The organism is Salmonella sp. GDC200615 (assembly GCF_050574145.1).
GTDB classification, from domain to species: domain Bacteria; phylum Pseudomonadota; class Gammaproteobacteria; order Enterobacterales; family Enterobacteriaceae; genus Salmonella; species Salmonella enterica.
In genome coordinates, this window is the sequence record NZ_CP192247.1 from 3,731,791 (window position 1) to 3,846,773 (window position 114,983).

113 protein-coding genes and 8 pseudogenes (2 of these 121 only partly in view) are annotated in these 114,983 nt (G+C 50.8%); 35 read left to right on the top strand and 86 right to left on the bottom strand.

Annotated features, from left to right (window positions below; all coding sequences use genetic code 11):
• On the top strand, window positions 1-53 hold the end of the coding sequence (norW, locus tag ACQ29O_RS18055) for an NADH:flavorubredoxin reductase NorW (RefSeq protein WP_253336086.1). 1,081 nt of this gene lie to the left of the window's left edge; the window shows 53 of its 1,134 coding nt (coding positions 1,082-1,134); its start codon lies off the left edge, out of view; its stop codon occupies window positions 51-53.
• 96 nt (window positions 54-149) lie between these two features.
• Here the strand turns inward: norW and hypF are convergent, their stop codons facing one another.
• From hypF to hycA, 12 genes are all read right to left on the bottom strand, one after another.
• On the bottom strand, window positions 150-2,390 hold the full coding sequence (gene hypF / locus ACQ29O_RS18060; protein ID WP_000963441.1) for a carbamoyltransferase HypF: 2,241 nt from the start codon (window positions 2,388-2,390) through the stop codon (window positions 150-152).
• A 145-nt stretch (window positions 2,391-2,535) separates the two neighbouring features.
• Window positions 2,536-3,081, bottom strand: a complete 546-nt coding sequence (hydN, locus tag ACQ29O_RS18065) for an electron transport protein HydN (RefSeq protein ID WP_001078795.1) — start codon at window positions 3,079-3,081, stop codon at window positions 2,536-2,538.
• A 200-nt stretch (window positions 3,082-3,281) separates the two neighbouring features.
• On the bottom strand, window positions 3,282-4,091 hold the full coding sequence (locus ACQ29O_RS18070) for a hypothetical protein (protein ID WP_000902285.1): 810 nt from the start codon (window positions 4,089-4,091) through the stop codon (window positions 3,282-3,284).
• 26 nt (window positions 4,092-4,117) lie between these two features.
• A complete protein-coding gene (gene hycI, locus ACQ29O_RS18075; protein ID WP_000132984.1) occupies window positions 4,118-4,588 on the bottom strand; it encodes a hydrogenase maturation peptidase HycI in 471 nt (156 codons plus the stop codon).
• The gene (locus tag ACQ29O_RS18080) at window positions 4,581-4,991 is read right to left on the bottom strand and encodes a formate hydrogenlyase maturation HycH family protein (RefSeq protein WP_000003725.1); all 411 of its coding nucleotides are present in this window, start codon (window positions 4,989-4,991) and stop codon (window positions 4,581-4,583) included. The genes hycI and ACQ29O_RS18080 overlap by 8 nt, the downstream gene beginning before the upstream one ends.
• On the bottom strand, window positions 4,988-5,755 hold the full coding sequence (gene hycG, locus ACQ29O_RS18085) for a formate hydrogenlyase subunit HycG (protein ID WP_000067378.1): 768 nt from the start codon (window positions 5,753-5,755) through the stop codon (window positions 4,988-4,990). Before hycG ends, ACQ29O_RS18080 begins: the two co-directional genes overlap by 4 nt.
• Entirely contained in the window at window positions 5,755-6,297 is a 543-nt protein-coding gene (gene hycF, locus ACQ29O_RS18090) for a formate hydrogenlyase subunit HycF (RefSeq protein WP_000493767.1), read from the bottom strand. The genes hycG and hycF overlap by 1 nt, the downstream gene beginning before the upstream one ends.
• A gap of 9 nt (window positions 6,298-6,306) precedes the next feature.
• Window positions 6,307-8,016: a formate hydrogenlyase subunit HycE gene (hycE, locus tag ACQ29O_RS18095; RefSeq protein WP_001288155.1), complete on the bottom strand. Its 1,710-nt coding sequence runs from the start codon at window positions 8,014-8,016 to the stop codon at window positions 6,307-6,309.
• Between the two features lie 17 nt (window positions 8,017-8,033).
• The gene (locus tag ACQ29O_RS18100) at window positions 8,034-8,957 is read right to left on the bottom strand and encodes a respiratory chain complex I subunit 1 family protein (RefSeq protein WP_000110562.1); all 924 of its coding nucleotides are present in this window, start codon (window positions 8,955-8,957) and stop codon (window positions 8,034-8,036) included.
• A 2-nt stretch (window positions 8,958-8,959) separates the two neighbouring features.
• Window positions 8,960-10,786: a formate hydrogenlyase subunit 3 gene (gene hycC / locus ACQ29O_RS18105; protein WP_000097035.1), complete on the bottom strand. Its 1,827-nt coding sequence runs from the start codon at window positions 10,784-10,786 to the stop codon at window positions 8,960-8,962.
• Window positions 10,786-11,394: a formate hydrogenlyase subunit HycB gene (hycB, locus tag ACQ29O_RS18110; RefSeq protein ID WP_001079164.1), complete on the bottom strand. Its 609-nt coding sequence runs from the start codon at window positions 11,392-11,394 to the stop codon at window positions 10,786-10,788. The genes hycC and hycB overlap by 1 nt, the downstream gene beginning before the upstream one ends.
• 145 nt (window positions 11,395-11,539) lie before the next feature.
• Window positions 11,540-12,001 carry a formate hydrogenlyase regulator HycA gene (hycA, locus tag ACQ29O_RS18115; protein ID WP_000158075.1) on the bottom strand — a complete coding sequence of 154 codons (462 nt, stop codon included), beginning with the start codon at window positions 11,999-12,001 and terminating at the stop codon, window positions 11,540-11,542.
• A gap of 209 nt (window positions 12,002-12,210) precedes the next feature.
• Between hycA and hypA the strand changes: the two genes are divergently transcribed.
• From hypA to flhA, 6 genes are all read left to right on the top strand, one after another.
• On the top strand, window positions 12,211-12,567 hold the full coding sequence (gene hypA, locus ACQ29O_RS18120) for a hydrogenase maturation nickel metallochaperone HypA (protein WP_000544461.1): 357 nt from the start codon (window positions 12,211-12,213) through the stop codon (window positions 12,565-12,567).
• 68 nt (window positions 12,568-12,635) lie between these two features.
• Entirely contained in the window at window positions 12,636-13,508 is an 873-nt protein-coding gene (hypB, locus tag ACQ29O_RS18125) for a hydrogenase nickel incorporation protein HypB (protein WP_000337636.1), read from the top strand.
• The gene (gene hypC, locus ACQ29O_RS18130) at window positions 13,499-13,771 is read left to right on the top strand and encodes a hydrogenase 3 maturation protein HypC (protein ID WP_000334871.1); all 273 of its coding nucleotides are present in this window, start codon (window positions 13,499-13,501) and stop codon (window positions 13,769-13,771) included. The genes hypB and hypC overlap by 10 nt, the downstream gene beginning before the upstream one ends.
• Entirely contained in the window at window positions 13,771-14,892 is a 1,122-nt protein-coding gene (gene hypD, locus ACQ29O_RS18135) for a hydrogenase formation protein HypD (protein ID WP_001212962.1), read from the top strand. The genes hypC and hypD overlap by 1 nt, the downstream gene beginning before the upstream one ends.
• Entirely contained in the window at window positions 14,889-15,899 is a 1,011-nt protein-coding gene (hypE, locus tag ACQ29O_RS18140) for a hydrogenase expression/formation protein HypE (protein ID WP_001059954.1), read from the top strand. Before hypD ends, hypE begins: the two co-directional genes overlap by 4 nt.
• A 218-nt stretch (window positions 15,900-16,117) precedes the next feature.
• On the top strand, window positions 16,118-18,196 hold the full coding sequence (gene flhA, locus ACQ29O_RS18145) for a formate hydrogenlyase transcriptional activator FlhA (protein ID WP_000122681.1): 2,079 nt from the start codon (window positions 16,118-16,120) through the stop codon (window positions 18,194-18,196).
• A gap of 61 nt (window positions 18,197-18,257) precedes the next feature.
• Here flhA and ACQ29O_RS18150 read toward each other — a convergent pair whose 3' ends face one another.
• A complete protein-coding gene (locus tag ACQ29O_RS18150; RefSeq protein WP_001117940.1) occupies window positions 18,258-18,602 on the bottom strand; it encodes a nitrous oxide-stimulated promoter family protein in 345 nt (114 codons plus the stop codon).
• 181 nt (window positions 18,603-18,783) lie between these two features.
• Here ACQ29O_RS18150 and sitA point away from each other — a divergent pair, with 181 nt between their 5' ends.
• From sitA to sitD, 4 genes are read left to right on the top strand one after another with little or no spacing between them, the layout of a single operon-like run.
• The gene (gene sitA, locus ACQ29O_RS18155; RefSeq protein WP_000182929.1) at window positions 18,784-19,701 is read left to right on the top strand and encodes an iron/manganese ABC transporter substrate-binding protein SitA; all 918 of its coding nucleotides are present in this window, start codon (window positions 18,784-18,786) and stop codon (window positions 19,699-19,701) included.
• The gene (gene sitB / locus ACQ29O_RS18160; RefSeq protein WP_000083153.1) at window positions 19,698-20,519 is read left to right on the top strand and encodes an iron/manganese ABC transporter ATP-binding protein SitB; all 822 of its coding nucleotides are present in this window, start codon (window positions 19,698-19,700) and stop codon (window positions 20,517-20,519) included. Before sitA ends, sitB begins: the two co-directional genes overlap by 4 nt.
• On the top strand, window positions 20,516-21,376 hold the full coding sequence (sitC, locus tag ACQ29O_RS18165) for an iron/manganese ABC transporter permease subunit SitC (protein ID WP_001104336.1): 861 nt from the start codon (window positions 20,516-20,518) through the stop codon (window positions 21,374-21,376). Before sitB ends, sitC begins: the two co-directional genes overlap by 4 nt.
• A complete protein-coding gene (gene sitD, locus ACQ29O_RS18170) occupies window positions 21,367-22,215 on the top strand; it encodes an iron/manganese ABC transporter permease subunit SitD (RefSeq protein ID WP_000480205.1) in 849 nt (282 codons plus the stop codon). Before sitC ends, sitD begins: the two co-directional genes overlap by 10 nt.
• A 98-nt stretch (window positions 22,216-22,313) precedes the next feature.
• On the opposite strand, the pseudogene avrA reads toward sitD, so the two are convergent.
• From avrA to prgH, 10 genes and pseudogenes are all read right to left on the bottom strand, one after another.
• Window positions 22,314-23,221 (bottom strand): annotated as a pseudogene (gene avrA, locus ACQ29O_RS18175) (type III secretion system YopJ family effector AvrA).
• Between the two features lie 160 nt (window positions 23,222-23,381).
• Complete coding sequence (sprB, locus tag ACQ29O_RS18180) at window positions 23,382-24,137, bottom strand: transcriptional regulator SprB (protein ID WP_001246659.1); 756 nt, start codon at window positions 24,135-24,137, stop codon at window positions 23,382-23,384.
• Between the two features lie 384 nt (window positions 24,138-24,521).
• On the bottom strand, window positions 24,522-25,409 hold the full coding sequence (gene hilC / locus ACQ29O_RS18185) for an invasion transcriptional regulator HilC (RefSeq protein WP_000243998.1): 888 nt from the start codon (window positions 25,407-25,409) through the stop codon (window positions 24,522-24,524).
• A gap of 344 nt (window positions 25,410-25,753) precedes the next feature.
• Window positions 25,754-26,206 carry a type III secretion system effector protein OrgC gene (locus ACQ29O_RS18190; protein WP_000612179.1) on the bottom strand — a complete coding sequence of 151 codons (453 nt, stop codon included), beginning with the start codon at window positions 26,204-26,206 and terminating at the stop codon, window positions 25,754-25,756.
• Window positions 26,203-26,883 carry a type III secretion system linker protein OrgB gene (gene orgB, locus ACQ29O_RS18195; RefSeq protein ID WP_000916654.1) on the bottom strand — a complete coding sequence of 227 codons (681 nt, stop codon included), beginning with the start codon at window positions 26,881-26,883 and terminating at the stop codon, window positions 26,203-26,205. The genes ACQ29O_RS18190 and orgB overlap by 4 nt, the downstream gene beginning before the upstream one ends.
• On the bottom strand, window positions 26,840-27,439 hold the full coding sequence (gene orgA, locus ACQ29O_RS18200; RefSeq protein ID WP_001574876.1) for an oxygen-regulated invasion protein OrgA: 600 nt from the start codon (window positions 27,437-27,439) through the stop codon (window positions 26,840-26,842). Before orgA ends, orgB begins: the two co-directional genes overlap by 44 nt.
• Complete coding sequence (prgK, locus tag ACQ29O_RS18205; protein ID WP_253336083.1) at window positions 27,411-28,169, bottom strand: type III secretion system inner membrane ring lipoprotein PrgK; 759 nt, start codon at window positions 28,167-28,169, stop codon at window positions 27,411-27,413. The genes orgA and prgK overlap by 29 nt, the downstream gene beginning before the upstream one ends.
• Window positions 28,166-28,471, bottom strand: coding sequence for a type III secretion system inner rod protein PrgJ (prgJ, locus tag ACQ29O_RS18210; protein WP_000020431.1), 306 nt, complete (start codon window positions 28,469-28,471; stop codon window positions 28,166-28,168). Before prgJ ends, prgK begins: the two co-directional genes overlap by 4 nt.
• Before the next feature lie 18 nt (window positions 28,472-28,489).
• Window positions 28,490-28,732 (bottom strand): type III secretion system needle filament protein PrgI, encoded by a 243-nt coding sequence (prgI, locus tag ACQ29O_RS18215; RefSeq protein WP_000235228.1) that lies wholly within the window; start codon window positions 28,730-28,732, stop codon window positions 28,490-28,492.
• Window positions 28,733-28,756: 24 nt separating this feature from the next.
• Window positions 28,757-29,935: a type III secretion system inner membrane ring protein PrgH gene (gene prgH, locus ACQ29O_RS18220; protein WP_000450198.1), complete on the bottom strand. Its 1,179-nt coding sequence runs from the start codon at window positions 29,933-29,935 to the stop codon at window positions 28,757-28,759.
• A gap of 315 nt (window positions 29,936-30,250) precedes the next feature.
• Here prgH and hilD point away from each other — a divergent pair, with 315 nt between their 5' ends.
• From hilD to iagB, 3 genes are all read left to right on the top strand, one after another.
• Window positions 30,251-31,180, top strand: a complete 930-nt coding sequence (gene hilD / locus ACQ29O_RS18225) for a transcriptional regulator HilD (RefSeq protein ID WP_000432699.1) — start codon at window positions 30,251-30,253, stop codon at window positions 31,178-31,180.
• A 1,090-nt stretch (window positions 31,181-32,270) separates the two neighbouring features.
• Window positions 32,271-33,932, top strand: coding sequence for a transcriptional regulator HilA (gene hilA, locus ACQ29O_RS18230; RefSeq protein WP_001120085.1), 1,662 nt, complete (start codon window positions 32,271-32,273; stop codon window positions 33,930-33,932).
• A gap of 17 nt (window positions 33,933-33,949) precedes the next feature.
• Entirely contained in the window at window positions 33,950-34,432 is a 483-nt protein-coding gene (gene iagB, locus ACQ29O_RS18235; RefSeq protein WP_000558929.1) for an SPI-1 type III secretion system invasion protein IagB, read from the top strand.
• 53 nt (window positions 34,433-34,485) lie between these two features.
• Here iagB and sptP read toward each other — a convergent pair whose 3' ends face one another.
• The 22 genes from sptP to invF all read right to left on the bottom strand — a co-directional run bounded on the left by sptP (window position 34,486) and on the right by invF (window position 56,347).
• Window positions 34,486-36,117, bottom strand: coding sequence for an SPI-1 type III secretion system effector GTPase-activating protein SptP (gene sptP / locus ACQ29O_RS18240; RefSeq protein WP_000922298.1), 1,632 nt, complete (start codon window positions 36,115-36,117; stop codon window positions 34,486-34,488).
• Window positions 36,104-36,496, bottom strand: coding sequence for a chaperone SicP (sicP, locus tag ACQ29O_RS18245; protein ID WP_020937154.1), 393 nt, complete (start codon window positions 36,494-36,496; stop codon window positions 36,104-36,106). Before sicP ends, sptP begins: the two co-directional genes overlap by 14 nt.
• Window positions 36,497-36,522: 26 nt before the next feature.
• The gene (locus tag ACQ29O_RS18250; RefSeq protein ID WP_000692254.1) at window positions 36,523-36,783 is read right to left on the bottom strand and encodes a hypothetical protein; all 261 of its coding nucleotides are present in this window, start codon (window positions 36,781-36,783) and stop codon (window positions 36,523-36,525) included.
• Between the two features lie 43 nt (window positions 36,784-36,826).
• Window positions 36,827-37,075: an acyl carrier protein gene (locus tag ACQ29O_RS18255; protein WP_001055579.1), complete on the bottom strand. Its 249-nt coding sequence runs from the start codon at window positions 37,073-37,075 to the stop codon at window positions 36,827-36,829.
• A gap of 18 nt (window positions 37,076-37,093) precedes the next feature.
• On the bottom strand, window positions 37,094-39,151 hold the full coding sequence (gene sipA / locus ACQ29O_RS18260) for an SPI-1 type III secretion system effector SipA (protein WP_020937155.1): 2,058 nt from the start codon (window positions 39,149-39,151) through the stop codon (window positions 37,094-37,096).
• Between the two features lie 18 nt (window positions 39,152-39,169).
• On the bottom strand, window positions 39,170-40,201 hold the full coding sequence (sipD, locus tag ACQ29O_RS18265; RefSeq protein ID WP_000932249.1) for an SPI-1 type III secretion system needle tip complex protein SipD: 1,032 nt from the start codon (window positions 40,199-40,201) through the stop codon (window positions 39,170-39,172).
• 70 nt (window positions 40,202-40,271) lie between these two features.
• Window positions 40,272-41,501, bottom strand: coding sequence for an SPI-1 type III secretion system needle tip complex protein SipC (sipC, locus tag ACQ29O_RS18270; protein ID WP_000909019.1), 1,230 nt, complete (start codon window positions 41,499-41,501; stop codon window positions 40,272-40,274).
• 27 nt (window positions 41,502-41,528) lie between these two features.
• Window positions 41,529-43,310, bottom strand: a complete 1,782-nt coding sequence (gene sipB, locus ACQ29O_RS18275) for an SPI-1 type III secretion system needle tip complex protein SipB (protein WP_000245788.1) — start codon at window positions 43,308-43,310, stop codon at window positions 41,529-41,531.
• A gap of 2 nt (window positions 43,311-43,312) precedes the next feature.
• Window positions 43,313-43,810: a SycD/LcrH family type III secretion system chaperone SicA gene (gene sicA, locus ACQ29O_RS18280; RefSeq protein ID WP_000386309.1), complete on the bottom strand. Its 498-nt coding sequence runs from the start codon at window positions 43,808-43,810 to the stop codon at window positions 43,313-43,315.
• 137 nt (window positions 43,811-43,947) lie between these two features.
• Complete coding sequence (gene spaS / locus ACQ29O_RS18285) at window positions 43,948-45,018, bottom strand: SPI-1 type III secretion system export apparatus protein SpaS (RefSeq protein ID WP_000097719.1); 1,071 nt, start codon at window positions 45,016-45,018, stop codon at window positions 43,948-43,950.
• Window positions 45,005-45,796, bottom strand: coding sequence for an SPI-1 type III secretion system export apparatus protein SpaR (gene spaR, locus ACQ29O_RS18290; RefSeq protein ID WP_000964940.1), 792 nt, complete (start codon window positions 45,794-45,796; stop codon window positions 45,005-45,007). The genes spaS and spaR overlap by 14 nt, the downstream gene beginning before the upstream one ends.
• 3 nt (window positions 45,797-45,799) lie before the next feature.
• The gene (gene spaQ, locus ACQ29O_RS18295; RefSeq protein ID WP_000342503.1) at window positions 45,800-46,060 is read right to left on the bottom strand and encodes an SPI-1 type III secretion system export apparatus protein SpaQ; all 261 of its coding nucleotides are present in this window, start codon (window positions 46,058-46,060) and stop codon (window positions 45,800-45,802) included.
• A 25-nt stretch (window positions 46,061-46,085) separates the two neighbouring features.
• On the bottom strand, window positions 46,086-46,760 hold the full coding sequence (spaP, locus tag ACQ29O_RS18300) for an SPI-1 type III secretion system export apparatus protein SpaP (RefSeq protein ID WP_000526016.1): 675 nt from the start codon (window positions 46,758-46,760) through the stop codon (window positions 46,086-46,088).
• The gene (gene spaO / locus ACQ29O_RS18305; protein WP_000058732.1) at window positions 46,750-47,661 is read right to left on the bottom strand and encodes an SPI-1 type III secretion system protein SpaO; all 912 of its coding nucleotides are present in this window, start codon (window positions 47,659-47,661) and stop codon (window positions 46,750-46,752) included. Before spaO ends, spaP begins: the two co-directional genes overlap by 11 nt.
• Complete coding sequence (gene spaN / locus ACQ29O_RS18310; RefSeq protein WP_000503106.1) at window positions 47,661-48,671, bottom strand: SPI-1 type III secretion system protein SpaN; 1,011 nt, start codon at window positions 48,669-48,671, stop codon at window positions 47,661-47,663. The genes spaO and spaN overlap by 1 nt, the downstream gene beginning before the upstream one ends.
• Window positions 48,671-49,114, bottom strand: coding sequence for an SPI-1 type III secretion system protein SpaM (spaM, locus tag ACQ29O_RS18315; RefSeq protein ID WP_001746493.1), 444 nt, complete (start codon window positions 49,112-49,114; stop codon window positions 48,671-48,673). The genes spaN and spaM overlap by 1 nt, the downstream gene beginning before the upstream one ends.
• The gene (invC, locus tag ACQ29O_RS18320; RefSeq protein WP_000856766.1) at window positions 49,092-50,387 is read right to left on the bottom strand and encodes a SctN family type III secretion system ATPase InvC; all 1,296 of its coding nucleotides are present in this window, start codon (window positions 50,385-50,387) and stop codon (window positions 49,092-49,094) included. Before invC ends, spaM begins: the two co-directional genes overlap by 23 nt.
• On the bottom strand, window positions 50,384-50,791 hold the full coding sequence (spaK, locus tag ACQ29O_RS18325; RefSeq protein WP_001164066.1) for an SPI-1 type III secretion system chaperone SpaK: 408 nt from the start codon (window positions 50,789-50,791) through the stop codon (window positions 50,384-50,386). The genes invC and spaK overlap by 4 nt, the downstream gene beginning before the upstream one ends.
• 23 nt (window positions 50,792-50,814) lie before the next feature.
• The gene (invA, locus tag ACQ29O_RS18330) at window positions 50,815-52,872 is read right to left on the bottom strand and encodes a type III secretion system export apparatus protein InvA (protein ID WP_000927219.1); all 2,058 of its coding nucleotides are present in this window, start codon (window positions 52,870-52,872) and stop codon (window positions 50,815-50,817) included.
• Window positions 52,873-52,896: 24 nt separating this feature from the next.
• Window positions 52,897-54,015, bottom strand: a complete 1,119-nt coding sequence (invE, locus tag ACQ29O_RS18335) for a type III secretion system gatekeeper InvE (protein WP_000612171.1) — start codon at window positions 54,013-54,015, stop codon at window positions 52,897-52,899.
• Window positions 54,012-55,700, bottom strand: a complete 1,689-nt coding sequence (invG, locus tag ACQ29O_RS18340; RefSeq protein WP_000848115.1) for a type III secretion system outer membrane ring protein InvG — start codon at window positions 55,698-55,700, stop codon at window positions 54,012-54,014. Before invG ends, invE begins: the two co-directional genes overlap by 4 nt.
• On the bottom strand, window positions 55,697-56,347 hold the full coding sequence (invF, locus tag ACQ29O_RS18345; RefSeq protein WP_001674874.1) for a type III secretion system transcriptional activator InvF: 651 nt from the start codon (window positions 56,345-56,347) through the stop codon (window positions 55,697-55,699). The genes invG and invF overlap by 4 nt, the downstream gene beginning before the upstream one ends.
• 455 nt (window positions 56,348-56,802) lie before the next feature.
• Between invF and invH the strand changes: the two genes are divergently transcribed.
• From invH to ACQ29O_RS18365, 4 genes and pseudogenes are all read left to right on the top strand, one after another.
• A complete protein-coding gene (invH, locus tag ACQ29O_RS18350; RefSeq protein ID WP_000715096.1) occupies window positions 56,803-57,246 on the top strand; it encodes an SPI-1 type III secretion system invasion lipoprotein InvH in 444 nt (147 codons plus the stop codon).
• A 403-nt stretch (window positions 57,247-57,649) separates the two neighbouring features.
• A pseudogene (locus ACQ29O_RS18355) lies at window positions 57,650-57,839 on the top strand (IS3 family transposase); the annotation flags it as partial.
• Window positions 57,840-58,108: 269 nt separating this feature from the next.
• Window positions 58,109-58,399: a DUF1778 domain-containing protein gene (locus ACQ29O_RS18360; protein WP_000855694.1), complete on the top strand. Its 291-nt coding sequence runs from the start codon at window positions 58,109-58,111 to the stop codon at window positions 58,397-58,399.
• Window positions 58,396-58,923, top strand: coding sequence for a GNAT family N-acetyltransferase (locus ACQ29O_RS18365; protein WP_000971654.1), 528 nt, complete (start codon window positions 58,396-58,398; stop codon window positions 58,921-58,923). Before ACQ29O_RS18360 ends, ACQ29O_RS18365 begins: the two co-directional genes overlap by 4 nt.
• A gap of 72 nt (window positions 58,924-58,995) precedes the next feature.
• Here ACQ29O_RS18365 and ACQ29O_RS18370 read toward each other — a convergent pair.
• Window positions 58,996-59,210: pseudogene (locus tag ACQ29O_RS18370) on the bottom strand (IS5/IS1182 family transposase); the annotation flags it as partial.
• Window positions 59,211-59,559: 349 nt separating this feature from the next.
• Between ACQ29O_RS18370 and pphB the strand changes: the two are divergent.
• Window positions 59,560-60,216, top strand: coding sequence for a protein-serine/threonine phosphatase (gene pphB / locus ACQ29O_RS18375; protein WP_000420455.1), 657 nt, complete (start codon window positions 59,560-59,562; stop codon window positions 60,214-60,216).
• A gap of 244 nt (window positions 60,217-60,460) precedes the next feature.
• Here the strand turns inward: pphB and ACQ29O_RS18380 are convergent, their stop codons facing one another.
• The 3 genes and pseudogenes from ACQ29O_RS18380 to ACQ29O_RS18390 form a co-directional block, all read right to left on the bottom strand.
• Entirely contained in the window at window positions 60,461-60,955 is a 495-nt protein-coding gene (locus tag ACQ29O_RS18380; protein WP_000424949.1) for a hypothetical protein, read from the bottom strand.
• A gap of 26 nt (window positions 60,956-60,981) precedes the next feature.
• Entirely contained in the window at window positions 60,982-61,650 is a 669-nt protein-coding gene (locus ACQ29O_RS18385; RefSeq protein ID WP_000445914.1) for a hypothetical protein, read from the bottom strand.
• 585 nt (window positions 61,651-62,235) lie between these two features.
• A pseudogene (locus tag ACQ29O_RS18390) lies at window positions 62,236-62,634 on the bottom strand (cytoplasmic protein); the annotation flags it as partial.
• A gap of 157 nt (window positions 62,635-62,791) precedes the next feature.
• Between ACQ29O_RS18390 and mutS the strand changes: the two are divergent.
• Window positions 62,792-65,359: a DNA mismatch repair protein MutS gene (gene mutS / locus ACQ29O_RS18395; RefSeq protein ID WP_001005807.1), complete on the top strand. Its 2,568-nt coding sequence runs from the start codon at window positions 62,792-62,794 to the stop codon at window positions 65,357-65,359.
• Between the two features lie 55 nt (window positions 65,360-65,414).
• Here mutS and ACQ29O_RS18400 read toward each other — a convergent pair whose 3' ends face one another.
• From ACQ29O_RS18400 to ltnD, 8 genes and pseudogenes are all read right to left on the bottom strand, one after another.
• Complete coding sequence (locus ACQ29O_RS18400; protein WP_001070477.1) at window positions 65,415-65,795, bottom strand: DUF4440 domain-containing protein; 381 nt, start codon at window positions 65,793-65,795, stop codon at window positions 65,415-65,417.
• Window positions 65,792-66,091, bottom strand: a pseudogene (locus ACQ29O_RS18405) (MFS transporter); the annotation flags it as partial. The gene ACQ29O_RS18400 and the pseudogene ACQ29O_RS18405, both read right to left, overlap by 4 nt.
• Window positions 66,079-66,399: pseudogene (locus ACQ29O_RS18410) on the bottom strand (GntP family permease); the annotation flags it as partial. The pseudogenes ACQ29O_RS18405 and ACQ29O_RS18410, both read right to left, overlap by 13 nt.
• Entirely contained in the window at window positions 66,396-67,346 is a 951-nt protein-coding gene (gene denD, locus ACQ29O_RS18415; protein ID WP_001165736.1) for a D-erythronate dehydrogenase, read from the bottom strand. The pseudogene ACQ29O_RS18410 and the gene denD, both read right to left, overlap by 4 nt.
• A 39-nt stretch (window positions 67,347-67,385) precedes the next feature.
• Window positions 67,386-68,162, bottom strand: coding sequence for an HPr family phosphocarrier protein (locus ACQ29O_RS18420; RefSeq protein WP_001136902.1), 777 nt, complete (start codon window positions 68,160-68,162; stop codon window positions 67,386-67,388).
• Window positions 68,163-68,166: 4 nt separating this feature from the next.
• Window positions 68,167-68,805 carry an aldolase gene (locus ACQ29O_RS18425; RefSeq protein ID WP_000209069.1) on the bottom strand — a complete coding sequence of 213 codons (639 nt, stop codon included), beginning with the start codon at window positions 68,803-68,805 and terminating at the stop codon, window positions 68,167-68,169.
• Window positions 68,802-70,064 (bottom strand): 3-oxo-tetronate kinase, encoded by a 1,263-nt coding sequence (gene otnK, locus ACQ29O_RS18430; protein ID WP_000912497.1) that lies wholly within the window; start codon window positions 70,062-70,064, stop codon window positions 68,802-68,804. Before otnK ends, ACQ29O_RS18425 begins: the two co-directional genes overlap by 4 nt.
• The gene (gene ltnD / locus ACQ29O_RS18435; protein ID WP_000206890.1) at window positions 70,058-70,981 is read right to left on the bottom strand and encodes an L-threonate dehydrogenase; all 924 of its coding nucleotides are present in this window, start codon (window positions 70,979-70,981) and stop codon (window positions 70,058-70,060) included. Before ltnD ends, otnK begins: the two co-directional genes overlap by 7 nt.
• Before the next feature lie 196 nt (window positions 70,982-71,177).
• On the opposite strand from ltnD, the gene ygbI reads away from it, so the two are divergent.
• A complete protein-coding gene (gene ygbI, locus ACQ29O_RS18440; RefSeq protein ID WP_000613177.1) occupies window positions 71,178-71,942 on the top strand; it encodes a DNA-binding transcriptional repressor YgbI in 765 nt (254 codons plus the stop codon).
• A gap of 18 nt (window positions 71,943-71,960) precedes the next feature.
• On the opposite strand, the gene ACQ29O_RS18445 is transcribed toward ygbI, so the two are convergent.
• A complete protein-coding gene (locus ACQ29O_RS18445; protein WP_000423338.1) occupies window positions 71,961-72,365 on the bottom strand; it encodes a MarR family winged helix-turn-helix transcriptional regulator in 405 nt (134 codons plus the stop codon).
• Window positions 72,366-72,535: 170 nt separating this feature from the next.
• Between ACQ29O_RS18445 and ACQ29O_RS18450 the strand changes: the two genes are divergently transcribed.
• Genes ACQ29O_RS18450 through ACQ29O_RS18460 form a run of 3 tightly spaced genes read left to right on the top strand, consistent with a single transcriptional unit; the run spans window position 72,536 to window position 74,803 of the window.
• Complete coding sequence (locus ACQ29O_RS18450) at window positions 72,536-73,129, top strand: non-oxidative hydroxyarylic acid decarboxylases subunit B (RefSeq protein WP_001237181.1); 594 nt, start codon at window positions 72,536-72,538, stop codon at window positions 73,127-73,129.
• Complete coding sequence (locus ACQ29O_RS18455) at window positions 73,129-74,556, top strand: non-oxidative hydroxyarylic acid decarboxylases subunit C (protein WP_000863168.1); 1,428 nt, start codon at window positions 73,129-73,131, stop codon at window positions 74,554-74,556. The genes ACQ29O_RS18450 and ACQ29O_RS18455 overlap by 1 nt, the downstream gene beginning before the upstream one ends.
• 10 nt (window positions 74,557-74,566) lie before the next feature.
• Window positions 74,567-74,803 (top strand): non-oxidative hydroxyarylic acid decarboxylases subunit D, encoded by a 237-nt coding sequence (locus tag ACQ29O_RS18460; RefSeq protein ID WP_000562964.1) that lies wholly within the window; start codon window positions 74,567-74,569, stop codon window positions 74,801-74,803.
• A gap of 44 nt (window positions 74,804-74,847) precedes the next feature.
• On the opposite strand, the gene rpoS is transcribed toward ACQ29O_RS18460, so the two are convergent.
• Together rpoS and nlpD are read right to left on the bottom strand one after the other, a co-directional pair.
• Window positions 74,848-75,840, bottom strand: coding sequence for an RNA polymerase sigma factor RpoS (gene rpoS, locus ACQ29O_RS18465; RefSeq protein WP_000081498.1), 993 nt, complete (start codon window positions 75,838-75,840; stop codon window positions 74,848-74,850).
• A gap of 62 nt (window positions 75,841-75,902) precedes the next feature.
• A complete protein-coding gene (nlpD, locus tag ACQ29O_RS18470) occupies window positions 75,903-76,985 on the bottom strand; it encodes a murein hydrolase activator NlpD (protein ID WP_223149274.1) in 1,083 nt (360 codons plus the stop codon).
• Between nlpD and ACQ29O_RS18475 the strand changes: the two genes are divergently transcribed.
• Window positions 76,915-77,073: a peptidase gene (locus tag ACQ29O_RS18475; protein WP_223151218.1), complete on the top strand. Its 159-nt coding sequence runs from the start codon at window positions 76,915-76,917 to the stop codon at window positions 77,071-77,073. The genes nlpD and ACQ29O_RS18475 overlap by 71 nt on opposite strands.
• Window positions 77,074-77,211: 138 nt before the next feature.
• Here the strand turns inward: ACQ29O_RS18475 and ACQ29O_RS18480 are convergent, their stop codons facing one another.
• The 10 genes and pseudogenes from ACQ29O_RS18480 to cysD all read right to left on the bottom strand — a co-directional run bounded on the left by ACQ29O_RS18480 (window position 77,212) and on the right by cysD (window position 84,652).
• The gene (locus ACQ29O_RS18480; RefSeq protein ID WP_000253545.1) at window positions 77,212-77,838 is read right to left on the bottom strand and encodes a protein-L-isoaspartate(D-aspartate) O-methyltransferase; all 627 of its coding nucleotides are present in this window, start codon (window positions 77,836-77,838) and stop codon (window positions 77,212-77,214) included.
• On the bottom strand, window positions 77,832-78,593 hold the full coding sequence (surE, locus tag ACQ29O_RS18485; protein WP_001221538.1) for a 5'/3'-nucleotidase SurE: 762 nt from the start codon (window positions 78,591-78,593) through the stop codon (window positions 77,832-77,834). The genes ACQ29O_RS18480 and surE overlap by 7 nt, the downstream gene beginning before the upstream one ends.
• Window positions 78,574-79,623, bottom strand: a complete 1,050-nt coding sequence (truD, locus tag ACQ29O_RS18490; RefSeq protein ID WP_000134251.1) for a tRNA pseudouridine(13) synthase TruD — start codon at window positions 79,621-79,623, stop codon at window positions 78,574-78,576. Before truD ends, surE begins: the two co-directional genes overlap by 20 nt.
• Window positions 79,620-80,099, bottom strand: a complete 480-nt coding sequence (gene ispF / locus ACQ29O_RS18495) for a 2-C-methyl-D-erythritol 2,4-cyclodiphosphate synthase (protein ID WP_001219253.1) — start codon at window positions 80,097-80,099, stop codon at window positions 79,620-79,622. The genes truD and ispF overlap by 4 nt, the downstream gene beginning before the upstream one ends.
• Entirely contained in the window at window positions 80,099-80,809 is a 711-nt protein-coding gene (gene ispD / locus ACQ29O_RS18500; RefSeq protein ID WP_000741653.1) for a 2-C-methyl-D-erythritol 4-phosphate cytidylyltransferase, read from the bottom strand. Before ispD ends, ispF begins: the two co-directional genes overlap by 1 nt.
• An 18-nt stretch (window positions 80,810-80,827) precedes the next feature.
• A complete protein-coding gene (gene ftsB / locus ACQ29O_RS18505) occupies window positions 80,828-81,139 on the bottom strand; it encodes a cell division protein FtsB (RefSeq protein ID WP_000517480.1) in 312 nt (103 codons plus the stop codon).
• Between the two features lie 190 nt (window positions 81,140-81,329).
• On the bottom strand, window positions 81,330-81,653 hold the full coding sequence (locus tag ACQ29O_RS18510) for a DUF3561 family protein (RefSeq protein ID WP_001537530.1): 324 nt from the start codon (window positions 81,651-81,653) through the stop codon (window positions 81,330-81,332).
• A 50-nt stretch (window positions 81,654-81,703) separates the two neighbouring features.
• Window positions 81,704-82,309, bottom strand: a complete 606-nt coding sequence (cysC, locus tag ACQ29O_RS18515; protein ID WP_001173665.1) for an adenylyl-sulfate kinase — start codon at window positions 82,307-82,309, stop codon at window positions 81,704-81,706.
• Complete coding sequence (gene cysN / locus ACQ29O_RS18520) at window positions 82,296-83,735, bottom strand: sulfate adenylyltransferase subunit CysN (RefSeq protein WP_001092251.1); 1,440 nt, start codon at window positions 83,733-83,735, stop codon at window positions 82,296-82,298. Before cysN ends, cysC begins: the two co-directional genes overlap by 14 nt.
• Before the next feature lie 9 nt (window positions 83,736-83,744).
• Window positions 83,745-84,652 (bottom strand): annotated as a pseudogene (gene cysD / locus ACQ29O_RS18525) (sulfate adenylyltransferase subunit CysD).
• A gap of 250 nt (window positions 84,653-84,902) precedes the next feature.
• Between cysD and ACQ29O_RS18530 the strand changes: the two are divergent.
• Window positions 84,903-85,949: an aminopeptidase gene (locus tag ACQ29O_RS18530; protein ID WP_020937159.1), complete on the top strand. Its 1,047-nt coding sequence runs from the start codon at window positions 84,903-84,905 to the stop codon at window positions 85,947-85,949.
• Window positions 85,950-86,271: 322 nt separating this feature from the next.
• Here ACQ29O_RS18530 and cas2e read toward each other — a convergent pair whose 3' ends face one another.
• From cas2e to ACQ29O_RS18570, 8 genes are read right to left on the bottom strand one after another with little or no spacing between them, the layout of a single operon-like run.
• Window positions 86,272-86,565 carry a type I-E CRISPR-associated endoribonuclease Cas2e gene (gene cas2e, locus ACQ29O_RS18535; protein ID WP_001518648.1) on the bottom strand — a complete coding sequence of 98 codons (294 nt, stop codon included), beginning with the start codon at window positions 86,563-86,565 and terminating at the stop codon, window positions 86,272-86,274.
• Window positions 86,565-87,485 carry a type I-E CRISPR-associated endonuclease Cas1e gene (cas1e, locus tag ACQ29O_RS18540; RefSeq protein ID WP_000144830.1) on the bottom strand — a complete coding sequence of 307 codons (921 nt, stop codon included), beginning with the start codon at window positions 87,483-87,485 and terminating at the stop codon, window positions 86,565-86,567. The genes cas2e and cas1e overlap by 1 nt, the downstream gene beginning before the upstream one ends.
• The gene (gene cas6e / locus ACQ29O_RS18545) at window positions 87,482-88,132 is read right to left on the bottom strand and encodes a type I-E CRISPR-associated protein Cas6/Cse3/CasE (RefSeq protein WP_000281484.1); all 651 of its coding nucleotides are present in this window, start codon (window positions 88,130-88,132) and stop codon (window positions 87,482-87,484) included. Before cas6e ends, cas1e begins: the two co-directional genes overlap by 4 nt.
• The gene (gene cas5e, locus ACQ29O_RS18550) at window positions 88,114-88,860 is read right to left on the bottom strand and encodes a type I-E CRISPR-associated protein Cas5/CasD (protein ID WP_000085115.1); all 747 of its coding nucleotides are present in this window, start codon (window positions 88,858-88,860) and stop codon (window positions 88,114-88,116) included. The genes cas6e and cas5e overlap by 19 nt, the downstream gene beginning before the upstream one ends.
• A gap of 10 nt (window positions 88,861-88,870) precedes the next feature.
• Window positions 88,871-89,929 (bottom strand): type I-E CRISPR-associated protein Cas7/Cse4/CasC, encoded by a 1,059-nt coding sequence (gene cas7e, locus ACQ29O_RS18555; RefSeq protein WP_000206417.1) that lies wholly within the window; start codon window positions 89,927-89,929, stop codon window positions 88,871-88,873.
• A gap of 13 nt (window positions 89,930-89,942) precedes the next feature.
• A complete protein-coding gene (gene casB / locus ACQ29O_RS18560; protein ID WP_000117945.1) occupies window positions 89,943-90,497 on the bottom strand; it encodes a type I-E CRISPR-associated protein Cse2/CasB in 555 nt (184 codons plus the stop codon).
• Window positions 90,494-92,050: a type I-E CRISPR-associated protein Cse1/CasA gene (gene casA / locus ACQ29O_RS18565; protein WP_000368579.1), complete on the bottom strand. Its 1,557-nt coding sequence runs from the start codon at window positions 92,048-92,050 to the stop codon at window positions 90,494-90,496. Before casA ends, casB begins: the two co-directional genes overlap by 4 nt.
• Window positions 92,051-92,061: 11 nt before the next feature.
• On the bottom strand, window positions 92,062-94,725 hold the full coding sequence (locus ACQ29O_RS18570; RefSeq protein ID WP_000029737.1) for a CRISPR-associated helicase/endonuclease Cas3: 2,664 nt from the start codon (window positions 94,723-94,725) through the stop codon (window positions 92,062-92,064).
• A gap of 444 nt (window positions 94,726-95,169) precedes the next feature.
• Here ACQ29O_RS18570 and sopD point away from each other — a divergent pair, with 444 nt between their 5' ends.
• Window positions 95,170-96,120 (top strand): SPI-1 type III secretion system effector SopD, encoded by a 951-nt coding sequence (sopD, locus tag ACQ29O_RS18575; RefSeq protein ID WP_024143616.1) that lies wholly within the window; start codon window positions 95,170-95,172, stop codon window positions 96,118-96,120.
• Between the two features lie 81 nt (window positions 96,121-96,201).
• On the opposite strand, the gene cysH is transcribed toward sopD, so the two are convergent.
• The 3 genes from cysH to cysJ form a co-directional block, all read right to left on the bottom strand.
• On the bottom strand, window positions 96,202-96,936 hold the full coding sequence (gene cysH / locus ACQ29O_RS18580) for a phosphoadenosine phosphosulfate reductase (protein ID WP_000039871.1): 735 nt from the start codon (window positions 96,934-96,936) through the stop codon (window positions 96,202-96,204).
• Between the two features lie 101 nt (window positions 96,937-97,037).
• Window positions 97,038-98,750, bottom strand: coding sequence for an assimilatory sulfite reductase (NADPH) hemoprotein subunit (gene cysI, locus ACQ29O_RS18585; protein ID WP_001290671.1), 1,713 nt, complete (start codon window positions 98,748-98,750; stop codon window positions 97,038-97,040).
• The gene (gene cysJ / locus ACQ29O_RS18590) at window positions 98,750-100,549 is read right to left on the bottom strand and encodes an NADPH-dependent assimilatory sulfite reductase flavoprotein subunit (protein ID WP_000210931.1); all 1,800 of its coding nucleotides are present in this window, start codon (window positions 100,547-100,549) and stop codon (window positions 98,750-98,752) included. The genes cysI and cysJ overlap by 1 nt, the downstream gene beginning before the upstream one ends.
• Window positions 100,550-100,972: 423 nt before the next feature.
• On the opposite strand from cysJ, the gene queD reads away from it, so the two are divergent.
• Window positions 100,973-101,335, top strand: a complete 363-nt coding sequence (queD, locus tag ACQ29O_RS18595) for a 6-carboxytetrahydropterin synthase QueD (RefSeq protein WP_000108313.1) — start codon at window positions 100,973-100,975, stop codon at window positions 101,333-101,335.
• Between the two features lie 87 nt (window positions 101,336-101,422).
• Here the strand turns inward: queD and ACQ29O_RS18600 are convergent, their stop codons facing one another.
• The 5 genes from ACQ29O_RS18600 to mazG form a co-directional block, all read right to left on the bottom strand.
• Complete coding sequence (locus ACQ29O_RS18600) at window positions 101,423-102,220, bottom strand: MBL fold metallo-hydrolase (RefSeq protein WP_001207998.1); 798 nt, start codon at window positions 102,218-102,220, stop codon at window positions 101,423-101,425.
• A gap of 545 nt (window positions 102,221-102,765) precedes the next feature.
• Window positions 102,766-103,437, bottom strand: coding sequence for a 7-carboxy-7-deazaguanine synthase QueE (queE, locus tag ACQ29O_RS18605; protein WP_001199961.1), 672 nt, complete (start codon window positions 103,435-103,437; stop codon window positions 102,766-102,768).
• A 135-nt stretch (window positions 103,438-103,572) separates the two neighbouring features.
• Window positions 103,573-104,871 carry a phosphopyruvate hydratase gene (gene eno / locus ACQ29O_RS18610; protein WP_000036734.1) on the bottom strand — a complete coding sequence of 433 codons (1,299 nt, stop codon included), beginning with the start codon at window positions 104,869-104,871 and terminating at the stop codon, window positions 103,573-103,575.
• A gap of 82 nt (window positions 104,872-104,953) precedes the next feature.
• Window positions 104,954-106,591, bottom strand: coding sequence for a glutamine hydrolyzing CTP synthase (gene pyrG, locus ACQ29O_RS18615; protein WP_253336081.1), 1,638 nt, complete (start codon window positions 106,589-106,591; stop codon window positions 104,954-104,956).
• Window positions 106,592-106,818: 227 nt separating this feature from the next.
• Window positions 106,819-107,619 carry a nucleoside triphosphate pyrophosphohydrolase gene (gene mazG / locus ACQ29O_RS18620; protein ID WP_000210451.1) on the bottom strand — a complete coding sequence of 267 codons (801 nt, stop codon included), beginning with the start codon at window positions 107,617-107,619 and terminating at the stop codon, window positions 106,819-106,821.
• A gap of 612 nt (window positions 107,620-108,231) precedes the next feature.
• Between mazG and ACQ29O_RS18625 the strand changes: the two genes are divergently transcribed.
• The 7 genes and pseudogenes from ACQ29O_RS18625 to ACQ29O_RS18655 form a co-directional block, all read left to right on the top strand.
• Window positions 108,232-108,819: a fimbrial protein gene (locus ACQ29O_RS18625; protein ID WP_000842510.1), complete on the top strand. Its 588-nt coding sequence runs from the start codon at window positions 108,232-108,234 to the stop codon at window positions 108,817-108,819.
• 82 nt (window positions 108,820-108,901) lie between these two features.
• A pseudogene (locus ACQ29O_RS18630) lies at window positions 108,902-111,594 on the top strand (fimbrial biogenesis outer membrane usher protein).
• A gap of 12 nt (window positions 111,595-111,606) precedes the next feature.
• Window positions 111,607-112,380 carry a fimbria/pilus periplasmic chaperone gene (locus ACQ29O_RS18635; RefSeq protein WP_001044462.1) on the top strand — a complete coding sequence of 258 codons (774 nt, stop codon included), beginning with the start codon at window positions 111,607-111,609 and terminating at the stop codon, window positions 112,378-112,380.
• A gap of 19 nt (window positions 112,381-112,399) precedes the next feature.
• Window positions 112,400-112,903, top strand: coding sequence for a fimbrial protein (locus ACQ29O_RS18640; RefSeq protein WP_000178269.1), 504 nt, complete (start codon window positions 112,400-112,402; stop codon window positions 112,901-112,903).
• 14 nt (window positions 112,904-112,917) lie between these two features.
• Window positions 112,918-113,388, top strand: a complete 471-nt coding sequence (locus tag ACQ29O_RS18645; RefSeq protein ID WP_000832393.1) for a fimbrial protein — start codon at window positions 112,918-112,920, stop codon at window positions 113,386-113,388.
• A complete protein-coding gene (locus ACQ29O_RS18650) occupies window positions 113,385-113,921 on the top strand; it encodes a fimbrial protein (protein WP_001079646.1) in 537 nt (178 codons plus the stop codon). Before ACQ29O_RS18645 ends, ACQ29O_RS18650 begins: the two co-directional genes overlap by 4 nt.
• Before the next feature lie 54 nt (window positions 113,922-113,975).
• Window positions 113,976-114,983: the 5' portion of a hypothetical protein gene (locus ACQ29O_RS18655; RefSeq protein ID WP_001072353.1), read on the top strand. It continues 24 nt past the right edge of the window; the window shows 1,008 of its 1,032 coding nt (coding positions 1-1,008); the start codon lies at window positions 113,976-113,978; its stop codon lies off the right edge, out of view.

Sequence of the window (114,983 nt, forward strand, 5' to 3'; positions counted from 1 at the left end):
GTGAAGACCGCATGAAAGAGGCCTTTGCACTGCTGAAAACGTTGTCCGTATAAGCCTGTGATGCCGGATGGCGCCGCTTCGCGTCTTATCCGGCCTACGAGTGAGCATCTGTTTGCAGGCCAGATAAGGCGCAGCCGCCATCCGGTGCCCTACACTTCCCTTAACGCTCGCGCTGCGGCAATCACGCCCTGTCCAAACGACAGTCCGCCGTCGCCCGCCGGTAACCGCTGCGGAAATAACAATTTAAAATCAGAAAGATAAAAGGCAAGACGCGCGCGAAGTAAGCGGTTGTGTATCACCCCGCCGCTGAAGACCAGAGTGGTTATCCCCCGCGCCGTAGCCTGCTGGCGCATTAGCGTGGCAAACCCGCACGCCAGCGCATCATGAAAAGCCCAGGCGCGTTGCGCGGGCGTGGCCTGCCAGTTCAACCATTGCCGCCAGAAAACGGCGACGTCCAGTTGAGCGCCGTTAAGCGGCATCGTTACCGGATGCTCAACGTTAGCGCATTGAGAGGCCAGCGCCTCCAGCGCGCAGGCGGCCTCGCCCTCATAGCTAAGCGATGCTGGCGTGCAGCGAAGCGCGGCAGCCACCGCGTCGAACAACCTCCCGCAGGAAGAGGCCAACGGGGCATTGACGCCGCGCTCAATGGCACGCGCCAGGACATTCCAGTTTTGCTGTTGCAGCCCCGCTGTCTCCGGGTAATCCTGCCAGTCCGGCACAAAGCGCAGGCACTGCGCCAACAGATTACGCCACGGATGTTTGGCAGCCAGATCGCCTCCCGGCAGCGCCACGGCGGGTAAACCGCCTAAATGTTCGCACTCGCGATAATTGACCCGCAAACATTCTCCGCCCCATAGCGCGCCATTCTCACCCATGCCGATACCGTCTACCGTCAGGGCAATCACCTCTCCACCGTCCAGCGGCCAACCATGCTCGGCCAGGCAAGCCGCCGCATGGGCATGATGGTGTAACACCGTCTCTGTCGGCAGACGCATCTCACTGGCCCACTGACTGGAAACATAGCCCGGATGCGCATCACAGACGATACGCTCTGGCGTAAAATCGTAGATTGACTGGATCAGACGCAATGCCTCGCGCCACTGCGCCTGGATACCGTCATCGCTGAGATCGCCTAAATGCTGGCTGACAACCGCCTGTTCGCCGCGTACCAGACAGAACGTGTTTTTCAGATCCGCGCCCAGACAAAGTATCGGCGGCACATCGCGAAATCCGGGCGGCAACGCAATCGCGTCCGGCACGTATCCCCGCGAACGACGCAGCATTTCGCCGCTGTCGCGCACGACAGAGTCGTCCATGCGCTGTACAATGTCGCGATTATGCAACAGAAAACCATCGGCAATATCGTGTAAATCGTCCAGCGCCTGTTCGTTGGTGATGGCGGGCGGTTTGCCGCTCAGGTTGCCGGATGTCATCACCAGCGGGTAATTGAGCGCCTGCAACAAGAGGTGTTGCAATGGGTTGGCTGGCAGCATCACGCCCACTTCCGTAAGTCCTGGCGCGATGCCCTCACTCAGCGAAGGTACATACTGCTTATCCACCAGTACAATCGGGGCCGCTGGCGTGGTCAGCAGCGAACGCGCCGCGCTCGGCAGCGTTTGCGCCGTGGGCAACATCACCGCCAATGGTTTCGCCGGGCGGTGTTTACGCGCCCGCAGCATCGCCACTGCGTTATCGTTGCGCGCATCGCAGGCCAGATGAAACCCCCCCAGCCCTTTAACGGCAATAATGCCTCCGGCGTTCAGTTGGGCGACCGCCGCCTGCAAAGCCGCCTCTTTTTCCGCTCGCTCATGTTGGCTCCGCCACTCAAGATGCGGCCCGCATGACGGACAGGCAACGGGCTGGGCATGAAAACGGCGATCGTACGGATCGCGGTATTCGCTGTCGCATTCCGGACACAAGGGAAACGCCGCCATCACCGTAAATGGCCGGTCATAGGGCATAGCGCGAATAATGGTGAAGCGTGGTCCGCAGTGGGTGCAATTGATGAAAGGATAACGGTAGCGCCGCTCGCCTGGGGTATTCATCTCGGCAAGACATGCCGGGCAGGTCGCCGCATCCGGCACGATTTGCGTGTTCATCGAACCGCCTGCGCTCTGACGAATGGTGAAATCCGTCGGCGCGCGCTCCCATACCAACGACGCGTGTTCAACGCTGTCAATGCGCGCCAGCGGCGGGCAATCCTGATAGAGCGCGGCAATAAATTGCGACGGCTCTTCCAGCAGCCGAACGACGACGCCGTCGCCGTCATTACACACGTCGCCGTGTAATCGCAACTGCTGCGCCAGCTGCCAGACAAAAGGACGAAAACCGACGCCCTGTACTTTGCCCCGAATGCGTAGCTGTACGCCGGAAGGTGTGTCTATCGCCATCTTATTTTCCCGCCATCATCGAACCCGGATGCCTGATGGCGCGACGCTTATCAGGCCTACAACCGCACGGACCGTAGACCGGATAAGGCATTGATGCCGCCATCCGGCAATGCTTTGTGGCGTATTCTACGCGCAATCGCAGAAATCAGAAAAGCAGCGATGCCGTTGAATCCAGCGCCGCGCGACGGCGTTTTTCCGCGCTCAGCTGTTCAAGCTTATTGCGGTCCACGCAGATTAGGGCGTGCGTTGGGCAAGCGGCCATACAGGCCGGACCGGCTTCACGGTGGTGACACAGATCGCACTTGTTGGCTTCGGCTTTTTCGGCACGCACGTTCAGCCCCGCGCCGCTATTGCGAGCCACCGGACGTACCACCACTTCCATGGCGCCGTAAGGACATGCCACTACGCAAGTTTTACAGCCAATGCAGCGTTCCTGCATCACATGAACAAAGCCTTTGTCACGGCTGATGGCGCCATTCGGGCAAACGTTGGCGCACGGCGCGTCTTCACACTGGCGACACAGCGTTGCCGTGGAAACGTTCACGCCTTTGATGACATGGATACGAGGTAAAAAGGTTTCAGGGGTCAGCGATGCGCAATCCTGATTTTCCTGACGGGATACGACGCAAGCCACTTCACAGGTACGGCAACCAATGCACTTACTCGCGTCTGCAATGATGAAACGGTTCATCAAATTCTCCAGCAATAACAGATGATGTGCCGATATATACACGAATCGTGCCAATTTTTATTTCATTGTTATTTAAGAATATTATTTCTATTTTCGTGAGCATTTACGTGTCATCGTCACAAGTGTCGATGACACGTAATGTCGCCAGTGGTGGTCAAGATTTGCAGTGATAGCCAGCCAACTCTGCACCGCAACTGGCATCAATCCTGATTAACGCCTGGCAATACGTTACCGCGTATTAAACAGCGCTGCGTAAGGGAAAGATCGTCCGTTTGCGGATTCCTTCCGGCAATAGGTTTGATAATTAATTTACGGCCAGGATAGTGATTAAAACGGGTCAGCGCCGGATAACTCAACCGGCCAAACCAGCCGTGTACGCGCTGCCAGCGGGCGTCCTTCACCTGATATAAATTGGTTATCCAGTAGCCTGAGTCAAATTGCATATCCAACAGTTGCGTGCGCCCATTGCCCTGTAAATCAAGCAAATCATCAACGCCAGTATCGGTCGCGGTATAAAACCCCCACGGTTCAAAGACGCAGGGGCGGCCATTCTTGAGAAAGGTGAAAATGATGTATTGCGCGCTCGGCGCCAGGCCCAACCCAGGATTGCCCAACCAGATAACCAGATCCTGAATGCCGTTACGATCGAGGTCAGCGCGATAAAATTGCGCATTACCCGCCAAATTAATCAGCCTTCCCACCGGGACAACCCACGAATTACCGGCTCTGTCTTTTCCGCTAATCCGCCATTCGTTATCTTTTTTCGGCTCCGGCAGTAGCGTCACGCCACTGACTCCGACCTGGCGAAAATGCCAGGTCTGGTCGGGCGATACAGAATAAGGCAGGGTCAACAGCGGCTTCAGCGCACGCTTTTGCGCATATTCACCGTCGCTCATCGGCAGGTAACCGACAACACCGGTGGCCAGTGTGCGTGCGGCGAGGCAGAGAAATAGCAGTCCGCTCCATACGATAATCTTCACGTCCTTCTTACAACCTTTGCCGTGTAACACAAATTCTCCCTAAATATGTGCGCATTTTACGCCTCCGGCGCTTCCAGCGCGGCAAATCCGCCGTTTCCCTGCCAGCCTTCCAGGCGCTGATAGACGATATTTACCGCGTCCTTAATCGGTTGAGTCATCGGATAATAAAACCCGACGATATCCGGCTGGATACCAACAAAAATCACCTCGCCGACATCCTCTTTCAGCTGATCGATAAGGTAGTTGAGCGGCATATTGTGGGTGGTCATCATAAACATTTCGGCGATATCATCCGGATCGATGATGCGGATCTCGCCCGGATTAAGTCCCATGTCGGTGGCGTCGACAATCAACAGACGCTGCGGGCGCAGTTCGCGAATCGCCACAATGTCGTTTTCCGGCGCGCTGCCGCCATCAATCACCACCCAATTCCCCTTCGGCTGCGCCGCGCACATTTCCGCCAGTAATGGGCCTGCGCCGTCGTCGCCCATCATGCTGTTGCCGACACAGAGTAAAACGTCAGTCACGAAGCCTCCTCACCATCAGGTAGATGGCGCTTTCCTGATGAATGTCATGCAGCATACTGAGCATCAGTTTGCTCCATTCTTGCTGCTGCGGGGTCTGCGCGGCGCGCGCCTCATCAAACGCGCGCGCCAGCATTTGCACATGGTTGAAATCGATAACGATCTCGCCATACTTCGGCACGCCTTCCATTTTACGCCGGGCATCGCTACCGGCTTCCAGGGTGGCGATCCACGCCAGATACTCATCCCATGGGCAGGTGAGCGCGGCCTCCAGACAATCGATAACCCCCAAGTGGTGACCAATCGCCAGGCTGTAATAGACAACCTGCTGCGCCTCGGCAGGCGTCGCATCGTTCTCATCAATAAACTTACGGCTCAGTTGACTGAACACCACCTGTTCGCTCATCGGATACGCGCCTCTTCAACAACATGATTGAGATGGGTGACAATTTCGGTTAAACGCGGATCGTTTTCCGCTTCCAGCCAACGCGCCACTTGCTGCTCGCCCTGCCCCAACTGTGTCAGGTAATCATCGGCGATCTGACGACCATAGCGATAACCCGCCAGCCGGCGCGCCGCGCGATCCACCTTCACGCGCAGCGGCTGCACCATATCCGGATGCAGGATCTCTGCGGGCTGATCGTCCAGCTCACCCGGCGCGCGGGCGTGGATTTTCTGCTCCAGCAGGCCAAGCGCCATCGCAAAGCCATACAGCGTCGCCGCAGGCGTTGGCGGGCAGCCTGGAATATACACATCCACCGGTACGATTTTATCCGTACCGCCCCAGACGCAGTACAGATCATGGAAGATGCCGCCGCTGTTGCCGCAGGCCCCATAAGAGATACAGATTTTCGGGTCCGGCGCCGACTGCCAGGCGCGCAGCTCCGGAGAGCGCATGGCGCGGGTCACCGCGCCGGTAAACAGCAGAATATCGGCATGACGCGGCGACGGTACCACTTTGATGCCGAAACGCTCGGCATCAAACAGCGGCGAAAGCGTCGCAAAGATTTCGATTTCACAGCCGTTACAGCCGCCGCAGTCCACGCGGTAAACGTATGCCGAACGCTTAATATTTTTCAGTAGAGACGCCTTCATGCTGGCGATGGATTCATCCACCGTCATCGGTGCCGGAATGCCGTTGGCGTCACGCGGGCCTAATAAATTGCTCATTAGCTGACCTCTTTCATATGGCGAGTCAGTTCAATACGGTCGGACGGCACCAGGCATTTCTGACGCTTACAGTCCGGGCAGGTCTCAAAGCTTTCGCGGTGGTTTTCCGCGCGGCTGTCGCCGTTGTGCGCAAGCAGCGCAATGGCGTAGTCGATCTCTTTCTGTACCGCGAAAGGACGATTACATACGCGGCAGTTGCACAGCGCGAAGCGGGACTGTTGCAGGAAGTCTTCTTTCTTCCACACTGCCAGTTCGTATTCTTGCGACAGTTTGATCGCCGCCGTCGGGCAAACTTCTTCGCAGCGACCGCAGAAGATGCAGCGGCCAAGATTGAACTGCCACGCCAGCTCATTGGTCGCAAGATCGGTTTCCACCGTCAGCGCGTTCGACGGGCAGGCATTAACGCAGGCGGCGCAACCGATGCACTGCTGCGGATTATGTTCCGGCTTGCCGCGGAAGTTTTTATCAACCGCAATCGGCTCCAGCGGATAAGACGAGGTCGCCGTGCCGGTTTTGATAACTTTTTTGATAAAGGTAAACATGGCGATTCCTTATTTCAGCGGCGAGTTTTTACGCTCAATGCTGTAGCGCTCAAGTTCTTTGTACGGCACGACTTTGCTCTTCTTCTTACGCACATCGACCACGGTCATCCGGTCGGTACAGGAGTAGCACGGGTCGAGGCTGCCGATGATCAGCGGCGCATCAGAAACGGTGTTGCCGCGCAGCATATAGCGCAGCGTTGGCCAGTTGGCGTAGGTCGCCGCACGGCAGCGCCAGCGGTACAGCTTCTGGTTGTCGCCAGTCATGCTCCAGTGGATATCGTCACCACGCGGCGCTTCAGCGAAGCCGAGCGCAAAACGGTGCGGAATATAGGTAAAGCCTTCCACCATCAGCGGGCCGCCCGGCAGATTATCCAGACCGAAATCGATCATATTCAGCGAGGTGTAGACTTCGTTGATACGGACTTTCAGACGAGAAATCACGTCGCAACCCTGCTCGCTATGTACTTCCATCGGCAGCAGACCGTAGCCGACAAACGGGTGGTCGGCGCGGGTGTCGCGGGCGTGACCGCTGGCACGCACCATCGGGCCGACATTACTGAAGTCGCGGGCAATTTCCGGGTCCAGACGACCGATACCCACGGTACGCTGTTCCATATTCGGCGTGCTCAGCAGCATGTCCACCAGCTCCTGCACGTCACGACGCATCTGCTGCGCCAGTTGACGGGTCTGGATCATGTCCTCTTTGAGCAGATCGCGGCGAATCCCGCCGATCAGGTTCAGACCGTAAGTTTTGCGCGCCCCGGTCAGTATTTCCGCCATCTTCATGGAGGTTTCACGCACGCGGAAGAACTGCATAAAGCCGGAGTCAAAGCCGGTAAAGTGGCAGGCCAGGCCAAGGTTGAGCAGATGCGAGTGCAGGCGTTCCACTTCCAGCAGAATAGCGCGGATCATTTGCGCACGCTCCGGCACCTGAATGCCCATCGCGTTTTCCACGGAAGTGGTGTAGGCGGTGCTGTGGGCGAAGCCGCAGATACCACACACGCGATCCGACAGGAAGGTGACTTCGTTATAACCCATGCGGGTTTCCGCCAGTTTTTCCATACCACGGTGGACGTAGAACAGGCGGTAGTCGGCGTCGATAATGTTTTCGCCATCGACGAACAGACGGAAGTGGCCCGGTTCATCGGAAGTAACATGCAGCGGGCCAATCGGCACCACGTTATTTTTCTTGTCACCCAGCTCGTTAATGAACTCGTAGGTTTCCGCATCGGTGGTCGGCGCCGGGCGCTGACGATAATCCATACTGTCTTTACGCAGCGGATAGAGTTCATCCGGCCAGTCGTCCGGCAGCACCAGACGGCGCTCGTCCGGCAGACCGACCGGGATTAAACCGTACATGTCGCGTACTTCGCGCTCACCCCACACGGCAGCCGGCACGCGCGGCGTAACGGATGGGAATTCCAGCTTATTGGCATCCACTTCAACGCGGACGGTAATCCAGCACTTCGTGCCCTGCTCCATCGACAGCACGTAATAAACGGCATAGTGGCCGCACAACTGGCGTTCGTCATTACCGAACAGTACCGACAGCCACCCACCCTGCTGGTAGTAAAGAAACTCCACCACTTCCGGCAGATAGTTTACTTTCACCGTAATAGTCAGCTGATCTTTGGTCTGCCAGGCTTCGTCCAGCACGACGCCCGGAAACGCCTGGTGCAGCGCCGCAAGGTATTGTTGACCTAATTTTTCTTCAGACATGCTCAAACTCTCTTAAATCACGCCGCCAGCAAGGAGACGAAGGCTAAAAACGCAAACCCAAAACCGGCCCAGGTCACGCGTGAAGTGGCGCAAAAACGCAGTCGCGCCATGCTGTTTTCAAACAGGGCGATCACCAGTACGCCGACAATCAGCTTGACGATGGCAATCACCAGCGCCAGCAACAGTCCGCCTGCGCTGAAGGTTTCCATCTGTCCCCACGGCAGAAACACGCCGACGAACATTTGCAGCACCACCAGTTGCTTAAGGCTGATGCCCCATTTCAGCACCGCAAAGCCGCTACCGCTGTATTCGGTCAACGGCCCTTCCTGCAACTCCTGCTCCGCTTCCGCCAGGTCGAACGGCAGCTTGCCCATTTCGATAAAGGTGGCGAAGGCGCAGGCGCACAGCGCCAGAATCAGCGGAATACTACGCGCGACAGGCCAGTGATAAATGGTATCGGCGATATTGCTGATATGCGTTGAACCCGCCACCTGCGCGGCGACCCACAGACCCAGCAGCAGAATCGGCTCCACCAGCACGCCGAGCATCGCTTCACGGCTGGCGCCGATCGCGGTGAACGGACTGCCGGTATCCAGGCCTGCAATAGAGAAGAAGAAACGGGCGATGGCGAACAGGTAAATCAGGGTGATTAAATCACCCAGTTGCGGCAACGGAGATCCAACGGTGACGACCGGCAGCGCGGTGGCGATAGTCAGCATCACGCCGACCATCACAAACGGCGTCAGGCGAAAAACCCAGCCGGAATCAGCGGGCGCAATACTCTGACGACCGAGCAGTTTGATAATGTCGCGGTACTCCTGCAACACGCCCGGCCCACGGCGATTGTGTAGACGGGCGCGCGCCACGCGAGTAATACCGGACAGCAATGGCGCAACGGCAAATAGCACCAGCGCCTGAATTAACGGATAAAACACACTCATTTTCAGGCTCCTCGTGAAACCACAATCACCACCAGCACCGCCAGCTCAATCAGCGCCAGACGACGGAACAGCACCGCGGCCGCCGCGTTCTGCCAGCCCGGCACCAGCGATACCGGGTTCAGCCATTTACGCAATTTGAGTACCGGGGCAAAGGCCTCTTTCACCGGCATGGCGAAACCGTACGCGGTAATCACCATCGACTGCTCATGGTCGTAGCCGCACACCCAGGCCGCGCCGCGAGAACGCGACGGCAGACGGTTGCCTTTGAACATCGCCATAATGATGAACGGCAGTAGCGGACAGGCGACCAACAGCAGCGTGATCATCGGCTGCGATACGGTGGTGTGCGCGGTCTCCAGCGGCAACGGTACCGCAGTGGAAATCATCGGCAGCAGCCACGGCGCGGCAACCCCACCAATCACACAGCAGATAGCCAGCGCAACCACGCTGACGCCCATCAGGATAGGCGCGCAGCTGGCGTTTTCAGCTTCCTTCGTGCGCGGCGCGCCAAGGAAAGTCACGCCGTAAACTTTCGCCATACACATCACCGCCAGCGCGCCGGTAATCGCCAGGCCAACCGCCAGCAGCGGTCCTAACAGACGACCAACAAACGCGCCGCTGTTGCCCAGTTTGAAGAAGGACTGGTAAATCACCCACTCGCCGGCAAAGCCGTTCAGCGGCGGCAACGCAGCCATCGCCATCAGACCGACCAGCATGGCGATAGAAATAACCGGCATCCGTTTACCAATACCGCCCAGTTTTTCGATATCGCGATGACCGGTACGGAACCAGATGCTGCCCGCGCCCAGAAACAGCACGCTTTTAAACAGGCTATGGTTCAGCAGGTGATAGAGCCCGCCGGTCAGACCCAGCGCGATCAGTACCGGCTGATTGAGAGCAATCCCGGTAACGCCTGCGCCCAGACCGAGCAAAATGATGCCGATATTTTCCAGCGTGTGATAGGCCAGCAGGCGCTGAATGTTATGCTCCATCAGCGCGTACAGACCGCCGACAAAGGCGGTGATCATCCCAAGCACCAACAGCGCCACGCCCCACCACAGCGGCGCATTGCCGCCAAGCAGAGATAGCGTGAGAATGCCCAGCAGCCCGATTTTCATCACCACGGTCGAGAACAGCGCGGCGGCGGGAGCGCTGGCGTTGGCGTGCGCCTGCGGCACCCAACCGTGTAGCGGGATAATCCCGGCCAGCAGACCAAAGCCGATAACGCCGAGCAGCCAGATATCGGAGCCCAGCGGCAGTTGCTGAGCGCGTTGATCCAGCAGCCCCAGATCCAGCGTGCCGTAGCGCTGCCACACCAGCCAGCAGGCGATTGCCAGCAGCAGCGTACCGAGACGGCCCAGCGCAAACCACAGTTTGCCCTCTTTGCTACCGCCGGTGAGGAACACGGCGCAGAGCGCCATGATTTCCGCCATCACCACCATCGTCCCCAGGTTACTGGCGACCACGGCGCAGACGGCTGCCGCCATCAGCAGGTTGATCAACAGTCCGTTGGCTTTTACCTGTGGATGGCGATGCCAGTCGATATTGAACAGGCTGACGAACAGGCCGCACAGCCCCAGCGTAATCAGCCAGATAGCATTCAGCGGCGTTATTTGCAGCATGTGACCGGTAAACGGCATCACGCCGCTCACCGTAACGGCGCTGGTCAGTGCGGTGAACCCCGCGCCAGCCGTACACAGGCTGCCGACCGCGCCGCCGATACCGGCAATCCAGCCGCTCAGCGCTTTATGAAACGAAAACAGAAACGCCAGAACGGCGGCGGCGGCAAACCACGCGACGCCGCTAGTAATCAGTGAAAGTGAACTCATTATGCATCCCCACTCTGAGCCTGCTGAAACAAGGTGAGATCGCCAAAATCGGTATTAAACGTCAGCTCACGTTTACGTTTGCTGGCGCGGGCGATATCCGTGTTCTCCACCAGGTGTAGCGCTTTAGTCGGGCACATCCGCACACAGGCCGGGCCTTGCTCGTCAAAGCTGCACAGGTCGCATTTCACCGCGATAGCGCGTACGCCCGGCACCCAGTCGAGCAACGTACTGACGCGCGCAGGCGCTGGCGGCGCGGGCGGCGCTTTCGGCGTATTGGCGTTCGCCGGAATATGCAGCGGACGGCTGCCGGAAAACTCAATAGCGCCAAACGGACAGGCAATACCACACAGTTTGCAGCTCACGCACAGGCTTTCATTAAGCTGGACAGCGCCGTCAACGCGATTAATCGCGTTAACCGGGCATACCGTGGCGCATGGCGCATCTTCACAGTGGTGACAAAGCTGCGGCGCAGATTCTTTTTCATTCAGCATCACTTTCAGGCGCGGCATTGACTGCAGGCCATGCTGGCGATGCGTCTCTGAACAGGCGGCCTCACAGGTGTGGCAGCCGATACAGAGAGTGGAGTCAGCAATTACAAAACGATTCACCAGGCATTCCTCAGGTGATTGTCATTTTTGACGAAAACATGCCGTTGAAATGTCATTTTCGACACTTATCGACACGCCCATCCCCAAAACATTCATGACGTGGCGCAACGCCACATCGCGAATCAAAGCGGGCAACACCTCAGGCTTATACCGCCGGGCTGTTTCCCTTTACCAATTGACGCAAATTAACCGGCGAGTTGGTTTCTACAGCGGTATAGAGGCTGTCGTAAACGCTGGCGATTTTTTCCAGATAGTGCTCCAGCACCTGCTCGCGATCGCGGTTGTTAACCCGTTCATCAACCTTGCCGTCGATATCGAGCTGCGCCTGTGCAATCAATTGCTTATCTTCGCCATCTTTGGTTTCAACGTAGTACTCAATGGTGTGGCTGTTAAAACCATCCGCCAACGCGACGTAAATACGAAAGTGCTCAAACAGGACAAAGCAAAGATCCCTTTCCGGCGCGCAGCTCATTGCGTGATGCAGGCGCGCTTTCGAGAGGGTGATCCCCTGAACCAGCGAGTTGCAGTAAATATGCCACTGGTCCTGTAGGCGACGATGCCGTTGCGCGATGTAATCGGCCTTTTCGCTTATTTCCCAAATAGTCATGTCAGGTTACCCGTTTAACAGAGATGCCTGCGTTAAGCATTTTCCATGCCAATTTTTAACTTATTGTTTTTAATAGCAGACGAGCGCAGTTACTGCCGTTTCGACGCGGTGACGACATGTCATTTCGTCATCGTCGACATTACCCTGCCAGGGGATAAAAATATTGGCATAAATATTGCTTCACAGGGGCAACCACTACGGGAGGCGATATGCACGAAATCACCCTCTGCCAACGGGCACTGGAATTGATTGAACAACAGGCTTCAGCATACGGTGCAAAACGTGTGACAGCCGTCTGGATCAAAATTGGCGCATTTTCTTGCGTGGAAACCAGCGCTCTTTCCTTTTGTTTTGATCTGGTATGCCGCGGCACGATAGCAGAAGGTTGTAAACTGCACCTCGAAGAACAGGAAGCCGAATGCTGGTGTGAGCATTGTCAACAATATGTCACGTTGTTAACCCACCGTGTACGTCGTTGTCCGCAATGTCATAGCGATACGCTGCGAATTGTGGCCGATGACGGCTTACAAATTCGGCGCATAGAGATTGATGAAACTGAAGATTAATGCCGGATAGACGCTCGCGTCGCCATCCGGCAGAAAGCCTGTAACAAGAAAAAGATCAGGAGTAAGCGATGTGTACGACTTGCGGTTGCGCTGAAGGCAACCTTTATATAGAAGGCGATGAACATAATCCGCACTCAGCGTTTCGTAGCGCGCCCTTTGCCCCAGCGGCCCGCCCGGCGCTGAATATTACCGGCATTAAAACGCCTGACTTTGCCCCAAGTCAGACCGCAGAAGGCGATCTGCATTACGGCCACGGCGAAGCCGGAACCCACGCGCCTGGTATGAGTCAGCGGCGGATGCTTGAGGTTGAAATCGACGTGCTGGACAAAAATAATCGTCTGGCTGAGCGCAACCGCGCCCGTTTCGCCGCCCGCCAGCAACTGGTGCTCAACCTGGTGTCCAGCCCCGGGTCCGGTAAAACCACCCTGCTGACCGAAACGCTGATGAAATTGAAAGACCGTGTACCGTGCGCGGTGATTGAAGGCGACCAGCAGACAGTGAACGACGCCGCCCGCATCCGCGCTACCGGCACGCCCGCCATTCAGGTCAACACCGGTAAAGGCTGCCATCTTGACGCGCAAATGATCGCCGACGCCGCGCCGCGCCTGCCGCTGGATGACCACGGTATTCTGTTTATCGAAAACGTCGGTAATCTCGTCTGCCCGGCCAGCTTCGATCTGGGCGAAAAGCATAAAGTCGCAGTGCTTTCCGTGACCGAAGGTGAAGATAAGCCGCTGAAATATCCGCATATGTTTGCCGCTGCGTCGCTCATGCTGCTCAATAAAGTCGATCTGCTGCCCTACCTCAATTTTGACGTTGAGAAGTGCATCGCCAGCGCGCGTGAAGTGAACCCGGAGATTGAAATTATCCTGATTTCCGCCACCAGCGGCGAAGGCATGGATCAGTGGCTGGCCTGGCTGGAGGCGCAGCGATGTGCATAGGAGTGCCGGGTCAAATCCGCGCCATTGACGGCAATCAGGCAAAAGTTGACGTCTGCGGCATTCAGCGCGACGTCGATCTCACATTAGTCGGCAGTTGTGATGAAAACGGTCAGCCGCGTCTGGGTCAGTGGGTGCTGGTTCATGTCGGATTCGCCATGAGCGTCATTAACGAAGCGGAAGCGCGCGACACGCTCGACGCGCTACAAAATATGTTTGATGTTGAGCCGGACGTCGGCGCACTGCTGTATGGTGAGGAGAGATAATGCGTTTTGTTGACGAGTACCGTGCGCCGGAACAGGTAATGCAGCTCATTGAACACCTGCGTGAACGCGCCGCCCTTCTTCCTTACACTGCCGAACGTCCGTTGCGCATTATGGAAGTCTGCGGGGGTCATACCCACGCAATTTTTAAATTTGGTCTCGATCAGTTACTGCCCGAAAACGTGGAATTTATTCACGGCCCCGGTTGTCCGGTCTGCGTGCTGCCGATGGGACGCATCGACAGTTGCGTGGAAATCGCCAGCCATCCGGAGGTGATTTTCTGCACCTTTGGCGATGCCATGCGCGTGCCGGGGAAACAGGGTTCTCTGTTGCAGGCTAAAGCGCGCGGCGCGGATGTCCGTATTGTTTACTCTCCGATGGACGCGCTGAAGCTGGCGCAGGATAACCCGACCCGCAAAGTGGTATTTTTCGGGCTGGGCTTTGAAACCACCATGCCGACCACCGCCATCACGCTGCAGCAGGCAAAACAGCGTGACGTGCGAAACTTCTACTTTTTCTGCCAGCACATTACGCTGATCCCGACGCTGCGTAGCCTACTGGAGCAGCCGGACAACGGCATTGACGCCTTTCTTGCGCCAGGCCACGTCAGCATGGTCATCGGCACCGAGGCGTACCAGTTTATCGCCGCCGATTTTAATCGCCCGCTGGTGGTGGCTGGATTCGAACCGCTTGATCTACTGCAAGGCGTGGTCATGCTGGTTGAGCAGAAAATAGCGGCCCTAAGCCAGGTTGAAAACCAATACCGTCGCGTGGTGCCGGATGCCGGAAACATGCTGGCGCAGCAGGCCATCGCCGATGTGTTCTGCGTTAATGGCGACAGCGAGTGGCGCGGTCTGGGCGTGATTGAATCCTCCGGCGTCCACCTGACGCCAGAGTATCAGCGCTTTGACGCCGAAGCGCATTTCCGCCCAGCGCCACAACAGGTCTATGACGATCCGCGCGCCCGCTGCGGCGAAGTGCTGACCGGCAGATGCAAGCCGCATCAGTGCCCGCTATTTGGTAAAACATGTAATCCAGAGACCGCGTTCGGCGCGCTGATGGTCTCTTCCGAAGGCGCATGCGCCGCCTGGTATCAGTATCGTCAGCAGGAGTGTGAAGTTTGAACAATATACAACTCGCCCACGGCAGCGGCGGCCAGGCTATGCAACAGTTGATTAATAGCCTGTTTATGGAGGCCTTTGCCAACCCGTGGCTGGCGGAACAAGAAGATCAGGCGCGTCTGGAGCTGGCGCAACTGACGGCGGAGGGCGACCGTCTGGCGTTTTCTACCGATAGCTATGTGATCGATCCGCTCTTTTTCCCCGGCGGCAATATCGGCAAACTGGCGATTTGCGGTACGGCGAACGACGTTGCGGTGAGCGGCGCGATCCCCCGCTATCTCTCCTGCGGCTTTATCCTTGAAGAAGGGCTGCCGATGGAGACGTTAAAAAGCGTGGTCAATAGCATGGCGGCGACCGCGCGGGAAGCGGATATCGCCATTGTAACCGGCGACACCAAAGTTGTGCAGCGCGGCGCGGCGGATAAATTATTTATCAACACTGCCGGCATGGGGGCGATTCCCGCCGATATTCGCTGGGGCGCGCAAACGCTGAGCGTTGGCGATGTGCTGTTAGTCAGCGGTACGCTTGGCGATCACGGTGCCACTATCCTCAACCTGCGTGAGCAACTGGGACTGGATGGCGAGCTGGCGAGCGACTGCGCAGTATTAACGCCGCTTATTCAGACGCTGCGTCATATTGACGGAGTGAAGGCATTGCGTGACGCCACGCGCGGCGGCGTGAATGCGGTCGCCCATGAGTTTGCGACGTCCTGCGGTTACGGTATTGAATTGTCCGAATCCGCACTGCCGCTCAAACCTGCCGTGCGCGGCGTCTGCGAGCTGTTGGGGCTGGATGCCCTGAACTTTGCCAACGAAGGAAAACTGGTGATTGCCGTTGAACGGCAGGCCGCAGATCGGGCGTTGGCGGCATTACGCGCGCATCCGCTGGGACGTGATGCAGCGCTGATTGGCGAAGTCGTGGAACGCAAAGGCGTTCGCTTAGCCGGACTCTATGGCGTGAAGCGAACCCTTGATTTGCCACACGCCGAACCATTACCTCGTATATGCTAGCAGCCTGTTGGCAGCATACTGTAGGCCGGATAAGACGCATTTGCGTCGACATCCGGCATTAACGCTGCATGAACGCCTGATGGCGCTTTGCTTATCAGGCCTACGGAGTGTGTGACCAGCGAGTTTGCGGTCAGCCATCCGGCAATAACTTACGACTTATACCTATAATTCATTTACCGTTTTCGCACCGTTTTGCGGTATTTTCCTGGAAAAGCAACATGTCGTATACACCCATGAGCGATCTTGGACAGCAAGGCCTGTTCGATATCACTCGTACCTTATTGCAGCAGCCCGATTTGGCGTCGCTCAGTGAAGCGCTTTCGCAACTGGTAAAGCGTTCAGCGCTCGCCGACAGCGCCGGCATTGTGCTATGGCAGGCGCTGTCGCAACGCGCACAATATTATGCGACGCGAGAAAATGGCCGTCCTGTTGAATATGAAGATGAAACCGTACTGGCGCACGGCCCGGTACGTCGCATCCTTTCTCGCCCCGATGCATTGCACTGTAATTTCCATGAGTTTACCGAAACCTGGCCGCAGCTTGCCGCGAGCGGCCTCTACCCGGAATTTGGTCATTACTGTCTGCTTCCTTTAGCCGCGGAGGGCCGTATTTTCGGCGGCTGCGAATTCATCCGTCAGGAAGATCGCCCCTGGAGTGAAAAGGAATATGACCGTCTGCATACGTTTACCCAAATTGTCGGCGTGGTCGCCGAGCAAATTCAAAACCGGGTAAACAATAATGTCGATTATGATCTGTTGTGCCGCGAACGCGATAACTTCCGTATTCTGGTTGCGATCACCAACGCCGTCCTGTCGCGTCTGGATATTGATGAGCTGGTAAGCGAAGTCGCAAAAGAGATCCACCACTATTTCAATATCGACGCAATCAGCATCGTGTTGCGCAGCCATCGCAAAAATAAGCTGAATATCTACTCCACCCACTACCTTGATGAGCATCATCCGGCGCACGAACAGAGCGAAGTCGACGAAGCCGGCACGCTCACGGAGCGCGTCTTTAAAAGTAAAGAGATGCTGCTTATCAACCTCAACGAACGCGATCCGCTTGCTCCCTACGAACGCATGCTGTTCGATACCTGGGGCAATCAGATCCAGACGCTTTGCCTGCTGCCGTTGATGTCCGGCAAGACGATGCTTGGCGTGCTCAAACTGGCCCAGTGCGAAGAAAAAGTGTTTACCACCGCCAACCTCAAGCTGCTGCGTCAGATTGCCGAACGAGTAGCCATTGCCGTGGATAATGCGCTGGCCTATCAGGAAATCCACCGACTGAAGGAACGCCTGGTCGACGAAAACCTGGCGCTCACGGAGCAGCTTAATAACGTCGACAGCGAGTTTGGCGAGATCATCGGGCGCAGCGAAGCGATGTACAACGTGCTAAAGCAGGTTGAGATGGTGGCGCAGAGCGACAGTACCGTGCTGATTCTGGGCGAAACGGGAACCGGTAAAGAGTTGATTGCCCGCGCCATTCACAACCTGAGCGGACGTAGCGGGCGCAGGATGGTAAAGATGAACTGCGCCGCGATGCCGGCGGGGCTGCTGGAAAGCGATTTGTTTGGTCATGAGCGCGGCGCGTTTACCGGCGCCAGCGCGCAGCGGATTGGCCGTTTCGAGCTGGCGGATAAAAGCTCGCTGTTTCTGGATGAAGTGGGCGACATGCCGCTGGAGCTACAGCCTAAGCTGCTGCGCGTCCTTCAGGAGCAAGAGTTTGAACGTCTCGGCAGCAATAAACTGATCCAGACCGACGTGCGGCTGATCGCCGCGACTAACCGCGATCTGAAAAAAATGGTCGCCGATCGCGAATTCCGTAACGATCTCTACTATCGGCTGAATGTTTTTCCGATCCAGCTTCCTCCGTTGCGCGAACGTCCGGAAGATATTCCACTACTGGTCAAAGCGTTCACTTTCAAAATCGCCCGCCGAATGGGGCGTAATATCGACAGCATTCCCGCCGAAACGCTGCGCACGCTCAGCAGCATGGAATGGCCGGGGAACGTTCGCGAGCTGGAGAATGTCGTCGAGCGCGCCGTGCTGCTGACGCGCGGCAATGTGCTACAACTGTCGCTGCCGGATATTACCGCCGTAACGCCCGATACCTCGCCTGTTGCGACTGAAAGCGCCAAAGAAGGCGAAGATGAATATCAGCTTATTATACGCGTGCTGAAAGAGACCAATGGCGTAGTGGCTGGACCAAAAGGCGCGGCGCAGCGTCTGGGGCTTAAACGAACCACCCTGCTGTCGCGTATGAAGCGATTGGGTATTGATAAAGACGCGTTAGCGTAACGGGTTGCCGGATCTGATCCGGCCTGGAGATGATGCGCGCCGTAGGCCTGGCGCTTCCCCTTCACTTCTTGCGCTGATATTTTTCCGGCAATTCCGGAACGGGGCGCTTATCGTCGATAAGGTGCCGCACGGTCAGGACAGGGTGTCGCCAAAGCATTCGCGGACCTGCCCAACGCATAATCTGCTTCATCTCCTCGCGTTTAGCCGGCTGATAGCAGTGCACCGGGCACTGCTTACAGGCGGGTTTTTCCTCGCCAAATACGCATTTATCAAGACGTTTTTGCGCGTAGGCGTACAGCGCGTCGTAATGCCCCTGCACCGCTGACGCCTGTGGACACTGGCTTTCATACAGCGCGATCATTTTTTTGATCGTCAGTTTTTCACGAGCGATACGTTTACCAGGCATCGTGCTCTCTCCGAACATTAAGGTGCATTTATTTTACACCTTATCCCTCTTTAGCACTATCACTGCATATCGTCGCCATTTCGCAAATAAGAATTATTTTCATTTATTCATACCTTGTGCTATATAACATAGCAAAGGCTATATTCGATGATTAATTAACCACATTGTTGCGAGGGATACTATGACGAATCTACATCGTCTGAAAACACTCCTGATTGCCGGTATTGTCGCGATACTCGCGCTATCGCCAGCCTATGCAAAAGAGAAATTTAAAGTCATCACCACGTTTACCGTTATTGCCGACATGGCGAAAAACGTGGCGGGCGACGCAGCGGAAGTCAGCTCAATTACCAAGCCCGGCGCTGAAATCCATGAGTATCAGCCAACGCCCGGCGATATTAAACGAGCGCAGGGGGCGCAGCTTATCCTCGCGAATGGTCTGAACCTGGAGCGATGGTTCGCCCGCTTTTATCAGCACCTTTCCGGCGTACCGGAAGTCATCGTCTCCACCGGCGTCAAACCGATGGGCATTACCGAAGGCCCGTATAACGGTAAACCGAACCCGCACGCCTGGATGTCGGCAGAAAACGCGCTGATTTATGTCGATAACATTCGCGACGCCCTGGTGAAGTACGATCCGGATAATGCGCAGATCTATAAGCAAAATGCCGAACGCTATAAAGCGAAAATTCGCCAGATGGCCGATCCGTTGCGTGCCGAACTGGAAAAAATTCCCGCCGATCAGCGCTGGCTGGTCACCAGTGAAGGCGCGTTCTCTTACCTGGCGCGCGATAACGACATGAAAGAGCTTTATCTCTGGCCAATTAACGCCGATCAACAGGGTACGCCAAAACAGGTGCGTAAAGTGATTGATACCATTAAAAAGCACCATATTCCCGCCATCTTTAGCGAGAGTACGGTTTCCGATAAACCCGCCCGCCAGGTCGCGCGTGAATCCGGCGCGCATTATGGCGGCGTACTGTATGTCGATTCTCTGAGCGCCGCTGACGGCCCTGTGCCAACCTATCTGGATCTGCTGCGCGTCACGACCGAAACCATCGTCAACGGCATTAACGACGGACTGAGGAGTCAACAATGAGTCAATCTGCGATTACCGTTGATCAAGTCACGGTGACGTATCGCAACGGTCATACCGCCCTACGGGACGCCACTTTTCAGGTGCCTGGCGGTTCAATCGCCGCGCTGGTAGGCGTAAATGGTTCCGGTAAGTCTACGTTATTTAAAGCGTTAATGGGCTTTGTGCATCTTGCGCAGGGAGATATCACTATCCTGCAACAGTCAGTCAACAAGGCGCTGAAAAAAAACCTCATTGCTTATGTTCCGCAATCGGAAGAAGTGGACTGGTCATTTCCGGTGCTGGTAGAAGATGTGGTGATGATGGGACGCTACGGCCATATGGGCTGGCTACGCCGTCCCACTGCGCATGATCACGCCTGTGTTGACGCCGCGCTGGCGCGGGTGGATATGCAGGAATATCGTCACAGGCAGATTGGCGAGCTGTCCGGCGGGCAGAAAAAACGTGTGTTTCTTGCCAGGGCCATCGCTCAGGATGGACAGGTAATCCTGCTGGATGAACCTTTTACCGGCGTGGATGTAAAAACCGAAGCGCGAATCATCGATCTACTACGGGAACTGCGCGATGAAGGCCGCACGATGCTGGTCTCAACGCATAATCTCGGCTCCGTCACCGAGTTTTGCGACTATACGGTAATGATTAAAGGAACCGTACTGGCCAGCGGCCCTACCGAAACCACGTTTACCGCCGCGAATCTGGAACAGGCGTTTAGCGGCGTTCTACGTCATATCGCGCTAAGCGGAGGTGAAGAGCACATCATCACCGATGACGAGCGCCCCTTTATTTCCCGGCGCGTGGCCAGCGGAGGAAAATCGTCATGAACTGGCTTGTTGAGCCGTTTGGCTACCAGTATATGCTCAACGCGATGTGGGTCTCCGCGATGGTGGGCGGTCTGTGCGCGTTTCTCTCCTGCTATTTGATGCTCAAAGGCTGGTCGCTCATTGGCGATGCGCTATCTCACTCTATTGTGCCTGGCGTCGCTGGCGCCTGGATGTTAGGGCTGCCCTTCTCGCTCGGCGCGTTTCTTTCCGGCGGACTGGCGGCAGGCAGTATGCTCTTTCTTAACCAACGCTCACGCCTGAAAGAAGACGCGATTATCGGGCTTATCTTCTCCTCTTTTTTTGGCGTCGGCCTTTTTATGGTGTCGCTCAATCCGATGTCGGTGAATATCCAGACGATTATTCTCGGCAACGTGCTGGCGATCGCGCCAGCGGATATTGCGCAACTGGCGATTATCGGCGCAGTCTCGCTGACGATTCTGCTGTTAAAGTGGAAAGATCTGATGGTCGTCTTTTTCGATGAAACCCATGCGCGTTCTATCGGGCTTAATCCGGGTCGACTAAAGCTGTTGTTTTTCACTCTATTGTCCGTCTCTACCGTGGCGGCCCTGCAAACCGTTGGGGCGTTCCTGGTGATCTGTCTCGTCGTCACGCCGGGCGCGACGGCCTGGTTACTCACCGACCGTTTTCCACGTCTGCTCATGATTGCCGTCGTGATTGGCAGCCTGACCAGTTTTCTGGGCGCATGGCTTAGCTACTGGCTGGATGGCGCCACGGGTGGAATTATTGTCGTCATGCAAACCTTACTGTTCATCACAGCCTTTATTTTCGCCCCGAAACACGGTCTGTTAGCCAACCGTCGACGCGCCCGCCTGCAGAAGGAGCCGACATGTTCTTAACAACGTTACTGGAACCCTTTCAGTTTGATTTTATGGTGAACGCCCTTATGGTTTCGGTCATTGTGGCGATTCCCTGCGCCTTACTGTCCGTGTTTTTAGTGTTAAAAGGCTGGGCGTTAATGGGCGATGCAATGAGTCATGCGGTATTCCCCGGGGTCGTGCTGGCATATATTGTGGGGATCCCCCTGGCGATTGGCGCTTTCATTGCCGGATTATTTTGCGCTATCGCGACCGGCTATCTGGACGATAACAGCCGCATCAAACGTGATACGGTGATGGGCATCGTCTTTTCCGGGATGTTTGGCGCAGGTCTGGTGCTCTATGTTTCTATTCAATCGGAAGTGCATCTGGATCACATCCTGTTTGGGGATATGCTGGGCGTATCGCTGGGGGATATCGTACAAACGTCAGTTATTGCACTGGGTATTGCGTTAATCATTGGGCTGAAATGGAAAGATCTCCTGCTACACGCTTTTGACCCGCACCAGGCGAAAGCCAGCGGGCTGAATATCACGCTACTGCATTATGGCCTGCTATGTATGATTGCGCTGACTATCGTCGCCACGCTGAAATCGGTGGGTATTATTCTGTCGATTTCATTGCTTATCGCCCCCGGCGCAATTGCCATTTTGCTGACGCGACGCTTTGCGCGCGCGCTGGGATTAGCGGTGAGTCTGTCAGTTATTACCGCTTTTGCGGGCGTCTATCTGTCTTTTTATCTTGATAGCGCGCCAGCGCCGACCATCGTGGTATTATTTGCCATCGTGTTTATTGCGGTATTTATTTACGCAACATGGCGCGACAGGCGTAATGAAATCGTACCAGAGGCGCAAGGTTAACACTTTTTTGCCTGCTATTCAGGAAACATACGGTCATAATATAGAGTAGTCTTATGGCGCTGGAAGGATTTCCTCTGGCAGGCAACCTTATAATTTCATTACGATTTAAGTAAAGACTTATATTCAGCTATCTTTTTTTATGAGCGGATATAGAGAGTTTTTTATCGTTTAGCATAACGGCATTGTTATCGAATCGCTCATAAAGCGTTTCATTCTTTTTGTTTACTATACTGCTTCCCGCCGCCGGATTGGCCTCCACATATTCATTTAATCGTTGTACGCCTTGAGTATGTTTGTAAAAACTCACCGGCAGATAACGGTCTGCTTTATCGGACGGGAGAAAAGGTTCTTCACCACACAGACGTTCACAAATATTATCTTCATGAATTTTTACTAAGTTCATAAATTCAAGCTGAAGTTTTTTGGCGAGCGCCAGGCTAAAAATACCGCATTCAGAAGAGCTTCGTTGAATGTCCAGCTCGACCATAGCAAAATAACAATCAGGCAGTTGTTCACGTTCAAGAGCTGCTTTGGTCCTCAACGCCAGTAAAGCAGGTCCAAAAGCGCTACACGCTGCTGGTTCGAACAAAATCACCGATGTCTTTCCGTCCATAACTCTAAAATCGACGACTGAAATATGGATACCTGAACTTCCCATATTTACGAGAAATCGGGCAGATTCAACGCCTTCCATTCTGGTCTCCTTTATAGAGGAAACAAGCTCATGGACTGACATAACAAATTTAAGATTTAACTCTGGATACTTCTTATTGGCCTGTGCAACAAGAAAAGGCATCATTTCGAGATCGGTTTCCTCGTAACTGATATGAATCCAGCTGCCATCTATAATTTCACTTTCCAGACGCTCAACAATACAGGTCAATGCTTCGGTGTTTAGCTCCCCGCTGACGTCAGGCTGAGGCGATAAACTCGCCCCCATATTACGAGTCGTAGGACTTAGCATACTTTTCCCTCCACATGATAGCTCCTGCACCGAAAATATCATCTTTAACTTTTCAGATTCAATATATTGCCTGCAAAAATATGCCTCAATGATTGAGCCAGGCTACCAACCACCTCCGGATGATTATATATAAGAATTACTACTCAAAAAATCTTTTTTATAATAAAAGCTCAACACATGGTCATAAATGATAAAAAATATTTTAATTCATTCCTACCGCAATCGGTAACGCGCAATTATCGTCAGGTACAGCAGGGTTATGTGCAAAAGCAGTGCGCTGTAAATGCGCGTCTAGTTTCAGTCCCCGGAACAGCGATAGCGGTGAAGAGTCCATCCCCAAACGATACATAACCTTCTTACGATAAATACTGACGGTTTTTGTTCCCAGACCAAATTTTTTCGCCAGTTCAATTGCCGGATGTCCGGAGGATAATAATATCAGCAGCGCATATTTCGCCTGCGTGACACCGGGAGGTAGATTCCACCAGGCGTATTGATTGATATTAAACAATACCTCTTCCGGCGTCTCGCCGGCATTAAAAGCATACGTAGCAGCCACGGTTTTCTTTTGTGGCCTGTGGCAGAAACGCAGCCAGGCTTCCGGAAGACGGAGCTTCTCTCGCTCCGAGCGGATAGCGCAGGATAGTTCGTCTTTTAAAACATAATCCATAACGCCAAAATATTGCAGCACACAGCGATCGATATAATACAAGCGATCTGCCACTACCAAAACTTTACGGTTCTGCAACCGCGTCAGCAACGCATGAAAAAGATAAACATGCTCATGCGGGTTCAAAGCTAAAATCAGCCCGGCGTCCGGCATATCGGATAGAGAATGCAAAAGTGCGGTTAATGAGTTACACGTTTTAACGCACTTTTCCGGATATTTTTGCTTAAAAATAGACTGAAGGGCATAACAATTAGTCCAGTTAATACCGTATATAATTACATTTCTCATTTATTTATCCTTTTTTGAAAACTGACCACAGCTTCGGTAATGATTTTTCTTCCTGGGCGACTACTGCGCAAGTAGATAACGCCTTCTTACTACAAAGGTAATAAGACCAGATACGTTATTACATGCGCAATGTCGTTACCGAAATGAATTCCTTTTACAAATCTGATAATGATTAAATTTACTGTTTTACTTTACTGTAATCTCTTAGAGTACAACGATTGCCCGGCGCCTGGTGGCCATGTATGTCTGACAATGAACGCTTTCGATTCCCTTTCATTAACTACATATCACTGGTGTAGCGATACTGAAATATACACTACGATTAAAAAAATATTTGGTATCTGTAACGCAAACAGATAGTAACGTTTAAAATAATTTCACAAATCAATGGTTCATCGTACGCATAAAGCTAAGCGGTGTAATCTTAAAATGCCGTTTAAAAATAGCGATAAAATAAGAAGGCGTATCATAGCCACACATCGTCGCGACTTGTGAAATATTTCCAGCCCCCATACGTAATAATTTTATAGCCTGATTCATACGAGCATCTAGGTATATTTTGCTAAAACTCACCTCTTCAGCGGCCAGTTTTCGCTTCAGACTTGATACGCTCATAAACAGCTTTCCCGCCACCTCAGCCTGTGACCATTTGCGGGTGAGATCGCTGATAATAATGTTATAAACTTTCTCTTTTGTCGTAATTTTTATTGCTCGCTCAAGGAAATCAAACCCACCGGGCTTACGTACAAATGCCGATATAAGATACATCAATGAGAAATATGAATAATCATGATCATCAATACTCACATTACTACAAACCCGTGGACATGCCACACCATGCAAAATAGAGTCAAAAGTATCACTCATCCCTGGCAACAAGTCCGCATGAAAAAAATACTTTGGTTTCGTTTTTAATGATAGCTCTCGATCATTATAGTTTCTTGTACTGTAAAAAACTTTGTAGAATTTTTGCATTAAGTCATAGGAAACTTCCAGTGAAGAAAAATCAATATGCCCTTCTATTTCGCTCATACTAAGCGTGATTGTTTGATCTTTTTCCAATAAAAATAAACACGGCGCAGATTGTTCGATGAACTCCCCAAATTCGTTTTCAATTCGCAAACTGCCTTTATTAAGTTTAAACAATAAGCAGTTTGCGACATAATAGTCTCTTACGTCAGCTAATCCATTTATTAATGGAAATTTGTTCGGCTGTTGAAGGTGATTATTGCTAATGGCCTCAACTGATTTATTCATTGAAGGCAATACCATATTTTATCCTGTGTGCTATAAGGAACTCAAAATCGTTATATTCTTATAAACAAATAATTAAAACTCACAGAGATGATTTAAATCCGATTTTTTTATTATTATAGCCAATAATTACATTCCAACGCGCGTTCATTTCGTCACAAAAAGATACCCTTACAAACTTTATGCACAATTTTGTAATAAAAGCTTACAATATTAATATAATCATTTCAGAATAAAACGGCTGGCAGACATCTTAATAATCCATATACATCAATAAGATAGACACACTGGCATGGTGCATTTTCTGCATTATTTGCTGATATATACACCATACCTTATCACAAATCGCCAGCAATGGGGGTTCACCAGTCAATTGCCTCTTTGTTTTCCCCGCCCGATAAAATAATCTCCTGCATCCAGGAGGTCATTTGTGACTGTGCGTTCATTGTACCAACTAATACCCCGTTTAAAGCCTCATATAAATGGGTGCCCGGTTCAACTTTTGCTAACATGTTTTGTAGCATAGCCGTTTGCTGCTCAAAAGAAACAAAAGCCGAATCACCACTGTTAGGATCTTTGAAGGCATTCATCTCTTGATAAATGCTATCTTTAAGCGTTTCAGAAGAGGCTGACTCAGGAAGCGCCAGAAGTCGTTGGTAGAATGCATCATAAAGATCAACGTCGCCGCCATTGCTTAAAGGCGCGCTATCCACATTATTCAGCATAGCGGCCCTGGCACTCAACGAAACCACACCCGTCGCTTCAGTATCTGCTGTCGGGACCAAATAAGAAGTCGGAATCGTACCCGGTATCACCTTATAACCTCCGCTTGCGTTTTTGTCTTCCATTCATCAATAAGTGCGTTAATGGCGTTATCAGAAATTGTCCGGCAGTCTTGTGGAAGTTCATCAAGATGATGCTTAATGACGCCTACTGCCGTTTCAACAAATTGTTCAGGTGAAAATTCTGCGATCTGATCGCCGCAACTCATGATAAAGCGCTGTTCCTGATGATATTTAAGATTAAAAGTGCCTGGCCAGTTCTCCATAAGCAACACCATCAGTTTTTGGTGATCTTTTTTCGCATTAACTGGCAGTGTTAAAAAAAGTTGCCCCTCAGGCTTATCGAAATCCCTTAGCCACTCATCCAGGACGGTTAAAAGCGTTTCGGGATGGTCGACCGCAGCTGAAAATAACTCGCGGGCATAAATCTGTATTTTTTCCATCCACTTCCAGGCCATTGTCTGATTATCAGTAAGATAAGCGGCGACCTGCTGTAACGCGTCTATCATTCCCTGCTCGTAACCTTCCTGATAGGCGTACATCCGCAAGGTCTTTGCCTCTTCTTCCGCCTCTCGCAAAATACGCTTAGCCCGTTGATGCGCCTGCTGTTCTAATCTTTCAATAGAGAAATAACGTTCCAGCGTTTTACGCTTTATCAGTATCCCCTCAACAGGCGAAAGCGGGGACGGTATTGGGATATTTTTGAGCATATTGTAAGGCCAGTAGCAAAATTGACATTTCTACAGCATCCTGCTTCAATGCCTCCTCAATAAATGGAGGAAAAAGCAAAGGAAAACGCTGTGCTAAAGATTCAGGTAAAAATTCATTTAGGGCATTTAACTGTGCATACCCGACGCTAAGTAAAAACCGGTGATTCGGCGCCTTATTGCAGACAGATAAACTTGTTCCCTGATGCATTGCCAAAAATGCTTGCGCCCAATCCGGCAGGCCAAGCAAGGCTCCCTGCCTTGCCAGATCGGCTCTCAGTTTATGGCAACCGAGTAAATACGCTACCTGCGGCAGTCGGCGCCACTGACGCAGCCACAGCTGCGTCAGTGAGTTTTGAATACACTCCTTTTCTCCGTTCTTAAGCCGCCATGCCGCCAGTATTAACTCATTTGCCGCCGCCCTGGCGGCGGGTCTGACAATCATTTCCGGCGCTATCTGCAACCGCTGAGGATGGATATACGATAACGGATCAAAAATGATTCTTTGCCAGATAATGGGTAATGGCTGCCTATTCATTTGACGATTTCGCCTTATCATCAGCCGTTATGCCTTTCTTATTGCGGGCATAATGTTTTTTGTAATACCAGACGCCAAAGCCTGCTGACATCACGGATAACAAAATAATCAACACAATCCAACTGGTTGCAAAAGAATTACGTTTTACTGGTGTGCCGGGAGCCTGTAATTGGGCATCAGAACGTTCTGACAACACAACAGAAATGTTGTCATAATCCACATCGGCAAAACTATTCTTTAAGAAACGCTTGATATCGCTGATCTGATGCGCAAGCGGCGAACCTCGTTCATATACGGCTAATGCCGACAGATGAACAGGTTTTGGCGGACGGCCATTTTCACCAGCATCAATATCATAACTAATATGGACCCTGGCGGAGAGCACGCCCTCCATCGTCTGTAATGACTGTTCCAGTCGCTGTTCAATAGCCGAATATAACCTGGCCTTTTCAGCTCGCGGAGACGATACCAGCGAATCCGCCGGGAACATCTGCGCTATTTCCACCCGTGGCCGGGGAGGAAGCTGATAAGTTTTAATCCAGTACACCGCAGCGGTAAAATCAGGCTCAGCAACGGTAATGCTATAGCCCAATTTTCCGCTATCAATTTTATTCGCCTCTATATTGTGCATTTGCAGAACGGCAATGACCTCATTAGCCTGTTCCTGGTCCAGTCCTTTTAAAAGATCCTTATCCTTACAGCCGGCAAGGGTCATTACCAGCAGAAAGGTATATAGATATCGACGAATCATGAGCGTAATAGCGTTTCAACAGCCCCGACTCCTTTACGAGTAAGGGTACTTACCATAGAAACATACAGGTTATAATCTGAAATCATCTCTTGCGAAATAGCCAGCTCTTTAGGATCCGTCACCAGATTAGGGTCCTCAATCCTGTTGGTAATCGTCTGTTTATCCACAGCCGTGGCAATCGCCGAACCAGAAAAAGCCTGGAGTAGCCGGTCATCCAGCGAGACAATGTCCGTCTCCATAGACCTGATATTGACCGCCTGCCCTATAACGGCATTCTCTGGGACAATAGTTGCAATCGACATAATCCACCTTATAACTGATTAACGGAAGTTCTGAATAATGGCAGCATCAATATCCTTAAAGACTTTTACCGTGTTCGATTGCGCGTTACGGTACAAGTTATATTCCGAGAGCTTACTCTGATACGCCGCCAGTAGCGCCGGATCGGAGGGTTTTGCTGCTAATTTATCCAGCGCCTCTGTTACCTGCGTTTGTAGATTATCAACGCCCGTATCAAATTTTGCTGAGACGTCATCCAGATAGCCTGACCAAGGTGTTGCCATAATGACTTCCTTATTTACGTTAAATTAAAGTGGGCTTGGGAAATACCAATGGCCTGGGCTCATTTTGATATAACCTTCCGCCCCGTACTGAAATGAGCGCCCCTTGAGCCAGTCATCTTTTAATTCGATCGCAAACTGCACATAGCGTCCTCCCCATGTGCGGTAATAGCTATCGACAAATTGACGGGCTCTGAGTATTTCTACATCATCGAGCGCCCCCTGAATAACAAACGTTACGCCCCCCTTATGATTCCTGCGGGAATAAGGTAACGCCTGCTGTTTTAGCCCCGCTTCCGCCTGGCCTGCTGCGGTAACATCGTCCATCAACGTGATGTTAACCGAATCCGCGTAAGGCATTAGCGCTCTCAGCTTTTGACTTAACATCTCGAGCTCTTTCTTGCTCATCGTGTTTCGCTGGCGGCTTAGCCAGAAAACGGGTTTACGCGGCTCATCGAAATGAATCCGATAATAAGCCAGCTGCGGATAATAGGTATCCAGCCAGATAGAGATACGCTTATTTTCTTCGTTTTCGTTAATCACTCGCGCATTTTTATCATAATCGCCCCTCGCTAAAACCTGACGAGCCCACAGCGTATCTCTTTCATTTTGCGCAGCGACATAGAGCATTTTGTCCCGGCCTGGCAACACCTGAAAACGCTCCTTCTCCTGCCCCAATAACGAATCGAGCTCTGCGGCCTGCCGCTGCGGCGAGTTAAGTATCCATAACGTCCCCACTGTCCCAATTCCCAATATAAAAAACCCGGCCAGTGCTGCTACAATTCCGTTTTTAAAACGCGGCTCGTTCTTTTTTGCAGACGTTTCTAACTTCTCAGGCTGCTCGGGCACCCACGGCTCGCTTTCCGGGCGAATCAGGATAAGCAATTCACCGACCTGTATTGGCGTATTTAATTGCACCGAACGAGATTCAGAATTTCCTTCTTTCAGCTCATGGAGTATAATTTCGGTCGTATCCGTATCCACCTGGATTTCAAAATTTACTCCGCCATGGTCCAGCGGGATAAAAAAGCTATCGGCAGGTATATCAGGGAGTTGGCCTGAAGCAGTGAGCGCATCACTCTGACCTACCACAAAGAGTGTTCGGCCTGTCAGCAATGGAAACTCACAGCCGTTCAGTGAGCTGTTAAGTAATCGAACTATGTATGGCCCAGGGCTTGTTATCGTCTTCTCTTTTGATGTTTCCATATATACTGTTAGCGATGTCTGTCGTTCTCGATAGCAGCAGATTACCGCACAGGACACAGGGATTCCTGATGAAAATAGAATGAAAAGTGAGAAATAAAATCAATTTATTCTGTATAATGCGTCTCAACACATATTAAAAGAACCATCATCCCCATTGGGGCTTAAACTACTGTAGATAAATTACCCAAATTTGGGTTCTTTTGGTGTAACAATCAGACCATTGCCAACACACGCTAATAAAGAGCATTTACAACTCAGATTTTTTCAGTAGGATACCAGTAAGGAACATTAAAATAACATCAACAAAGGGATAATATGGAAAATGTAACCTTTGTAAGTAATAGTCATCAGCGTCCTGCCGCAGATAACTTACAGAAATTAAAATCACTTTTGACAAATACCCGGCAGCAAATTAAAAGTCAGACTCAGCAGGTTACCATCAAAAATCTTTATGTAAGCAGTTTCACTTTAGTTTGCTTTCGGAGCGGTAAACTGACGATTAGCAATAATCACGATACGATTTACTGTGACGAACCTGGGATGTTGGTGCTCAAAAAAGAGCAGGTAGTTAACGTGACGCTTGAAGAGGTCAATGGCCACATGGATTTCGATATACTCGAGATACCGACGCAACGACTTGGCGCTCTCTATGCACTTATCCCAAACGAGCAGCAAACCAAAATGGCGGTACCCACAGAGAAAGCGCAGAAAATCTTCTATACGCCTGACTTTCCTGCCAGAAGAGAGGTATTTGAACATCTGAAAACGGCGTTCTCCTGTACGAAGGATACAAGCAAAGGTTGCAGTAACTGTAACAACAAAAGTTGTATTGAAAATGAAGAGTTAATTCCTTATTTTCTGCTGTTCCTGCTTACTGCTTTTCTCCGACTCCCGGAGAGTTATGAGATCATCCTTAGCTCGGCTCAGATAACGTTAAAGGAGCGCGTTTACAACATTATATCTTCGTCACCCAGTAGACAGTGGAAGCTTACGGATGTTGCCGATCATATATTTATGAGTACGTCAACGCTCAAACGGAAACTTGCAGAAGAAGGTACCAGCTTTAGCGACATCTACTTATCGGCAAGAATGAATCAGGCAGCAAAACTTTTACGCATAGGCAACCATAATGTTAATGCTGTAGCATTAAAATGTGGTTATGATAGCACGTCCTACTTCATTCAATGTTTCAAAAAATATTTTAAAACTACGCCATCGACATTCATAAAAATGGCGAACCATTAACATTTTTTGTATCTGTCACTTAAGTAAAGATTTTTATTAAAATTGTAATAATTTAAAATTCAGACTGCGCATTAACACGCTCTATCAGGATGGGAGGCTATTCAATATCATTGTTCTGTCCGGAAGACAGCTTATACTGATATCTCTGGTAATTTAAAGTAAGGCTGATTATATAACACGATTTTTGTGAACTTGTCATCGCTATGATGACTGGTAAAACGATATTGCCTTATTCACAGCGTAAGAATTCGTCCAGATGACACTATCTCCTTCCGGCTTTAACCCTGTGGATTAAGGCCGGCATTTTATTCATATTTATACATCATCCGTTCCCTCTGAGAACTATTTGCCTGAACGGTTTATACCGAAACAGTCACGCTTGTTAGCTTTCTGCCAGGCATACCTCCTCTCTTCCTCCTGATATCGATATAATGCCTGGGGCCAGCCTGAGGATGATACTGCTCATAAACCCCCTGCCTTTTTGACGCTATAACTGAAGGGAGTAAAGAAAAGACGATATCATTATTTTGCAAAAAAATATAAAAATAAGCGCACCATTAAAAACAGTCTTTCATTTATATTTTGGAACCTAAGACAAATTACACTCTTAAACTTTCAACGAATGGTCATTTAGTGGAAATCTTCGAGAAAAATGGTTCTGATGGTGTAATTATCAGACCATTAACCATGAAGATATAATAAGCAGCATTTACACCCCAAAAAAATGCAGTAAGATAGCTACAAAACTAATCTCTATTGCAATGAGGCCAAGTTAAATATGTAAATATTTAGATGCCAGGCGCTGACTCTCTCTGCACCAGGATATACGGCAGCGTCCATTCGATAGTCACGGTTAGTTATAACAATATTATTACCAACATGTCAGTTATTTAAAGCACAGGCATAAGCTAAATAATCAAATGTTAAAAACATATAAACCCGAGCCCGTAGAATATGACATTAAGCTCATAATAAAAGCTCAACCTGACCGTTAGTACTAACAGCAGAATTACTGAAACAGTAGATTCTATCCTAACGACTTGTATTAGTTATTATAACTTTTCACCCTGTAAGAGAATACACTATTATCATGCCACATTTTAATCCTGTTCCTGTATCGAATAAAAAATTCGTCTTTGATGATTTCATACTCAACATGGACGGCTCCCTGCTACGCTCAGAAAAGAAAGTCAATATTCCGCCAAAAGAATATGCCGTTCTGGTCATCCTGCTCGAAGCCGCCGGCGAGATTGTGAGTAAAAACACCTTACTGGACCAGGTATGGGGCGACGCGGAAGTTAACGAAGAATCTCTTACCCGCTGTATTTATGCCTTACGACGTATTCTGTCGGAAGATAAAGAGCATCGTTACATTGAAACACTGTACGGACAGGGCTATCGGTTTAATCGTCCGGTCGTAGTGGTGTCTCCGCCAGCGCCGCAACCTACGACTCATACATTGGCGATACTTCCTTTTCAGATGCAGGATCAGGTTCAATCCGAGAGTCTGCATTACTCTATCGTGAAGGGATTATCGCAGTATGCGCCCTTTGGCCTGAGCGTGCTGCCGGTGACCATTACGAAGAACTGCCGCAGTGTTAAGGATATTCTTGAGCTCATGGATCAATTACGCCCCGATTATTATATCTCCGGGCAGATGATACCCGATGGTAATGATAATATTGTACAGATTGAGATAGTTCGGGTTAAAGGTTATCACCTGCTGCACCAGGAAAGCATTAAGTTGATAGAACACCAACCCGCTTCTCTCTTGCAAAACAAAATTGCGAATCTTTTGCTCAGATGTATTCCCGGACTTCGCTGGGACACAAAGCAGATTAGCGAGCTAAATTCGATTGACAGTACTATGGTTTACTTACGCGGTAAGCATGAGTTAAATCAATACACCCCCTATAGCTTACAGCAAGCGCTTAAATTGCTGACTCAATGCGTTAACATGTCGCCAAACAGCATTGCGCCTTACTGTGCGCTGGCAGAATGCTACCTCAGCATGGCGCAAATGGGGATTTTTGATAAACAAAACGCTATGATCAAAGCTAAAGAACATGCGATTAAGGCGACAGAGCTGGACCACAATAATCCACAAGCTTTAGGATTACTGGGGCTAATTAATACGATTCACTCAGAATACATCGTCGGGAGTTTGCTATTCAAACAAGCTAACTTACTTTCGCCCATTTCTGCAGATATTAAATATTATTATGGCTGGAATCTTTTCATGGCTGGTCAGTTGGAGGAGGCCTTACAAACGATTAACGAGTGTTTAAAATTGGACCCAACGCGCGCAGCCGCAGGGATCACTAAGCTGTGGATTACCTATTATCATACCGGTATTGATGATGCTATACGTTTAGGCGATGAATTACGCTCACAACACCTGCAGGATAATCCAATATTATTAAGTATGCAGGTTATGTTTCTTTCGCTTAAAGGTAAACATGAACTGGCACGAAAATTAACTAAAGAAATATCCACGCAGGAAATAACAGGACTTATTGCTGTTAATCTTCTTTACGCTGAATATTGTCAGAATAGTGAGCGTGCCTTACCGACGATAAGAGAATTTCTGGAAAGTGAACAGCGTATAGATAATAATCCGGGATTATTACCGTTAGTGCTGGTTGCCCACGGCGAAGCTATTGCCGAGAAAATGTGGAATAAATTTAAAAACGAAGACAATATTTGGTTCAAAAGATGGAAACAGGATCCCCGCTTGATTAAATTACGGTAAAATCTGAGAGAGGAGATATGCATTATTTTTTTATCATCGTAATCTGGTTGCTTAGCATAAATACGGCATGGGCTGATTGCTGGCTTCAGGCTGAAAAAATGTTCAATATTGAATCCGAACTACTTTACGCTATCGCCCAGCAGGAATCGGCGATGAAACCTGGCGCCATTGGTCATAACCGAGATGGTTCAACCGATCTTGGCCTGATGCAAATTAACAGCTTCCATATGAAAAGGCTGAAAAAAATGGGGATTAGTGAAAAACAGTTGTTACAGGACCCCTGCATTTCTGTCATTGTGGGCGCTTCCATTTTATCAGATATGATGAAAATCTACGGTTATAGCTGGGAGGCCGTTGGCGCTTATAATGCCGGGACGTCGCCGAAACGATCGGATATAAGGAAACGTTATGCTAAAAAAATTTGGGAGAATTACAGAAAATTAAAAGGAATGTCAGCAGAAGAGAAAAACAAAAGACTTTCTATCGCGTCAAACAAATAATTATACAGAAATAGCTTACTTTCAGATAGTTCTAAAAGTAAGCTATGTTTTTATCAGCGTGCCGTCGTCATAAGCAACTGGGCTTGCATTGCTTTTAGTTGTACAAACTGTGAGGCGTCTTCCAGCATTCTATTGTTCCGTGAATTCCGGAAATCTGCACGTACCTGCTCCAGATTACTATGAGGATTATCCTTAAGTACAAGGGCCGCCGCCATCGTTCCGGTTCTCCCCACTCCGCCCAGACAATGAATCATCGGTAAATGCTTATCTGATGAACTACGCCCCGGCGCGCCATTTTGGTTACTATTTTTCACCCTATCCGCCAGGTATTCTAACTGATCCGTAGACGGTAACGGCTGGTGATCTGGCCAATTTTTCACATGCAATACCGGGATTGTATACCGCTTTTCCCCGCAGGACAGTTGCATATTGTATTGGTCTATCGCTTCTCCCTGACTGGCTGAGCTCACTTTTTGGCTGTTGGTATGCACCTCGCCAAAGGTGTAGCTCCCTCTGAAATAGGGTGGTAATTGTTTTGCCTGCATCTGATCTTCCGACGTTAACACCACCAGGCATGAGCATTCTTTTTCAAGAAGCATTTTCATATGCGCTGCCAGCGCATCCGGCGTATTTTTTGGGTACGAACCGGCTAATGCCACAGGCTTACCGTCAAAAGTTAACGTATTCACTGGCACAGGCATTCCATCGCTCAGTTTCACCTGGGTTTGCTGATTAATTGGAATGCTGCTGACCGCAAACCGTGCCAGGCCCAGTGTCGGTCCGCTCATCGTCTGTGGCATTGGCGCGCCGGCTTCTATTTTCTCAAGTTCAGCTGTAACATTTTTCAGTTCTTTAGCAATAACGTGAATTTTTTTTACAGCCTGGGTTAATTCATGAGTAGAGGCTTTATCAACCCACCTCTCAACCTCTCCTCCACAGGTTCCCCATTGTGAGAACCGGGCTACACCGACCTGAATATTTGTTAACGTTGTAACATAATCATTAAGTTGTTTAGCCTCTGGAATTTTATTTAAATTCTGTAAATTCGTCATTAATGAACGCAGCGGGCCGTTACCTGAAGCCATCTCCTGGAAGTTTTCTCGCAGGCTATTTCCATCCATTTGTTCCAGTTGCGGTAATGTTCTTTTAAGTCCCTTTAGCGCGATATCGAGTAAAGGTTGCTTACTTTCTGCTCCAACATCGTTATTTTTTTCTGCCACTTTTGTATCGCCGCCTTTTATGACTAAAGCGGCATTCCTGACACCAACATTATCCTTGCTCTTAATAAGGTTTATAAACCCTTCGTCAGCAGCTTTTACACACTCCGTGATCTGCACTGCTAAACGTTGGGTAAGGGGTTTGTTCATATTTATACGGGACATTAACAGTGCGTCATTAACCGCTGTTTCCCCATATTTTTCCGTTAGTGCATGGAGAAATGTCTGTAAAATCTTTTGGTCCTGTACTCTGATATTTTCCGTATGTTTTTGCACCACTTCAGTGTTTTTAAATAACGGCATTTTTCCAAGCCAGGTTAATACTTTTGACGAAAATTTTTCAGGCGCAACATATGCCTTATCAGTATTTTCCTTAGCAATATAAAGTCGGGCATCATTCGACACACCAACTTTTGAAAACGAAGACAACGTTAAATTATTCAATTTTCTCTCCTCATACTTTAGCATATTCCTGCAGTATGTTTTTGAGCGCTTCCTGCTGATTCACAAATGACTCAAGCTGCGATATAATATGGTAAGTATTTGTCAGATCGGTAATTGCATGTATAAGCAACAACGTCTCTGCGGCATCAATATACGATAACGTACCTTCATTATTCGCAGCCAGTTCACCATTAATCACCATAATCTGCCGCCAGATAGAATCGCCACAAACAGGCGATAACGGTATAATCATACCGTTCAATAACCAGATATCATCTTTAGCTTCAATAGACGTAAAAATATCGCTATCGAGTAATAATAAGCACTGATTGTTGTCGTCAAAAGTGAGCGGTAAACCCAATTTCTCACCAATATTAGCGATAATATCCTGGTGTGCTTGCAATTTACTTTCCTCTTGAATTATATCTTTTATAAGATTGCTTCTTCAAATTTAATCTGGTTACACAATGTCTTGATACTTTTTCGCGCCCATCGCCGGGCGCAATATTTCTCTCCTTTAATCCAGTAGAATAGCCATTCACTACGCATCGGAACACATATCAGCAGCTCCTTCGGATCATTTTCAACATGACGTAACTTGCCTTTAATAACAAAACGCGAACTGTCAGCAATATCATCATATATTGCAGCCATACCTGAACCGGGTACTACATGTGTGATGATTTTCATAACAATTAATCTTATTCAATTGTTGTCAAGCGAGAGAAAAATACTACACCCTGGACTCAAGACTTTTTTTAACAACACGGCATATATCCGCAAAGGTCGTCATATCAGGAAGATCGTTTTCATTGCAACTAATGTCAAACTCCTCACTAAGACCAAATACAATATCAATTAAATCCAATGAGTCAGCGTAAAGATCCTCAACCAGATGGGTCTGACCATTGATACTATCAACATCAACGGCAATACAGGAGGTGATCACTTTTTTGACTCTTGCTTCAATATCCATATTCATCGCATCTTTCCCGGTTAATTAACGCTGCATGTGCAAGCCATCAACGGTAGTAATAACCCGATCCACGCCAGGTTTATTCAGGTATGACTCGTAAGCCGGGCCAGCTCGCCAGCTACCGTCTCCGATAAGGCCGTCCAGCACATTACTTAACACATAGTCAGTTTCCCCTTTTAGCCTGGTCAGCCCCGCCTCTCTGGCAAACTGCAGTGCAATCTCAGCCAGTTTTTCTTTTTGTGGATGATGAGTAATGACCTCTTTGAGAGTCTCCATTTTCGCTTTCAATTCTGGGTGCTTGTCAATATCGCTACATTGCGCTTTCAACGCTGCACTCTTTATCGTGTCATTGGGTAATATTTCCGCACGCAAGCCGTCAAACGCTCTGCGTACAGGGAACGGTGTGGAGGTATCTGGCTCCAGGGCTTTACGTATCACACCCAAAAACGTCTCACGGGCGTCGAAATGCATTGAATGCATATTCGTAACGCTCGGTACTGTTGAGAGGAAACTATTTTGCTTAAACTTCAAACCAGAAAATGGGCCAGTCTTATCTGTCTGACTATTATCATTATCGGTCGTACCGGCTTTATTACCTGTAATTACCGTCGTGTCTGATTGTAAGGTATCGGTTTTAACATTCTCGACGCCAGCCAGTTGACTGGCAAGCGGCTTCACATTCACAATCTCTGCCGTCTGGCTTTGCTGTTTATTATCATCAACGCCGTGCACCGTGGCCTGTACCGGCTTGCCGATAATGCTCTTGCTGGTTACGCCATCGACTTCATCAAAAGAGGTTGTTTCACCCGTAGTGCCCTTTTCTGACGTGACCACCTTTCCATCTTTACTTTCGGATGAAGCGTTGGTCACAGCCTCTGCCGTCGCATGAGCCGTGACGTCAATTTTACCCGCGATGCCATGGTCAATTGCCCCTGTGCTGGCGCTGTGTGCCGTCTCCGTTTGATGCGTAGTCGAATCCACACGCGAATGACTATGACTTACGTTGCTGCTGTTAGTCGAATGGTGTGACTCGCCATTGCGTTGGCTGTTATCAATAAATGTTCGGCTATTATCAATCGTCTTCCGGCTATTATCATGGTTGCTATTATCGATATGGCGCTGGCTATTATCGACATGGCTTCGGCTATTGTTAATATGCTTACTGTTATCCACGCTATGGTTACTGCTATCAATATTAATATTGATATTAATACCCGTAGGTTCTGCTTTTTTCCCACCATCAGGTACTGGTCCAGCCGCAGGCTCCGGAATTTTAGGGTCAGGCAGTTTATCTGCAGGAATTTTTGCAAAAACATTACGTAGCAGCAGGGGTATCAACGTTTGCATTTCAAGGTGCCGGGCTTCCCGTCCTACGCTGGTACCCTGCTCTTGCGTTAATTTTTGGTGGCACATATCAAGCGCCTCAACCGCCTTCGCCGCCGCTTTGTCAACAAGGTGCGTAAGATTGCTGCGGGTTAACGGATCTAACGTACAGCCAAAGTTATGTTCAATGCAGCTGGCAATATAGGGCATCACCTCCTGCATAACAAGATTCGTCGATAATTTACTTAATTCACCACCAGTGTTATTTTTGATAATATCTAACAGCTGCTTTTCCAGGTTTTCCAGCTTCGCTTCCGCTTTCTTTGTTTCTGGCAGCCATGGCCCAAAAGCTGACTTTTCTTTCAGGCCATCTTTTATGATTTGCGCGGTATACTCTGCCCCCACCTTCATCAGTAGCGTCTTCGCCTCAGGAGAATCACTGGTGGCGTTGAGCGCTGAACGAAAGAGCCCGGCAAACTCCATTATCGCTTTCTTACCGGCGACATTATTTGAATTGGTAAAAACTTCTTTTAACGCCTCAGCGTCTTTCCCGCATTTAAACAATGCATCCAGACTCGCCTGTTTGATCAGCGCGGGAAAATCTTCCAGTTGCGGGCCTTTAATTTCCCCTGACAGCGTCGTTGTGGCACTTTCTCTGACTGCGGAAAGATTCGCCGCAAGATTCGTGGCCTGCGTTTTGATCTCGGTCTGCATACCTGGCATTATGACGGGGGGCTGAGTCCTTACACTTGTAACCATTATTAATATCCTCTTCTGTTATCCTTGCAGGAAGCTTTTGGCGGTTTCCAGGCTGCTACTTATCGTACTGCTCAGCACTTTTACCAGGTTGTCGTACAATGAATTGGCATTGCTATATTTTTGCGTCAGCGTCTGTAATGTGGTTTTCATATTTTCTTCCTGCGCTTTAAAACCCGACTGCCAGGCTTGATATTTGGCGTTATCCATTTCGAGTTTTGAGTCTTTTCCCGGCGCGCCTAAACCATCAATATCCTGAACCATTTTTTGTAATGGCGTCAGATCAACGGTGACGACATAACCGGATCCATAAGATTTCAGGCAGCTATTCGGTAAATTCAATTCACTGAGCCACTGTCTCGCTTCCGCTTCAGTGGCTACTTTAACGCCGCTGCCTGACTGAGCTGGAAATAAAACGGTATTACTGTTTATTTGATTATATTTATTGACTAAACTGTTTAAATCATTTTTGAGTGAGGTAACATCTAGCTTAACGGTATTACCGTCCTTACCTGGTAATAACCAGCCTCCCATTTTGGAAAGAATATCACTGAAGGCCTGATAAAAATCGGTATAGACTGCGACAACGTTTTCATAAACGCCCAGATAGCTGTCACCTATCGCCGATATATTTTGGGAAACCATATCCCAAATCTCAGCATCAGAAATGGTTGTTCTCGGCTGCGCCATAGGCGAAGCGCTAAATAAGGCCGACGTCGGCGCAGAAAACGCGCTCCGCAGGTTCTCATTTTGTTCTGCGGATAATGACACGCCAGACTTCGCCAGCGCATTCAGGCTACTGGTCAACTGCTGGCGCGCCAGCGTGCGCTCGTCATTATTCTCTTCAGAGATCGGTGGCGTTGACTGCAGCGTCTGCTGTGCCTGCTGGATTTTAGTAGCCGCCTGCGATAATGAAATGATATCTGTACCGCGATGTTCTGTGGTAGACGGTACCACGGCAGTCTCGACGTGCTCGCTCGCCGAGGGAGTCTGCGGCCGTTCGGCAACGATCCCCGGATGAGGAGAAGCGGAATAATTTTGAATATTAAGCATAATATCCCCAGTTCGCCATCAGGAGCGCGATTAAATCACACCCATGATGGCGTATAGATGACCTTTCAGATTAAGCGCGAATATTGCCTGCGATAGCAGCAAGTGCGGATGCTTTCGACTGGTTAATGCTCTCCATTGTTTTCAGCATTTCCTGAATCAGGCTGGTCGATTTACGTGAACTTTCACGGGCTTCGTCCGATGCGGTGCTGGCAACACGGTTATTCACCTGGCTAATTTGCTGCTCGGAACGTTCCTGAGTAGCGGCGTACTGCCCGGACGCCCCTGCAATACCACCGACCGTGACCGAGTTCTTCATAATCAGATCGCCCGTCATCTGCATCTTGCGCGCATCAATTCGGGTCATATCCATGGTATTCTGCTCAAGACGAATATCGGATTCGACAGACTCAAGACGTTTCGACAGAATAGCCTGATGTTCAGGGGAGATTTGTTTATTACTGTCTTTAATACCCAGACTTTCCGTGGCGCTGGTTCCGGCATTAGATTTAAGCGTCGCATCATTAAGATTTTTTGTCGCATCGGTACCGGTTTTCTTCATATTTAACGATTTCAGAGAATCGACGCCTTCAGCACCGAGTTTGACGCTATTCTGCCCGTTCAGCACGTTTTTAATACTGTGGCTTTCAGTGGTCAGTTTATCGATCTTCGCGGCATTATGTTTAAGCGCGCCTCTTTCATTCTGCAGCCCCTTATATTCCAGTTTGGCGCCCACGCCAGTGATCCCCAACTGAAGCGCGCTCTGGGAAATACTACCGGACAACGCATTCATCCCTTCGCGCATCATGGAGCTTGCTGTCGTTTTAGCTGCATCAAAGCTGACTAATGACAACTTACCAGACAGTTTGCTATCAGCCTGGTTCAACGTCAGCATTAACGTATTCGCGGCAGCCAACAGCGCAACGGCACTGGAAGACATTCCGCTAATATCAAAAAACTTTCCGACTTCTGCCTGCTGCTCGCGTAACTGGGTTTGCACAACCTCATTCGCTTTAGTCGTGACATTATTTGCCAGAGCATTCAAATCCTGATTCATGTCGGTATTTTGAATACTGGCTTTTAAAAAGGACGTGATCGTTCCGGGGGTTTGCGTTAATACCCCTGGCGCAGGCGCGCTCAGTGTAGGACTCAACCCCAGGTCACTGACTTTACTGCTGCTAATACCAATACTATTCAGAATATCTTTAGCGCTAACGGATTGCGAAGCTGTCTGTGAACTATTCTCAACAGAATGATTATTTAAATAAGCGGCGGGATTTATTCCCACATTACTAATTAACATATTTTTCTCCCTTTATTTTGGCAGTTTTTATGCGCGACTCTGGCGCAGAATAAAACGCGAAGCATCCGCATTTTGCTGTACCGCAGAAGACATGGCTTTTTGCAGTTCCGCCGTTACCTTCTGGTTTTCACCAAATATTTCTACGGATTGTTTAAGCCACTGCTGAATCTGATCCATGGCAAAACGGGCGAGCATAAAATCAGCAAGCGCCTCGCTGGCATTTTTAATAAATACGCCCTCGGCAACACCACCGGCTGACTGGGCTGCGGTATTCGTGACTTCCATGCCCAACGCCACTTTATTTAGGGTATTACCTACCAGCTCTTTACTTAAGGCATTCGTTTGCAGGCCCATCTTGCTACCTACATTACCCAGACCGCTAGTAATACGTTGCATCCCCTGGGTAAAGAGTTTGCTGCCGTTTTGCGCCAACTGTTTCAGCACGTTAGGCACCAACTTCTTAATCGTTTCGCCCATCATTTTGCTCAGCGCGTTACCCAGTTTCGCCGCCGCGCCTTTCCCGACAACTGCGACCACCACAATGACCGCCACCATGGCAATAGCGGCGACAATCGCACCAACAATGCTGCCGGCCATCTCTGCCGTTTTCTTATCGACGCCTAATCCTTCCAGCGCTTTGGTAATCGCCTTGCCAATCAGCTCCATTAACGGCTTCAGCACATGCTCCATAATCGGGTTTAGCGCCTGCTGAATAAACGACACCCCCGTCGCCGCCTTCACAATTTCATCGGCCACCATTACCGCAAGTCCCACCGCAGCCAGCGCCAGACTCGCCCCACCGGTAAAAACAGCGGCCACAACGCTGACAATGGTTAGCAGCGCGCCGAGGACTTTCCCGATACATCCCATAATGCGGTTCGTTTCCTCGGCTTTGCGCGTCTCTTCCTGGAATTCAGCCGATTTCTTTTCCATCTCCGCCTGACGCCCTTCCTGCAAGGCGTTGAAAAGCGCAAGATCGTTTTGCAGGCTTTCTTCCGTATTTTTGCCCACAATCTCAATAAACATGGCCATGAGCATAGTGAGGCGGGCGACATTTGACAGATTATCCTGCTCACCCTGGGAAACCTGATTCTGAGAGGCGGCATTAGCCGTTCCCTGGAATTTGGTCAGAATGTTATCCGCTTTCTCGGCTTTCGCTTTGGCGTCTGTGCCTGCTTTAACCGTCGCATCCGTGGCCTTATCTAAGGCCTCTTTCGCCTCTGTCGCTTCTTTTCCGGCCTGTTCTACCGCGGCTTCAGCTTGTGCATAGCCGGGGTCAGCCGGGTCCAGCGATTGCAATTTATTTTGCGCCTGCGTCAGTTTTTTGGTCGCAGCGTCATAAACACTCTTGGCGGTATCCGTCTTTTTGATACTGGCTTCATAGAGATCCGTCGCCTCCTGAGCCTCTCCCAGAGCCGTCTGGAATTCTTTCGATACCTGAATCCCCATCTCTTTTTGTGACTCAATCATCGCCTGCCATACCGCCAGACGAGACTCCAGTTGAGACAGCGAAACATCACCCAGTAGCGTCATTAACTTGCCAAGCAGTAATGTCAATTGCCCTTCGCTGGAGAGTTTTTCCCGGGCGGCGTCCGTAGGCGGCTTCAGACCCACCGTATTAATAGCGCTCTCGCCGGACTTTGTTCCGGCTTTAAGGTCGCCCGCTTTCGTTGCCACCACATCTTTAAAAGCTTTATCCGCCGCTTTTAAAAAGTCCGTGTTCTTACGAACGCCTTCAAAAGCCGCCTCAGCGAGGCGCGGATTTTGGGTATATCCGCTACGGCTAATGCTACTTGCGTCATTTACCATAATTATTCCTTTTCTTGTTCACTGTGCTGCTCTGTCTCCGCCGTTTTTAGCGCCTCCAGATAGACCAACGCTTTTGCCCGCAGAGACTCATCTTCAGTACGTTCATTGACAAGTTCAAAACACTGTCTGGCTTTTGCTGCCTTACGCATTAATAATTGACACTGCCCGGTAAAAAAAACGGGGCGATAATCATTTTTAAGTAACGTAAACGCTACTGCATAAAGGTCACATGCTTTCTGAAATTGTTTTTTCAGTTGGCATACCGCCGCCAGTCCCATGGTGTAATCGGGATTGTAAAAATCATAAATGCATAAGAAACGAAAGAATGTCTCAGCTTCATCCAGTCGTCCCTGGTTATAAAACTCATAAGCATGAGCATATAAACCGTCCATCATATCTTGAGGGATCCCATGAACGTCTTTTAGCGTGGCGCCTTCACTAACGGCATCCCAAATCATTTCCGCAACACGTTCTTCGCTGACATTATTTTGATAATCCATTACTTACTCCTGTTATCTGTCACCGACTTTGTAGAACTTAACGACTGCGTTTATCTGATGCAGTTATTAAACCCCGACGGTGGTTAGTGAACATTCAAAAAACGCCCAATGAATACATCGCTACTGCTTTACGCGGCTCAATGCCGTACCTCGTTTTCTTGTGGCTGAATAACGTCTTTGCCCGCGTTTTCTACCTCTTCCAGCCAAACCAGAAGACGTAAAACTTCATCAATTTCTTCCAGACTCACCAGATCATAACGGCGATGGGTTTTGAAAAGACTGCGCGCCAGTTTGATATCGACGATCACAGGTACGCCAACCTTCTCCGCATAGGCGCGGACGGCCAGTGCGCGCTGATTCGTTTCATACACCGAGATCATCGGAATCGGCATCAATTCGGGTTTAAAATAAATCCCGATCGTAATATGCGTGGGGTTGGCAACAATCAGGCGTGAGTTTTCAATATCAGATTTCACCTGTTCAGACAGAATTTCCATATGAACTTCACGTCTTTTAGATTTAACCTCTGGGTTCCCTTCCTGCTCCTTCATTTCACGCTTCACTTCTTCCTTATCCATTTTCATATCTTTCATGGTCAGGAAATATTCCGCAATAGCATCCAATAATAAGACAATCAATGCGCAAGCAAGGCAAGTTAATACCAATGCGAGGAGAAGTTCACGCCAAATGACGGCAATACCTACAATATTGCCATTTAGCTGAGAAAAGATTTCAACCTTATATTTCTTCCAGCAAATGATGGCGGCCACCACAAAGGATGAGAGATACAGTAGGGTTTTGACCGTATCTTTAACCGTGCGCATACTAAAAAGTTTTTTTGCCCCTTCTACCGGGTTTAACGCCGATAAATTAGGCTTTAATGCTTCTGTCGCCAGCACAAAACCGGCCTGTAATAACGCCGGTAATGCGGAACACACTAAGCAGAGCAGCATAAATGGAATCAGATATTTTAACCCTATCCCAAAAACGGCCAAACTGTAGTCAGCCATGCTCTGATCAAAATTATCCGCAATAATGATCTTAATTATCCCCATAAACTCATTAAATGAGCCATACGACACCAGATAGGCAATTCCTCCCAGCGTCAGGCAGGCGATAATGAGATCTTTACTTTTAAATGACTGGCCTTTTTTAGCGGAGTCTTCCAGCCGTTTTTTAGTCGGTTTTTCTGTTTTATTCGAGGACATGCGTCGCCCCTCGCTCGTAAAACCAACTGCTTAACCCTGTGGCCTGGAAAGAGAGTCGCAGTACATTGTCCGGTAGTACCGGAGAGAAATAAAGCAGCATAATTAAAACGGCAATACCGCTTTTTACCGTCAGTGAAATCGCAAAAGCGTTCATTTGCGGAGCAAAGCGCGACAATAAACCCAGGAATACTTCTGACAGCAACAGCACTAATACCACCGGACTGGCCAGAACCAAGGCGTTTTGAGCCACCTGATTAATAAACGTTAATAGCGGCGGTAATGAAGGCGTGCACTCGTTCATCGGATCGCATAGCTGATAGCTTTTATTTAACACGTCAACCATCGTGACCAGACCGCCGTTTTGTAAATAAACGACAGCGGCAAACATATTCAGGAAATTAGCCATTTCCGAGGTATCAATACCGTTTGCCGGATCGATACTGCTACTTAGCGTTGCCCCTCGCTGGTTATCGATAATACAACCCAGCGCATGCATAACCCAAAAAGGCCATGACAGCAGACAGCCCAGCATGACGCCTACCGCCGCTTCTTGCAGAACTAACGGGATCATAGCCACCGATAAAAACGGCGGCGCCTCGTTCAATGCATGCGGCCATACTCCCAATGCCACCAGGATGATAATGGCGTTTCTCGGCGCGCCGCTTAATACCCCGCTATTCAAAAACGGCAGGAAGAAAAAAATCGGCGCTACGCGAGCAAACCCTAGTGCCGCAGACGCAACCAGGTGATGAATTTCAAAGTACAACGCGTAAAGCATTTTTTACCCCTTAGCCAACGCCAGGAATATCACCTGACGCCCGTAAGAGAGTAAAACTTCGCCATACCAGCCAGACAGTAAAAACAAGCATAAACACACGCCAAGTAATTTAATGCCAAAAGGCAGCGTCTGTTCCTGTAATTGCGTTACCGTCTGGAATAACCCTACCAGGAGGCCGATAATCGTTGCGACAATCGTCGGCCACCCTGACAGGATCAAAACAAGATAGAGCGCCTTATTACCTGCAAACACTAAATCATCCATTTAACTATCCCGTCTCGTAATGATGTCATGTTGCAATGTCCATATACTGTAATATCAATCCCTTAGACAGTAAGGTCCAGCCATCAAGCGCGACAAAAAGCACCAACTTAATAGGTGTAGATATCGTCACCGGACTCATCATCATCATCCCCAGCGCCAGTAGCACGCTGGATACCACCAGGTCGACGACAACAAAGGGCAAATAGAGATAAAAACCAATTTTAAACGCGCTTTTTATTTCGCTCAGCGCATAAGCAGGTAATAACGCAAATATTGATGGTTTTTCAATTTCATCTTTGTCACGCTTTACCGTCTCGGTCTCTTCTCCATACTGACGCTTCAGTTGCGCGTTTTCAAAAAACTGAACTAACTCGCGATCTGAATATTTGATCAGATAATCGCGATAACCATCCAGACCTTCATCAACGTGTTTACTTAATGACGAAATATCATTAAAGGTGACATCTTCGTCCTCAAAATAGACGTAGGCATCATGCATTATTGGCCACATAACAAACATAGAAAGCAGCAATGCGACGCCGTTAAGCGTCATATTTGAAGGTATCTGCTGCAATCCCAGGGCGTTACGCACCATGACAAATACAATAGAAAATTTAACGAAACAGGTTCCTGACGCAATAATAAATGGCAACAGGGTGGAAAATGCCAGTAAGGCAATTAATGAGATATCATTCCCCATTACCAGACTCGCTCAGCCATTCATGGATCTCAACGCCTAAGGTGTCATTCATCTGTACCAGTTCGCCATTACCCAGCAAAACACCATTCGCCATAATTTCAACGTTAAGTTCAGCATTGGTCGGCAGTGATAATAGCTGTTGCTGCCCCATGGCTTCGAGTTCGGCGAGGGTAACGCTCTTACGATACAAAACAAATTCCAGTTTGACGGGCAATTGATTCAAGCCAGGCAGAGTTTCTGCAGTTTCAGTTGTATTATTTTCTTCTTCGATATGTTGAATATCTAACGTTTCCACAATAATTCCCCCTTCAACACGGTTGAAATGACCTAACTTTTTCGCGTAGCAATAAACTTCCGCACGGGAAGTACGAATCAGGAGTACATCTCCGATCCCGATTCGGCCCAGCAACGAACGCTGCGTATCACTGCTACCGATTACAAAGCGCAACGGCCAACGCAGCATTTTCGGCCTGCCGCCCCCGACTGCAGGCAGTTCAGGAAGATATTCAAACCACAGGCCGCCCCGATCGCTCATAATGTGCAACAATTTCCCTTCCGGCAGCGCGCTTCCCGGCACGGGGTTCTCTACGCATAAACGCCGACAGGACAAATGCGGCACGGGCAACTCAAACGGTCGCTCTGTCGCAGCAAGCCAGGGAACGACCAGGTGCTCAGCGCCAGCAGAAACCGCCGCCCCCGCCAGAGCGGGAGAGACATGCTCAAGCCAGTCCCCAGGTTGAATCCACGCCGACCACCGTTTTTCTGCATCGCTCAACCGAACCCACATTCCTTGTCGCGTCGGATATTCCAGCGTAGCTTCCTGGCCATGGCGCTGGCATTCTGTCGCGGTTTGCGCCAATAGCCATTCGCGACGATCAATCTGTCTCACACGCAATGACATCAGGCGTCATCCTCCTCGCCAGATTGCTGTCTGTGCTGTTGCTGCTGCGGATTTTGTTGATCGTCTCGCGTCAGGTGCCAGCGCTGGGGATTACCGTTTTGCCATTGATCATGCAAACGATGTTCAACCTGCGTATTTGACGGTATTAACGAAAACTCCCCTGCTTGCCGCGCCTGAATATTGACGGAATAGTCATTTCCCCAGCGCTGAAAACGGTAAGTCAGCGAGCTATCCTCTCCTTTCACGCCATCGGCAGTCGGAAAAATAGTCATCATCGGCTTTGATTGCGCCGCTAAAGGCATTTTTTCATCGCCGCCGGTTAATTGGCTAAGATCGGCGATAGTGGTTGGTTGCAGCGGAAGCTGAGAAACATCTTTAACCTTTTTATGATCTTTATCGTCAGGCTTACCGGTATTGGCTGCGGCCATTCGGGCAGGTGCGACATCCCGCGCCAGCGGCGCGCCCTCTTTACGAACGCCTTCGCCCGCGATGGCTTTATTATCCCCAGGCAATGCTTTGATATTATCGTCAGAGATTCCCGTGGCGTTATCGGCTACTTCACTAACGGACTCCACGGCTTTTAAATCAGCAGATAATTTTTTACCGCTTACGCTTTCTAACGGCCTATTTTTAGACGATAGCAACGCTGCGGATTTATCTACTTTGGCCTCCGCAGAAATCAAACCGACAGATTTTTCAGCAGTGACTTTCAACAGTTTTTCAGCAATCCTGAGTTCGCCTTTTCCGTTATGATGCAGACCAGAAACGTTGCCATTGTGATGTTCTGATTTCGCTGGCGCGCCATGTCGCCATGCCGCCAGTAATACCGGTAAAGCCGTTTCTTTATGCATTACGAAAGCATCGCCATAGTCGCGATCTTTTTTATCACCGGAATATTCTGTCTTATGTTTTTCCACCGCTTTTTTTAATGCTTCTGATAAACCGCCAACCTCATCCTGCTGCGGCAGTAAAATGTTCCCGGATGAACTGACAGCTGACACATCGCCCATTAAATTATCTCCTCTGACTCGGCCTCTTCCTGCTGTATCTCTCGCTGGATATAGAATCTTTTCTGACGGATTATCCAGCGTTGATAGTTCCCTTCTTTGCGCAACCAATATTTACTTTTTTTCTGAAACTCTTCCCTTTTTTTTTCCAGCTCGCTCCGTTTTTCCTGAATTTGTATAATCTGGAGTTCTAAACCTTTTATCTGCCGGCGAACAATAGACTGCTTACGTAATAACGTATAAATTTCCTCACGACTGAGCTGTCTGTTTTCTGCACGCAGCGTATCTAATAACAATTTCAGACCCGCTATTTGTTCAAGGATCGCCTCCTCCTCGGCCTGCAGCCCGCGGTCCTCATCCTGATAGCGAAGTAATATCGACTCACACTGTGAATGAAATACCGTACAGCGCCGCTGCAATACTTTAATTCTGGTCAGCGAATGCATTCATACCGCTCAACGTGTCATCAAAGGATGAATACTGCGCTACCGGCTGGCATAACCAGGCTTTCAGGCTATCCCGCATCTGCATCGCCCGATCGTTATCGATATTTTCGCCAGGACGATATTCTCCCAAGTCAATGAAAAGCTGGAGCTCTTCCAAACGCGTCATTAATTTACGCACGGCAGATGCCTGTTCAGCATGTGTCGGCGTCGTGACTTGTCCAAAAACGCGGCTTACGCTTTTCAGTACATCGATTGCCGGGTAATGTCCCTGCCCGGCCAGCTTTCTGCTCAGATACAGGTGACCGTCAAGGATAGAGCGAATTTCATCCGCCATCGGGTCCGCCTCTTCCTCGCTTTCCAGCAGTACCGTATAAAAGGCAGTAATGCTTCCCTCGCTGGTCGCCCCTGGGCGTTCCAGCAAGCGGGGCAAATTATCGAATACGGAGGCGGGATAACCTCGACGGGCCGGACGCTCTCCCGACGCCAGTGCCACGTCTCGCAAAGCACGCGCATAACGGGTCATGGAATCGATAAAAAGCACGACCCGTTTTCCCTGGTCGCGAAAATACTCCGCTACGGTTGTCGCCAGTTGCGCCGCATTGCAGCGATCGACCGAGGGGAAATCGGAAGTGGCAAAAACCAGCACGCATTTTTCTTTCTTATGCGAAGCGCGCAACATATCCACGAATTCAGTGACCTCACGGCCTCGTTCACCGATAAGACCGATAACAAAGACATCCGCCTCCGTTTGCTCGATCAGCATATGCATCAGCATGGTCTTACCGCATCCTGCGGAGGCAAAAATGCCCATTCGCTGGCCTACGCCACAGGTCAATAACCCGTCAATCGCGCGCACACCGGTAATCAGCGGTTCACGGACGCCAACGCGTGAAGCGTAAGACGGCGGTGCGACATCAATAACGCGTTCTTCGCTAATCGGCGCCACTTCAGGGGTAAAACGCTCAACGATTTTCCCTGTCGGATCCAACACCGCGCCTAATACCGAGTATCCCACCCACGCCGATAACGCACGTCCAGTGGGATAAAGCACGACATCGCGGCTCAGCCCCTGGGCATTGCCGATAAGGCTCAGCACGGTGCGTTCCCGCTGTAAGCCAACCACCTGCGCACGTGCAACAACCTGTTTTTGGTGCCAGCCACGGCGTATTTCACACAGTTCGCCAATGGCCACATCGCGCAATTCCGCCTCAATAATTGGGCCGGTTATTTTTTGTGGGTAGGCCAGATATTGCAGTAAACGAGGTGTTTTCATCTCATTAGCGACCGACTAAAAACTTCCAGATAGTTGTAAAACCCATTCAAGGCAGTAGAGAACTTTTCACCGTCAGATAAAAAATCCGGATGCACTAAGGCTTTAAGCGTTAGCTCCCCATTCTGCTCCCCCAGTAGTAATTGCCCGCCGCGGGCAAAATGGCATCCTTCCATGATGGTCATTAAGATTTCATAAGCCCGCTGTTGTAATACCACCATGCTGTCAGCACCCAATTGCGCCCAGATCCATACATCATCGTCCTTGACGCTGATACAGATACTTGGCAATGCAAATAAATCCAGAACAATTGTTGAATGGCTATCTATTCCTCCGATGAGTGAAGGATCGCAACCACTTACTTCCAGTGCGGAACGAACTAATTCAGCGATATCCAAATGTTGCATAGATCTTTTCCTTAATTAAGCCCTTATATTGTTTTTATAACATTCACTGACTTGCTATCTGCTATCTCACCGAAAGATAAAACCTCCAGATCCGGAAAACGACCTTCAATCATTTTCTTAATAAATCGACGGACATCGACAGACGTAAGGAGGACAAGATCTTTATGTGCAATCAATAAATCATCCAACTTAAGTGTAATGAGATCCATCAAATTAGCGGAGGCTTCCGGGTCAAGGCTGAGGAAGGTACTGCCAGAGGTCTGACGGATCCCTTTGCGAATAACATCCTCAACTTCAGCAGATACCATTACTGCTCGTAATTCGCCGCCATTGGCGAATTTATGACAAATATAACGCGCCATTGCTCCACGAATATGCTCTACAAGGTTAATGACATCTTTTTCTCTTGGCGCCCACAATGCGAGCGCTTCCATAATTAATTTCATATTACGCACGGAAACACGTTCGCTTAATAAACGCTGCAAAACTTCAGATATACGTTGTACCGTGGCATGTCTGAGCACTTCTTTAAGTAAATCAGGAAATTTCGCTTCCAGTTGGTCCAGCATATGTTTTGTTTCCTGAATACCGAAATATTCATTGACGTTGCGCGCCAGCGTCACCGCCAGACAGTGGTAAAGCTCATCAAGCGCGTTCCGCAACACATAGCCAAGCTCCCGGAGTTTCTCCCCCTCTTCATGCGTTACCCAGAAATACTGACTGCTACCTTGCTGATGGATTGTTGGATTAATACCAAAGGACACGACTTCATCGGAATAATTTACCACTCGCATCAAATCAAAATAGACCGTAAATTGTTCAACACGGATCTCATTAATCAACAATACGATGCTGTTATCGTCCAGGCCCTCGCCATCGCGTAACAATACTTCCGGCAGGCGCACGCCATAATCAATAAAGAACTGACTACGTAGACGCTCCGCAAGTTGAGCTTTTTCCAGATCTTCACGCCGGCTCTTCGGCACAAGTAATATCAACGGTACGGTCTCTGTAGAGACTTTATCGAGATCGCCAATCAGTCCCAACGACGACCCTTCTTTTTCCTCAATACTAAGCGGCTGCTCGCCTTTGCTGGTTTTAGGTTTGGCGGCGCTACGTTTTGCTTCACGGAATTTAAAATAGAAGAGTACGCTTAAAACCACCGATAAAATAACAAATACCGGCAGCGGGAATCCCGGCAGAGTTCCCATTGAAATGGTCAAAATAGCCGTAACAACCAATACAAATGGGTTGTTCAACAGCTGCGTCATGATATTCCGCCCCATATTATCGCTATCGCCATTTACGCGAGTCACGATAAAACCGGCACTAATCGCAATCAACAATGCGGGGATCTGGGCGACAAGACCATCACCAATGGTCAGCATGGTATAAGTAGACAGAGCGGAGGACAAATCCATACCATGGCGGGTCATCCCCACCGAAATACCGCCAATAAAGTTCACAAAGATAATAATGATGCCGGCAATAGCGTCACCTTTGATAAACTTCATCGCACCGTCAAAGGAACCGTAAAGCTGGCTTTCCCTTTCCAGTACGCTTCGCCGTTCGCGCGCAGCATCCGCATCAATAATACCGGCCTTCAAATCGGCATCAATACTCATCTGTTTACCGGGCATACCATCCAGAGAAAATCGGGCCGCGACTTCCGCGACGCGTTCTGAACCTTTGGTAATAACGATAAACTGGACCACGGTGACAATAGAGAAGACAACAAAACCCACCGCCAGGCTATCGCCAATAACGAATTGCCCGAACGTGGCGATAATTTCACCGGCATCGGCTTCAATCAAGATAAGACGGCTGGTACTGATCGATAATGCCAGACGAAAGAGCGTGGTAATTAACAGTACCGCAGGAAACGTTGAAAAACTGAGGATTCTGTCAATGTAGAACGACCCCATAAACACCAATATCGCCAGTACGATATTCAGTGCGATCAGGAAATCAACCAGATAGGTAGGTAATGGAATGACGAACATAGAAATGATCATCACCATTAGTACCAGAATCAGTAATTCAGGTCGTAAACGAGCACTGTTAAGTAGAGAAAGCAGCACTATAGGTATCCTGTTAATATTAAATTAAGACAGCTTTTCAATAGTACGACGCTGTTCTGCCATTTCATGCTTGTAGGCAATATCGGTCATACTACGTAACGCCATTAACAATTCTTCCTGCCAATATTCTTCATAAAAGAGTGAAGAGGGTATGGCTTTACATACTTGATAAAATATCTGCAAAAAGGATGCATGTTCTTTATGACTAAGCAATAACGCATTCAAACCTATAATATCGGCTAACAGCGAATCCACTTCATGTGGCTGTTGCAATAGCGAAAGCATCAGTAGTAGCCACGACGACTCCTCCGCATTAAACGCTTTGGTAAACGAATACGACAACAATGTACTCACAAACAGTAGGTCAGCGGAGCGCAACATTTTAAGTTGCGTCAGGCGTCGTAAAAGCTGGCCAAACTCCAGGCGCGAACAACTGGCGTCATTCGCGTCAATATCGGTTAATAGCGAACCCTCAATAAAATCCAGTACCACCAGTCGACGTTGATAGCCATAACTGGCTATCCAGTCAGAGTAAATCTCCACTTCATGTGATTCACTCTGGATAAATTGCCGATAGCTGGCGCGCAATAAGCCTGGTTTTAACGATAATGTTTTCCCAAAAAGCCGGGCCTTCAACGCACAATTAATCCCTGCCTTGAGGGTCTTCGGATCGGTTTGCTCTTCAACGTGCTTAAGTAACGACTCCAGCTTTTTCCGCACGATCTCTTCCAGGTCTTTACGACGAAGCAATTCGCGTAACACAAGGACTAAATCACTGGGGTCAGGAAATAAGCTACGCGCCTGACGTAAAAAATCTTCTAACGCGCCGCCATGTACGCTAATTAGCTTTAAGATTTGCTTCGCCTTCGGTAAAGCCTCATCTTCCAGCACGCGTTCAAAACTGTTAGATAAATTACTGGATTTTTTTTCATAATCGCGACGGTTACGAAATTGCGCCAGCGCCGCTGACATTTCGTCCGTCGACTGGACAAATTTTTGTACTTCCGCCCCTGGAGACGAATCCTCTGCGGCCTGTTGTATTTCCGCCTGTTGCGCATCAGTATGCTGGGTCGCATCCTGATGAGATGTCTGCCGGGACAATATTCTGGAAAATGAAATACCGGAGGTTGAGCCAGGAATCATTTAATTGCCTCCTGACCTCTATCCAGATAAACACGAACCCATTTCTGTAACTTATCGTCCCCACTCCAGGCACCGCTTTGCTTCAGAATATTGTTTACCGATTCGCTGGCATCCGGCGTTAACGGGTCGACAATTTCTTTTGGTTCAATCATGAACACACGAACAACATTACTTTTATTCTTACTGGAATAGCGGAACAGGCTACCAATAAGCGGTAATTTGCCTAAAAACGGAATACTTTGGACAGTATCGGTATTTGCATCCCGTGTATAACCACCGACCAGCAAACTTTTTCCGTGCGGCACTCTCGCAATAGTGCTAATTAACGTTCGCCCGACTTCGGGTAACGCATCTACGGAGGTGGTAGTATCGGATTGCGGCGTCTTATCGTTGCCATCTTCAATGTCCAGCGACATTTCTATCTGACCATCTGCGGAAAAACGGGGCAGCACTCGGATCATTGTTCCGTATGTTACATGCTCAAGCGCCACATTACGTTCCCCAATCAGCTTGGTGTAAAACGTTCTGTTGTTATCAAAAATAGCGGGAACATTTTCCTGGGTCAGTAATACCGGGCGTGAAACCACCGTCGCCTGTTTCTTCTCTTCTAACGCATTGACCGCGGCGATGAATCGACTGCCATCGAGGGTACTTATTGAAGACTGGTTTAATGACACGCCAAGTTTGTCCCCAATAGTAATGCTGCCGCTCCATGAAGTGCCCAAACGCTCCAGATCGCTTTTATTAAGATCGACAATCCACAGGGATAATTCTACGTGACGTTTGGCGACATCCAGCGCTTTAACCAGCATTTCGATAAAATTCACCTGCTCAGCCGTTCCCTTTACTAACAAACTGTTGGTATCCGGATAGGCCACGATTTTAATATTGCCCGCCGCGGCATTTTGCTTTAAAGCTTCCTGCAGACTCATGCCACCGGCATAATTTGCTGCTTTACCTTTTTCTCCATTCGCTGAAAACGCTGGCATCGCCGGGGGTTCGCTACTGACAATATTACCTAAAGGTTGCTCTTCTCCCTGCAACAACCTTTCAATGGCCGTGGCAATACCGGGGATAACCATTTTCTGATCGCGCAGATTATAGGTACGATCGCCCACGAAGGTATTGTTCAGACGCATCACCCCTATTTTCTGACGTCCCAGCTCAATACCATCGTTTTGCTTGTCCATCATGGTGGCGGCGTTGACCACCATATCAACATAGACGGGTGGCCCTGAAACATAGAATGTTCCTTTACGGTTATCGCCACGTAGCGGGTAATTTTTGTTATATAAACCTGAGCGTTTTAGAAAATTGTTGAACTCATTGAGTGAGACGTTGCGTAAAGAAACCACGGCATTGCGCATTTCACTGGCGTCATAAATATAGATAGCCTGCCCATCGAAATACCAAATCAGCCCCAGTTGTAGGGAAAGCTTCTCCAGTAATGCGTTAGGATCGTGAAACTCAAAGTTGCCCGTAATTTTTTTTCGTGCCGCCATTTTGCTAACAATGACAGGCTCCTTTAGCTGTAGCGCCATGGCATCGAAAAATGTCCGCAGGCTATCGTCTTTCGCAACAAACCCACTTCCCGTTACAGGTATTTTTTCACTAGAATAACCAGGTGTAACCAGAACAAGCGCGGCACATGCCAGCACTCTGGCCAAAAGAATATGTGTCTTCATTTGTCTGCCAATTGAATAATATTTGATAATTTCCGCGGCGAAACGCCGATCAGCTCTTTGATCTCACTAGAAAAATGTGAAGGCGATGAGTAACCATGATTAACGGCTAATTGGGTGATGTTCTCGTGGCCTTCTACACTATTCAGCAGCGATTGCGCCATACGCCAGTTTCGTAATTCACTCTTCGCTTTTCCGCCCAACGCTCTGCTGCACAAACGACGAAAATGGGTATAAGAAACGCCATAGTCTTCTCCCAGCATTCTCATCGTGTTGCCGCTGGTTGACTGAGCGAGTAAATAGCCAACCAACCAGTAACTCTCGCTTTTTCGTAACAGCGCCAGTACCTTATTGAAGGCCGGAGAAGGCGTAATAATTTGCTGCAAAAACCAGTACTCGCAGCGTTTACGATCTTGCCAAATAGCGCGAAACTCAGGACTCAGCAAAACCCATTTATCGGATTCAGCATATGTCGTGTCCACTAATCCTGCGCCATCGATAAATGCCAGTAATTTGCTGAGTACTTCAATTTTTAACGGTCGAAAAACCAGGTCTCCTGATACTGGTGCGACAACGGCCTGCTCGCAAAAAAGCAGCGCGCCTTCCTGAATCAGGCAATTTTCATTGTGTCGGCTTTCAGAAAATGACATATGCAGCTTTTGCGCGGAACACGTCTGTATAAACCATGCTTCCGGGCTGCGGATTTTCCGCTTCTCTCCTTCTTTAAGTACTTCCTGCGTATTTAGCATAGTTGTCAGCACCAGTTAAAAATCATTTTAATATGTAAACAATACCGGGAGCGGGTGGCAAAATCCTGATGCAATCATTATGAAACTGATGCCGCCCGCTAATTAAATTGGCCAACTTGCACAGTGCTTGCTGATTTAAAATAGAAAATTAGCTCATAGTGTATAAATTCTGGCTTATTGTTCTGCAGCAGCAAAAATTCAGATATTGTCATCTGGATGGAGAATTAATTATTTATATCAGGAGTTTTTTTTGCTAGCATTCCTGAAACGCATTCGCCTCTTATCACTATTGTCAGATAACATTCTGACGGTTGTGTAAAAACATTGCGCCTCATTCTTCTGTAGTTGGAGTTAATATGAAAAAATTTTATAGCTGTCTTCCTGTCTTTTTACTGATCGGCTGTGCCCAGGTGCCCCTCCCTTCCTCCGTGAGCAAACCGGTACAGCAACCTGGCGCTCAGAAAGAGCAACTGGCCAACGCAAATAGTATTGATGAGTGTCAGTCTCTTCCGTATGTGCCGTCAGACCTTGCGAAGAATAAATCATTATCAAACCAGAACGCTGATAATTCCGCATCAAAAAATAGCGCAATCAGCTCAAGCATTTTTTGCGAAAAATATAAACAAACCAAAGAGCAGGCGCTCACCTTCTTCCAGGAACATCCACAATACATGCGTTCGAAAGAAGATGAAGAGCAACTCATGACCGAATTTAAAAAAGTTCTTCTTGAACCCGGAAGTAAGAATTTAAGCATATATCAGACGTTACTTGCTGCCCATGAAAGACTTCAAGCCTTATAAGGCCATATCACCGTTGGCTGAACTCATCATGATATAATTAAGACCATATTTTGCATTGCCACTTAATATCAATATAATTATTATAGCTATGGTCACTTTTACGGTTGGCCATTTGTCTCTTACGTTGCATTTATCAATCTGCTTTTTGATACAGCAGCACCTCGCTGCTGCTTTTTTTATTTGTGATAAAGAACTGCCTCCCAAACTCGGGAAAATAGCCGAAACTTATACTGACAAACTATCGTCTCGTATATCGCGATAAACTGACATCCCCCTCTTGCCCCACATGTTGGCATTCTTACGATACCCCATCCACTTTTCGCGGATAACGTTCTTTTGAACTTACCAAGCAATAGTGGACACACAACTAAGTGAGTAAACGCTCAAGCAAGAGGTGACTCACATGACAAAACCAGCATCAACCACCAATAAGCCACGCAAGCAGCACACGCCTGAAAGCCCTGAAACTGGCGGAACGCATTGGGGTGGCCGCTGCCACCCGCGAGCTTAACCTGTATAAATCACAGATCTACAGCTGGCGAAGCAAACAGCAAACTCAGCTCTCTTCTTCTGAACGTGAGCAGAAGATGTCCGCCGCTTAGGGTTGTGTCCCTATTACGCGGGTAGGATCAATCAAGCAGTTACGGCAAAAAAGAGAATCATGAATATATTTAGCAAACTCCCTGATGATACGTAATCAGTGAGATTAAAGTAATGCAATCGCGATAAACCGAAGTTAATCCCCTGTTTAAAGACAGTGAACGACCTTCTTGCCATGCCTGGACTATATCAGCCTCATATGTACACCTTGAAAGCGTACATATATGTATTATAATTGTACATATTGTTCATAAACAGGAGGATGAAAACCATGCCTCAGATAGCTATAGAATCTAACGAAAGGCTGTCGTTGCGTGTATCGACGGATGCCAAAAAGTTGATAGTCCGCGCTGCGGCAATCCAGCAAACCAACCTGACGGATTTTGTGGTCAGTAACGTACTACCTGTCGCACAGAAGATTGTTGATGCCGCCGAACGGGTATATCTGACGGAGCGCGATACTCAAATGATCATGGAAATTTTAGATAACCCGCCAGCGCCGAATGAAAAGCTTCTTGCCGCTGCTTTCGCCCTGCCGGACATGAAGAAATGATGTTTACAGACTGGCATGAGGCCGCGATAGGGAAAACCCACAATCGAATGAATTTTGATTGTGGGGATGCCGATCTGAACCAATTCCTGCAACGCCATGCACGACAAAATCATGAGAAAGGGACAACGAAAACCTATGTTGCGCTTGATAATTCGGATGTTACACGTATCCACGGCTTTTACTCAGTCAGTCCTGCATCACTGATATATGCACAGGTTCCCGGCGCAATCAGCAAAGGATTAGGGAGATACGATGTGCCAGTGTTTCGTCTGGGTCGTTTAGCCGTAGACAAATCTATGCAGGGGCAAGGGCTGGGAGCACAACTTTTGTTATCTGCCGGAAAGCGTTGCATACAGGCGGCTTTGCAGGTCGGTGGCGTAGCCCTACTTATTGATGCCAAAAATAAACAGGCCTGCGACTGGTACAAAGGATTTGGCGCAGTACCATTAAACGATCAACCCCTTTCCTTGTTGCTGTCGTTTAAAACGCTTTATGCTGCTTTATCTGCATCTGGTAGGTTATGACAACATGAGGCTTTGTTGAATAATTCAGAATCGGCCAACGATAAGGATACAGGACTCCCACCGGAGCACTCGTTATACGAGCCTGACGCTGGACGGCATTGCCAACAACGTCATCCGGTTCAGCGCTTTGACCATCGCCATCGCTTCACCCACCTGCGCGTCATAGTTCCGCAGGCTCAGATGGCCGCCCAGCAAGGTTTTGATACGGAACATCGCTGTTTCCACTACTGAACGACGGTGATAGCCCACTTTCTTTTCCAGACCTCATTGCTGCCGCTCCGATGTTGATTTTAAACTTTTGCTTTGCCATCGGAACCCGATGCTGAAACGACAGTAACGATTAGATCCGCCAATCTCCTGAAAGTTCTATTTATTCAACAAAGCCCCTTCGGGATAGAGTTTCCGCTGAATGGGAAAGTATGCCTTTGCAATTAATCAATAAAGTGTTGCGCAAGAAATCGTGCATCTTTCAAGCACATCGTCTACTTTAATTAACCAATTCATAAAATATATATTCTCTGTTCATTTCTAGCTTGTAGGCTATTTTAATAACTGTGTATTTTAAACAATAAAAATTAATATTACCCTACTTCTTTGTTATAATACCAGCCTCCAAAATTGTGCTATAAGAACATCATGGAATTAATCCGTTATGCTGACATCAACAGCGATCTCTATCGCCACATTTGGGTCGTTGGTGATATTCATGGATGTTACTCCTTATTGTTAACCAGACTGGCTCAATTAAATTTCTCTCCTGATACCGATCTCTTGATCTCCACTGGAGATAACATTGATCGAGGAAAAGAAAACCTTGAAACACTGAGACTGTTAAATACCCCATGGTTTATTTCTGTAGTGGGTAATCATGAAGCTATGGCGCTTGACGCTTTTGAAACACAGGATGGCAATTTCTGGTATGTAAACGGTGGTTACTGGTACGACTCGGTCACCGAAAAAGACAGGCAAGAAGCCACTGAGCTATTACTAACTTTTAAGCAGCGTCCTCACATCATAAAGGTTGAAACGTCCTCAAAGAAGTACGTGATTGCCCATGCCGATTATCCAGATGACAGCTACGATTATGGGAAGCAAGTTGATATTGATAGCGTTCTATGGTCACGCGATCGTCTGCTTGGTTCGTTACAGGGGAATATCCATCCAATACGCGGTGCGGATACTTTCATCTTCGGCCATATGATTGTTGACTACACAACAACATTCGCCAATCAAATCTACATTGACACAGGTTCTTTCTGTTCAGGCAATCTGTCTTTTTTTAAAATAAAGTAATCTGGAAATAGAATTATGTAATATACGCAACGATAGCGTTACTTTATTTTGTATTCTGAGGATATATATTCAAACATAGAATTCTATCATAGCATATTAACCCTCCCTGCATTATGGGCAATGATATAGCCTTCAATAAGTACCATTGCCCATTCGTAATAGCGTCTAAATTTCGCGTTTTTCTGCCCATTTCAGCATTAAGATCGCAGGCCAAAAAAACGAAGCCGTAATCCGACGCAGGTAGTTACCCGAGCGCCTGAGACGAGTAAAGATCGCACATCTCAAGATACCTATCGGAAGAAAGCGCAATAACCGTGGTGGCGAAATGGATCGGCTTGCCTTCATGCAACACAATCTTAATACCGGCGGCGGCCGGGATGAAGTTAATGCTCTGTGAATGCCAGGTGTTTTCGGCGATATTTGTCCAAGCCGCGAATTTGCCATTACAGAAGCGAATACCTTCACGACTGATGGTGACTGCCGGCTTTGCCGCGCTTAAAAATGAGCGAGCCAGGCGCACAATAAATAACAGACTGCCGCAACAAATAAGCCCCATAAAGACGGCACCGCCAGTTTTGGGCTCCTCGGGATCGGTGGCCATACTCACCGCCAGAGCAATAAAAACTCCCATCATACAAATCCAGAACACAATACCAACCAACGTTTTAGATCTGGAATAATAGATATTGAACTCCACAGGCATGTTTTGCTGGCTGGTTTTTGATACGTACAGTTCCATTGATTCATCCTTGTATAAAAATGTCGTCAGGCGGGTAAACGCTGGGAAAGAAAGTTGAGCAGCAGCGGCTCATTGACGATAGTGGAGCGGTCGATTTTGCAGATCCGGCCCGTAGCGGTGCTAATCATCAGATAGCTCATTGAACTGCCAGCCCCCTCCTCGCGCTGGGTGCGAATACTGGCGATCTGCGCATACGGCACCGCCCGGTTTTTGTGTTCAAGCCGATCCGCCAGCGCGGTCACTTTGCCGAATTTAAGACGTCCATCGGCGGCGAGGCGCGCCCCCAGCGCAGAACCGTGTCGCCGGACAAGTTCAGCAGCCAGTCGGTCGTAAATTCCGTTGCCATCGTTCCAGAAATCAAGGTAGATGACGTACTTCTTGCCGCCACTGTGGCGCAAGATGAGTTTGTCGGATTGGTGGAGCAGACGCATTGATTCAAGCGCATCGTAATGGATAACACGATGCCCGGCCTGCAACGCGGTTTCGGTTAACGTCATCCTGCGCGGCGTAAACAGAAACAGAACTGTGACGCTGAATTTCCAGATGATAAACAACAGGCCCACCAGTAGCGATATACCGGAAAGCCGATAATTCACGGTGGCTGTTGCTATGCTGAGAATAAAAAAACCGATCCCGATAGCAAACCATTTCAGCTCCGAAAGCGAAAGATGCCGGGTGTATTGACGACTTTCCATGATGGTATGGTATCCCTGATTTTACTGTCGGCGTATTACGTCAGGTTGAGTAAGGAAGCTATATCCGTTATGTTTTAGGTTATATACACTTCATCCTTCAGGCTGCCGGAGCAACTATTGTACGCTCCCGGAGATTAATGAGAGACATCCTGCCTCTCACCGAAGACCAACCACGAGCCTATACACCATTCGGTGTAAATGCCTTTCTCAGAAGTGAACGTCCAGGCGGCTACCGAACCCTAGCGTGATAATAAAGCGACTCGTTGTCATGAGCCAGTCCCTTAGCGACATTGTCCATTTTCGGATGTCGGCCTGAATTGCCAGTCACACGACCTTTTTCACTGACTCGTCCGTCGGAAACACCGTACGCTTTTGATAGCATGTTGGTTATCTATGCCGGAAATGCGGGTCTGGTTTTTCTTCAGCAGACGATCGAACGGGCTGAGATCTTCAGGTATTTTGAGATTTTGGCCAGTGCATTAGCCAGAGCCTGCAACTGTTTTTCGTCCATAAAGCAACCAGCTTTTAATGTTGAATCGAACATATCAAAATCAGGCAATTACACAATTTTAATTACAGTCTCATTTTGAGTTCGGAAGCATCCGCTCCCCTCTTAATTTTGTTGGGATTTCTCTTTGTTGCGAGCATGGTCTGAACTAATTGCCTGGCTACTTGCCTTGTTTCGTCAATATTTGGAAAATCGAACACATTTCCAACTTTTACTTTCAAGACAGAACTTGGCTTCCTACCCTCACTGACATTACGATCTGACGAGGCTACTCTTCGCTGGATTACGTAGGTTTTTTTCGTCAAACTGGCTTTTACCCCGAAACCAGCAGGAGCTTCTCTGTGGTCATCGAAAACAATGTAGAGTTTTTGAGCTGGGTTAGCTTCGAAAACGATTTTTCCAGAGCGACTGAGTGCAGACTTAACATTGATACTTAACTTGTTGATAATGAAAGGCTGGCTGAGAGTTGTTTTCAAAGTATCACCCCTGTTGTAGTCCAGGAATGATGAGAATGTAACCTGTCACATTTTAGGCTACAGGTGAGCTACAAATTTATGGGTTTATGTGAGTTTATAAGGGTTTTACCTGGGGCCACATGAGCACTTGAAAGAATAAAAAACGAGTAAAATCAATATGAATGAGTCATTTGATAAGGACTTCTCCAACCACACCCCCATGATGCAGCAGTATCTCAAGCTGAAAGCCCAGCATCCGGAGATCCTGCTCTTTTATCGTATGGGAGACTTTTACGAGCTGTTTTATGACGACGCAAAGCGTGCGTCGCAGTTGCTCGATATTTCGCTGACCAAACGCGGCGCATCGGCTGGCGAACCTATCCCTATGGCGGGTATCCCGCACCACGCCGTAGAAAACTACCTCGCGAAACTGGTCAATCAGGGCGAATCCGTCGCTATTTGCGAACAGATTGGCGATCCGGCCACCAGCAAAGGTCCCGTTGAACGTAAGGTCGTGCGTATCGTTACGCCTGGCACTATCAGCGATGAAGCCCTGTTACAGGAGCGTCAGGATAACCTGCTGGCGGCTATCTGGCAGGATGGTAAAGGCTACGGTTACGCCACGCTGGATATCAGCTCCGGGCGCTTTCGTCTGAGCGAACCCGCCGACCGTGAAACGATGGCCGCAGAGCTGCAGCGCACCAATCCCGCCGAACTGTTGTATGCCGAAGATTTTGCTGAAATGGCGTTAATAGAGGGACGCCGGGGTCTGCGCCGTCGCCCGTTGTGGGAGTTTGAGATTGATACCGCCCGCCAGCAGTTAAATCTGCAATTCGGTACGCGGGATCTGGTCGGTTTCGGCGTCGAAAATGCCTCGCGTGGATTATGTGCGGCAGGCTGCCTGTTACAGTACGTAAAAGATACCCAGCGCACCTCCCTGCCGCATATTCGTTCCATTACGATGGAACGCCAGCAGGACAGCATCATTATGGATGCCGCGACCCGCCGCAATCTGGAAATTACCCAGAACCTGGCCGGCGGTGTCGAAAATACCCTCGCCGCGGTGCTTGACTGTACCGTGACGCCTATGGGTAGCCGAATGCTTAAACGCTGGCTGCATATGCCGGTACGAAATACCGACATATTACGTGAGCGCCAGCAGACCATCGGCGCCTTGCAGGACACCGTCAGCGAACTGCAACCGGTGCTGCGTCAGGTCGGCGATCTGGAGCGTATCCTTGCGCGTCTGGCGCTGCGCACCGCGCGTCCGCGCGATCTCGCCCGAATGCGTCACGCCTTCCAGCAGCTGCCGGAATTGCACGCTCAGCTTGAAACCGTTGACAGCGCGCCGGTACAGGCGTTGCGTAAAAAAATGGGCGATTTCGCCGAGCTGCGCGACCTCCTGGAACGCGCCATTATTGACGCGCCGCCGGTACTGGTCCGCGACGGCGGCGTTATTGCGCCCGGCTACCATGAAGAGCTGGACGAATGGCGCGCGCTGGCGGATGGCGCCACCGATTATCTCGATCGTCTGGAAATTCGCGAACGCGAGCGTACCGGGCTGGATACGCTGAAAGTCGGCTATAACGCGGTACATGGTTATTACATTCAGATTAGCCGTGGTCAAAGCCATCTGGCGCCCATCAATTATGTGCGTCGCCAGACGCTGAAAAATGCCGAACGCTACATTATTCCTGAGCTAAAAGAGTATGAAGATAAAGTTCTGACCTCGAAAGGCAAAGCGCTGGCGCTGGAAAAACAGCTATATGACGAATTGTTTGATCTGCTGTTGCCGCATCTGGCCGATTTACAGCAGAGCGCCAACGCGCTGGCGGAACTGGATGTGCTGGTTAACCTGGCCGAACGCGCCTGGACGCTGAATTACACCTGCCCGACATTTACCGATAAACCCGGTATCCGTATTACCGAAGGTCGCCACCCGGTGGTTGAACAGGTACTGAATGAGCCGTTTATCGCTAACCCGCTCAATCTGTCGCCGCAGCGCCGGATGTTGATCATTACCGGCCCCAATATGGGCGGTAAAAGTACCTATATGCGACAAACGGCATTGATCGCCCTGCTGGCCTATATTGGCAGTTACGTTCCGGCGCAAAACGTGGAAATCGGCCCCATCGACCGTATTTTTACCCGCGTCGGCGCAGCGGACGACCTGGCTTCCGGGCGTTCGACCTTTATGGTGGAGATGACCGAAACCGCGAACATTCTGCATAATGCCACGGAAAACAGTCTGGTATTGATGGATGAAATCGGGCGCGGTACCTCTACGTATGACGGGCTGTCGTTGGCCTGGGCCTGCGCGGAGAATCTCGCGAATAAGATTAAAGCGTTAACGCTGTTCGCTACCCACTACTTCGAGCTGACCCAATTACCGGAGAAAATGGAAGGCGTGGCGAACGTCCACCTGGATGCGCTGGAACACGGCGATACTATCGCGTTTATGCACAGCGTGCAGGACGGCGCGGCAAGTAAGAGCTATGGCCTGGCGGTCGCGGCGCTTGCGGGCGTCCCTAAAGAAGTCATCAAACGCGCGCGCCAAAAACTCCGCGAGCTGGAGAGCATCTCGCCCAATGCGGCGGCAACGCAGGTGGACGGCACGCAAATGTCGTTGCTTGCCGCCCCGGAGGAGACATCGCCTGCCGTTGAAGCGCTGGAGAATCTCGATCCGGACTCCCTGACGCCACGCCAGGCGCTGGAGTGGATCTATCGGCTGAAAAGTCTGGTGTAAACGTGTCGGGCCCGATAGCGCCGCGTTATCGGGCCCACGCGCCGGCACAGGCTTTTCAGGCTGTGGCTGTCGTTTCATGTAAATGACGCCAGACTATCCGTCCTCTTTCCCTTTTTAAAATGACCGTCGACCAGCGTACCGTCTCAGCCTGGCCCGGCAGTTGCTGTCGCTCGCGATAACGCAGCGCGGCGCCTTCCGGCCACTCCGCCACAAGGTCAATGTGCTCAACCACGATAACCATCCCCGGGCGACACGCGCGCTGCGCCTGGAAAAAAGCGCCCAGCGCCGGATAATCCAGACAAATACCTCCTGGCGTTATCATCGTAAAATCAACAGCGAAACGCGCTATCAACGCCTCCAGGCTACCCATCCCCTTACTAAGCCAGTTCTCAATCGCCGCATGGGCGTGAATAATTTCTTCTTTATATGGATTCATGGTCTTTCCTTTTTCAGGCACAGAAGCGCCTGTCTATTGTTCAGACAGACAGCGTAAATAAGGGGCAGCAGGGTGATACCGGCGGCGGCAATAAAGGTCCAGCGATAAGCAACCTCAAGCGACATAACGCGCTGGAACGCATTTAACAGCAGCGTCAACAGCGTCGCGCCAAGGAAAAAGCTGATCTGACGATTAAGATTCCATAGCGCGCTGGCGTCAGGCATGTCCCGGCGAGCAATAGTCAGGAAAGCGCCACTCTGCGCGGTACTGCTGCACAAACTGCCGCCAGCGCCCACTCTTCACGGCGTTTCCCCAGCCATTTGATAAAGCTCCAGGCGATACGCTCCGCCGCGCCGGAAACCTCCAGCAAGCGCCCCATCATTACGCCGAGACCAATCACCAGGCCAATGCTGCCCAGCGTCGTACCGAATCCGCTGGTGATGACAGAGAGCGTTTTATCAATGCCCATTCCCCCCAACAGACCGGCGATGCAGGCCGCCGCCAGCATCGCGATCAGCGCATGAACACGGGTGCGTAACACCAGCCATACCAGCACGAAAACGGCAACGATCAGGCCAATAATTGGGGTCGGTAAACTTGTCATGACCTCCCCTCCATATCATCTTGTCGAAAGCGTTCAATAATGTCATCGAAGCGTTTATCGGCGACAAAACCTAACGCCAGCGCACGCTGGTTATCGATACGTCCCGGCCAGGAGGCGACAATTTTCTCGACGCCTTCATCGCGCTGATGCGTAACCCGATCGCGCGCCGCCTGGCCGCCCGCCTGACGCAACGTTTCCAGCATCTCGCCCACGGTTACGCTGATCCCGGGTAAGTTGATGCTGCTCGCCTCGCCAGGCGCGGGTAACGTTGCGGCCAGCGACAGGTTATGGATCACCGTCGCCGGGCTGGAAATCCACAGCCGCAAACTTTCCGACACCGGGCAGACGGTCGTCTCGCCCTGCAACGGTTCACGAATAATCGCGCTGACAAAAGAAGAAGCGGCGCGGTTTGGTTTACCCGGGCGAACACAGATCGTCGGCAAACTCAGCGCCAGCCCATCCACATAGCCTTTGCGGGTATAATCGTTGACCAACAGTTCACAGGCGGCTTTCTGCGCGCCATAAGACGAGCGCGGCGTGAGCGCGGTGGTATCGGTGACGCATTCCGGCAGCGTACCGCCATAAACGGCAAGCGAGCTGGAGAAGACAAAACGAATTTTCTGCGGTTGTCGACGACACGTCTCAAGTAACTGGCGTGTAAGATCCAGGTTAACTTTCCATCCCAGATCGAAATCGTCTTCCGCATGGCTGCTGACAATCGCAGCGAGATGATAAACAACAGAGGTATTAGCGGTAATCACATTCTCCAGCACGCCCGGCTGGGTTAAGTCAGCTTCCAGGCAGCGTAAACGAGGGGAATCTGATAACCGTGCAGGCATTTTTAAATCAACAAGAAGCAGTTCGTTAAACGCCAGCGATGAGTTTAATAAGGCGCTTGCGAGTTTCTGGCCTAAAAAGCCGCCCCCGCCGGTAATGATAATCTGCATCCGGATGTCCTCTTTATTGTTGTGTAGGGTAGTTCAGGGTTAGCGCCAGGCGTTAAACCAGCCAAGCCCGTCCTGAGTGGTATTCCGTGGTTGGTATTCGCAGCCTATCCAGCCGCGATAACCTACGTCATCGAACAGCCGGAACAGCCACGGGTAGTTGATCTCGCCATCATCCGGTTCATGTCTGTCCGGTAGCGAGGCGATTTGTACATGGGCATAGCGGCCCGCGTACTCGCGAATCAGGTGACTCAAATTGCCATCCACTTTTTGCGCGTGGAAAGTGTCGAGCTGGATGAACACATTCGGGCGGTCAACCTCTTCTGCGATGCCCAGCGCCTGATATTGGCTGGAAAAGAGGTAGCCGGGTTTAACGCCGGGACTCAGCGCTTCGATCAAAATACGTTTATCGTGGGCGGCAAACCGGTCGGCGGCATAACGCAAATTATCGATAAACGTGGCGCGATAACGTGCGCCATCAGCGCCATCCTGCACTACGCCCGCCATGATGTGAACCTGCTCGCATTCCAGCGCCAGAGCGTATTCCAGAGCCAGTTCAATATCGGCGCGCGCGTCGTGTTCGCGCCCCGGTAGCGCGGCACGTCCCCACTCGCCCGCCGCGGTATCGCCCGCCGAAGTATTAAACAGCGCCAGCGTCAGATCATGACGCGATAGCTGGGCTTTAATCTCGCTGGCGGCAAAGCCGTAGGGGAACAGAAACTCAACGGCCTGAAAACCGGCTTCGGCAGCGGCGGCAAAACGCTCGATAAACGGCACTTCGGTAAACATCATCGACAAATTGGCGGCAAAACGCGGCATCGGGTTATCTCCTTAACTGCGTAATTTCTTCGGTGGTTAAATAACGAATCGGGCGTTCGCCAAGGATAAAAATCAGCTTTGCCGTCTCTTCCAGCTCCTCGGTATTATTAGCGGCTTCCTGCAAATTCTCCCCGCACACGACCGGCCCATGATTAGCCAGTAAAAAGGCCTGATGCCGGGCCGCCAGCGCAGCCAAATCGCGGGCAATTCGGTCATCCCCCGGGCGATAGTAGGGAACCAGCGGAATGTCGCCCATCCGCATCACCACATAGGGGGTAAACGGGCGAATCACATTTTGCGGGTCCAGCCCTTCGAGACAGGAAAGCGCCGTTGACCAGGTGCTGTGCAGATGTACCACGGCCTTGCAGCAAGGGTTATTGCGATACAACGCCAGATGAAAACGCACCTCTTTAGACGGTTTATCGCCGCTGAGCCATTCGCCCTGCGGGTCCACTTTGGATAGCCGCTGCGGGTCGAGATTACCCAGACACGAACCGGTGGGCGTCGCCAGAATATTGCCGTCCGGCAGTAACAGCGAGAGGTTGCCTGCCGAGCCGGTGGCATAGCCGCGCTGGAAAAACGAGGCGGCTATCCTGACCATCTCTTCTCGCAAAGCGTGCTCTTCTTTTGCCAGTGTCGTCATACCTGAAACTCCCTTTGAGCGCGGATGAAAAAGGATTCATCGCCAAAATTACCTGACTTTAGCGCCAGCGAGACTGGCGCATGGAGCGCGTTGACCCACGGCACGCCGGGTGAAATGCACGGTCCGATGTGAAAACCGGTAATACCGAGGCTTTGCGTCACCACGCCCGAGGTTTCGCCGCCCGCCACAATAAACCGGGTGATACCGCCTTCCGCTAAGCGAGCAGCCAGCAGGGAAAAGAGCGCCTCTACCGCATGGCTGGCTTCGGTAGCGCCATATTGCTGCTGGATGGCGGCCAGCGCCTGCGTGGAGGCGGTGGCGCTAATCATTGGCGCCAGTTCGCTGTCCTGACTGAGCACCCACTGCGCCAGCGCTTCAGCGTAGGCCTCGCGCGTCTCGGATGACAGGCAGCGCGCCACATCAACGTCGCGTGTGGGAGCATGTTGTCGATAGAAAGCCACCTGCTGATTCGTCATTTGCGAACAGGAACCGGAAAGCACCACCGCGCGGCCGCTCAGCGGATAGCCTGCGGAACGGGCCTGAGAAACGCCGTGCTTCGCCCACTGACGCGCCAGCCCCATTGCCAGCCCAGAACCGCCGGTCACCAGCGGAGCATCACGCAAAACCTCGCCCTGGATTTCCAGGTGCCGCTCATTGAGCGCGTCAAGTACTGCGTAGCGATATCCTTCCTGCTGTAAACGCGACAGCGCCGCACGGGTCGCGGCAACGCCTTCATCAAGCGTCTGAGCCGGAATAACGCCGCAGCGCCCTTGCGCCTGCGCTTCCATCAGACGCGGCAGGTAGCTGTCGGTCATCGGATTGATTGGGTGGTGGCGCATACCGGACTCCGCCAGCAAGTGGTTCATGACAAACAGATAGCCCTGATAAACCGTGCGTCCGTTAACCGGCAGCGCGGGAGAAATCACGGTAAATGAGGTATCCATCGCCACCATCAGCGCATCGGTGACCGGGCCGATATTGCCTTCGGCGGTACTATCGAAAGTCGAGCAATATTTGAAATAGACTTGCTGGCAGCCCTGTTTTTTCAGCCATACCAGCGCCGCCAGCGATTGTTTTATCGCCTCTTGCGCCGGGCATGAGCGGGTTTTCAGGCTGATAACCACCGCGTCGCACCCTTCCGGTTGCGTCCCGGTTGGGACATCATTGATCTGCACTGTCGGCATCCCGTTTTCGACCAGAAAACTGGCGATGTCAGTCGCGCCGGTAAAATCGTCGGCAATGACGCCAATTTTTAACATGACGGCTCCTCAGGCGTGACGCCAGGCAGAGTAATCCCTGAGAAAATTTTGATCACAGCGCTGTCATCCTCTTTGCCATAACCGGCGTTACTGGCTCTGGTGAACATATTTAACGCCGTAGAGGCCAGCGGTAAGGGGAAGCGCAGCGCTTTCGCCGTGTCGGCAACCAGCCCCAAATCTTTGACAAAAATGTCGACGGCCGAACGCGGGGTATAGTCGCCGTCAACGACATGCTGCATACGGTTTTCGAACATCCAGGAGTTGCCGGCGGCATGGGTCACGACGTCATACATCACGTCCAGAGGAATACCAGCCCGCGCGGCCAGCGCCATCGCTTCGGCCGCCGCCGCAATATGCACGCCAGCCAGCAGCTGATGAATGATTTTGACGGTTGAGCCTGCGCCCGGCGTATCGCTGATGCGATAAACGTTGCTGGCAACGGCGTCCAGCACAGGCTTCAGGCGGGTAAACGCCGCCTCGCTCCCGGAGGCCATCACCGTCATTTCGCCCTGCGCCGCTTTTACCGCGCCGCCGGAAACAGGCGCATCCAGCATGTTAAGATTCAATGCCGTCAACGCCGCGGCGATCTCTTGCGCGTCGGCGCTTGAGATCGTAGACGAAACCATCACCGCGCTTCCGGGTTTCATCAGATGGGCGACGCCATCCTCACCGAATAACACCTGTCTGACCTGGGCGGCATTGACGACCAGAATGACTAACGCATCCACGACGCCGGCGAACTCCCTGGCGCTGGCGGCAGCCCCACAATCCCCTTCAGCGAGCAGATTCGCGCACGCTTGCGGGTTAAGATCGGCCCCCCATGTGGAAAGCCCGGCGCGCAGGCATGAACGCGCAGCGCCCATTCCCATTGAGCCAAGCCCCACAATGCCGACATGAAAATCAGCTCCTGTTGTCATTATCACTCCATGTTAATTTACGTGATATTATGTTTTGCTATGTGAATATAGGCGTTTTTGTAAACAATTGCGGTGAGTTGTTTCACAAAAAATAACAAAATATGTTATTTTTTGTGAAGGCAATCCTCATAGAACTTCACACGCTGTGACGAGAAATCGCGTAAAATCGCGACAGGACTAAAGAAAGGAGCAGACGTTGATACCTACTGAGCGTCGACAAATCATTCTTGATATGGTGGCGGAGAAAGGCATCGTCAGTATCGCTGAACTGACCGAGCGCATGCATGTATCCCACATGACTATCCGCCGTGATTTACAAAAACTGGAGCAGCAAGGCGCGGTAATCCAGGTCTCTGGCGGCGTGCAATCATCGACTCGCGTGGCGCACGAACCCTCGCATCAGATCAAAACCGAACTGGCGACGCCGCAGAAAGCGGCGATTGGCAAACTGGCCGCCAGCCTGGTACAGCCAGAAAGCTGTATCTACCTTGATGCAGGTACTACCACGCTGGCGATCGCCAGGCAGCTGGTTACGATGAATAAACTTACGGTGGTGACCAATGATTTCGTTATCGCCGATTACCTGATGGACAATAGCGATTGCACAATTATTCACACTGGCGGGGCGGTATGCCGGGAAAACCGGTCGTGCGTCGGTGAAGCCGCGGCGACGCTTTTGCGTGGGTTGATGATTGACCAGGCCTTTATTTCCGCCTCTTCCTGGAGCGTGCGCGGTATTTCAACGCCGGCAGAAGATAAAGTCACGGTGAAACGGGCCGTCGCCAGAGCCAGCCGCCAAAAAATTCTGGTGTGCGACGCGACCAAATACGGCCAGGTCGCTACATGGCTGGCGTTACCGCTGGCGGAATTCAACCAAATCGTCACCGATGACGGCCTGCCGGAAAGCGCAATTCGGGCGCTGGCCAAAGTGGATATCTCACTGCTGATGGCCAAACAATAGCAAAACGGCGCAAGCCGCTTACGTCATCATCTTGCGTACCAGTTGCGTAAACTGTTCGCGTTCTTCAGCGCTCAGTCGCCCCAAAAACTCATCGTCAACGCGATCCCCCAGTGGTATCGCGGCGGCGAGCAACGTTTGGCCCTGAACGGTGAGATAGACAAAACGCCGACGTTTATCCAGCGGATCGTTTTCTCGCTTCACCAGCCCACGATTTTCCATCCGGCTTAACATCTCCGCCAGCGTCGCTTTAGTGCTGACCGCCGCTTCGGTCAGATCGACCTGTTCAATACCCGGATGTTCAGCAATAACGCGCATCACCGCATATTGAGGTTTGGTGAGCTCCGGTAGTTCATGCTGCCAGCGTGCGGTATGTTGCTGAAAAAGTTGGCGTAACAGATGAAACGCGGTGTTTCGTAACTCCATGAGCGCTCCGGATAAATTAACTTTTTCTATCATAACGACTTATGCACGGTTTTTTAATGACGAATGCTTTAGCTAAACGTGCGCAGGCGTCGGGAGCGATCTTGTCGCAAAGGCCGTGTGGGCGTATTTTGATCAAAATGTTCGTATACGAACGATATTTGAGGTAAGAAATGAGATTGATTGTGGGGATGACCGGTGCGACCGGCGCGCCGCTTGGCGTCGAGCTACTCCAGGCATTGCGGGCGATACCTGATGTTGAAACGCATCTGGTAATGTCAAAGTGGGCGAAAACCACTATTGAACTAGAGACGCCCTACACGCCCGCTGAGGTAGCCGCCCTGGCAGATTATTGTCATAGCCCGGCCGATCAGGCGGCGACCATTTCCTCCGGCTCATTTCGTACCGACGGCATGATTATTATCCCCTGCAGTATGAAAACACTGGCGGGGGTTCGCGCCGGCTATGCCGAGGGGCTGGTGGGACGCGCTGCCGATGTCGTGTTGAAAGAGGGTCGCAAGCTGGTGCTTGTGCCGCGGGAAATGCCGCTCAGCACGATTCATCTGGAAAACATGCTAGCGCTTTCTCGTATGGGGGTGGCGATAGTGCCGCCCATGCCCGCCTTCTACAACCTGCCGCAAACCGTTGACGATATTATCCAGCACATCGTAGCGCGCGTTCTCGACCAGTTTGGTCTGGAGCATACGCGCACGCGCCGCTGGCAAGGACTGCGACAGGCAGCAAATTTTTCACAGGAGAATGGATAATGGCATTTGATGATTTGCGCAGTTTTTTACATGCGCTGGATCAGCAGGGACAACTGCTGAAAATCAGCGAGGAAGTGAATGCGGAGCCGGATCTCGCCGCCGCTGCCAACGCAACGGGACGCATCGGCGATGGCGCGCCCGCGCTGTGGTTTGACAATATTCGTGGTTTTACCGACGCCCGCGTGGCGATGAATACCATCGGTTCCTGGCAGAACCATGCCATCTCACTGGGTTTGCCGCCTAACACGCCGGTTAAAAAACAGATCGATGAATTTATTCGCCGCTGGGACAATTTTCCGGTAGCGCCGGAACGACGGGCGAATCCGGGCTGGGCGGAAAATACCGTCGACGGCGACGCAATCAACCTGTTTGATATCCTGCCGCTGTTTCGTCTGAACGACGGCGACGGCGGATTCTATCTGGATAAAGCCTGTGTGGTATCACGCGATCCGCTCGATCCCGATAACTTCGGCAAGCAGAATGTCGGCATCTACCGCATGGAAGTTAAAGGCAAGCGTAAGCTGGGTCTGCAACCAGTGCCGATGCATGATATCGCATTGCACCTGCACAAAGCTGAAGAGCGCGGGGAAGATCTGCCGATTGCGATCACGTTGGGTAACGATCCGATCATTACCCTGATGGGCGCAACGCCGCTGAAATACGATCAGTCAGAGTATGAAATGGCAGGCGCGCTGCGTGAAAGCCCCTATCCTATCGCCACCGCGCCGCTGACCGGTTTTGATGTGCCGTGGGGATCTGAAGTCATTCTTGAAGGGGTCATCGAAAGCCGTAAACGTGAAATTGAAGGACCGTTCGGCGAATTTACCGGCCACTATTCCGGCGGTCGCAACATGACCGTGGTGCGTATCGATAAGGTCTCTTACCGCAGCAAACCCATTTTTGAATCGCTCTATTTGGGGATGCCGTGGACGGAAATCGACTACCTGATGGGGCCGGCGACCTGCGTGCCACTGTATCAACAGCTGAAAGCCGAATTTCCGGAAGTGCAGGCGGTAAACGCCATGTACACCCACGGCTTGCTGGCCATCATCTCGACCAAAAAACGCTACGGCGGCTTTGCCCGTGCGGTGGGCCTGCGAGCGATGACGACGCCGCACGGTCTGGGATATGTGAAGATGGTGATCATGGTCGATGAAGATGTCGATCCATTCAATCTGCCACAGGTGATGTGGGCGTTGTCGTCGAAAGTGAATCCGGCAGGCGATCTGGTACAGCTACCGAATATGTCCGTCCTGGAACTGGACCCGGGCTCAAGCCCGGCGGGGATTACCGACAAGCTGATCATTGACGCCACCACGCCGGTTGCGCCAGATAACCGTGGTCACTATAGCCAGCCGGTTGTTGATTTACCGGAAACTAAAGCCTGGGCTGAAAAGCTGACCGCCATGCTGGCCAACCGTAAATAAGGAGTAACCGATGATTTGTCCACGCTGTGCCGATGCACATATTGAACTCATGGCGACTTCTCCGGTAAAAGGAGTCTGGACGGTATATCAGTGTCAGCATTGTCTGTATACCTGGCGCGATACCGAACCGTTACGCCGTACCAGCCGCGAACACTATCCACAAGCGTTTCGCATGACGCAAAAAGATATTGATGACGCGCCAATGGTGCCGAGTATCCCGCCGCTGCTGGCAGAAGACAAACGGTAAAAAAAAGGCCAGTCTGTCGACTGGCCTTTTTTTGACAAGGGTACTTACTCGCGGAACAGCGCTTCGATATTCAGCCCCTGCGTCTGCAGAATTTCGCGCAGACGGCGCAGGCCTTCAACCTGAATCTGACGAACACGCTCACGCGTAAGACCGATTTCACGGCCTACATCTTCCAGTGTCGCAGCTTCATATCCCAGCAGACCGAAACGGCGCGCCAGCACTTCACGCTGTTTGGCGTTCAGTTCGAACAACCATTTGACGATGCTCTGTTTCATATCGTCATCTTGCGTGGTGTCTTCCGGACCGTTCTCTTTTTCATCGGCCAGGATGTCCAGCAACGCTTTTTCGGAATCACCGCCCAGCGGGGTGTCTACCGAGGTAATGCGCTCGTTGAGACGAAGCATACGGCTGACGTCATCAACCGGTTTATCCAGTTGCTCTGCAATTTCTTCCGCACTCGGTTCGTGGTCCAGTTTATGCGACAACTCACGTGCGGTGCGCAGGTATACGTTCAGCTCTTTAACAATGTGAATCGGCAAGCGAATCGTACGGGTTTGGTTCATAATCGCCCGTTCGATTGTCTGGCGAATCCACCAGGTTGCGTATGTTGAGAAGCGGAACCCGCGTTCCGGGTCAAACTTCTCGACTGCACGGATAAGCCCCAGATTGCCCTCTTCAATCAGGTCCAGCAACGCCAGTCCACGATTGCCATAACGGCGGGCAATTTTTACCACCAGACGCAGGTTACTCTCAATCATGCGACGGCGAGAAGCGACATCTCCACGCAGTGCGCGACGCGCAAAATAGACTTCTTCTTCGGCTGTTAACAGTGGTGAATACCCAATCTCACCAAGGTAAAGCTGAGTCGCGTCCAACACACGCTGTGTGGCCCCTTGCGATAACAGCTCTTCTTCAGCCAGGTCGTTATCACTGGGTTCCTCTTCACTCAAGGCTTTTTCGTCAAAAGCCTCTACTCCGTTCTCATCAAATTCCGCGTCTTCATTTAAATCATGAACTTTCAGCGTATTCTGACTCATAAGGTGGCTCCTACCCGTGATCCCTTGACGGAACTAGCAAGTCAAAGCCTGGTTCCGCCGCTTTATCGCTGCGGTAAATAACGCAGCGGGTTTACGGATTTCCCCTTGTAACGAATCTCAAAATGCAAGCGTGTAGAGCTGGTGCCGGTGCTACCCATAGTAGCGATTTTTTGCCCCGCCTTAACTTCCTGTTGTTCCCGGACCAGCATCGTATCATTATGGGCGTAGGCACTCAGGTAATCATCGTTATGTTTGATGATAATAAGATTACCGTAACCACGCAGTGCGTTACCGGCATATACGACGCGCCCATCAGCGGTTGCGACGATAGCCTGTCCCTTACTGCCTGCAATGTCGATCCCTTTATTGCCCCCTTCGGAAGCGCCAAAGTTTTCGATCACTTTGCCATCCGTCGGCCAGCGCCATGCGGAAATCGGCGCGCTGGTTGACGTACTGCTTGCATTTGGTTCGGTCGTGCTTACCGTTGGTGCCGTTACAGGCGCTGTGACAACCGTCCCAGCAGGCTTGTTGTTTGGCAACATTTTGTTAGCACTTTGTTCACCTGAGCCCTCAGAATACGTAATTGTTGGTTGAGACGCAACTGCAACGGTGGAATTTTGTGCAGACCTAGTCACAACTCCTTGCTGTGCTGCATCCGCCTGGGTGATCGCATTTCCGCCAGTAATTGGCGTACCGGATGCGTTACCAACTTGCAAAGTTTGCCCTACATTCAGGCTATACGGGGCAGAAATACTGTTTCTCTGGGCCAGATCGCGGAAATCGTTCCCGGTAATCCAGGCGATGTAAAAAAGCGTATCACCCTTTTTCACGGTGTAAGTACTGCCACCCGTATAGCTACCTTTCGGAATATTCCCATACTGGCGATTGTATACAATTCGCCCATTTTCCATCTGCACGGGTTGTTCCGTGACCGGTTGAGTTTGCATGGGCTGCGTTACAGGACGCTGAACGGGTTGAATTTGCGGCGCTTGTTGCGGCGTTTGTTGCGTCGTCGCGCCCATTTTTGGCGGCGGTGTGATCAACATCCCGGAATTGGTATTTGATGACGACCCACTGTCCACAGACGTGACCGGCGCCGGAGGGTTTGACGAACTGGTACAACCTGCCAGCCATAGTGAAACCAGTGATAGTGCCGCAATGCGACTAACGGTGAATTTTGGGCTTCCCGCGCTCATTTATCCCCCAGTAAAAAATTTGGTTAACAACCAGTGACGTAAGAACCGTGCAACGCATTAAGTGAACACGGGAGAATGTGTTCACGATACGCTTAACCCACCGGGAATAACCAGGAAAACTCCAGGTATTCGTTTCGGCTTCATCAGGCGTAAGAGTGGGTGTTTGCAGGGCAAACTAGGCCAGCTCTCCCTTGACTAACGGGACGAAGCGAACGGCCTCCACGGTATCGATAATAAATTCGCCGCCCCGGCGACGCACGCGTTTCAAAAACTGCTGCTCATCGCCCACGGGCAGAACAAGAATGCCGCCTTCATCCAACTGTGCCATGAGCGCGGTAGGAATTTCCGGTGGCGCGGCCGTCACAATGATAGCGTCAAACGGCGCACGCGCCTGCCAGCCTTGCCAGCCATCGCCATGACGGGTAGAAACATTATGTAAATCGAGCTGCTTCAGGCGGCGGCGCGCCTGCCATTGCAGCCCCTTAATCCGCTCAACGGAGCAAACGTGATGTACCAGATGCGCCAGAATCGCCGTCTGATAGCCGGAACCGGTGCCAATTTCCAACACCCTGGATTGCGGCGTCAGTTCGAGCAGTTCCGTCATTCGCGCCACCATGTAGGGCTGCGAAATCGTCTGACCCTGGCCTATCGGCAAAGCGATATTTTCCCAGGCCTTATGTTCAAACGCTTCATCAATAAATTTCTCGCGCGGCACTGCGGCAAGCGCATTAAGCACCTGCTCATCTCTGATGCCCTGCGCGCGCAATTGTTCAAGAAGAGCCTGTACACGTCCACTTACCATTGCGTGCCAACTCCCACGCTGTCTAACCAGTCTGAAACCACATCATGCGCGCTGTGCGCGGTTAAATCCACATGCAACGGCGTGACGGAGACGTAGCCTTCATCCACCGCCGCGAAATCGGTATCCGGCCCGGCATCGTATTTATCGCCCGGCGGGCCAATCCAGTACAATGTATTACCGCGCGGATCTTCCTGCGGGATTACTTTATCCGCTGGATGGCGGCTACCACAGCGAGTCACGCGGATGCCTTTAACCTGCGCTAACGGTAGATCCGGGACATTCACGTTGAGAATACGCCCGGTACGCAACGGCTCCCGGCTTAACCCTCGCAAAAGCGCGCAAGTCACGGCCGCAGCCGTATCATAATGTTGATAGCCGTTAAGGGAGACCGCTAATGCCGGAAAGCCGAGATGACGACCTTCCATCGCCGCGGCGACAGTACCGGAATAGATCACATCATCGCCCAGATTCGGACCCGCGTTAATACCGGAAACGACAATATCCGGACGCGGACGCATTAAGGCATTAACGCCCAGATAGACGCAATCGGTCGGCGTCCCCATCTGTACGGCGATATCGCCATTATCAAAGGTAAAAGTACGAAGCGAAGATTCCAGCGTGAGGGAATTAGACGCGCCGCTGCGGTTACGATCCGGGGCTACGACCTGTACATCAGCAAACTCACGCAGCGCTTTCGCCAGCGTTTGTATACCGGGCGCGTGAACCCCGTCATCGTTACTCAGCAATATGCGCATAATCACCCATTGTGTTGATCAGTTCCCTTACTACGCTGGTGGCAAAACTGCCTGCGGGCAGCCAGAAACGTAACTCGACGGTAACGTCATCCCACCAGTTCCAGCTTAATTGTTGCGGATAAAGCAGCATCGCTCTGCGCGACGCCTCTACTTTTTCGCGCAGCAACAGCGATTGCAACACCGCTTCCTGGGCAATGGCATCTTGCTCAAACGCCAGCGCCGCACGCTGTGTTCCCCACTCTCCGCTGCCCGGCAACGACGCTGTAATCATCAGCTCTTTTTCGTCTACCCGGCGCTGCAATTCAGGCAGTTCTTCAGATGTCGCGACGAACCAGCTTCCACGCCCCGCTAATTGTAGCGCATCGCCGTCAACAACTTGATTAAAGTCTGGTTTCTTCAGCCGCTGGTGAACAATTTGATTAAACAACGCGCTACGCGCCGCCGACAACCAAAAACTGCGTTTATTGCGATCGCGCACCGGCGCGTTACTTTGCGCCCAGCGCAGCGCGCCCTGCAAGTTGCTGCCGCCAATGCCGAATCGCTGTGCGCCGAAATAGTTCGGCACGCCGCCATCGCGAATCGCCTGCAATCGTGTTTCGACATCGCGGCGATCGCTTATTTCACGCAACACCAGCGTAAAGGCATTGCCTTTCAGCGCGCCTAAACGCAGCTTACGCTTGTGACGCGCGTATTCCAGCACTTTACAACCTTCCAGCTGAAAGGCGCTGAAATCGGGCATCTCTTTCCCCGGCACGCGCGCGCACAGCCACTGCTCGGTAACGGCGTGTTTATCTTTTTGCCCGTCAAAGCTCACTTCGCGAGCGTGAATTTTCAGGAATTTCGCCAGCGCGTCAGCGACAAAACGGGTATTGCAACCGTTTTTCAAAATACGCAGCAGAATGTGCTCGCCTTCACCATCTGGCGTAAAGCCTAAATCTTCAACCACCACAAAATCTTCCGGATTCGCTTTCAGCAATCCGCTACCTTGTGGTTTTCCGTGCAGCCAGGTGAGATTGTCAAACTCTGTCATTTCGCCGCCTTCATCAGCAACGCGACCGCTTCGCAGGCAATGCCTTCTCCGCGTCCGGTAAATCCGAGCTTTTCCGTCGTCGTCGCCTTCACGTTAACATCATCCATATGGCAGCCGAGATCTTCGGCGATAAAGACGCGCATTTGCGGAATATGCGGCAGCATTTTCGGCGCCTGCGCAATAATGGTGACATCTACGTTGCCGAGGGTGTACCCCTTCGCCTGAATACGACGCCAGGCTTCACGCAGTAGTTCGCGGCTATCCGCTCCCTTAAATGCCGGATCGGTATCCGGGAAGAGCTTGCCGATATCGCCAAGCGCCGCCGCACCCAGCAGCGCATCGGTCAGCGCATGTAACGCCACATCGCCATCGGAATGCGCCAATAGCCCTTTTTCATAAGAGATACGCACGCCGCCAATAATAATCGGCCCTTCTCCGCCAAACGCGTGTACGTCAAAACCGTGTCCAATTCGCATTATGCTTTCTCCTGGTGGATGGTTCGGGTCAGATAAAATTCCGCCAGCGCCAGATCTTCCGGACGGGTGACCTTGATGTTATCCGCGCGACCTTCTACCAGCGCCGGATGAAAACCACAATATTCCAGCGCTGACGCTTCGTCGGTGATGGTCGCGCCTTCATTCAGCGCACGCGTCAGACAATCGTGCAAGAGTTCGCGGGGGAAAAACTGCGGGGTGAGCGCGTGCCATAAATCGGCGCGCTCTACGGTATGGGCAATAGCGTTCTTCCCCGGTTCGCCGCGTTTCATGGTGTCGCGCACCGGACTGGCGAGGATACCGCCGACCCGGCTGTTTTCGCTGATGGTCAGCAACCGCGCAAGGTCATCCTGATGCAAACAGGGTCTTGCCGCGTCGTGCACCAGCACCCACTGCGCCTTTGCAACGGCCTGCAACCCGGCCAAAACAGAATCAGCGCGTTCGTTGCCGCCATCCACAACGGTGATTTGCGGATGATTCGCCAGCGGAAGTTGGGCAAAGCGATGATCTCCAGGGCTGATAGCAATAACAACGCGTGTCACCCGAGGATGCGCCAGCAGCGCATGAACTGAGTGCTCCAGAATGGTTTTATTACCGATTGAGAGATACTGCTTAGGACATTCTGTTTGCATTCGGCGGCCAAATCCGGCCGCCGGCACCACGGCGCAAACGTCCAATAAAGTGGCTGCCATGTTAAATCCCTGGATGGTTTATCGATGAGTTTGCCCCGCCGTTGCCGCGCGTTTTGAGGCGTCAGGCACCAGACGATAGAAGGTTTCGCCCGGTTTGGTCATGCTAAGTTCGTTGCGCGCGCGCTCCTCAATCGCTTCCTGGCCGCCATTGAGATCGTCAATTTCGGCAAAAAGCTGATCGTTACGCGCTTTAAGTTTGGCGTTTGTCGCCTGCTGCGCGACCACATCATCGTTGACGCGGCTATAGTCATGTATGCCGTTCTTACCGAACCACAGCGAGTACTGTAGCCAGACCAGTAAAGCCAGCAACAGCAGCGTTAGTTTACCCATCCTGCCCCCTGAAAAACGGCATCATCATCCCATAACGTCCTCTGTGACTCCACATTCAGGACGGGATTGCCGCGACAACGCCGGCAAATGTACCACATTTGCCGGATGTTACGTATACCCGAGTAAGGAGAACATAATCTCATTGTTGGTTACGGTTTGAATTATGACCGGAGGCGCAGTGATAACCCGTCTACCCTAATAGCCATATAAATAACGCGCCGAACAGCGCGCCTACGGCCAGTAGAGTAAACATAATGCTAAAAAGTATTTTGCCCTTTACCAGCAGATGCAACGCAATGCCGATAATCACCGATACCGGCATTAACGCGAGGAAAAAGGGCCAGGTATAGAGGAAAAAAAACAGCGTGTTAGGGCCATAAAGCAGAAAAGGGATCCCCAACGCCAGCAGCCATGACACAAAGCCGACCACCGCCCCCGGAAATGCACTGGTGGCGTCATCGTCGACCATGAAGGCGTCTGACCTTGTGAAAGTAATGTTATGGCTATTACGCATATTAAATCCTGTAACCTTGACCATACCGGGCATACAAGCCCGGTGGTGTCTCAGGATCTGATAATATCGCGCCGTCTCAGCAGGTCTAATAATTGGGAAACCAAATTTGTTACTAATTGTTCACCATTAAGATGAACCTGTGGCGAGTCAGGCGCTTCGTAAATGGCGTCGATGCCGGTAAAGTTACGCAACTCGCCCGCACGCGCTTTTTTATACAACCCTTTAGGATCGCGCTGTTCACAGATAGCCAGCGGCGTATTGACATAAATCTCGATAAAACGATCGTGGCCGACGCGCTCTTTTACCAGTTGCCGCTCGGCGCGGTGCGGAGAAATAAATGCCGTCAAAACAATCAGGCCGGCGTCCGCCATCAGGCTGGCCACTTCGCCTACCCGCCGGATATTCTCCTGGCGATCGGCATCGCTAAAGCCTAAATCACGGCACAAACCGTAGCGCACATTATCGCCATCCAACAAGTAGGTACTGACGCCACGCTGATGTAACGCCTCTTCCAGCGCGCCGGCCACCGTTGATTTTCCCGAACCGGAGAGTCCGGTAAACCACAGCACCACGCCACGGTGGCCGTGGAGCTGTTCACGGGCGGCGACAGTAACGGGATGAGAGTGCCAGACCACGTTCTCATCATGCAGCGCCATGTTTATCTCCCAGCAAATCTCGGGCGTCCCAGTGCGGAAAATGACGGCGTACCAGCGCATTCAGCTCCAGCTCAAACGCACTGTATTCCACGGGCGGCGTCGCTCCGCGTTCGTCCAGTTCCCGCACCATGCCAGCGCCCACGGTAACGTTAGAAAGTCGGTCGATAAAAATCAGCCCGCCCGTCACCGGATTTTGCTGATAAATATCCAGCGCGAGCGGCTCATCGAATGTCATCTCCACCAGACCAATACCGTTTAACGGCAGGCTCTCGACGTCTCGTTGGGTCAGATTGTTGATATCAATCTGATAGCGAATAGCCTCGATACGCGCGCGGGTTTTCTTACCCGCAAGTTTAACGTCGTAGCTTTGGCCCGGCGCCAGCGGCTGTTCCGCCATCCATACCACGTCGATCGCGGCGTGCCGCGCAGGTGCCAGCGTCTCGTTTGCCGCCAGCAGCAGATCGCCGCGGCTAATATCAATGTCGTCGTTGAGTACCAGGGTAATGGCTTCGCCCGCACAGGCTTCTTCTTTATCGCCATCAAAAGTGACGATACGCGCCACGCTGGATTCCACGCCGGACGGCAGCACTTTAATGCGCTCTCCGACTTTGACGCTACCAGACGCCAGAGTGCCGGCATACCCCCGAAAATCAAGATTCGGGCGATTAACGTATTGTACCGGAAAGCGCATCGGCTGACGGTCTACCGCACGCTGTATGTCTACCGTTTCCAGGACTTCCAGCAGCGTCGGACCGCTGTACCAGCGCATATTCGCGCTCTGCGCGGCGACATTATCCCCTTCCAGCGCCGAAAGCGGGACAAAGCGAATGTCCAAATCGCCCGGCAACTGTTCAGCAAAGGTCAGGTAATCTTCGCGAATACGGGCGAAGGTCTCTTCGCAGTAGTCAACGAGATCCATTTTGTTGATTGCCACCACCAGGTGTTTGATCCCCAACAGAGTGGAGATAAAGCTATGGCGACGCGTCTGATCCAGCACGCCTTTACGCGCGTCGATCAGTAGGATCGCCAGATCGCAGGTGGACGCCCCGGTCGCCATATTACGGGTATATTGTTCATGGCCCGGCGTGTCGGCGATAATAAATTTTCGTTTTTCCGTGGAGAAATAGCGGTACGCGACGTCAATAGTAATGCCCTGCTCACGCTCGGCCTGCAGCCCATCTACCAGCAGCGCCAGATCGAGTTTTTCTCCCTGCGTGCCATGACGTTTACTGTCATTATGCAGAGAAGAGAGCTGATCTTCATAAATTTGCAGAGTATCGTGCAGCAAACGACCTATCAGCGTACTTTTACCGTCATCAACGCTGCCACAGGTTAAAAAACGCAGCAGGCTTTTGTGCTGTTGGGCAATCATCCAGGCTTCGACGCCGCCTTCATTGGCGATTTGTTGTGCAAGTATGGTGTTCATGGCGGCTCCTTAGAAATACCCCTGACGTTTTTTAAGCTCCATCGACCCCGCCTGATCGCGGTCAATCATCCTCCCCTGGCGCTCGCTGGTGGTAGAAACCAGCATCTCTTCGATAATTTCCGGCAGCGTTTGCGCGTGGGATTCCACCGCCCCGGTGAGCGGCCAACAGCCAAGTGTACGGAAGCGCACCATCTTTTTTTGATGACTTCGCCAGGCTAGAGATCGATACGATCGTCATCCACCATCATCAACATGCCGTCACGTTCCAGAACCGGGCGTTCAGCAGCCAAATACAGCGGCACGATGTCGATGTTTTCCAGCCAGATGTATTGCCAGATATCCTGCTCTGTCCAGTTGGAGAGCGGGAAGACGCGTATACTTTCACCTTTATTAATCTGACCGTTATAGTTACGCCACAACTCTGGACGCTGATTTTTCGGGTCCCAGCGATGGAAACGGTCACGAAAGGAGTAAATACGTTCTTTCGCACGGGATTTTTCCTCATCGCGCCGTGCGCCGCCGAACGCGGCATCAAAACCGTACTTATTCAGCGCCTGCTTTAACCCTTCGGTTTTCATAATGTCGGTGTGTTTAGCGCTACCGTGAACGAACGGATTGATGCCCATCGCCACGCCTTCCGGATTTTTATGTACCAGCAACTCGCAGCCATATGCGTTGGCGGTACGATCGCGAAAGGCGTACATCTCACGGAATTTCCAACCGGTATCAACGTGCAATAGCGGGAACGGCAACGTACCCGGATAAAACGCCTTACGCGCCAGATGCAGCATGACGCTGGAGTCTTTACCAATGGAGTACAGCATGACCGGATTAGCGAATTCCGCTGCCACTTCACGGATAATGTGGATACTTTCCGCCTCCAGTTGCCGCAGGTGGGTGAGTCGTTTTTGATCCATAACCGTTCCTTTGCAATACCGTTTTTTGCTAAACATTTCGATTACACGACTATAGGGAGCGCAGGAGAGTGAATGAAATGACGAATTGGAATGAGTAGTTCCTCAAAGGAATAACGCGGCCCAAAAACCAATATCAAAAAATGCTTAACGTACCGGATTGCCAGCATTTAGGAGCAAATGAAATTGTATTAACACGATCGCGGTTTCATACTAGCCACGTAAAATTTTGTTCTGTATTTAAGGACTCATTATGTTTTCCGCAACGCGCCGCTTTGCCGTCATTCTGGCGCTCGGCGTAGGCTTTATCCTTCCTGCACAAGCAGCATCACCAGGGCCTGGTGAAATAGCGAATACTCAGGCACGACATATCGCCACCTTTTTTCCCGGGAGAATGACTGACTCCCCCGCCGAGATGTTGTCTGCCGATTATTTACGCCAACAATTTACCCAGATGGGATATCAAAGCGATATTCGAACGTTTAATAGCCTATTTATTTATACCACGAAGGATAATCGCAAAAACTGGCATAACGTGACGGGCAGTACGGTCATCGCCGCCCATGAAGGGCGCGTTCCGCAACAGATCATCATTATGGCGCATCTGGATACGTACGCTCCGCAGAGCGACGCTGATGTCGATGCCAATCTGGGCGGTTTAACGTTACAGGGAATGGATGATAATGCCGCGGGATTAGGCGTTATGCTGGAACTGGCGGCGCGTCTGAAAGATATACCGACCCATTACGGGATTCGTTTTATCGCCACCAGCGGGGAAGAAGAGGGAAAGCTAGGCGCGGAAAATTTACTCAAACGAATGAGTGACGCTGAGAAGAAAAATACGCTGCTGGTGATTAATCTCGATAACCTGATTGTTGGCGACAAGCTCTATTTTAATAGCGGGAAAAATACGCCGGAAGCGGTGCGTACACTGACCTGCGATCGGGCATTAGCGATTGCGCGCCGTTATGGTATCGCCGCCAACACCAATCCGGGACGCAATCCATCCTACCCCAAAGGAACGGGTTGCTGTAATGATGCGGAGGTTTTCGATAAAGCGGGAATATCGGTGCTTTCTGTTGAGGCGACGAACTGGAATCTGGGTAAAAAAGACGGATACCAGCAACGCGTGAAAAATGCCTCCTTCCCGAACGGCAATAGCTGGCACGACGTACGGCTTGATAATCAACAGCATATTGACAAGGCGCTGCCAGGGCGAATTGAGCGCCGTAGCCGCGATGTAGTACGGATAATGCTGCCGTTGGTAAAAGAGCTGGCGAAGGCGGAAAAAACGTCCTGATATGCTGGTGAAACGTGTTTATCCCCGCTGACGCGGGGAACACTATTTATAAGCGTGTCATCTATGCAACCCAACCGGTTTATCCCCGCTGGCGCGGGGAACACGGCCGCTGGTCAAATTCCCAATCTGAGCAATCCGGTTTATCCCCGCTGGCGCGGGGAACACATAGCCCCGGCAGCGATAGCTAAACCAGTTCCCGGTTTATCCCCGCTGGCGCGGGGAACACACTAAAACTATATATTTGTTCTAAAAGCCCTTTTTTACTACATAACAAACTACCAACGGTAAGATAACAACTCCTTATCATTAAAGAACATTCAACTTATTGATTTTCAACAGGAAGAAAAGAAACCAAACGCAGTCCATCCAAATCTACCGGAATACGTCTGTTTTCACCCCAGGTCTGGAACTCAAAACCAGACTCAGTATTTGTTGCCCAGGCCATTACTACGTTTCCGACTCCGCCAAGCTGTGTGATCTGTTGCCAAATCATTTCCCGAATACGCTTCGAGGTATCGCCAACATAAACACCTGCACGAACCTCAAGTAACCAGACGGCAAGACGTCCCCGCAGGCGCGGCGGTACGTTTTCCGTGACCACAACCACCATACTCATCAACCATGCCCCCGATGGCCGCTATCACCCAGTGATTCAGGTTCCGGTATTGCTGGCGGCAGCATATCCGGCGCAGGCTGAGGTGGTTCAATTTCACCGGCAGCGAGCACCTCTTCGATCAGCGGGATCAATTTTCCGGTCAGCTTCGAACTGCGAAAAATATCCCGGCAGGCCAGGCGCACTTCTTTATCAGGTTCCGCCGGGTGACGAGCGGCGATCTCAAATGCTTTGGGCACCACCGATTCAAATTTGATGATATCGGCAATGTCATAAACAAAAGAAAGCGGCTTACCGCTATGGATAAAACCGATAGCCGGCGCATATCCCGCCGCCAGGATAGCCGCTTCTGAAATCCCGTACAGGCACGATGTCGCCGCGCTAATACATCGGTTGACGACATCCCCCTTCTCCCAGTCTTTCGGATCATAGTTACGACCATGCCATTTCACGCCATACTGCTTCGCCAGTAATGCATAGGTCGCCCGCACACGGGATCCTTCAATACCGCGCAGTTGCTCAACGGAACGACGGGCGGGAGGCGGCTCACGAAAACGCAGTTCATACATTTTGCGGACTACTTTAAGCCGCAGGTCATCATCTAACGCCAGCTTTGCCTGGTAAAGCAACTTATCGGCTCGTGCGCCGCCGGGTTGTCCGGAGGAATAGACCCGCACTCCCGCCTCGCCCACCCATACCAACAGGGTGCCGACCGTTGATGCCAAATGCACTGCCGCATGGGAAACCCGCGTTCCCGGTTCCAGCATGATACAAGCGACCGAACCGACGGGAATATGCGTACGGATTCCCGTTTTATCGATCAGCACGAATGCCCCATCCAGCACGTCAATTTGACCGTACTGGAGGAAGATCATCGAGGTTCGATCTTTTAACGGGATCGGGTTGAGCGGTACGAACGTCACGCGTCGTCTCCGGGTTTGATCATCATCATTCCGCAGCCAAACGCCCAGCTTTTACCGTACCCCTGCGCCAGACGTTGCAGGAAAAGCGCGGGCTCGTTAATCACCAGCACGCCGGTATAGTCCACGCTGCTAAACTGAATCATCTGCCGGGATTTCTCTCGACGTATCTGCTGCTGCCGGTAAGCATCAACGCTCGCCTCGCGCAGAGTAAAGCCATTTTGCTCCCCCTGGCGCGCCAGCCATTCCAATGCCGCCTGCTGCTGATAAGACCAAATATCCTGGCTATCGCCCTGCGTTTTACGCTGGCGTTTCGCCTCCATCAGCAAATCGTGACGCTTACCGTTTTTGCAAATTGTCGGATTGGCTCGCAAGTTAAACCGCAGCGTCTGTCCCGCGCTCAGCATTGGCGCAAACGGGCGAGTCTGTACGTCAAAAATCGTGCTGGCGGCAGGCTGTTCCTGTGAGAGAACAAAAAAGCGAAACGCGCCCTGTAACTCTTCGCGGCGATAAAGAAACTGCCGTTCCTTGCCACCGGGAAAGAGATCCCATAACCACTGGTGCATCACGTACTCGCCGCGCTCCACCAGATGCAAGAGCTGTGCCGGCGAAAGCTCGCTGGTGTGCAGCGTTATTCTTGAGAGATACACGCGTCCTCCTTGCGGAGCCACGGCCCCTGATTCACGCTACGTTCACCGAACAGCCATTGCTGGCGGCTCAACGGCATGTCGCGACGACGTAAAATTTTGTTCGCCGTTAAGCCATCGTGTTCACCTTCCCACCAGCATTCATTCTGTAATCCGGGGAGAGTCAGTTTCAGCGCATTGAATTGATCCTGATACCAACGATATGCTTCACGCAGGACATCCGCCGCATTCCCTTCCAGCAGTTGCGGCGCAAGCGGCAACGCCAGAGGGTGACTTTTGCGCCCCAGATACAGCGGGAACACAGGATGTTGTAACGCCGCCTGAAGCTGCGCCAACGTGTAAGGCGCGTCCGGCGTCGCGCTGACAGCGATCATCCACCAGGCGTCGGTGTAGTAGTCGCGTCGGGAAATCAGCGCGCTCAGTAACTCAGGATCCTGCAACTCTTCACGGCGGCTGAAGTAACGCGCCTTACGTACCTCTTTCGGCATCTGCACCGTGTGATAATCCCGCGCCCAGCGCGGGTTGCCGCTGGCGCACAGCAAAAATTGGTAATGACGATTAAAGGTGTTTAGCCGTTCCTCTTCATCGCGGCGAATACCCAGCGCCGCAGCTAATAACCCCAACAGCGCAGAACGCGAAGGAAGTTCATGGCTGTGGCGCACTTCGCCTGGCGCATCCACGCCCCAGGAGGCCATCGGCCCATGAAGCTGAAAAACCAGATATTGGCTCATAAGCCGCCCCTTACGCGCAGATGAAGTCAAGCACGTCTTTCATGCTTCCCTGCTGATTCATCACGTTAAAGTTTTTGAACGCCGTCTCCTGTGCATAGACCTCATTCATATTTTCATGCAGCGCGGTAATACGCTTAACCGCAACGTTCAATTGGTCTGTACCGTTGATCGGTTCATAAAACGCGGCCGCCAGTGAACGTGGTTGGTCGGTGCCTTTTTCGGCCAGCGCCCACGAGGCATAGGCACGGCTGGCAAAGCTGTTCTGTTTGCCGGTCGGCGACACTTTCAGCGCCGCTTCAGTAAAGGCGCGCAGCGTTTTGTTTGCCAGTTCTTCATTGCCGTTCAGGTTTTTCACCAGCAGATCTTTGTCGATGCAGATATAGGTGTAAAACAGCGCGGAGCCAAAGCCGGTTTCGCCGAGATGGCCTGCGCCTGCATCTTCTGCCGATGCCTGGCGTAGGTCATCCACAGCGGTAAAGAAATCGTCTTCGATGATCGTTTCGCTGACGCCGAAGGCGTGGGCGACCTGGCAGGCGGCTTCCACGTTAAAATCAGTTTTCTTCGCTAACATCCGGCCAAACATGGCAATATCGACGGCCATGCGATCGTGACGTAACAGTTCCGCTTCCTCTTCTGTTGCCGGACGTTTTTCTTCTGCCAGACGGCGCGCCAGCGCTTTCACGGCCTCAAACTCAGCAGGGCTGATATGCACCAGTTGCTCGGTTTCAGCATTCGTCAACTCATCTTTGGGTTTCTTATCCTCTTTTACCTTGCCAAAGCAGTTGGCGATGTTCTTGACGTACTCAACCGCTTTTTTGGCGTCAATGCCGCTATCAACGAGGATTTGCGCCGCCTCACGAGCAATGCGACCAGTACGAATACCAATATGGCCAGCTAATGCCTGTTCAAATAACTCAGATGTACGCCAGGCGCGTTTCAGGCTCTGAGAGGAGATACGCAGACGTGTTGCTCCGCCAAGCACCACGGTTTTTGGCGCACCGGTATCATCACGGTTCAGGTTAGCGGCGGGGTAAGCGGTCAGTAAGTGGAGCTGAATAAACGTTGTCATAAAGATATCCCTGTTAATCTTGTTCGTTATCGGTATCGCCAGCCTGGTAGTATTCCAGCGCCCAGCGGATACGAAGAAATTCGGTTGGCCGCTGCTGGCGGCGATGGTGGTTCAGCAAGTCATTCTGCTCCTGGCACCAGCAGAAAATATCGTCTGCAAGAGAAAACAGGTTGACCGAACCATCTAACAGCTTCACCGCACGCCGTAACTGGCGCAGCAGTTCATCCGGCGTTTTTACCGCTAATAGGTGGGAGAAGCGTAATTTTGACATCACCGGAGTGTCGCCACCTTTCTTCTGTCCAAGCTGCGCAGCAAAACTCTTTTGCTCATCAATAAATTTGATATGTGCAGCCAGTGCCGCTGTGATTGCCAATGCAGTAACATTCCAGGGTGCTTTGTTTTTCCATAAAGAATGTGTTTGCATTAACAATGAATGAAGCCCCTCAGCCAAACAGGCATCATTCACCGTTTTACTACGTCGTAAGCTGGCACGTAATCCACGTTTTTCTTGTAGTTCATCATGCCACTGACGCAAAGTGGCTTTATCATCTTTCGTCACAACACTCATTCAGCAGCCTCCTGTTTCTTTGCTTTGGCGGCTTTTGCGCTTTGCTTTTCCGCCGATGAAGTAAAATATTTTTTGCGCGCCTTCATGATGCGCTCCAGATCGCTGCTCTCGTAGGGGTTGGTAAAGACGTGATCATCGAAGTAACAACGGGTAAACAGCCAAAGTTCTCTTTGCCATTTATTCAGCCTTTCGTCCGGCTTGTGTCCGTTTTCCAGATCGTGGATCAGATTGAGAAAGCGCCCCTGCGTCAGGTTCCAGAAATCAATGTCGATAAAACTGAAATCACCCCGCGCATCCTTCGCATTGGTGAACCACGCTTCTTTTAGCGCACTGCGAAGCAGGCTCAACAGGCGGGCCGCAGTTTGCACGGCCTTACGTAAATCAGGGATCAGACCTTCCGTCATCAGCAACGGGAAGTGATGCTCATACCAGCAGCGGATTTTCATATTGTCGAAATCCGCGCCAAAGCCCCGGATCCCCGCTTTAACGTCAGTCAGCGAGCGGGCGTTAAACACCTTGACTACCTGCGCGGGAGATTCGTAATTCGCTTCCGTCTGGTTGTTCTGACTTAATCCCAGCCAGTCGCGCCAGATAAGGCCGCCGGGCTGCGGTTTAACGGAAAAGAAGGCGTTTTGATCTTTTACCGGGGCGCGATAAGGCGTCAGCGGGTGCCGCCAGCCATCGTAGTTAACGCCGTAGTTCTTGACGGTCATAAAGCCAAGAAGCTCATCGCTTTCAGCGCCGCAAATATCGCAGCAACCTGACTGTAAGGTGGCAAAATCCAGGCGGATACGACGCGGCATCCCCCAGTACGCCTGGAGTTTATTGACCTGCTCCGGCGTGGTAACGGCATTCGCCTGCTCGCTGGTCCGCGTCGCGGCAAGCCACGGGAAAACGGTCGCATCACACTGGTCTGGTAAAGGCAGATCCGCAGTATCCTGCGGCATCACGTTGAGCCACAGCTTGCGCCAGATCGGCGTTTGCCGCTCGCCCTGATATTCCTGCAATTCAACCAGCGTGGTCAGTGGCCCGCCGCCGCGCAGCCCGGTACGATAGCCTTTGCCGCCCGCAGGCGCGTTAAGCTGCAACGAGAACAGCGCCAGCGCCGCGCAGTGCGGACAAAAACGTTCCGTTACGCCGCGTTTGACAAAATGATCTTTATTGAACTTCGTGGTTTGCGCGCCAGGTATTTCCGGCAACAATGAGGCAATAGAGACTTTTTCGCCGCTTAACGGTTCAAAATCCTGCATAAACGAGGGGGATTCCGCGCCAAACTGAAAAGCGTGTTCTAACGGTGCTAATGCCTTATGGAGCACATCGGCATGCAATCCATCAAACCAGATATCCTCCCAATTTTTGTATCTTTTCGGCGCGATACTGCATTGCAGCAATCCCAACAGAAACTGCCAGGCCGCTCCCTGTAAATCTGCTCGCGTTGCGGCGATGTCCACCACGTTTTCATCCGCCAGATCGACGGGGGCCAGCTTGCCCGTGGAACCGTCTTTGAAACGGACGGGGAGCCAGGGCGTTGTTAAAAGTGAAAAATTGTCCATATTTGTATTCGTTATTCCCCCATCATGCCAATCAATCCCTCATTCGCCGAATAACCACAAGCGGCAAAGTCCGTCACCACAATCACCGTGGCAAAATCCTTATCCTGATGCTGTTGCGCACACCACTTACGCAAGGGTTCGCCGTCTAATTTTTCAAACTCGTCTTTATGTTTATTCCACCAGCTCTGACGTACTCGCAGCACGCTCATCTCCCAGGCGTGTTCACCGCTGGCATAAGGGGTTACGACGCTATCCACGATTTTCGCCAGCCACAGCGTGACAGACTCTTCCGCCAGCCGCGTTGACATTTTCTCCGGTAAAGAATCGCTAATTTCAGCACAGTAGCCCGGCGCAAAGTTAAGCAGCATCTGGCCGGCAAATGCCCGGTCGCAATAAAATTTGCCTTCCTGCAATTGCTCGGTTTTTGCAAATCCAACCGGCATGTTGACATCCTCACCGTAGACCGACTCAATCAACAAGCGGGCAGATTGCGGCATCCGAATCGTCCCCTGCTCACGTAATATGCGCTGCGTCAGCCACATGCGCCCATGATCGGGATAGACATAGGCGCTGTTACGCATGGCGCTGGATAACCAGTTCTCTCGCGGCGCGTCATCCCACTCCGGAGCAAGAATGCGCAGCACTGGCGTCTCTCGCTCATCCTGCCCACTCTTTTTCACCAGACCGTTACGATCGCGAATATGACGCTGTAGTCGACCGGCCCGCTGAATTAATAAATCCACCGGCGCTAAATCAGAGATCATCTCATCGCAGTCAATATCCAGACTTTGTTCGATTACCTGCGTGGCGATAATGACCTTACCGGCACGTTGCGCGCCGCTCTGTTTGCCAAAGAGATTCAGCGTCTGCGACTCAATCCGCTGACGATCGTGAAAAGCAAAGCGACTATGGAAGAGTAAAAGGTTTTCCGTGGCGACGACCTTACTCAGTTGAAGCTGGCGATAGATACGAATCGCATCATCAACGGAGTTACGTATCCAGGCGATACAGTTTCCTTTTTCCACTGCTTCACCTATACGTTCAAGACACGCCTCTTCACTATGTAGCCAGCCAATATCTACGCAACGCTCAACCTCTTTGCGTGTATCAACCCGCTGAGAAATCAGCTCTGTTTGTGTGACCTGAGTCAGCCAGGGATAATCGTCATGGCCTAGCAACGGCGCCTGCACACTACGCCTCACCCCACGGGAAAATGCCGCCACCAGCTTATCTCGCTGCTGCTGCGATAGCGTCGCAGATAACAGAATAGTGGCGTTGCCATTACTGGCCTGCCGTTCGATCAAACCTTCAAGTATTCGGGACATCCAGGCATCACAGGCATGGATCTCATCAGCCAGTAAGATCTTGTTGCTAAGACCCAGTAACCGCAGGTTGTTATGTTTAAATGGCATTACCGCCATCATCGCCTGATCCAACGTGCCTACGCCAACCTCCGCCAACAACGCTTTTTTATTGCTGTCGGCAAACCAGGCGGCGCATCCCTGACTATAAGGCTGCGCTTCATCGGGTTCTTCCGTACCAGAAAGAGTGACCGACCATATTGACTGATTGAAACGATCCATTAAGCGACGCGCGCTATGCGCCAGAATCAGGCTGGGACGGGAGTCCGGCTGATACAGCGCCAGCCAGGTGTTCGCCATACGTTCAAACATCGCGTTGGCTGTCGCCATTGTCGGCAGTCCAAAATAGAGTCCCTGCGCTTTACCTGCCGCCATCAGTCGATGAGCTAATATGAGCGCCGCCTCTGTTTTTCCGGCCCCGGTGACATCTTCAAGAATAAAGAGTTGGGCGCCATCCACGTTGATATCCAGCTCAAGCGCCTTTTGTTGTAACGGTGTGGGATGCTGAATAAAAGGGAAAAGCGTTTCTATGCCCGTAAAGGCAGACACATTCGCCGCTGAGGGAAATAGCGTGATGGCAGTTTGTGCTTTAGCGAGAGCTTGCTGCCAGTAGGTATCAACAGGCATTTTTTCCGCAGTACGCGGAAAATAACGGCTGGCAGAACCAGTCCAGTCAGCCAGTACAACCGCAGCGGAAATAAACCAGGAAAGTTGCTGAAATTGGTCGATACCCTCATCTTCATCCCAGGCTTCAGGCAAAGTAATTAAAGGAAAGAGCGCTTTTATTCTCAGAAGAAAATCTCTTGCCGCGTCTTTATCCTGCTGGCGAAAATGGTCCAGCTCCTGGATTGCCTCTGGAGGGCGTCCATGATGACCTGTAGTGACTGGCATCCAAAGCGCCATAACGCGCTTACTTTTACGAACTGAAAGCGAAGAAGGAGGAAACAATTCAGGGCATTCACTTAGCCAGGAGTTCCACAACATGTATCCCAGCGTGGTATGCGCGATTTTTTCATAATGCCGTGTAGGCTCATTAAAGATATTTAAAGCCTCATGACGGTATAGTTGCTGGAAGGAATGAGCAAACTTTCCAATATCATGCCAACATAAAATCCAGGCAAAAAATTGCGCCGCCTGCTCCTTATCCTGGATGCCTAATTTTTTTAGATAGTGGTCAATAAAATAAATATTATTTATCACCATCCAGTAACCCACAGCCGCAACATCTAAAGAATGCCAGCAAAGCAAATGGTAATCATCACCTCCGTCAGTTTCTCCTCTTCGAGACTTTCCCCAATAGTGATATATCGACACGTAAACTCCAGCATGTGGATAATAAAAGCACTCTACGCCTTTTTAATGGTCTTTTTTGTTGATATACCTCACAAAAATTGCACTTCCTGAGATTATATTTAAATATGTCGCTCAATTTTATATATTCTTCATAAATATTTACCCCACGAATAATTATTATAAATTTTTCCGCCTTTTTCTTCTGGAAGAAGCGCTCAAAGAGGCTTCCTCCAATGCCTTCTGCATAAACCAAAATTTAAAAAAAAACGACCATTTGCGGCGAATCATCTACCTTTTGTCTGAATTATCGTCACCACAAAGGATTACCAACCATAAATGTGCTGTATTAATAATGTCGTTCAAATTCTCTCCTGTAGTAAACTTTATCTGTTTAATAAAAAAGAGAGAATTGAACGATATATTTTACTCCGGATATTGAATAATATAAATTTGAAGGAAAATATTATGCCAGTCACTTTAAGCTTCGGTAATCATCAAAATTATACGCTTAATGAAAGTCGGCTTGCTCATCTGTTAAGCGCAGATAAAGAAAAAGCAATCTATATGGGGGGTTGGGATAAAGTCCAGGATCATTTTAGAGCGGAAAAAAAGGACCATGCGCTGGAAGTGTTACACTCCATCATTCACGGGCAGGGCCGTGGTGAACCTGGAGAGATGGAAGTTAACGTAGAGGATATAAATAAAATTTACGCCTTTAAACGGCTACAACATCTGGCCTGCCCGGCTCATCAAGATCTGTTTACTATCAAGATGGACGCTTCTCAGACACAATTTTTACTTATGGTCGGCGACACGGTGATCAGCCAAAGCAATATTAAGGACATCCTCAATATATCAGATGATGCAGTGATAGAATCTATGAGTAGAGAGGAGAGACAGTTATTTTTACAAATATGCGAGGTGATTGGTGCGAAGATGACCTGGCACCCGGAATTACTTCAGGAGTCGATTTCTACACTACGAAAAGAAGTGACGGGCAATGCACAAATCAAAGCGGCGGTTTATGAGATGATGCGTCCCGCAGAGGCTCCAGACCACCCGCTTGTCGAATGGCAGGACTCGCTTACTGAAGATGAAAAATCGATGCTGGCCTGTATTAATGCAGGTAACTTTGAGCCTACAACTCAGTTTTGCAAAATAGGTTATCAGGAGGTACAAGGTGAAGTCGCTTTTAGCATGATGCATCCGTGTATCTCCTATTTACTACATACCTATTCGCCGTTTGCAGAGTTTAAACCAACAAATTCTGGTTTTTTAAAAAAACTTAATCAGGATTATAACGACTATCATGCAAAAAAAATGTTTATTGATGTAATTCTTGAAAAGCTATATCTAACCCATGAACGTTCTTTGCACATTGGTAAAGATGGGTGCAGTCGTAATATATTACTATAGTCAGTAATATAACCAATTTAAAATCCGGCTGCCTGCCGGATTTTTCATAACAGCAAGTATAATCATACCGCGTAAGGACAATCACCCTTCATGCAGCCCGCACTCGCGCTTCAGTCCGAAGAAGCGTGTCTCTTCTTCCGCCATACCCGGCTCCCATTTGCGGGTGGTGTGCGTATCGCCCACCGACAGATAGCCCTGATCCCACAGCGGATGGTATTTCAGACCGTGCTTTTGCAGATACTGGTAAACCGTGCGGTTATCCCAGTCGATAATCGGTAGCACTTTAAACACGCCGCGTTGGATAGCGAGAACAGGTAAATGCGCGCGGCTGCCGGACTGCTCGCGACGCAGACCCGCAAACCACGTCTGCGCTTTCAGCTCTTTTAGCGCCCGGTTCATCGGCTCGACTTTGTTGATCTCATTGTATTTCTCAATGCCCTCAACGCCCTGCTCCCACAGCTTGCCGTAGCGCGCTTCCTGCCAGGCCGGACTTTCGCCCGCGCGGTAAACTTTCAGGTTGAGTTTGAGTTTGTCCGTTAGCTCATCAATAAACTGATAGGTTTCCGGGAACAAATAGCCGGTATCGGTGAGGATCACCGGGATATCCGGGCGAATCTGATTCACCAGGTGCAGGCTCACCGCCGCCTGGATGCCAAAGCTTGAAGAAAGCACGTATTCGCCGGGCAGATTTTCCAGCGCCCAAGCCACGCGTTCTTCGGCAGTCAGCGTTTTCAGTTGAGCGTTGGTTTCCGCCAACGCCAGTACGCGATCGACTTTTGGCAGTTCATTCAGGGCATTTAGATCGAGTTTGGACATAAGTTCCTCGCGGTATACCTTGCCTGATGGCGCTTCGCTTATCAGGCCTACGCGGGCGGTAGGCCGGATAAGGCATTTATGCCGCCATCCGGCAATTCAGGTTATTCCCAGAAATCACGCGCGGGATCGAGCACCGGGCGAATGATGCCCGCACGCACCGTAAAGTCGCCGAAGCCTTCACCCGCTTCACGCTCTTTCGCCCAGCGCCCAATCAGTTCATCCAGCGAGGCCAGAATATCCGGCTCGGTGATATTTTCTTGATACATCAGTGGGATACGTGTCCCAATACGGTTTCCACCAAGATGCAGGTTATAACGACCAGGCGCTTTCCCTACTAAGCCAATTTCCGCCAGCATCGCGCGACCACAGCCGTTCGGGCAGCCGGTCACGCGCATCACGATATGCTCATCAGGAATGCCGTGTTTTTCCAGAATCGCTTCCACTTTGTCCGTGAACGACGGCAGGAAACGCTCGGCTTCCGCCATCGCCAGCGGGCAGGTCGGGAACGATACACAGGCCATTGAGTTTTCACGCTGCGCGCTCACCGCATTCATCAACCCGTGGTCGCGCGCCAGCGTCTCGATCTTCGCTTTCTGGCTTTCCGGCACGCTGGCAATAATCAGGTTCTGGTTAGCGGTAATACGGAACTCGCCCTGATGAATCTTCGCGATCTCCAGCAGGCCGGTTTTCAGCGGGCGCCCCGGATAATCCAGGATACGACCGTTTTCGATAAACAGCGTCAGGTGCCAGTTGTTGTCGATCCCTTTCACCCAACCGATACGATCGCCGCGACCGGTAAACTCATACGGGCGGATCGGCTCAAATTTGATCCCCGCGCGACGCTCGACTTCCGCTTTAAATGTCTCCAGTCCCACGCGCTCAAGGGTGTATTTGGTTTTGGCATTTTTCCTGTCGGTACGGTTACCCCAGTCGCGCTGCGTCGTCACTACCGCTTCGGCCACCGCCAGGGTGTGCTCCAGCGGCAGATAGCCAAACTCGCTGGCCGTACGAGCGTAGGTTTTCTTATTACCATGCTCAATAGACAGACCGCCGCCCACCAGCAGGTTAAAGCCGACCAACTTGCCGTTTTCGGCAATCGCCACGAAGTTCATGTCGTTGGCGTGCAGATCGATATCGTTTTGCGGCGGGATCACTACCGTGGTTTTGAACTTACGCGGCAGATAGGTCTGCCCGAGGATCGGTTCTTCATCGGTGGTCGCGACCTTCTCCTGATCGAGCCAGATCTCCGCATACGCACGGGTGCGCGGCAGCAGATGTTCGGAGATCTTCTTCGCCCACTCGTAGGCTTCAGCGTGCAGCTGAGACTCGTAGGGATTGGAGGTGCACAGCACGTTACGGTTCATATCGTTAGCGGTCGCCAGCGCGTCCAGCCCCACCGAGTGCAGCATCTGGTGCACCGGCTTGACGTTCTTCTTCAGAATGCCGTGAAACTGGAAGGTCTGGCGGTTGGTCAGACGGATACTGCCATAAATCGTGTTATCCGCCGCGAATTTGTCGATCGCTTGCCATTGCGTCGTAGTAATCACCCCGCCCGGCAGACGGCAGCGCAGCAGCATCGCGTGACGCGGCTCCAGCTTCTGCTCGGCGCGCTCGGCACGAATGTCACGGTCATCCTGCTGGTACATGCCGTGGAAGCGGATCAGCAGGAAGTTATCGCCTTTAAAACCACCGGTGAGACCGTCGTTCAGATCTTCCGCAATGGTACCGCGCAAATAGTTGCTTTCCAGCTTCATGCGCTCGGCATCGGACAGTTTACCTTCGACCACCAGTGGGCCTGGATGTTTTTCGCTCATTAGTAGACATCTCGCTGATAACGGCGCTCGACGCGCAGCTCACTTAAATATTCATCTGCCGATTCGAGGTCCATACCGCCGAATTCAGCGATCACTTCCAGCAATGCTTTTTCGACATCTGCGGCCATGCTCCTGGCATCGCCGCAGACATAAATATGCGCGCCATCATTGATCCAGCGCCACAGCTCGGCACCCTGTTCACGCAGCTTGTCTTGTACGTAAATTTTTTCTTTTTGATCGCGGGACCAGGCCAGAGCGATCCGGCTCAGCACGCCTTCTTTCACGTAGCGCTGCCACTCCACCTGATAGAGGAAATCTTCGGTAAAGTGCGGGTTGCCGAAGAACAGCCAGTTCTTGCCTTCCGCACCGTCGGCGGCGCGTTGCTGCATAAAGGCGCGGAACGGCGCGATACCTGTACCTGGGCCAATCATAATCACCGGAGTCTGCGGATTCGCTGGCAGGCGGAAATTATCGTTGTGTTCAATAAAGACGCGCACTTCGCCCTCTTCTTCCACGCGGTCGGCGAGGAAGCTGGAAGCACCACCCGCGCGGGCGCGGCCTTCAATATCGTAGCGCACGACGCCGACGGTTACGTGTACTTCGCTTTCGACTTCCGCCTGCGCGGAGGCGATGGAGTACAGACGCGGCGTCAGCGGACGCAGCAGGCCGATTAATGCTTCAGCGTCGAGCTGCGCCGGAGAGAAACGCACCATATCAACAATGGGCGTGGTCGCGGCGTAGTGCTGGAGCTGCGCTTTGTCGCCCACTAATGGCAACAGCGACTCACTGCGCGTCAGGGTCGCGTAGTTCTCAACAATGTTGGCGGTATTCACCGTCAGCTCGAAGTGCCACTCCAGCGCTTCGGCGAGCGGCAGGGTTTTACCATCAACCGTCACCGGCTCATCGCCTTTCAGCCACAGCAACTCAACCAGCTCCTTCACCAGAGCCGGATCGTTCTGATACCAGACGCCCAGCGCATCGCCCGGCTGATAGCGCAGGCCGGAGTCGCCTAAATCAATCTCAATATGACGCACATCTTTTTCCGAGTTGCGACCGGTGATTTTCTGATTCACGGAGAGGGTCGCGATCAGCGGCGCGTCTTTAGTATAGGGGCTGGTGTGGATGTCGTTTACCGCGCCAGTAGCGACGGATTGCGAAGGTGCCGCGACAGGTGCGCGAGACTTCAGAACATCAACCACGCGGGCGCGCCATTCGCTGGCAGCTGCCTGATATTCAACGTCAGCATCGACACGGTCGAGCAGACGTTCACCGCCCAGTTCCGCCAGTTTGCTGTCGAAATCTTTTCCGGACTGGCAGAAAAATTCATAAGAGGTGTCGCCGAGGCTAAACACGGCAAAAGCGGTGTTTTCCAGTTTCGGCGCTTTTTTGGAGAACAGGAATTTATGCAGCGCGACGGCCTCTTCCGGCGGCTCGCCTTCTCCCTGGGTGGACGTCACTATCACCAACAGTTTTTCACTGGCAATCTGTTTGAATTTGTAGTCGCCGGCGTTCACCAGTGTCACATTAAGGTTGGCCGCCAGCAGATCATCACGCAGCGCTTCCGCCACACGACGCGCATTGCCGGTTTGCGAAGCGGAGATAAGCGTAACCCCCGGCATCTTCCGCTCAGGAACAGGCGTGACGGCAACAACGCCCGAGCGCGGGTTCAGTACGCCCCAAAAATAGCCGGAGACCCAGGCAAGCTGTTCGGGAGTAAGGTCGGTTGTCGCGGCCTGAAGGCGCGCCAGTTGCTCCGGATTAAGCGGAAGCAACCCAGTCAGTGGAGCCGGTGTCGTCATGCGTCGTTATGTTCCAGTAAGCAAAGCGGATCTATACACAAAATCATTCAAGTTCGCCGTAAGCTGAGCGCGCCCCAGGAGCGTACATAAATACGTGACTGGGGTGAGTAAACGCAGTCAACACAGATGCGGCTTGAAAGATGAAATGTATAAGCGATAAATCCCAAACTGAGGATAAGGTTAACGGTGAGAGGAATAACAATTAAAGAAGGGTTGGAAATAACAAATAACCAAATGAACTAACCTGTTTTAGTTATCGTTATTAACGCCAAAATCGATTTTATAATTGATTGATAATTATTAAATTTTCTGGAAATTCTTAAATTAATTGCCCGTCACAAGGCGGAGAATGGTTTTAGTTAATGATAAAAAATGCGCTTTCCGGTACCCTACGGCGGTTTTTTTATTGCCTGAGAGTTCATCATGTCCACCACGTTGTATAAAGATTTCACCTTTGAAGCCGCTCACCGCCTGCCTCACGTGCCTGAAGGGCATAAGTGCGGCCGCCTGCACGGACACTCGTTTATGGTGCGTCTCGAAATTACCGGTGAAGTCGATCCGCATACCGGTTGGATTATGGATTTCGCGGATCTCAAAGCGGCGTTTAAACCGACTTACGATCGTCTTGATCACTACTATCTGAATGATATTCCAGGGCTGTCCAATCCCACCAGCGAAGTGCTGGCAAAATGGATTTGGGATCAGGTTAAGCCCGTCGTGCCGCTACTGAGCGCCGTGATGGTGAAAGAGACCTGTACAGCCGGCTGCGTCTATCGCGGCGAATAAGGTTTATTAACGCGTGGGCTGGATGTCAAATTGATTCCAGCCTATCCACACGACGTTTTATCAGTGAAAACATTGTCCAGCGCGGTGTTAAAAGCGCAGCACATCACCGGTTGCAGGTGCGGTTATTTCCGGTAGCCACAACCGCCCCCAGGCTCCTGTACAGTGACAACCGCATAGTTTTTCAGGTTTTTGTTCTTGCAGAAAGCGCCTGACTCGCCACAGCGTGAACGGTGATGCGCAGCGGAGATGAAATCCGCCGACAAGCGCGTAAATCCGCTTTATACCGGTAATGTTCTGACAGTGCCGGACAATATTTGCGATCCCCCGATGCCCGCATCCCGTAATGATGACTAATCCTTTTGTCGATTGGTAAATCAGTACGCCCTCATCCAAAATGGAGTCCGGCTCCGCATCGTGGCCGCCAAAAATGCCGTAGGCTTCAGGCGCAACCACCGGTATTTCCCCTGACCAGATAAAGTTTTTGCCAATCGGCAGGGGGTCACGCGTGTACATCATTCGGTAGCGTGAATAGTCCACCTCACACGACAATTTTTTTATTTTTCGGGTAATACCGAGAAAAGTCATTGCCGCATAACGTTCGCGCGCAATATCGGGATGGCAGATGATTCGACTGTTATCAGGAAGCCACGGCACGCCGCCGCAATGATCGTAATGACCATGCGAAAGCACCACAGCAGACACATCGGACAGGTCGATCCCCATCGCCAACGCGTTTTGCATAAAACTGCCATCAGGGCCGGTATCGAACAAGATCGACGTAGACTCATCCTCGACTAACAGGCTTAATCCTGGCCGGGCCTTCAACGATTTATCCGCTCCAGCTCCCTTATGATTTTCGAGCAATACCCTGATCCTTAACGCCATGGCCTTCTCCTGTAGAAAAGCCTCCCCCGGGAAAACGCGGCCTTTTTACTTTACAGGTTTGTACCAGCCATTACTGGTACACAGATTATGATTATGCAACGGCTATCCTTGTTGGCGCGGGGAACACGGCTACACGCAAAAATTCCAGTCGTTGGCGCACGGTTTATCCCCGCTGGCGCGGGGAACACGAATCTGGAGGCCAACAGCGCGGCGAAATCCTCAGTTTATCCCCGCTGGCGCGGGGAACACACTAAACGTATGTCATTGTTTATAAACTACTTTTTATCAGCACCACATTCCACCAACATAATCGCAACAATTTAAATTATTAAAGAACAGCTAATTTGCTGATTTTGATGCAAAAAAGTTCATAGAATGATTTTTTCTTTAAATTTACCAAAATAGCGCGATCCGTGCATCGCTATGGAAAAATTTATCAGCGCTTTTATACACTCATCGAAATTCACATAGAGAAAATAAACAATGCAAGGTAATGGATGAGTCACAGACGGCATCGGCAGGCCGTCTGTAAGCTTAGTAATGCATCAGGCGATATTTAAATATTTATGCGTTTGCATAGACAGCCGCCAGTTACGTGCAATACACGTTTCAATACACAGACGCGTCGCGTCTTCTTTCTGGCTAATGGGCTGCAAAGCAATCACGCGCGGTTTATCATCGCTCAACGTGGCTAACAGTTCATCCAGCGCCTCAATATCACGAACTCGCCCAACGGGATGCTTGATTTCATTGGCGCGCTCCAGCGCCTGGGAAAGCACGTCATATCCCCCGCGCATATTCACTTTTGGTGAAACCGTGACCCAGGTGTTAGGCGTACAGCGCACTTCATGCGTCCCGCTGGTTTCAATCTGGCAACTAAAACCACTCTTTTCAAGCAGATCGGTGAGCGGCATGAGGTCGTGAATACAGGGTTCGCCACCGGTGATGACAACGTGACGCGCGGTATAGCCCTGACGGTTAATTACTGCCAGCAAGTCTTCACTGCTCGCAGCCCCCCATTTGTCGCTCTCTTTGGTTTTTGCCAGAATGCTGAACAGAGACACTTCCCGATCACTCAGTTTATCCCAGGTATGCTTAGTATCACACCAGGCACAGCCGACCGGACATCCCTGTAAACGAATAAAAATAGCGGGGACGCCGGTAAAATAACCCTCGCCTTGTAGAGTCTGGAACATCTCGTTAATCGGGTACTGCATAGCGTTCTCTGTTAAGGGGATAATCGTTAATTATTGCAGATTTCGTCTGCCCGGTCATGCACAGCGGCTGCGCTATTGAACAGATACAAAAAAACCCGCCGAAGCGGGTTTTTACATTAAGAGGTAAAAGCAGGATTACGCCTGGCCTTTGATCTCTTTACGACCGTTGTACGGTGCTTTTTCGCCCAGAGCCTCTTCGATACGAATCAGTTGGTTGTATTTAGCAACGCGGTCAGAACGGCTCATAGAACCGGTTTTGATCTGGCCTGCAGCGGTACCAACAGCCAGGTCAGCAATGGTAGCGTCTTCAGTTTCACCAGAACGGTGAGAGATGACAGCAGTGTAGCCAGCATCTTTCGCCATCTTGATTGCAGCCAGCGTTTCGGTCAGAGAACCGATCTGGTTGAATTTGATCAGGATGGAGTTAGCGATGCCTTTCTCGATGCCTTCTTTCAGGATTTTGGTGTTGGTTACAAACAGGTCGTCACCAACCAGCTGGATTTTGTCGCCCAGTACTTTGGTCTGGTATGCAAAACCGTCCCAGTCAGACTCGTCCAGACCATCTTCGATGGAAACGATCGGGTACTGTTTGGTCAGTTCTTCCAGGAAGTGGGTGAATTCTTCGGAGGTGAACGCTTTGTTGCCTTCGCCAGCCAGAACGTATTTACCGTCTTTGTAGAATTCAGATGCTGCGCAGTCCATCGCCAGGGTGATGTCTTTACCCAGCTCGTAACCAGCCGCTTTAACCGCTTCAGCGATAACAGCCAGCGCTTCAGCGTTGGAACCCAGGTTCGGCGCATAGCCGCCTTCGTCACCCACAGCGGTGTTCATGCCTTTGCCTTTCAGCACTTTTGCCAGGTGATGGAAAACTTCAGAACCCATACGGATGGCTTCTTTAACCGTTTTCGCGCCAACCGGCTGGATCATGAATTCCTGGATGTCGACGTTGTTGTCAGCGTGCTCGCCGCCGTTGATGATGTTCATCATCGGAACCGGCATGGAGTATTTGCCCGGCGTGCCATTCAGTTCAGCAATGTGCTCGTACAGCGGCATACCTTTAGCGGCAGCAGCAGCTTTGGCGTTAGCCAGAGAGACAGCCAGAATGGCGTTTGCACCGAAGTTAGATTTGTTTTCAGTACCGTCCAGGTCGATCATGATTTTGTCGATGCCAGCCTGGTCTTTAGCGTCTTTGCCAAGAATAGCCTGAGCGATCGGGCCGTTAACCGCGCCAACAGCTTTGGTTACGCCTTTACCCAGGAAACGGGATTTGTCGCCATCGCGCAGTTCCAGCGCTTCGCGGGAACCAGTAGAAGCACCTGACGGAGCCGCCGCCATACCTACGAAACCACCTTCCAGGTGTACTTCAGCTTCAACAGTCGGGTTACCACGGGAGTCGATGATTTCACGACCGATGACTTTAACGATTTTGGACATTAGGTTTTCCTCAAGTCACTAGTTAAACTAAAACTTCAGACAAACGGTGCACCGCTGAGGGTGCACCGCCGTTCTAACTTTTTTACTTCGCCTGACGTTTCTGATGCTCGTTGGCGGCTTTAACAAAGCCAGCGAACAACGGATGTCCATCACGCGGCGTGGAAGTAAATTCCGGATGGAACTGACAGGCCACGAACCACGGATGATTCGGTACCTCAATGATCTCGACTAACTGATCATCACCGGAACGGCCTGCGACACGCAGACCCGCTGCTTCAATTTGTTTCAACAACATATTGTTGACTTCGTAACGATGGCGATGACGTTCAACAATCGTTGACGCGCCGTACAACTGACGTACCAGACTGTCATCGCTAAGCTGGCACTGCTGCGCGCCCAGGCGCATGGTGCCGCCCAGATCGCTTTTCTCGCTACGGACTTCAACGTTACCGTCTTCATCGCGCCACTCGGTAATTAACGCCACAACCGGGTACTTACAGTCTGGCACAAATTCCGTTGAGTTGGCGTTGTCCATGCCGGCCACGTTACGAGCGAACTCAATCAACGCAACCTGCATCCCCAGGCAAATGCCCAGATAAGGAATATTGTTTTCACGCGCATAGCGCGCAGTGGCGATTTTACCTTCAACGCCACGATAGCCGAAGCCGCCGGGGATCAGGATAGCGTCCAAATCTTTCAGAATTTCGACGCCGCGCGTTTCAACATCTTGCGAATCGATCAATTTGATGTTGACGGTAACGCGGTTTTTCAGACCACCGTGTTTCAGCGCTTCGATCACCGACTTATAGGCATCCGGCAGTTCAATATATTTGCCGACCATGCCGATAGTCACTTCGCCTGCCGGGTTCGCTTCTTCGTAAATGACCTGTTCCCATTCAGACAGGTTAGCTTCCGGACAGTTCAAGATGAATCGTTTACAAATATAATCATCAAGCCCCTGAGATTTCAACAGGCCTGGAATTTTATAAATGGAATCGACATCTTTCATTGAAATAACGGCTTTTTCCGGCACATTACAGAACAATGCAATTTTTGCACGCTCGTTGGCAGGAACCGCACGGTCGGAACGACAAATCAGAATATCGGGCTGAATACCGATAGACAGCAGCTCTTTCACGGAGTGCTGAGTCGGTTTAGTTTTCACTTCGCCCGCAGCCGCCAGGTAAGGTACCAGCGTCAGGTGCATAAACAGCGCGTGTTCACGACCGATATCTACCGCCAATTGACGAATCGCCTCAAGAAACGGCAGCGATTCGATATCACCGACGGTACCGCCGATTTCCACCAGTACCACATCGTGGCCTTCGCCACCTTCCAGCACGCGCTCTTTAATCGCGTTAGTGATGTGAGGGATTACCTGTACGGTTGCGCCCAGATAGTCGCCACGGCGTTCTTTACGCAGAACGTCGGAATAGATGCGGCCAGTCGTGAAGTTGTTGCGGCGAGACATCTTGGTGCGGATGAAACGCTCGTAGTGCCCCAGGTCCAGGTCGGTTTCAGCGCCGTCTTCAGTAACGAACACTTCCCCGTGTTGGATTGGGCTCATAGTACCCGGATCGACGTTGATGTACGGATCCAGTTTCATGATGGTCACGTTGAGACCACGGGCTTCCAGAATGGCTGCGAGGGAGGCTGCGGCAATGCCTTTACCCAGAGAGGATACGACCCCGCCGGTCACAAAAATATAGTTCGTTGTCATGCGGAACCTGAGAAGTTAGGTTTAAAAGACGATGGAATAACCAGGACGGGAAAGCAGTATACCCGAACATGACCTACGCCACAAACTTTCATTATTCCTCCTCTTCGTCAGGCTGACATTCACACAGGGAGGGAGAAAATAGCCCCTTTGAGGTAAATGTTTTTGACGTAAATCAAGCGCTTGTTATTTAAAAAATCACACAAATCGCTCTTGACCGCCTAAAACCTTTAGAGATCAATTTCCTGGCGTTTTACTTCCTGCCAAACTTCTTCCATTGTTTCCAGGTCTACCCCGGTCATTTCCAGGCCTCTGGCTGCGACAATACGTTCAACTTCGCGAAAACGACGTTCAAATTTATCGTTCGCTTTTTGCAAAGCGAGCTCCGCTTTCGTACCTAAATGACGCGCCATGTTGACCGTGGCAAAGAGCAAATCGCCCATTTCCTCTTCCAGTTTAGCCTGATCAACAACCGCCTGCCGCGCCTCGAACATCACCTCATCGATCTCTTCATAGACCTTATCGACGACCGGTCCCAGCGTCGTCCAGTCAAAGCCCACGTTTGAGCAACGTTTCTGGATTTTTTGCGCGCGCATCAAGGCCGGTAAGCTGCGCGGAATATCGTCCAGCGCGGAATGCTGCGCTTTTTGCGCGCGCTCTTCCGTTTTGATTTGCTCCCAGCGAACTAATGCTTCTTCGCTATTATCCGCGGAAAGCTCGCCGAAAACATGCGGATGGCGGCGCTCCAGCTTGTCGCTGATGGCAGCGCAGATATCATTAAAATCGAAGCGGCCTTCTTCCTGCGCCATCTGCGCGTAAAACACCACCTGGAACAACAGGTCGCCCAGTTCGCCGCGCAAATCGTCAAAATCCTCACGCGCAATCGCATCCAGTACTTCATAGGTTTCTTCCAGCGTATAAGGCGCGATGCTGGCGAAGGTCTGCTCTTTATCCCACGGGCAGCCGTTTTCCGGGTCGCGCAGGCGCTGCATGAGGGTGAGAAGACGGTCAATTTGATGGTTAGTTGTCATGGTTTTTAATCGGTTGTAAATACTAGCGACAATTGTAACGTATTATTCTTAACCATTCACGCACAGAGACACTACGACAACGCCTATATAATAAAATATATTGTTAACAGGCGTTGAATGCTACCTTTCCCGTATAACTTTAAAATTATTAATCGATACACAACAATATAATATATCATATAACTAATTTATTAAAAAAAACAGATATTTGCACCAGGCATTATAAATAACATCAATTAAGTAAAAAAATTATGCAAACACTATAAGCCTCCCCCCCCCCCCAAAGAGCCTTCCCTTTCAAAAAAAATAAATTATTTCACTTTTACGGAAAAACGAGTAGCATGCACGCCAGTTTAATATTCAAAAAAGACCGCTTTTTTGTTTTTTCTGGAACATACATGAAATAAATATATTGAAAGTATTACATATAATATTCTATGAGCAGGTACGATCATTCAGCTCATAAGAATATACTCATAAAAATGTAGAAATATAATATTTTTATTATGACCTATTTTTTACCCAAAGCCCGCAGCATGGCTCTATGCCGCATATCCCTTGGTATACGCGTACAAAATGTTGCCATAAAACACGTTAATTAAGGATAACACGATGAAGTCATCTCATTTTTGTAAACTGGCAGTAACTGCATCTTTAGTTATGGGAATTGTCTCCGGCGCTCAAGCCGCGGGTAGCAACACAGCGAAGGTCACTTTCCTTGGTAATATTGTTGACTCCCCCTGCTCCGTCACATTGGATACGGAAGATCAAACAGTCAATATGGGTTCAAGTATCGGTAATGGCACGCTGAGTAATGGTAAAACGACCATCAACAATGCCCGTACCTTTCATATCGATCTTGAGGGTTGTACCTGGGCTACCGAGAAAAATATGAATGTGGTATTCACTACAGGTAGTGGAACCACAGCGGCTACAGACGCCACGGATAATCTCGCGCTGATGAAGACTGACGGCACTGGCGCTATTAGCAACGTAAGCCTGGCAATCGGCGATGCTGGCAAAAACAATATCAAACTGGGCGATACCTATACACAGGCCATTGCGGACCTGGACGGAGATACCATTCTTGATGAGAAGCAAAGCCTGAATTTCACCGCCTGGCTGGTTGGCGCAGCAACCGGTACCGTGGGCACAGGTGAATTCAGCAGCGCCGCCAACGTCACTATCTCTTACCTGTAATTCAGTTAACAGAGTCACGACGATAATACCCTGCCGCTTTAGGTAGGGTATTCCTGTTGAGTTTTATTGCGGAATATATTTGATGAATAACACATGGAAAAGTGTTCTTTGCCCAATAGCGTGCGGAGTGGGAATGCTTCTAAGCCTCTCCCCTTATAGCGCGTCAGGCAAAGACATCGAATTTAATACCGATTTCCTCGATGTAAAAAATCGCGATAACGTTAACATTGCACAGTTTTCTCGTAAGGGTTTTATTCTGCCAGGCGTCTACCTTTTACAAATTAAAATTAACGGACAGACTCTGCCGCAGGAATTTCCTGTTAACTGGGTTATTCCAGAACATGATCCACAAGGAAGTGAGGTTTGCGCAGAACCAGAATTAGTTACGCAATTGGGTATAAAGCCGGAACTCACGGAAAAACTCGTCTGGATAACGCACGGTGAACGACAATGTCTGGCGCCAGATTCACTGAAAGGCATGGATTTTCAGGCTGACCTGGGACACTCCACGCTGCTGGTGAATTTACCCCAGGCGTATATGGAATACAGCGATGTCGACTGGGACCCGCCCGCTGGGATAATGGTATTCCCGGCATCATTCTGGATTACAACATTAATAATCAGCTCCGCCACGATCAAGAAAGCGGCAGCGAAGAGCAAAGCATCAGCGGCAACGGGACGTTAGGCGCGAACCTGGGCGCATGGCGACTGCGGGCCGACTGGCAGGCCAGCTACGACCATCGTGACGATGACGAGAACACTTCCACCCTCCACGATCAGAGCTGGAGCCGCTACTACGCCTATCGCGCACTACCGACGCTCGGGGCCAAACTTACGCTGGGCGAAAGCTATCTCCAGTCCGATGTTTTCGACAGCTTTAACTATATCGGTGCCAGCGTCGTTTCTGACGATCAGATGCTGCCGCCGAAACTGCGCGGCTATGCGCCGGAGATCGTGGGCATTGCGCGCTCTAATGCCAAAGTCAAAGTCTCCTGGCAGGGGCGCGTACTGTATGAAACGCAGGTGCCCGCAGGACCGTTCCGTATTCAGGATCTCAACCAGTCCGTTTCCGGTACGTTGCACGTCACCGTGGAAGAGCAGAACGGTCAGACCCAGGAGTTTGACGTTAACACCGCATCGGTTCCCTTCCTGACGCGCCCCGGCATAGTGCGCTACAAGATGGCGCTGGGCCGCCCGCAGGACTGGGATCATCACCCCATTACCGGCACATTCGCCTCGGCGGAAGCTTCGTGGGGGGTCACCAACGGCTGGTCGCTCTATGGCGGCGCAATTGGAGAAAGCAACTATCAGGCCGTGGCGCTGGGAAGCGGTAAGGATCTTGGCGTGGTGGGCGCGGTGGCGGTCGACATTACGCACTCCATCGCCCACATGCCGCAAGACGACGGGTTTGACGGCGAAACGCTGCAGGGTAACTCATATCGCATCAGCTACTCCCGTGACTTTGATGAAATCGACAGCCGACTAACCTTTGCCGGATACCGCTTCTCAGAAAAGAACTTTATGAGCATGAGCGACTATCTGGATGCGAAAACCTATCATCATCTCAATGCCGGTCACGAAAAAGAACGCTATACGGTCACCTATAACCAGAACTTCCGTGAACAGGGCATGAGCGCCTATTTCAGCTACTCACGCAGTACCTTCTGGGACAGCCCGGATCAGAGTAACTATAACCTGTCTCTTTCCTGGTACTTCGACTTAGGGTCGATAAAAAATCTCAGTGCGTCGCTGAACGGCTATCGCAGCGAATATAACGGTGATAAAGATGATGGCGTTTATATCTCGCTGTCTGTTCCCTGGGGCAATGATTCCATCAGCTACAACGGTACGTTTAACGGTAGTCAACACCGTAATCAGCTCGGCTATTCCGGCCACAGCCAGAACGGCGATAACTGGCAGCTTCACGTCGGGCAGGATGAACAAGGCGCACAGGCAGACGGTTATTACAGCCATCAGGGCGCGCTGACGGACATCGATCTGAGCGCGGATTATGAAGAAGGATCGTACCGTTCGCTGGGCATGTCGCTGCGCGGCGGCATGACGCTGACCACCCAGGGCGGCGCGCTACACCGGGGAAGTTTAGCGGGCAGCACACGTTTGCTGGTTGATACCGACGGCATTGCGGACGTCCCCGTTAGCGGTAACGGCTCGCCAACCTCAACCAACATTTTCGGCAAGGCCGTGATTGCGGATGTCGGAAGCTATTCGCGCAGCCTGGCGCGTATCGATCTGAACAAATTGCCGGAGAAGGCGGAAGCTACTAAGTCGGTTGTGCAGATCACGCTCACCGAAGGCGCCATCGGCTACCGTCACTTTGACGTGGTCAGCGGCGAGAAAATGATGGCGGTTTTCCGGCTGGCAGACGGCGACTTCCCACCGTTCGGCGCCGAAGTGAAAAACGAGCGCCAGCAGCAGTTGGGCCTGGTGGCCGATGACGGCAACGCCTGGCTGGCGGGCGTAAAAGCCGGGGAAACATTGAAAGTCTTCTGGGATGGCGCGGCGCAGTGTGAAGCATCACTCCCGTCCACGTTTACACCGGAGCTATTGGCCAACGCGCTATTGCTGCCGTGCAAAATGCTGGAAGGTCAGCCCCCCACCGCACCGCAGAAAAGTTCTCCGCTGCCTGCGCAACCGCTAATCCAGGAACATACGCAAACCGATGGCCAACCGGCCGCGCCGGTGGCGACAACCACTCAAACCCCGCCCATACCGCTGGCTGACAACCATGCGGTGAATCGCAAGGATATGGAATAAAGGGAGCCTGTAATGAACAAGACCAACCATTTTAAGCGCCAGGCGCTTATCGCTTCGGTATTACTGGCTGCGCCGCTGGTATCGCACAGCGCGATTGTGCCGGATCGTACCCGCGTTATTTTTAACGGCAATGAAAATTCAATCACCGTCACGCTGAAAAACGGCAACGCCACTCTGCCCTACCTCGCACAGGCGTGGTTGGAAGACGATAAGTTCGCCAAAGATACCCGCTATTTTACCGCCCTGCCGCCGCTGCAGCGTATTGAGCCAAAATCCGACGGGCAGGTTAAAGTCCAGCCGTTACCAACCGCGGCTAGCCTACCGCAGGACCGGGAAAGTCTGTTTTATTTCAACGTGCGGGAAATTCCGCCGAAAAGCGATAAGCCTAATACGCTCCAGCTGGCGCTGCAAACGCGTATTAAGTTTTTCTACCGCCCGGTAGCCGTCGCCCGGCAGGTGGATAAGACGCACCCGTGGCAGACGAAGCTCACGCTGACCTACCAGGGCGATGGTGTGATCTTCGACAACCCCACACCGTTTTACCTCGTCATCAGCAATGCCGGTAGCAAAGAGAACGAAACCGCCTCCGGCTTTAAAAACCTGCTGATTGCCCCGCGTGAAAAAGTGACCTCTCCCATCAAAGGTGCCTCGCTCGGCAGCTCGCCGGTGGTGGGCTACGTCGATGATTACGGCGGCCATCGCCTGCTGGTTTTTACCTGCTCAGGGAATACCTGCAAGGTCAATGAGGAAAAAACCCGTGACGCTGAGAAGAAAGCGAATAAGTAATCCTGTGCGAAAGAGATCTATGACGATGTTGACTCGCTGGAAAATGCTGGTGCTGCTGTGCGGTGGATTCGTTACCGGCACCGAGGCTGCCGGCACAAAAACCGTGCAACTGGAGCTGCATCTGGTCGTCACTCAACCACCGCCCTGTACGGTAGGCGGCGCTTCCGTAGAGTTTGGCGATGTCCTGACCACCAAAGTTGGCGATGCTTCTCAAACGAAACCTGTGGGCTACAGCCTGAACTGCGATGGCAGAGCGAGTGACTATCTGAAGCTACAAATTCAGGGAACCACCACCATCAGCGGGGAGCAGGTTCTGCAAACTTCGGTGCAGGGGTTAGGCATCCGTATTCAGCAGGCGGGCAATAAGCAACTGGTTCCGGTTGGCATAACGGATTGGCTGAACTTCACCCTGAGCGGCAGCAATGGGCCAGAGCTGGAAGCCGTACCGGTTAAAGAGCCCACCACGCAGTTAGCGGGTGGCGATTTTAACGCCAGTGCGACGTTAGTCGTGGATTACCAGTGATGGAGAGATTCATAGTGAAAAGGGTGCTTATCCTGACTCTTTTAATCACCCAGTTTGCCTGCGCCGACAATTTGACCTTTCACGGCAAACTGATAAACCCGCCCGCCTGTACTATCAATAACGGTGAAATGCTGGAGGTCAGTTTTGGTAGCGTCATTATTGATAATATTGACGGCGTCAATTACCTGACCGAGATCCCGTGGACCCTTACCTGCGACAGCAGCTTTCGCGATGACGCATTAACTTTTACGTTGAGCTATCTGGGCACGGCGACGCCTTACTCCGCAAAAGCCTTAACCACCAGCGTCCCTGAGCTGGGCATTGAACTTCAACAGAACGGCACGGTGTTTCCTCCCGGCACGTCGCTAACCATCAATGAGTCATCGCTTCCCACACTAAAAGCCGTGCCGGTAAAACAGCCCGGTAAAGAGCCTGCCGAAGGCGATTTTGAGGCTTTTGCCACGTTACAGGTGGATTACCAATGAACCGTATTTTTCAAACTGCCGGGCATTTGATCGGAGGCGTAATGTTATGGGCGGTTTGCAATACGCTACCTGCCGCCACGCCTAATGTGCACTACAGCGGTAAGCTGGTTGCCGGCGCCTGTAACCTGGTAGTGGATAATGACACGATGGCGACGGTGGATTTTCATACTATTGGCAGTGACAATTTCGACGCCAGCGGGCAAACGACTCCTGTTCCATTCACACTTAGCCTCCAGGATTGCAAAACAGCGCTAGCCAACGGCGTGCTGGTGACCTTTCAGGGCGTTGAAGACAGTACCCTGCCCGGACTGCTGGCGCTGGAGCCCTCGTCGGAAGCCAGTGGTTTTGCGATTGGCGTGGAAACGGCTGCACAGCAACCAGTGAGTATCAATGCAACAGTGGGTACAGCTTTTGTGCTGAAAGAAGGGATTACCACCATCAACTTGCAGGCCAGGCTGCAAAAATACGCTGGTGAAGAGGTTATGCCGGGGGAATTTTCGGGTAGCGCAACAGTGAGTTTTGAATATCAGTAACTTCTCAAGTTATATACTCATTTCTAATATTTTATTTAAATAATGGAAATTTAAATGAATCAAAAAGTATTATTTTTTCTAAGTATAATTGCATATCCTGGGATAACTCAGGCCATTAACCAAAATGTAATGATTGAACCATTAGTAATACGTGACTCAACAAATTATTTAGTACTACCTCAGGCTCAACAGGCTGAATTCTCACAATGCAAAAGCTGGCCGCATGATAGCACTGTTATTCCAGCAAAATATGAGGCAACCCTGCTTAATGGAAGTCTCATATCTATGTTTATTGGTGGCATAACAGTTAATTTATATACAACAGCAGATGTCAAAGTTAATACAGATGCCCAGTGTACATTACTCAATGGTAATTTTCCTGGTTATTACGGCATAACATGCTTTGTTACTGGTTATGACACAGACAAAGCTGTACCTGTAAGGACAGATAATGGCATGTCAATTATCGAAAGTAAATTATATGCTACAGGAACAATGAGATATATAACAGAGATCCCGATGGATGGCAGTGGCTTTCAGGGTATGGCGATTGGTGGTGCAGTAGTAATTAATACAGGCGCAATAACACCAACCCCTAATACGGGTGTTATTTCTAACATAACAATGCCACCACTATATGATCCCGGGTTTATTTTTACGGTACCTGGATGCGGTCAATACAAATATCATTCTGGGACAGGTTCTGTTTTTACGAATAACAATTCAACTTATACGGTTGCATCGCCGATTGGTTTCATAACTGCGTCTTTGGATAAGAACTCCGTGTTAAATTATAATGAACTTCATTATAACGATAAGGCAGAAAATATAGAACTAGGGAAAATTTATTTGATGTATAAGGAGAAAAATGTCACGTGGGGTGAAGGATTCGATTATACATTGGAAAATAGCACGATCAATGTAGTTTGTGCTGATAGCAGGATTAAAACAAATGTAGATTATCAATGTAGGAATGGTGATATGGGGGCATGCAACAATGGCGAACTGGGAAGAATAATCGGCAACTGGGAACGAATAAACGTTGATACTAATTGCAGCGTG

Coding starts and splice junctions, on each gene's coding strand:
- sitD (WP_000480205.1), top strand. CDS start 21,367: ATGTTCTTAACAACGTTACTGGAACCCTTTCAGTTTGATTTTATGGTG.
- sipA (WP_020937155.1), bottom strand. CDS start 39,151: ATGGTTACAAGTGTAAGGACTCAGCCCCCCGTCATAATGCCAGGTATG.
- sopD (WP_024143616.1), top strand. CDS start 95,170: ATGCCAGTCACTTTAAGCTTCGGTAATCATCAAAATTATACGCTTAAT.
- ispD (WP_000741653.1), bottom strand. CDS start 80,809: ATGGCAGCCACTTTATTGGACGTTTGCGCCGTGGTGCCGGCGGCCGGA.
- hycA (WP_000158075.1), bottom strand. CDS start 12,001: ATGACTATTTGGGAAATAAGCGAAAAGGCCGATTACATCGCGCAACGG.
- cas7e (WP_000206417.1), bottom strand. CDS start 89,929: ATGACAACGTTTATTCAGCTCCACTTACTGACCGCTTACCCCGCCGCT.
- orgA (WP_001574876.1), bottom strand. CDS start 27,439: ATGATAAGGCGAAATCGTCAAATGAATAGGCAGCCATTACCCATTATC.
- invE (WP_000612171.1), bottom strand. CDS start 54,015: ATGATTCCTGGCTCAACCTCCGGTATTTCATTTTCCAGAATATTGTCC.
- ACQ29O_RS18650 (WP_001079646.1), top strand. CDS start 113,385: ATGAACCGTATTTTTCAAACTGCCGGGCATTTGATCGGAGGCGTAATG.
- surE (WP_001221538.1), bottom strand. CDS start 78,593: ATGCGCATATTGCTGAGTAACGATGACGGGGTTCACGCGCCCGGTATA.
- casA (WP_000368579.1), bottom strand. CDS start 92,050: ATGGACAATTTTTCACTTTTAACAACGCCCTGGCTCCCCGTCCGTTTC.
- ACQ29O_RS18255 (WP_001055579.1), bottom strand. CDS start 37,075: ATGAATATGGATATTGAAGCAAGAGTCAAAAAAGTGATCACCTCCTGT.
- hypF (WP_000963441.1), bottom strand. CDS start 2,390: ATGGCGATAGACACACCTTCCGGCGTACAGCTACGCATTCGGGGCAAA.
- ACQ29O_RS18380 (WP_000424949.1), bottom strand. CDS start 60,955: ATGGAACTGTACGTATCAAAAACCAGCCAGCAAAACATGCCTGTGGAG.
- sptP (WP_000922298.1), bottom strand. CDS start 36,117: ATGCTAAAGTATGAGGAGAGAAAATTGAATAATTTAACGTTGTCTTCG.
- hycG (WP_000067378.1), bottom strand. CDS start 5,755: ATGAGCAATTTATTAGGCCCGCGTGACGCCAACGGCATTCCGGCACCG.
- ltnD (WP_000206890.1), bottom strand. CDS start 70,981: ATGACAACAGGAGCTGATTTTCATGTCGGCATTGTGGGGCTTGGCTCA.
- hycF (WP_000493767.1), bottom strand. CDS start 6,297: ATGTTTACCTTTATCAAAAAAGTTATCAAAACCGGCACGGCGACCTCG.
- ACQ29O_RS18400 (WP_001070477.1), bottom strand. CDS start 65,795: ATGAATCCATATAAAGAAGAAATTATTCACGCCCATGCGGCGATTGAG.
- ACQ29O_RS18635 (WP_001044462.1), top strand. CDS start 111,607: ATGAACAAGACCAACCATTTTAAGCGCCAGGCGCTTATCGCTTCGGTA.
- ftsB (WP_000517480.1), bottom strand. CDS start 81,139: ATGGGTAAACTAACGCTGCTGTTGCTGGCTTTACTGGTCTGGCTACAG.
- spaN (WP_000503106.1), bottom strand. CDS start 48,671: ATGGGCGATGTGTCAGCTGTCAGTTCATCCGGGAACATTTTACTGCCG.
- ACQ29O_RS18365 (WP_000971654.1), top strand. CDS start 58,396: ATGATGTTTACAGACTGGCATGAGGCCGCGATAGGGAAAACCCACAAT.
- eno (WP_000036734.1), bottom strand. CDS start 104,871: ATGTCCAAAATCGTTAAAGTCATCGGTCGTGAAATCATCGACTCCCGT.
- spaO (WP_000058732.1), bottom strand. CDS start 47,661: ATGTCATTGCGTGTGAGACAGATTGATCGTCGCGAATGGCTATTGGCG.
- sicA (WP_000386309.1), bottom strand. CDS start 43,810: ATGGATTATCAAAATAATGTCAGCGAAGAACGTGTTGCGGAAATGATT.
- ACQ29O_RS18480 (WP_000253545.1), bottom strand. CDS start 77,838: ATGGTAAGTGGACGTGTACAGGCTCTTCTTGAACAATTGCGCGCGCAG.
- invH (WP_000715096.1), top strand. CDS start 56,803: ATGAAAAAATTTTATAGCTGTCTTCCTGTCTTTTTACTGATCGGCTGT.
- ACQ29O_RS18445 (WP_000423338.1), bottom strand. CDS start 72,365: ATGGAGTTACGAAACACCGCGTTTCATCTGTTACGCCAACTTTTTCAG.
- spaR (WP_000964940.1), bottom strand. CDS start 45,796: ATGCTTTACGCGTTGTACTTTGAAATTCATCACCTGGTTGCGTCTGCG.
- spaQ (WP_000342503.1), bottom strand. CDS start 46,060: ATGGATGATTTAGTGTTTGCAGGTAATAAGGCGCTCTATCTTGTTTTG.
- queE (WP_001199961.1), bottom strand. CDS start 103,437: ATGCAGTACCCGATTAACGAGATGTTCCAGACTCTACAAGGCGAGGGT.
- hypA (WP_000544461.1), top strand. CDS start 12,211: ATGCACGAAATCACCCTCTGCCAACGGGCACTGGAATTGATTGAACAA.
- pyrG (WP_253336081.1), bottom strand. CDS start 106,591: ATGACAACGAACTATATTTTTGTGACCGGCGGGGTCGTATCCTCTCTG.
- ACQ29O_RS18250 (WP_000692254.1), bottom strand. CDS start 36,783: ATGAAAATCATCACACATGTAGTACCCGGTTCAGGTATGGCTGCAATA.
- ACQ29O_RS18625 (WP_000842510.1), top strand. CDS start 108,232: ATGAAGTCATCTCATTTTTGTAAACTGGCAGTAACTGCATCTTTAGTT.
- orgB (WP_000916654.1), bottom strand. CDS start 26,883: ATGCTCAAAAATATCCCAATACCGTCCCCGCTTTCGCCTGTTGAGGGG.
- truD (WP_000134251.1), bottom strand. CDS start 79,623: ATGACAGAGTTTGACAATCTCACCTGGCTGCACGGAAAACCACAAGGT.
- hycE (WP_001288155.1), bottom strand. CDS start 8,016: ATGTCTGAAGAAAAATTAGGTCAACAATACCTTGCGGCGCTGCACCAG.
- ACQ29O_RS18080 (WP_000003725.1), bottom strand. CDS start 4,991: ATGAGCGAACAGGTGGTGTTCAGTCAACTGAGCCGTAAGTTTATTGAT.
- sitA (WP_000182929.1), top strand. CDS start 18,784: ATGACGAATCTACATCGTCTGAAAACACTCCTGATTGCCGGTATTGTC.
- sipD (WP_000932249.1), bottom strand. CDS start 40,201: ATGCTTAATATTCAAAATTATTCCGCTTCTCCTCATCCGGGGATCGTT.
- ACQ29O_RS18510 (WP_001537530.1), bottom strand. CDS start 81,653: ATGCGTAATAGCCATAACATTACTTTCACAAGGTCAGACGCCTTCATG.
- hilD (WP_000432699.1), top strand. CDS start 30,251: ATGGAAAATGTAACCTTTGTAAGTAATAGTCATCAGCGTCCTGCCGCA.
- hilC (WP_000243998.1), bottom strand. CDS start 25,409: ATGGTATTGCCTTCAATGAATAAATCAGTTGAGGCCATTAGCAATAAT.
- hycC (WP_000097035.1), bottom strand. CDS start 10,786: ATGAGTTCACTTTCACTGATTACTAGCGGCGTCGCGTGGTTTGCCGCC.
- spaP (WP_000526016.1), bottom strand. CDS start 46,760: ATGGGGAATGATATCTCATTAATTGCCTTACTGGCATTTTCCACCCTG.
- casB (WP_000117945.1), bottom strand. CDS start 90,497: ATGAGTGTTGTGACGAAAGATGATAAAGCCACTTTGCGTCAGTGGCAT.
- invF (WP_001674874.1), bottom strand. CDS start 56,347: ATGTCATTTTCTGAAAGCCGACACAATGAAAATTGCCTGATTCAGGAA.
- ACQ29O_RS18600 (WP_001207998.1), bottom strand. CDS start 102,220: ATGGCGTTAAGGATCAGGGTATTGCTCGAAAATCATAAGGGAGCTGGA.
- cas2e (WP_001518648.1), bottom strand. CDS start 86,565: ATGAGTATGGTGGTTGTGGTCACGGAAAACGTACCGCCGCGCCTGCGG.
- flhA (WP_000122681.1), top strand. CDS start 16,118: ATGTCGTATACACCCATGAGCGATCTTGGACAGCAAGGCCTGTTCGAT.
- mazG (WP_000210451.1), bottom strand. CDS start 107,619: ATGACAACTAACCATCAAATTGACCGTCTTCTCACCCTCATGCAGCGC.
- otnK (WP_000912497.1), bottom strand. CDS start 70,064: ATGTTAAAAATTGGCGTCATTGCCGACGATTTTACCGGCGCGACTGAC.
- sipB (WP_000245788.1), bottom strand. CDS start 43,310: ATGGTAAATGACGCAAGTAGCATTAGCCGTAGCGGATATACCCAAAAT.
- spaM (WP_001746493.1), bottom strand. CDS start 49,114: ATGCATTCGCTGACCAGAATTAAAGTATTGCAGCGGCGCTGTACGGTA.
- ACQ29O_RS18385 (WP_000445914.1), bottom strand. CDS start 61,650: ATGGAAAGTCGTCAATACACCCGGCATCTTTCGCTTTCGGAGCTGAAA.
- cysC (WP_001173665.1), bottom strand. CDS start 82,309: ATGGCGCTGCATGATGAGAACGTGGTCTGGCACTCTCATCCCGTTACT.
- invC (WP_000856766.1), bottom strand. CDS start 50,387: ATGAAAACACCTCGTTTACTGCAATATCTGGCCTACCCACAAAAAATA.
- spaK (WP_001164066.1), bottom strand. CDS start 50,791: ATGCAACATTTGGATATCGCTGAATTAGTTCGTTCCGCACTGGAAGTA.
- sitB (WP_000083153.1), top strand. CDS start 19,698: ATGAGTCAATCTGCGATTACCGTTGATCAAGTCACGGTGACGTATCGC.
- hypB (WP_000337636.1), top strand. CDS start 12,636: ATGTGTACGACTTGCGGTTGCGCTGAAGGCAACCTTTATATAGAAGGC.
- ACQ29O_RS18640 (WP_000178269.1), top strand. CDS start 112,400: ATGACGATGTTGACTCGCTGGAAAATGCTGGTGCTGCTGTGCGGTGGA.
- ACQ29O_RS18455 (WP_000863168.1), top strand. CDS start 73,129: ATGGCATTTGATGATTTGCGCAGTTTTTTACATGCGCTGGATCAGCAG.
- pphB (WP_000420455.1), top strand. CDS start 59,560: ATGGAATTAATCCGTTATGCTGACATCAACAGCGATCTCTATCGCCAC.
- sipC (WP_000909019.1), bottom strand. CDS start 41,501: ATGTTAATTAGTAATGTGGGAATAAATCCCGCCGCTTATTTAAATAAT.
- ispF (WP_001219253.1), bottom strand. CDS start 80,099: ATGCGAATTGGACACGGTTTTGACGTACACGCGTTTGGCGGAGAAGGG.
- mutS (WP_001005807.1), top strand. CDS start 62,792: ATGAATGAGTCATTTGATAAGGACTTCTCCAACCACACCCCCATGATG.
- prgI (WP_000235228.1), bottom strand. CDS start 28,732: ATGGCAACACCTTGGTCAGGCTATCTGGATGACGTCTCAGCAAAATTT.
- cysN (WP_001092251.1), bottom strand. CDS start 83,735: ATGAACACCATACTTGCACAACAAATCGCCAATGAAGGCGGCGTCGAA.
- prgK (WP_253336083.1), bottom strand. CDS start 28,169: ATGATTCGTCGATATCTATATACCTTTCTGCTGGTAATGACCCTTGCC.
- cysH (WP_000039871.1), bottom strand. CDS start 96,936: ATGTCCAAACTCGATCTAAATGCCCTGAATGAACTGCCAAAAGTCGAT.
- hilA (WP_001120085.1), top strand. CDS start 32,271: ATGCCACATTTTAATCCTGTTCCTGTATCGAATAAAAAATTCGTCTTT.
- cysI (WP_001290671.1), bottom strand. CDS start 98,750: ATGAGCGAAAAACATCCAGGCCCACTGGTGGTCGAAGGTAAACTGTCC.
- ACQ29O_RS18100 (WP_000110562.1), bottom strand. CDS start 8,957: ATGAGTGTGTTTTATCCGTTAATTCAGGCGCTGGTGCTATTTGCCGTT.
- sitC (WP_001104336.1), top strand. CDS start 20,516: ATGAACTGGCTTGTTGAGCCGTTTGGCTACCAGTATATGCTCAACGCG.
- cysJ (WP_000210931.1), bottom strand. CDS start 100,549: ATGACGACACCGGCTCCACTGACTGGGTTGCTTCCGCTTAATCCGGAG.
- ACQ29O_RS18150 (WP_001117940.1), bottom strand. CDS start 18,602: ATGCCTGGTAAACGTATCGCTCGTGAAAAACTGACGATCAAAAAAATG.
- hypD (WP_001212962.1), top strand. CDS start 13,771: ATGCGTTTTGTTGACGAGTACCGTGCGCCGGAACAGGTAATGCAGCTC.
- sprB (WP_001246659.1), bottom strand. CDS start 24,137: ATGAGAAATGTAATTATATACGGTATTAACTGGACTAATTGTTATGCC.
- queD (WP_000108313.1), top strand. CDS start 100,973: ATGTCCACCACGTTGTATAAAGATTTCACCTTTGAAGCCGCTCACCGC.
- prgJ (WP_000020431.1), bottom strand. CDS start 28,471: ATGTCGATTGCAACTATTGTCCCAGAGAATGCCGTTATAGGGCAGGCG.
- ACQ29O_RS18530 (WP_020937159.1), top strand. CDS start 84,903: ATGTTTTCCGCAACGCGCCGCTTTGCCGTCATTCTGGCGCTCGGCGTA.
- hydN (WP_001078795.1), bottom strand. CDS start 3,081: ATGAACCGTTTCATCATTGCAGACGCGAGTAAGTGCATTGGTTGCCGT.
- ACQ29O_RS18450 (WP_001237181.1), top strand. CDS start 72,536: ATGAGATTGATTGTGGGGATGACCGGTGCGACCGGCGCGCCGCTTGGC.
- ACQ29O_RS18420 (WP_001136902.1), bottom strand. CDS start 68,162: ATGCCGCGTTTTGCCGCCAATTTGTCGATGATGTTTACCGAAGTGCCG.
- hypC (WP_000334871.1), top strand. CDS start 13,499: ATGTGCATAGGAGTGCCGGGTCAAATCCGCGCCATTGACGGCAATCAG.
- spaS (WP_000097719.1), bottom strand. CDS start 45,018: ATGTCCTCGAATAAAACAGAAAAACCGACTAAAAAACGGCTGGAAGAC.
- ACQ29O_RS18460 (WP_000562964.1), top strand. CDS start 74,567: ATGATTTGTCCACGCTGTGCCGATGCACATATTGAACTCATGGCGACT.
- ACQ29O_RS18425 (WP_000209069.1), bottom strand. CDS start 68,805: ATGACGACACTGGCAAAAGAAGAGCACGCTTTGCGAGAAGAGATGGTC.
- rpoS (WP_000081498.1), bottom strand. CDS start 75,840: ATGAGTCAGAATACGCTGAAAGTTCATGATTTAAATGAAGACGCGGAA.
- prgH (WP_000450198.1), bottom strand. CDS start 29,935: ATGGAAACATCAAAAGAGAAGACGATAACAAGCCCTGGGCCATACATA.
- iagB (WP_000558929.1), top strand. CDS start 33,950: ATGCATTATTTTTTTATCATCGTAATCTGGTTGCTTAGCATAAATACG.
- cas5e (WP_000085115.1), bottom strand. CDS start 88,860: ATGAGCCAATATCTGGTTTTTCAGCTTCATGGGCCGATGGCCTCCTGG.
- denD (WP_001165736.1), bottom strand. CDS start 67,346: ATGCAGATTATCATTACCGGCGGGGGCGGCTTTTTAGGCCAGAAACTC.
- ACQ29O_RS18360 (WP_000855694.1), top strand. CDS start 58,109: ATGAAAACCATGCCTCAGATAGCTATAGAATCTAACGAAAGGCTGTCG.
- invG (WP_000848115.1), bottom strand. CDS start 55,700: ATGAAGACACATATTCTTTTGGCCAGAGTGCTGGCATGTGCCGCGCTT.